This window comes from Dictyobacter kobayashii (assembly GCF_003967555.1).
Lineage (GTDB): Bacteria > Chloroflexota > Ktedonobacteria > Ktedonobacterales > Ktedonobacteraceae > Dictyobacter > Dictyobacter kobayashii.
The window spans coordinates 2652884-2768226 of sequence record NZ_BIFS01000002.1 but is presented as its reverse complement, the minus strand read 5'-3'; the positions used below and the strand labels follow the sequence as shown (position 1 = coordinate 2768226).

Genomic DNA, 115343 nt, shown 5'->3' with positions numbered 1-115343 from the left:
TCCCCGCTGTGTGCATAAGCTCGTCCACACATTCCTGGCACAGAAATTGTGACTCACGACGACCAGCATTTAGCCGTTCGACACGCACACGACTTACGTTCTTTTGACAATGTTCACAGATTGGAGCAGCTTGATGGACTGCATCATTTTTCTTGTCCAAATTTTTTCTTCCAAGAAGCTTCCCTACAAAATAAATACCAGACAGTGCAATCAACGCTCCACTGGACCAGGAAAGAACCTTGTCAGCCAATCTTTTTTTCTTCATGCTTATAACCTTTCTTGACAATCAATTTCTTACCTGACAACAATACGAACAGAACAGCGAAATGATGCAAATTTAAGCATTGCTATTATAGAGTAAGAGTGCTGTTATTGATAACACTTAGCATCGAAGCCATGAAGAAGTAGAGGATTACGTTGCAAGTAAGCGTCCGATCTGGTAAAGTTGGAGGAACAAGGAGAAGAAAAATGTCAGTCGATCCTGATAGGCGTTGGCATACCCTGCCACCTGAAATTCAAGCCTATGCGTTGCAGGTGGTTCAGTCACTTCAGGGCTATCTGCATGAGGATTTAATCGGGGTCTATTTCGTTGGCTCCGCTGCATTGGGTGGCTTTATTCCTGGTAGAAGCGACATCGATATCCAGGGAGTATGCGCCCGCCAGCTTGGCCAGGAAGAGAAAGAACAGATCGTGTCCTTGCTTGCCCATCCGTCCCTACCATGCCCAACGCGCGGATGTGAATTTGTACTCTATTGTCAGGAAAAAGTCGCGCACCCGGCGCCTGATGCTGGCTTTGAATTAAATCTTAACTCAGGACCACACATGCCCTTTCACGTTACCTATGGTCCACAAGCAGAACCAGCTCACTGGTTTATCTTCGATCGCCTGATTGCCCGCGAACACGGGATCAGTATCTTTGGCCCGGCTGCTCACACAGTCTTCGGCGTTATTCCCAGGACATGGGCCCTCAATGCTCTTCTCACTTCATTGCGCTGGCATATCGAACATGATGAGTCTGGCTATTCCAGCGTCCTCAATGCATGCCGTGGATGGCGCTTCGCCGAAGAGCATCAGTTGTCATCCAAAACAGCAGCGGTAGCGTGGGCCAAAGCACATGGCGTCGATAATGATCTTCTTCAGCAGGCCCTCGCTTTACGCGCCGGCACAACCAATAAGCCACTGGATCACAAAAAAGTAAATCAACTACTCAATATGATTGAAGAGAAAGTAGAACAAATACAATAGCACCCGGAAGGAAGAGAAAGCATTATGTCAGAGATTGACTATTCACTTTCCCCGCTTGGCGTTCTTCATTCACCAATCAAGAGTCGTGAAGGTGCTCCCAAACAAGGCTATGAAGGCGCACCTGACGCATGGCTCGAAGTGTATGCCGCCTTTGCAGAGGGCTTAGAGGGGATAGCAGTGGGCCAGGATATTATCCTGATCACATGGCTTCACCAGTCTCATCGCGATGTGCTGAAGGTGCATCCTCGTGGGAACACAAATATACCTTTGAGCGGCGTTTTTGCCACCCGCTCTCCCGATAGGCCAAATCCACTCGGCCTGCACCGGGTAAGAGTGCTGGAAGTAGCCGGGCATCGCTTAAAAGTAGGACCCATAGAGGCGCTCGATGGCACACCGGTCGTGGATATTAAACCCGTGCTCCAAAAATCAGTAGACGCCTGATACAAGAGGCCGCGCATCTCTCTTCAACAGCCCCGATGCGCGGCCTCTTTTCACCTCTGCTATCTGGTTGGTCTCTTAGTTGCCTTATCCCTGTCACATCTGTGATCGTCAGGTTTACAAGGTACTTAATAGAACTTCATAGAACTTAATAGCGGTTTGTCAATTCAACCGCCTGGTGGCTATTAAGTGTGAGTGTAATGCTGTTTCCAGATAATGTATAGGCCGTTCCCGTCAACTCGTCGTGCAGGGTTTGCCCATTACTGAAATTATCTAGATTTGGTATGGTGACGGTACGACTGCCCCAGGAATTATTGATGGCGACCAATACGTCGTTTGAACCTTCTTCACGCTCAAAAGAGTAGAAGGTATCATCAACCCACTTTTCAAGTTGCGTGCCGTTCTGGAGCGCGGGGTTCGAGTTGCGCGCATAGTTGAGTTTTGCAATGTAGTTATATAGCGTGCCCGTCGTACTAAATGAGTTGAACATGTCTTCACGATTGGCTGGATCGGCGCAACCGCTAAAACCCTGTTCCGTGCCGTAGTACATGATCGGGATACCACGGCTGGAGAAAGTGAAGGAGAGCGCCATTTCTAGCTGTGGCCATTTATCCCAGGTGGCGGAGGGGTTGCCGCTGGCATCACACAGGAAGCGGTCGACATCGTGGTTGTCGATAAAGAGACCATTCGTGAGAGGATCTCGATATTGGTAATCTGAACTGTAGCGATTGTGGATGTTCTGCATGGACTGATTCTGCCCAAATACATCATGGATCGTATAATACATTGGATAGTCCAGCACGGCATCCAGATAATGGGTATAGTCACCTACGTAGGCTGGATCTCCATTGAAGACCTCTCCCATGGTAAAGGTGCCAGCACTCTGTGCATATGCTCCCCAGAAATCCTTGGGCACATGTTTGACCGTATCTACGCGCAGCCCATCCACACCAGTCGTGTTTACCAGCCAGTTTATATTGCTGAGTAAGGTTGAGCGTGTATAGGAATTACTCTGATCCAGGTCGTTGAGCCCGGCAACGTCTTCGTTTTCAACATCCCACTGATTATTGTAATCGGTGATATTGCCATTGTGATGGTAGTCAACGTAATCTGGAAAGGTGGGCGTATTGTAATTGTAGTAGCCTGTGTGGTTGGCAACCACGTCCAACATGACCCAGATATTGCGGCTATGGGCCTGCGACACCAGTTGCTGAAGGTCACTCATGGTGCCTAGATGCCCATCAATGGAATAAAAATCATAGCCCCAATAGCCATGATAGGCGTGATCGTCGTGCTGCATGACCACTGGCGTAATCCAGATCGCTGTAAAGCCCATGTTCTTGATATAATCCAGGTGATTGATGATCCCCTGGAAATCGCCGCCATGCCAGGCGGTAGGATCGGATGTGTTGGAGTTGAAACCACCATAATTATCGTTGGAGGTATCACCATCACTGAAGCGATCAGTCATAATAAAGTAAATAGAGCGCGAGGTCCAATCTGTGGCCGTATGTGCCCGCGCAAGCCTGGCCGGAGAAAGCGTCACTAATGCCACTGCTATAATTACGGCGACAAGAAATAAGGAGATGTAGGTATAAAAACGCGACCAGCCCCTACGCTGATCCGGACGGAGAGGAAATCCATTTCCTTGCATGGTATGTGTCCTCCATATATGTATCTCTCTTCATCGATCAATACAACTATCATGAGATATGGAAACAATGACCAACCAACATAGCAGCGGGAAAACTATTTTGCCCCTTGTAACAGCAAAAAATTGTATCCCACGTATTTATATACAATATAATTAGTTTATTTGTCAACTAATGACCAGCCAACTAATGACCAGCCAACTAATGATAGGTCAATTAAAAATATGATCCGCGAAGTTCGGCATGAACTTATTATTCTACGAAAGGTCTCGCTCAGGTTCTTATTTCTACTCAACGGCTTCGGCATCGAATAAAGGGGTAAGATAGGCAAGGATCATGGTTTTAAGAGCGGTGAGGACGGTGACCTGGTCGCTTCCTGGCACGGTTTCGGATAGCTCCAGCAGGGATTGGGTAGTGGTGTAGAGGATGCGCAGGGTAAGGGCCCGCTTGTTGCTGTTAAGTCCAGGAGCGCGAGCGGCTAGCAGCTGATCCAGTCGGGTGAGCAGCTCTTGATGGACCTGTTGGGCTTCAGTTGCAAATTCGCTCGAGTTATTCGCACCGATGAAGAAGGCGCGTACACCACCATGCGTTGCGTGCAACGTGATAAGAGCGCTAAAAAAACGATCAAAAGAGCTTGAGAGCGGCTGAAAAAAGAAATCATCGGTCAGGATGGTCTCGATCAAGTCACGATACTGCTGGTGATAGCGCGCAACTACAGCCTGCAAGATCGCTTTTTTATGCGGGAAAAATTGGTAGAGCGAGCCAATCGATGTGTTAGCACGGATGGCGATAGCATTGGTACTCGTGGCTTGATAACCAATCTCGGCGAAGAGCTGTTCGGCAGCATCTAGAATCGCCGCTACGCGTTGTTGTCCACGTGTTTGCTGAGGCTGGCGGCGTAAAAGCGTTGTGGATGCAACTTTCTCATCCCCTTGTATCTGACCCTGCTCCATTTATTTTCTACTCTCTTCCTAACCTCATACTACAGCAATATTATCATAAATCAAGCCAAGTATAGCATAACTTCCCTGCATCGCAGAGAGATCTCGAACTAATAACACGATGTCCATTCTTTCATGTGTGGAGTGGGCGGTGGGCGGCCTCAACCTCCTCCCTCCTGCAAACAGGGAGATCTCGAGCAAACAACATGATGTCCACTCTACACTCCCAACCCGGCGCCGCAGGCGCCAAAGAGCCATGCTTGCATCGCCCTCTTCATTGTAACCGAACAGCTACGAGAATCGTATAAATAATAAATGTGAGTAATTCGCTCACATTTATTATTTGTCCATTACAGCTAAACAGTCCAAACTGTCAGGAAAGGATGCAGATAGATGAGAATTTCCGTTGACCTTAATCGCTGCCAGGGCTACGCGCAGTGTTGTTTCGCCGATCCAACTGTGTTTAAAATGCATGGAGAAGAAGCCTTAGAATTCGATCCCGCCCCCAGTGACGAGCGTCGCCTGCATGTCATTCGGGCTGCTAAAGCATGTCCAGTCCAGGCTATCTATATTGGTGAGTCCTATGAGGATCAAGAAGAGAGGTCCGCTGCTCATGAATAGTGATCGCGCACAGGGATTGCGAAAAAGACGAGCGGATCGTGATAGTAGGGGCCTCACTGACAGGTCTGCGTGCGGCTGAGGCACTGCGCCGCAACGGTTTTGCGGGTCAGCTGACGATTGTAGGAGATGAGAAATATTTACCCTATGATCGTCCACCGCTCTCCAAACAGGTCCTGGCCGGACGCCTGCCTGTAGAACATACACCGCTCGCTATGCTTGAGGATGTGCACGCACAGTGGATATTAGGAGTGGCGGCGACCGCTTTAGATGTGGAGCGACGCCAGGTCTCCTTGAGTAATGGCGAACAGCTCGCCTTTGATCAGCTATTGATCGCGACCGGCACACGCGCTCGACCCTGGCCCGCAGAATTGGGTGGCAAACTGGATGGGGTCTTTTTGATCCGTGATCGGGATGATGCGCAGCGTTTACATGAGCGCCTGGCGCGTAAGCCCGGACGTGTCTTGATTGCTGGCGGTGGCTTTATTGGCTGCGAGGTTGCCAGTGTATGTCGCGAATTGGATCTGCCGGTAACCCTGGTCGAGCGCGGCCCTTCACCGCTGTATGGAGCGCTTGGCAGCAGCATTGGTGGGATCGTAGCCCGCCTACAGCAGCAACATGGTGTTGACCTGCGTACCAGGATGACTGTGGCTGCCTTTGAAGGTGATGAAGCAGGGCACTTGCGACCGCGCTCGCCTGGCGGATGGAAGTTTGCTGGATGTGGATATCGCAGTTGTGGCTCTAGGAGCGTTGCATAATACAGAATGGTTGCAGGGTTCAGGGCTGGCCGCTGATGAGCGTGGCGTTGTCTGTGATACTTTTTGCCGTGTCCTGGACACCCAGGGCCAGGCCATCGAAGGGATCTTTGTCGCGGGCGATGTGGCGCGCTGGCCACAACATCTGTGCGATGGCGATCTTATCGCCGTTGAACACTGGGGTAACGCCGTTGACCAGGCCAGGAACGCAGCCCATAACATGCTCAGCGCAACAGTAAACTATCAAGAGTATAAACATATACCATCTTTCTGGTCCAGCCAGTTTGGCATCAATATCAAATCGGCCGGACTTCCCAATCTGGGGGATGAGGTTATGGTAACACAGGGCTCGGTCGAGCAGTACCGCTTTGTCGCCGCCTATGGCCGTCAGGGTCGCGTGATCGGGGCCGTCACTTTTGATCAAGGTCGCTGGCTAGAAGCATATAACACGCTCATTGAGACTGGGGCAACTTATCCACCTCAATTCTCAGCGCCCGACCAGCCAGTGGATATGCAGTCGCAAAAAGCTGGTTTTCCAGCCGTGGTCCAGCATGCCTGAGTGCATCATGCGGATAGATGAAAGGATAGATGTTTATGGCACAGCAGTCGAAAATAGATTTTAAACAAATTTTGGATCATTCACATATCGCTAATCCATATCCTCTTTACGAACAATTTCGCGAGACGCCTGTCGCCTTGCAAGAGGATGGCAGTTATGTGGTCAGTACCTATAATGAGGTCGTCGCTCTCTTGCACGATCCCCGCGTGAGCTCAGATATGCGCAAATCCGCTGCCCAGCAGCGCGCTATGCAACAGGCCGAGCAGAAGCGGGCGCAAATGAAAGCACAGGGCCAACCCGTCACTGAGCCAGAAGAGATTGTGCCGCCCTTTATCTTTCAAGATCCGCCCAATCATGATCGCTTGCGCCGCATTGTGATGAGCCAGTTTACTCCTGAGCGTATTGAGAATATGGGAAGCCATATCGATCAGATCGTTAAAGAGCACCTGGACAAACATGCCCAGGGCGGTCAGATCGATATCGTGGATGATCTGGCTTATCCTCTACCGGTTACGGTCATCTGTCAATTATTGGGAGTGCCCCGTGAAGATGAAGTGCGCTTCCATGCCTGGGCCGAACTTCTGGCCACCGTCCTCGATCCGGGACAGGTGCAATCTGAAGAGCAGCAAAAGCAAATTATGGATGCTAGCATGCAGATTCGCGAATATATGGGACAGTTGCTGCAGAAGCTGAAAGAACATCCAGACGATAGTATGCTCTCAGGTATGATGCAGGCTGATGATGTCGATGGCGCCATGTCACCACGTGAGTTGATCAGTACTGCCATCCTGCTCCTGATTGCTGGACACGAGACGACCGTTAATCTGATCACTAATGGTACCCTGGCCATGGTACGTTCGCCAGAACTGTTGGAGCATTTGCGTCAGGATCCTGACTTGATCATTACCTATGTCGAGGAGCTGCTCCGCTACGATCCGCCTGTTCATTTCAGGACCCGTACTGCGCTGGCCGATATTACGATCGCTGGTACCACCATTCCTAAAGGAGCTACTATCATCCTGGTGCTGGCTTCCGGAAGCCATGATGACCAACGCTTCGAACGACCTGAAGAGTTCATTCCTAACCGCCAGGACAATGAGCATCTGGGCTTTGGTAGCGGTATCCATTACTGCGTAGGTGCCCCCCTGGCGCGTATCGAAGCACATATTGCCCTTGGTGAGCTTAGTCGTCGACTCATCGAGCCCACACTGGCCGTTGATCCCCCGCCCTATCGCGATAATGCCGCCTTGCGTGGCCCACGCCACCTCTCTATAAACTTTAAAGGCTTAAAGGCCTGAAAACAGACAGGGCTTTGTAATGTTCGTCCAGCGATCGCAGGGAGATCACGAGCCAGCGATACGATGGACCTTCTTTCCGGTGTGGAGTGCGTGGTGGGCGGCCGCAGCCGCCCACCACGCACTCCACACCGGAAAACAGAGGAGGGTCAGTGACAATACTGACCCTCCTCTGTTTTATCTCTTCACACCCTTCTTTCCCTCTTCGAATACCTGGCTCCACTCTTCGAAATTTTTCGCGATCTGCTCTGCCGCTTTGTCCATTGTCAGCTGCTTCTTTTCGAAAGCGACAACCGCGTCCCAGAAACTTGTGCGACCGACAGCAAAGCCAATGAAACCGGGCACGCTGGCCGCCGTTTGTAGCCAATGCACAACACGATCTCGGCTCGCTCCTCGACCTAGCACAATCAGTCCGACATTATTACGATTATCCCTGCGAGCAACTTCAACCATTTTTTCACAATCGGCCCGGTTGTCCAACCCTTCAATCTTCCATACATCGGGCTCTACACCAGCCTCTTGCAATTCCCGCACAGCCTGCACCATCAGGCGCGGACGCAATTGAGTGTCATAGGCATCTTTATCATGATCAAGCGCCTCAAGTTGTTGGGCCTCCGGGGCACGAGCAGCTCAAACATGAATAGTCGCTGCGATTGCTGTAAGTAGTCGGAGAGGCGCTTGAGCCGTTGGGCCTGGCGCTGATTCATGGCGTGATCCCCTCAGGATTATAGCGTACCAGGACCTTGGCAAAGGTGGGATTAATCGCTTCAATGTGTTGTACGAAATCATCACCATAGGCAAAATCGAATTCATCCTGCCCGCTTTTCTCTACCGAGACAGCTGTGATCGTGCCATGCTGAACGGCATCGCGTAGAATACTAATACCATATTGCTCATCGACAAGGATACCTGCGACATCCTTGGAGACATGCGCCTTTTTGAAGCCTTCATAGATAACCTGTTTGCTTTCCGCCACCACGGCCACCTGCTCGGCATTCAATGGCTCTTTCCAACCAAACAGACCTTTGATATAAGAGGCGCGATGGTCAAATGGTAAGATATAGAGCGGCTTTGTGTATCCCATAACCATATCATTATAATCCTTTCTTGAACTTAATATCACATCATAGGCAGAACGTTTGAAACGCAAAAAAAGTTTCCGCGCTATAACAACCGGCCTTTCAACACGCATAGAAAAAGGCAGGGCTTTTTACTGTTTGTCCAGAGATCACGAACAAGCGAGAAGATATACATTATTTTCAGTGTGGAGCGTGTGGTGGGCGGCCGCAGCTACCTACCACACACTCCACACTCCCAACCCGGCGCCGCAGGCGCCAAAGAGGAAAAGTAAAAAGCCCCCGGCAGAAAGGTTAAATTGCTAGGATTATAACAATGAAACTGTTACAATTATTGGCATAGCTCTGTTTAAATTAAGGAAAAATGATTAGCGGTCCTTTATTGCAGACTATATCTAGAAGGATGGTACTCTTGGCCACAATTTATGATGTTGCACGCCTGGCAAAGGTCTCGAAGACAACGGTTTCAAAGGTATTGTCTAATACGCCATATGTCAGTGAAGAGACCAGGAAACGCGTCCTGGAGGCTATGACCCAGTTACAGTACTCGCCCAACCTTGCGGCGCGTGGACTGAAAAATAATCGCAAATATGTCATTGGTCTGATCGTTCCTCATCATCCTTATCACTTATTCCATGATCCTTTTATTCTGGATATTGTTCTAGGTGTGGAAAGTACCGCCAGCAGCCATGATTATAGTGTGTTGTTGTTTATCCCTAAACCAACAGATAAGCAAGGCGTCTATGATCGTTTTCTGCGCACCGGCTATGTGGATGGGGTGGTAACATTGGAGTCACATCAGGGCGGCATCGACGATCAGGTGCTTGATGAATTGGGCATTCCACGCGTCTCTGCCGGTTACCGTGAGGATCTCAAGCAAATCAATAGCGTCCATTCTAATGATCGTCTAGGAGCCTACCAGGCACTCTCACATCTGCTTACACTGGGTCATCGCACCATTGGAATTATCAGTGGTCCGCAGAATTTTGTTGTTGCTGTTGAGGAACGTATGCGGGGCGCTCGCGATGCTCTGGCCGAGTGGAGCGTCGAGCTCGATCCTCAATTAGTCGCCTTTGGAGACTTTACAGTTGAGAGCGGCTATCAGGCGGCCCAGAAAATACTTGGAGGGGCGCGCCGTCCAACGGCTATTTTTAATATGAATGATCGTATGGCCGCTGGTGTGATGCATTATGCCCGTGATCATGGCTTATCTATACCACGCGATCTCTCACTGATTGGTTTTGATGATATCGCTATCCCTACCATTGTAGAACCACCCCTGACAACCATCCATCAATATCCTGAAATGATCGGGCAGGTAGCAACAGAGCACTTATTTGAGTTGATTAATGGCGAAATAACTATTTTCCCGACCATTGTTCTTCCGGTTGAACTGATCGTTAGAGAAACTACTGCCCCTCCTACAATGATGGATTAACGGCAATTTATTACAATAGAGCATTGACAAGGAAATTTAGACATGGTATATCTACTATAGGGGAACGATCCCCTATCTCAAAACAGGTGCCTATGGCTGCTAACTAATGCACGCACACTCTTTCCCGGCGGTTATCCCCTATCGTCTATCGTAACCACTATTTCAAGGAGGAAATGGACCAGACTTCGTTACACAGGAACACGAACCAACCTGAGCTACCCCTGGTACCCATCTACAGTCACTATGCTATACGGACATATACTTGTACTAATGTGCAAAGGAGAACATGACAGTGCTACGTCATAGCAGAAAACCCGTCCAGATGTGGACCCGCTTAACAGTATTGACCCTCATTATTGTCTCCGGAACATTGTTGTCTGTGAGCAATACACAAAAAGCATATGCCGACTACAGTGTTACCGTAAATCCAGCTCAGCAGTATCAAACCATTCAGGGTTGGGGCAGCAGTATGGCCTGGTGGGCTAACTGGGCCGGCGGCTTAAGTGATAGCCAGCGTATACCACTCGCGGACAAACTTTTTGATCCTAATGCCGGCATTGGACTCAACGTGTTGCGCTATAACTTCGGCGCTGACGGCCCGGGCAATGTTTGCCACAATTCTATTGCCAGTGGTAAGGCCGGTATTTACACCAATCTTCCTACTTATGAACCCACCAATGGCTCCTATGATTGGACGCAAGATGCAAATCAGCGCTGGGTCTTGCAGGCGGCTCAAGCTAGAGGCGCCAATATCTTTGAGGGCTTTGTCAATTCACCTCCTGCGTGGATGACGACCAATAGCTGCACATCAGGCTCCAATGGGAATACCGAAAATTTGAGCAGCAGCCATTACGATGATTATGCCAGCTACCTGGCCACTATTGCCCAGCATTTTCACGATACCTGGGGACTGACTCTCCAGACTGTCGAGCCGTTTAACGAGCCGACCCCTGGTTATTGGAACTATAATGGCGACCAGGAGGGGACCAATGTTTCTACGGGCACGCAGAATACGATTGTGAATAAGTTGGGGGCCAAACTGGACCAGACGGGGGTGTCCGCCTATTCACAGGTCTCTGCCCCTGATGATACGTCGGTTGATCGCTCCAATACCGATTATAATTCCTATGATAGTAACGCGAAGGCATATGTAGTGCAATATAATACGCATACATATGGTGGTAGCAATAGCGACCGCGACTACGCTTATAATACTATCGGGCAGAGCGGCAATAAACGGCTCTGGATGTCTGAATGGGGTACGGGAGCACAGAGCAGTCCGATCGCAGCTGGCATTACCCTGTCCCAAAGTATTCTCAATGATGAGCAACATCTCCATCCAAGCGCCTGGGTCATCTGGCAGGCCGCCGATAATTATTTTTCATCTGGTGGGTCTGGAAATGGTGGTTCAAACAATGATTTATGGGACTGGTCAGCACCGATAGCAATGGCAATCTGGTCTATCCCTCTCGCTATTATGCGATGGGCAACTATAGCAAGTTTGTCCGTCCTGGCTATAAGATGATCGATAACAGCGATGGCAATACCTTCAGTGCCTACGATGCTGGCTCGAATACCCTGGTCCTGGTCACAAACCAATGCTTCATCCAGCAGTACGAACGTGACCTATAACCTCTCGAACTTTAGTGGCGTCGGTAGCACAGCTACTCCTTACCAGACTACAGCTAGCCAGAATCTGGCGCAGATCTCCAACATCGGTATTACAAATAATGCCTTTAGCAGTGCGTTACCAGCACAGTCTATCACGACCTTTGTCATCCACAATGTCACCTATACGGGTCCGGGGGCAGTTACCCAGGTCGATGATTCGACCCAGGGGACTGGACTCAATCAATTTAACTATTCGGCCAACTGGCAACATTGTAGTGGTGGCTGTGGCAACGATCAGTCTGGTTTGTATAATGGCAGTAATAGTTGGAGCGGCACAACCGGGGCCACTGCTAGCGTACAATTTAACGGCTCACGCATTCGACTCTTTGGTGTGAAGGACAACAATGAGGGCATAGCCACTGTCTCCGTTGATGGCGGAACCTCCAGGGAGGTTGATTTTTACGCCGCCCACCGTGCTGGCAATCAGCTGCTCTGGGAGAGTCCACACTTCTCTTCTGGGACACATACGCTCACCATCACGGTCACGGGCCGCAAAAATCCACAGAGTAGCAATGTCTGGCCGGCACTGGATCGCGTGGAGATCGATCCGCCAGCAGCGACAAATCTGCTCTCGAATGCAGGCTTTGAATCAGGTAGTCTGGCGCCATGGAATGGTGAGATCAATCCTTCTCTGGCTGGTATTGAAACCAACTACCCACACAGTGGCACATATGATGCCTACCTGCATCCGACCTCATCAAGTGATGTTGGCCTGGCCCAGACCATCACAGCACCGGCTACCCGCACTTACACCTTAACCGCTTATGCAGCCAATAACATCGGCAATGTGCAGTTTGGAGCCGATGTCAATGGCACACAGGTCAGAAATCTTAATGTCACTGGGAATGTCGGTTACCAGCTATATACCACCACCTTCACTGCTAACGCCGGCCAGAGCATCAAGGTCTGGTATTACGCACACGCCATCAATGGTTGGGCAACCATCGACGACGTCAGCTTAACCTGAATCCCCACAATTCACATCTAATATATTGCCTATAAACGAGCAAACAGGGATAAGCCACTCTTTTCGCGGCTTATCCTTGAACGAGCGTAAAAATAAGGCTAGAGGAGGTCGAGCCTGACCTCCTCTGGCCACTTTTATTGTGGATAGCGCTAACTCAGGTAGGTTGCTTTGACGGAATAGATAGTAGGCAGGTAATCAGCGATCAACTGCCAGTTGTCTCCTCGATCGTTGCTGGCAAACAACTGGCCCGTATTGGTGCCAACATAGACACCACAGGGATCCAGTTCATCAGTACACAAACCATGCCGCAGCACGCCCAGGCGTACATTCGGTCCACTCGGGAGACCATGCGTCAGTGCTTCCCATTCCTCTCCCGCATTCTGCGTACGATAAACCGTAAATTGCTCACCGATATTGTTGCGTGCCTCTCCCTCAACCACTGAGTAGAGCGTTTCGGGATGATGTGGATCGAGACCAATTGGAAAACCGAATTCCGAGGGCAGGTTACTCTGTACATCGATCCAGTCTTCGCCAGCATTCAAGCTTTTGTATAGACCACAGTGATTCTGTTGATAGAGTACATCCGGCTGGGTAGGATGTTGGAGCAGGCGATGGATGCATTGTCCAAACTCTGGATAGGGGTCTGGGAGAAATCCAGCCCGTGTGTTCTTATTGGCGTGTGTCCAGCTCTTCCCTCCATTATCTGTACGCAGGCAACCTACGGCAGAGATACCCACCCACATGCGCTCGGCGTTGGTCGGATCGGCTACGATGGAATGCAGGCAGAGACCCCTGCCCCAGGTTCCAGCGATTACGAGTTGGATGCTCAAGCAGGCCTGTATTTGGCTCCCAGCTCTCACCACTATCGTTGCTTACCCAAAGAGCAGCCGGATCGGTACCCGCATAGATCACGCCTGGCTCGTCGGGACGACCCGGCTCAATATACCAGATATTTTTTAAGCTCAGCCCGCTCTCTGGTGAGAACTGTATGCCCTGGCGTGGTTCCTGCCAGGTCTGCCCAAAATCGTCGCTGTAGCGTAAAAAGGTGCCGAAGAAATCTCCGTTATCGGTTGCGAAGATGCGGTAATCTGCCCGTTGATCGAGCACAGCGTAAAAAACACGGCTGTTGAGCGTTGTATTCTCAACTGCCCAGTGGACCCGATCAGATGAGGTCAACAGGAAGAGTCCACGTTTCGTTCCTACCGTCAGCATAACTGTGCCAGCAGGATAGCGTTTTCGGTTCGTCATTATTTATAAACTCCTTTACGCAATGCGGATGTGCATCAACCGCCAGCGACCGAGGGAAGGACACGGATACGCGCTCCTGCCATGACGGGCGTGTCAAGGCCCTGTAAATAGCGAATGTTGGCCTGTTCGATAAAGATGTTGACATATGGGCGTAGCTCGCCAGTTTCGTAGCAGAGATGAAAGCGGAGACCAGGAAAGCGCTGCTCCAGATTTTCAAGGATCTCGCGCATAGTTGCCCCTTCTATATCCACACGAGCCTGCTGCTCGGTTTTCTCGCGCAACATTGGCGGAAGAATTACTGTAGCGGTTGGCATAAGCCATTAACCTCTTATATATGTGTTGTGCTCGAAAGTCATAAAGAATAAAAAGAAGTCACTGGTCGCATTATAACTGGTGAAAAGCTGAAAAACTTCTTCAATCTTGCTCTTTTGAGCAGAAATGACTCTCGTTGCTTTGCCGCATTTCATCCTTCAAAGCAGAATAAGTTATGGAGGAAGCACTGTGAAAGAAGGAAGGATACTATGCAAATAACAACGCCCGTTCTTAGTGAAGACAGAGACTGTCAGATTGCCCTTAACGATCATAAGCAGGCCATTGAACGCGCTATCCATGTCATGCATACCCATCTAAGCGAACTCCTGACCCTTGAAGATCTGGCCTCGGTTGCCTATCTTAGCCCTACCATTTCAATCGTGTCTTTCGCGGCCTGATTGGCATTCCACCTGGCGAATTCCTTTCTGCATTGCGTTTCCGCATGGCCCGGCGCTTGCTTTTGACGACCCCTCTCAGCGTGACCGATATTTGTTTTGAGGTTGGCTATACCAGCACTGGCTCTTTTACCAGTCGCTTCACCCAGCTTATTGGTTTACCGCCACGCCTCTTGCGTCGCCAGGCCCATGAATTCGAGTTGCCGCGCATAGAGAATACTGAGCAAGACCCCGCGCTACCCGCTCCTGTTCACATGAAGAATGGCTTTCCCGGTTGGATTAGCGCTCCCCCAACCTTTCAGGGCACTATCTATGTCGGACTTTTCAGCAGACCCATTCCTCAGGGGCCACCTGTAAGTTGTACCCAGCTCCACGCGCCAGGTTTTTATCACCTCACCAATATTTCTGATGGCGTCTACTATCTTATGGCAGCGGCCTTCCCTATGGCGACAGATCTCCAATTGTACCTGGAGCCGGGAGAAAATATTTTACTGGCCAAAAGCGCGGGCCCAATTATCATCCACAATGGCTATGTCGCCGGCGATCCTAACCTCGTCCTGCGACCACCACTCCTGACCGATCCTCCACTCGTGATGGCCTTGCCTTTGCGCATCAATAGAAAGACGAAACGCTACTGAAAATATAAAAGAAAGTAACCACGTTCTCTCACATCTCACACCCATCTTATAATCACAATAGCCCTTCCACTTCTCGATATGTAATACATATAAATTAAATTTATCAGGAAGTAACATTATTAATTACCTCCTTTACAGAATAATTAATAATGTTACATACTATGAATTAAACAATACAAGTGATCCAGAAATTCGCAACGTATGTATTAACATGTAGGGCTGGGTGTATTCATTGGCAACCCCTGGTATTGACTATAAGATCAGATACGAGGAGGACATATTCATGTTGAGCCCGGTAGTGGAACCAGGACGTTTTAGCGAGCTAGATCAATTCATTTTTGAGTCCTGGGGATATTTCGTTATTTTAAATGTTCTCTCACCTAAAGAGATCACTGCCTGCCTGGAGGCTTCACAGCGCGTCCACGAGGCAGCGGGAACGCAGGACTTTGGCCAGGTCGGTAGAAGCTATGAACAGGAAGCAGTGTTGGAGGATCTCATGGATCATCCGGCGGTGTTACCTAAAATAAGGGGCATTTTTGGTGATCGTTTTATCGTTCAATCTGGCTGGAACACCAAACAACCAGCGCATGGAAAAATGGGAGGCTGGCATCAAGATGGCTCAAGTGCTTATGACTTCAAGCGCCTGGGTTATCCTATCCCCTGATCCAATTGCGCGCCTCATTTCTCTTAACCGATCAGACATTGCCTGGAACGGGGAATATGGAATTGATTCCTGGTAGCCACCGTAGCTCGATACCCCTACCAGCATCTGTACGTAGGGGAGAAAGCGAACCAGCCATCAGCCACATCATCTGTGCGCCCGCTGGCTCGGTCCTGGTCTTCCACAACGCTGTCTGGCACCGCACTTACGTCCATGATGGTAACTACGATCGCTATACCATGCACTATATCTATAGCCCTCCCTGGATCAAACCGTCAGATCGATTACAGAATAACCAGGACTTCTTGCTGCGTACCACCCCGCTACGGCGTGCCCTGATGGGAGAGTTTGAGCGCCCTGATGCTCCCTATGGCTTCAACTATGACGCTCCTCCCTTTCCCACGGACAATATCTAGCACATAGAACTTCACTGGCCGAACAAAGATCTTATAATGAGCTCATTGTTCGGCCAGTGACCTGAACCATGAGTTAATTATAGGAACGCCAGGGGAAAGCAATCTGATCGTTATGCTACCTGCCCTCCTAATCACGCTACAGGGACACTCCAGATTACCCGTATGGTACCGGATGAGGTGGCTGTGGGAAGATCGATCGATCCTTGCAATTCCTGGGCTTTAAATAGTAATACATCTCGATCCAGGGCACGCGGAAATAAGGTCATGCCATTGCGTAAAACCCCCATCAGTCGTATCTCTACCCGGTCAGGCATACCAAGCAATTCCAATTGCAATGGATCTGCTGGCTGTAAATGGCCTATTAGTAGTTCGAGCATATTTTGCAGATTCTTACGATTCGCATATACAATCAGGACCTCTTTAACAGGGCCCATATTGATGGTTGGCCAATCTGTATGCGTCTCTAGCAGGTATTTTACCAATGCTACAATATCTATCCGTTCGGGCAATTTCCCATCAGGTCCACTGGCTGCACCGTCAGGAGGGTGTCCAGCATCTCAGTTAATCCATCACTTGATTCCTGTACCTGGCGAATCAAGGTCGAGCGTGCATTGGAGTTCATGTGACTCTGAGCTGTCTTGAGGAGTTGGAGGGCCTGTTCCATCTTTGTTACCTCTGGCTGTAGTTCATCAACAGCTCGATGCATAAATGCATCACGCGGCTTATCGAGGTTTTTTAAATATTCGATGGCTTGCTGCAAATCATCTTGCACATGAAATTGCTCGAAGCGTTGTCCACATTGATCAGCGAAGAGCAATAAGATATGGCGTTCGTCCTCGCTAAAGATATGCGGTCCTCCATATGATAAGAGTAACAGGCCTTCGGATGCGCCAGGTCTGAGGGGGAGCCAGGCAAAGGAAGTGTTGATGGTATCCCTTGCTATCAGCGAGGGAAGTGGCGCGCTCTCCTTTTCTTGCAGTTCAAAAAAATATGGCTTCCCATCGTCCTCATGCATTATTGTCATCTTATTTAGCGTCAAGATTTTTGGCGCTGACCCTGCCTCGGCCATTAACAGTAGCTGGGATCCTTCTCTTCGGTATATGGCTGCGTGCCCACTTATCGATCTGGCAATAGAGAGTACATAATTTTGCGCTAACTGGTCAACCGAGCCATCTTTTCCCGACAAAATACTGGCACTACTAAGGTCTGATAGCAGTAGCGAATAGCTATTGGCACGCGCGACCACGCGCGAATGCTCAATGGCTGGTACAAATCGCTCCAATAACATCTGTAGCGCGAAGAAGTCTTCACCAGCATAGGAGAGGCCTTCCTCGCGCTCATCGAGAATCAACAGGCCAATTAAATGCTTTTCAAACAGCATCGGTACTAATAGCAGTTCTTTGTCCTGTTCTTTTTCTGGTTGAACCAGGTAGCGCTGCAAGATACCTGATCCCGTCTCGTTACCCAGTAGCTCATGTAGAAACGCCGGGCGTCTCTGTGTTGCTAACTGGGGCATCCAGGGATGAGAGATGGGAATTTCGCGCGCATTCGCAAATTGATGAAAGTGGTGTTCGATCTTTTGCTGAAAACTATTCTGTTCCGGAGGTTCATCTGAAACAATACGATAGCTGGCCTGCGTTGGATCAAGCACATAACAACGTATCTGTGAGTGTAATATGCTCAGTCGCTGCATACATGCTTGTATCAAATCTTCTACGATATCCTTGGTTTCGCCTGTGGTTGCCTCTGGCTGTCTACCCATGCGATATTTACGCAGATCCTGAAAAAAGAGCACATCTATCAGTGGCCTGGTTCCCCACCAGACAGCCATCGCCCCGCCAAAGCAAAAAATAATGGCAATCAGGGTCTTCTGAGCATGCGTGCCATGGATCACGTTTTCTAATATGAAGCCGAAGTAACAGATAAGTGCGAACCCTAAGATTCTGACCAGGTAAAGGATACTATTGCGAATGTATGAAGTTAAAACAAGTAGTTGATAACGTAAAATAGCAATGGCTAGCGCGAGAGGAAAAAATGCCATCGGCAATGTAGATATCTCACCTGGTAATGAAGGCAAGTTCATACTTTGTGGAACGAGCGTGGTTACTGCCCAGAATATGGTGGCGACGATAAATCCAGAAAATACCCAGGTGATCTTCCTGATCTGCTGGGTCTCTTGTTTCACATGATAATAGCGCCAGACATAACTCAAACGCGCGATAATAAGCAAGATCAATGCGACGAGTAAGACCAAAAAAATTGTGCGGCTTATCAGGTCATTTGTAAATATATATATCCCCTGCGCTAAGATTGCAATACCTGTACTGACCAGAATTGCCGCTGTATATAATAATGATCCGGGCAGTGAAGTGCTGGGGAATGCTCGAAAGAAACAGGCCAGGAAAAATAACGCAACCACGCTACCAAAGGATGCAATCAAGGAAAATCCTTCAATATTTATTGTTGCTGAAGTCTCGGTCGCAAAGACACAGGCCATCGCCCCACAAAAACCAAAGAAGAAAATAGTATTGCTCTGATGGATGGTATAACGCCAGACAATAGCACCAAGAAAATAAAAAAAACTTGCCGTAAAAGCAGATACACCAAATGAGAGAATATCCCACAGGGTTAACTCTTTTGATTGAAAATACAGGATGCTTTTAACAGCTAAGATACCCAGGATCACACAGCCTACCAGGCATAAAAAAAACCACCTCTGATGCTGACTTTTGATACGCACGTAGCGCTTCCTTTCAACCAGCTATCTCAATTTGCTTCATCATTTGATGGTAATGAGAGCCCGAGCATCTTTCGTAGCTCTATAAATTTGACCTGTTGGGATAGTTCGAGATCCTGGAGGAGAGAGGACAAGAGTGCTGATAGGGCGGTATCAATATACAGGAGCCGACTCTGTAAACCTTTTTCCCCCATATCTTCATGGACACTTTTAGAATAGAAGATTGGCAGTGTTTTCTTTTCGCGCCGCACATCTGATTTCTGTGGATTATGCAGGTCACGCATATCATTGCGCAATTGCGCACGCATACCAGAAATGTCCCAAAGAGCATATACCTATGCACAGTTTCTGAGTCAGTGATGCCTGCTGCGATCACTGACATCGCGCACGCCATGGCCATCAGGCTTCCTGATTTATAAGCCATCATGGTCGCGATATGCTTTTGCGTTATCTGCTGCAGTGAAAAATCTTCCCAGGCCAGGTCCAACTCTTGACCTTGCACGGCGGTCAATACTGCTTTGTTCATGGTATCCATCAGCTTGAAGAGGAGTTCACTATCCACGCCAACTTTATGTAAAGAGAGCAGGAGTCCGGGGGTTATCACCATCTGCAGTACAAGTGTAATATTCTGGGCATTGGCCAGCGCCTGGCTCCGATTGGTGGCAATACCTAGTTGCTCAAATAATGGAGAAGTATCATCATCTTGCAGGTCATCAACAATGTCAAGCGCGCAAATTAAACATTCTACGGCCAGGGCTGTTCGACGCACCACCTGTTGCTGTAGCTCTGTTAGCCCATTAGACGCGATTTCAAAAGCCAGGGTCTGACAAAAAACTGCCCACCCTCCATGAGGATCAAAATCTTTTGCTAAAACTTTACCAGGCACACTGAGTGCCTGGTAAAGCTGATTGCGCATAGATTCTGCAGGAATAGTTTCCTGAATATATGCCTGCAATTCTTTTTGTAAAAGATACCTGCTACTCATAACACACTCCAGGCCACGCTATACATTAATATATTTCTATTCAAACTGATGAATTCAACTTAAAATTAAACTAAAACCACCATGAAGGTTCTTTGGTGCCCTTATCAGCGTCCGCTTTTAGTGCCAGTGTTGATGAGCTAATGCTATCTTTAGCAGACTCAGAGGCATCAACAATCTTCAGAAAGGTGGAGATGGCAACGCTGGCTAAATCCCAATTGGTTGGTAGAGTTACATTTGTAGATTGATTTTCCAAGGCGTTCTCCTTTCGAGAAACTACATTAGCACAACATATCCCTTAAACTATACACTATAAACATATTTTCAAGCAAGAGGTCAAACTACTGACTCGGACGTTTTTTATTTATTATACTGAGAAAAGAGGCTTTTATTGGTATAATAAACATAGCATCCTTTATTAATCCAAAATATAAATGAAAAGTTACATACTATATAGCATGCCAAAAATTATTTAACCGATTGATGCTGTTTATCGAGTGTGATGGGTACCTCACTGGAGTGCAGATAAATGATAAAAGGATCGCGTGTTCGGCAAGAGCCACGGTGACTGATGAGGAATGAACTGAATAAAAACTGAAAAAAAATCCACTAAAGATCTCGCTCTTTCTATGCTAGACTGAAAAAACGAGATATCTCATAATTTTTGCCCCTCATAACTACAGAGTTGTATATTTTTTCTCTCCAGGAAGGAGATATGCAATGGCAAGGAAGTTCACAGGTCACTATTCAGCATACTATCGCGTTGGTGGTATCACCTGCAGCGCAATGCTATGCCTGCTGGTCTCGCTTATCGCGGTAGCTTTACCGCAAAGTGGATCTCATTCCGTCACTCATGCGGCTGCGGCTGCCAGTACTACGCAAGTTACGGTCAACGCGGGTCAGTCCCAAGGCAATTTGACTACGTCGAGTGTCGGGGTCAATACCGCCGTCTGGGATGGCAATCTGCTTGATAGCGCCTCTTCTACAGCCCTTAAGAATGCCAATGTTAAGGTCTTGCGCTATCCCGGTGGCTCGACCTCAGATGTCTATCACTGGCAATCAAATAGCAATGTCTCGGGACAGGGCTATGTGAATCCCAGTAATAACTTTGATGCCTTTATGGGGGTTGCTCAGGCAACGGGAGCGCAACCCATGATTACGGTCAACTATGGTTCGGGCACAGCACAAGAGGCGGCTGGATGGGTGCAATATGCCAATAAGGGCGGCTCTGGCTACAATGGTCCGGTGCCAACCTATAGTGGCGCCTCTAGCAGCGGCCATCAGTATGGCATTAAATACTGGGAAATCGGCAATGAGATCTACGGCAACGGTACATATGGCTCGTCATGGGAGTATGATACTCATGCGATGGGTCCCTCAACCTATGCGACCAATGTTGTGGCCTATAGCCAGGCTATGAAGGCCGTCGATCCGAGTATCAAGATAGGCGCGGTACTTACGGCTCCTGGTAACTGGCCCGATGGTCAGACCAGCACTTCATCCCCACAACCGTGGAATGATACTGTCCTGTCAACGGCCTGCTCTTCAATTGATTTTGTAATCGCGCACTGGTATCCACAGGGTCCTGGTACGGAAACTGATGCCAACTTGTTATCCACCCCAGCCAGATCGCGAGCATGACATCAACCCTGCGCTCTAAGATCTCCCAGTATTGTGGTTCACGTGCCAGCCAGATACAGATTATGGTTACGGAAACGAACTCGGTCTCTTATAATACAGGCAAGCAAACTGTGAGTCTGGTCAATGCGTTATTCCTCGCTGACAATTATATGACCTGGCTGGAAAATGGCGTCACCAATGTGGATTGGTGGGATCTGCATAATGGGGCCAGCGGCGGCAACAATAATAGTGCTTCGCTCTATGGCAATGCTCAGTATGGAGACTATGGCCTCTTATCGAACGGAACTTGTACCAATACAACTTCGAATATCTGTGAGCCCGCTGCCAATACCCCGTTTCCTTCATATTATGGCTTACAGATGCTCAGTAATCTGGGTACACCAGGGGATACAATAGTCTCCGCCGCCTCGAATCAGAGTCTGGTGGCTGCCCACGCAGTAAAACAGGCCAATGGCAATCTTGCCGTATTGCTGATCAATAAGGATCCAAGCAATAGCTATACTGTGTCACTGGCACTCAACGGTTATAATGCAGCTTCAAATGCTACCATTTATACATATGGTGAGCAGAGTAACTCTATTACTTCTACATCAGGCTCATCTTCGAGTGTCACGATTGCTCCATATTCGTTAACCACCGTTGTCTTGCAGCCCGGTGGAGTTGGTACTCCCACACCCACACCCACGTCCACGCCAACCGCTACACCAACGTCCACACCAGTTAACACAAGTGCCTGCAAAGTTAGCTATTCCGTAAACCAGTGGCCGGGCGGCTTTACAGGTAATGTGACTGTCACCAATACAGGTAGCAGCACGATCAATGGCTGGACCCTGACCTTTTCTTTCCCTGGAAATCAACAGGTTACACAAAGCTGGAATGGCGTTTATTCTCAGCAAGGGAACGCGGTAAGCATTAAGAATGCCGACTACAATGCTTCAATTGCGGCAGGGACCTCGGTTAATCCCGGCTTCAATGCCTCATGGAGTGGCAGCAATCCAAGCCCAACATCCTTTGCTCTCAATGGGACAACCTGTAGCGCTGGCTAATTGTTGCCAGGGCTGGAAACTTTGAGTCCAGGCGCACGCGCGCCCGAACTTTTTAATATTAATAGCGCAACAGGTGCGAAGTTCGTACCTGTTGCGCTATTAAATGCTTTCTTAACCCTAAGGCTAGTTACTGGCTAACGCTACATCATCCACATAGAAATCGGTCGGATTCTTACTACCATTGGTCGCTACGAAGGCAATCTGTACTTTCTGCCCTTTGTAGGCGCTGATATCATAAGATGAGCTTTGCCAGCTATCAGTAGTGCTGCCATCGCTCAGCTTTTGTAGGGTGCCCAGGACAGTTCCGCTCGTGTTACGCACTTGAATAGAGAGAAAATCATACGAATGTGTGGTCTCAGTTGTGTTTACATACCAGTAGTAGCTCAAAACGTCTGATGTGCTGCTGGCTGGCAAAGTAACTGTCTGATAGATGCTATCCTGACAATTATTGTATCCACATAGATATGCCTCGGAAGAACCAGTGTGGGGATTGGATGAATCGACTATCTCATATCCACCACTGGAGCTCTCAACCCAGGGAGAGCTACCGTTCTCAAAACCACCATTCTGCAATAGATTGCCGCTCGGTGTTGGTGTTGGTGTAATGGTGGGCTGAGGAGTTGGTGTAATGGTGGGCTGAGGAGTTGGTGTAACAGTGGGATGCGGGGTCGGCGTACTGGTTGGTTGCGGCGTTGGTGTGCTTGTTGGAACTTTCGTTGGCGTTGGCGTTGGTACGGGTCCAGAACCACTTGAAGCTAACCATTCCGTTCCATTGGGAAAGAGAATATTATCCTGGGCTGCAGGATCATTCCAGCCGTTGTAACAGGTGTTGCCAGGAGAACAGGTACCGTCATCAATCGCTGAGCTATCGCCCATCGCCAGCACGCGACCGCTTCCATATGCACTGCCAGCAAAAAAGACTCCAGTTGTGCCTGTATTTGAGAAACCGGCACGATAGATAATACCATGGGCAGCAGCATTGTCCGCGGTATTCAAAGTTTCGGTCGTGCCATTGCGAATAATACTGCCCTGCGCGGTCCCAAATGGTCCGTTTAAGAGGGGATCTGGATTGGGCGTATCATTGCTGGGGTTTTCAGAAGCGATGTTCAACACATCAAACTGTATGCCAAAGATGTCATTCTTGATGCCGTTGTTGTTCATCAGGTCATTGAAGATATGGAGTGAGTCGGCGCCATCATTGTTACGATCACTGCCATTATGGTCAGCAATCATAAATAGACCACCACCATTTTTCACAAAGTTGAGGATGGCAGTTTTCTCGCTGCTTGTGAATAAGGTGTTGGGCTCGGGAAGTACGAAAGCATTGAAGTTACTCAGATCTTGAGGGTTGCTGCTATTTCCATAGGTGATTGCGCTGGTGTTTGTCTTGAGCGAATAACGACCAGTCTTCTGCAATGCAACACCCCAGGCACTTATTCCCCCGGTCCAATCTGTTTCTACCTGGGGATTTGCGTTCTGGGCCAGTGGATCTGGCTGGCTGGTACTGATAATCCAGTCAGCGTTGCCCGCTGTTTCAGCATGCGCATTATCAAAAAGTACCTTGTATGTGGCCGCGGCATGAGCGACATGGGGGGACGACGATTTTGGTGCAAATAGAATGGTCCCCAGACTGAAGAGAAAAACAAAGAGGAGAACGAAGAGCATGCGTAGACGTACATGTGGTTGCGACATGGCATCCTTCCTTTTCGCGTCATGTTTGAACCCATGCAATATGAACACATACGTCTGCTTACAACTATGTGTCATATCCCGCAGGGTCACTTTTCTTTTCCGTTCCTGTTGTTGGCAGCAGACAGGAATCACAGTGCGGAGAGTTGTGACGAGCAAGAAAAGTGTATAGTGTGTACTTTAACTTTTCCCCACTAATAGTATAAATGGTATTAGCAGGAAAAATCACGCTTTAAATGGGGCAATTTTTGGCTGAACAACAAATTATAAGCTTTTTTAACAAAACTATCCTGAATGGACATATGCCTTTTAACAGTTTAGCAGTATGTTAACAATCAGTAACAGTAAGCACAGCTTCAAGTTTAGTAATATGCAGATCGTTATACTTATCCAATTAAATACACATCATAAAATAACTGACCCACTTTCACAAATGGGTCAGCCAGCTAAAGACAATCTATTCTTGCTATCCACCAACAACTCTACTCTTGATATCCACTAACAATAATGATGCCCTGTCGAGCGATTTTATTGTCCAGTTTGAATGTGTCGGCTGCGCCAGGAGGCAGGGGCTGAGGATTGAGACCGCCCTGTATCTGCTCTAATTGCTCTTCCGTTAGCTCCTGCTCAGCAAAATCGCTTTTGTTCATGTTCTGCTTGTGCTCTTCGTTTATTTTCTTCATGGATCATACTCCTTTTTTAATGAGTCACTGTATAAAGTAATGCTCACCTACTCATATTATACACAGCTCTTCTGATATGAAGTATGATCTACTTCACTAAAACTTGCTCTAACACCTCACTATATCAGAATATGTCTGATCTTTATGATCACCGCGCTCTTCACGTCTGGGTTTGAGCGCCAAAAGCGCTCAAGAAGTATTTTTAAGTGGTGCAAAAAGTGCGCAAAGCGCACTTTTTGCACCACTTAAAAAAAAACCGGGCGCGCCAGCGCACATCCGTACAGGAGCGGCATACTTCCCATGATGATGAGAGTAAGACACATTCTCAACAAGTTAATCGATGGTTACAAAGGTTGTAAAATCTATGATAAAGTGCATGAAGATAGCATAGCCATGAGTAGCGGTAGTCACTACGATAGTGGTAGCAAAACCCGGGTGGTTAGTAATCGGGAGTACACGACTCAGGGTTGGGCGACATTCGGTGGCACGTTCGGATCTTTGGTACCGAATTGCTGGGCGTACTCTGAATTGAGCCGAGGCCACTCGAACTTCATCGCCTCGCCAGCAACGATGCGGCCGATGGGAGTTCCGCTGAGAAGGTGGTCCAGAACATCGAAACAAATGTGCCATCCGGCAGCACCCATTGAGATGAAGCGGCGATCGATGTTGTGCCACAGCGTCAGGCGCGTGCCGCCACCCAGGGCTTCGAGTTCCCACCTGATATCGTTGCCACCCCAGTTGTACTCAAGCACATTGGGAGGGTCGGCACGCGTCACCCTTGTTTCGGAAACCTGCGGCGTGGGCGCTCCTACCGTGGTGAGCTTCACCGTGCTTCCAACCGTACCCAGGCTCCCATCGGCATCAAAGGGAGCCCACTCGCGCAGATGCGCCGGCTCGGTAAGCGCCTGCCAGACTTTTTCTGGCGCGTGGCGCAGCTCTCTAACGAGAATGAGCGTCCACTCCTCTCCATTCTTTTGTACCTGCGCCCCATAGGCCGGACCCGGTATGTACTGCTCGCGATCTATCACCTTTTTCTCCTTGTCTTTCTTTTTGTTTACGTTGATTGATCCATACGATCGAGGTGGCGTTCGAGAGCATCCACGTGAGCGGACCAGAACTGACGGAATGGAGCCAGCCAGGCATCCACCTCCTGAAGCGGTTCAGGTTTCAACCGATAGAGACGGCGCTGTGCCTCCACCGTGGCTTCCACGAAACCGGCCTCGCGCAGCACGCGCAGGTGCTTTGACACGGTCGGCTGCGACATATGAAGTTGACGCCCGATCTCTCCTACCGACTGTTGTGACGAGGCCAGGAGGCTCAATATCGCGCGGCGGTTCGGCTCCGCAATGATTTCGAACACAGATTCCATTTTCTTAGAATACTCCACAGAGCATATACGTGTCAACGCATATAGCAGCAGATCGTCCACGGCGGCCAGCGAAGCCCGGGAAGGTGGTATACGGTAGCGCTACCGTATACCACCTTCCCGGGCTGCCAACCTGCGGAACAGCCGCCCTTAATAGCGTGCCAGCTGCGTGAGTTGAATGAGGTTGCCGCAGGTGTCGTTCAGCATCGCAATGGTCGAACCAGTCACATCGGTGGGCGGCATCGTGAACTCGGCGCCGCGAGCCTTGATCCGCTCGTAGTCGCCCTTGACGTCGTCGGTGTAGAACATGATCGCGGGCTGGCCTTGTTGAAAGATCGCCTGCTGATAAGCGCTGGCCGCGGGGTTGTTGTTCAACGCCAGTTGCAGCTCAGTGCCGTCCGGCTCCTCGGGCGAAGCCACGGTCAGCCAGCGAAATGGGCCCTGACTGACATCGGCCTTCCTGGCAAAACCTAGTACCTCTGTATAGAAACGCAGGGCCTTGTCCTGGTCGTCCACGTATACGCTAGTCAGTTTGATTTTCATCTTCGTTTCTCCTTTGTCATGTTCGCGGTTCGGGCCGCGTCGTCTTCTCCGTATCTTCCTTGTCCATGTTGACTGATTCCATGCGATTGAGGTGGCGTTCGAGAGCATCCACGTAAGCTAACCAGAACCGGCCTCGCGCAGGTACTTTAACACGATCGGCTCCGCAATGATTTCGAACACAGGTTCCACTCCCTTAGTATACTCTACAGAGTATATACGTGTCAAGGTATATACAGGCAAAAAGCCCCGGCCAAACGATTTCAATCGGCGCGCAGAATGCACCATCCGATGCGTTTTTTTGGCGCTACTCATGTAACCTCTTCACGTACACATTGATAGAGATAAAACACCGCTATATAAACGCATTTCTACTAAAAAACCATCTTTGTTTTTGATCCTTATACACGAGAGGAGACCATAACTGATGTTCAAACGTACTTTATTGGTTTCACTTATGTTTGCGCTGGTCGTGCTACTGGCGGCCTGCGCTAACCCGGCTTCAAGCAGTTCTTATCAAGCTCCAAGCACTGGTAATAGCAATAGTTCACAAACTACCAGTACCCCCACGGCCGCTGCTACCACTGCAGGACTCATTGTCAAGACGGCACAGGCACAGGTCAAAGGCGCATCTCAAACGATCTTAACTGACGCGCAGGGCATGACTCTCTACTACTTCACACCCGATACGTCTACACAGGCTACATGCAACGGCGGCTGTGCCGCTGCCTGGCCTCCTGCGCTGTTCCAGGGCAGTGGTACGATCCCTCATGCGTCGTCGCTTCAGGGAACATTAAGCCTGCTAAAAAATGGGGACAAGTCCCAGATTGTATATAATGGCCATCCACTCTACACATTTTCAGGTGATACCTCAGCAGGTCAGACAAATGGTGAAGGGGTGGGTGGGAAATGGTTTGTTGCTGTACCAGATCTCAAACAGCAGGGGACGCCGACGACAAAAGGATATTAAAGATAGAAATCTCATAAACATCCCTTGACTTCAAGTCTACTTGAACATGTACACTCCAGCTAGACGTTGATCAGTCACTTAGAAACAATACTAGCGATAAGAGATACTCTGTTCGTGTGAGCAGGGTATCTGCCCGCGAAAGGGAAGCGTTTATGAGAATCCTGGCTATCTCTGGCAGCCTGCGCGCCAGTTCCACCAATACACGGCTTGTACATGCTATTATGCGCCTGGCACCTACTGAGATTGAATTTCTTATGTATGAAGGATTGGGGGACCTACCTCACTTTACACCGGATCTCGATGGAGATAATCCACCACCTTCAGTCCTTGCTTTACGCCAGCTACTTCGAACTACTGATGGTGTGCTCATATGCACGCCAGAATACGCTTTTGGCGTGCCAGGCTCCCTCAAAAATGGGCTTGACTGGACCGTGTCGTCAGGTGATTTTTCAGTTAAACCGGTGGCTGCTATCAGTGCTTCTCCTTTATGGGGAGGAGGTGATAAGGCGCACGCATCTTTACTGCTAACATTGACCGCTCTGGGAGCCAATATCCTGGAAGAGGGGAAGATCATTATACCAATGGTGAACAAAAAATTGGATGCCGAGAGCAATTTATTGGACCCTGCCCTGGTAGAAAATTTGCAGGCGGTCTTTAAAGCATTTCAGCAGTCAAACAACCAACAGGCTTAAAAAATTCGCTTGTATCTGAAGTAGAACCTGCTCTAACAGGTTTACTCCAGATACAAGCGACCAACCTGCAACCTTATATCGTTCTACAAGATGGGAAGATCAAAAGTTAAAAGCTTCGTAGAAGTCGCCAAGCTGAGCAAGGCCATCGCGTGGTGGGGCTGGAGGCCCATACGTATTTCCCTGGGCAGCATCGTTATTCTGTCCAGGTGTGTTAACATCAAATTGATGATTAAGACTGGCCAGTGTGGGAAGTCCAAAACGGCGCTCGATAAACTTCAGGATAGAACTATGCTCGTATAATTGTCCGGATACATAACCGCGTCTGGCATAGGGTGAAATAACTAGTGTAGGCACACGGAAACCCAGGCCATAGGCATCTAATTGCGGTGGGGCAACATGATCAAAATAACCGCCGCCTTCATCATAGGTGAAGAAGAGTGCAGAGCTGTTCCAGGCACTTGAATTCATGAGGGCCTGAATAATCTGCTTCATCTTACTCTGTCCCTGCTGAATATCTGCGGGTGGATGCTCGCTGATGAGCGATTCAGTGATGAGGAATGAAACCTGGGGCAGTGTGCCGTTCTTTAAATCGTGATAGTAAGAGCTTTCTGGGAGATAGAGCCTGGGATCATATACCCAGTTTTTAAAGTAGGCTAGCGCGTTGTAGCCCTCGAGTTGGGTTGGTAAACTGCCGGTGCCAAGACCGAGGTTGTAACACTTCCAGCTGATGTTATGCTGATCAAGCACGTCTGCAATCGTTGGCCAGTCGAGTTGCCCACCACTTATATTGTTGGTGGTGTTGCCACCACTGGTGCCACTCCACAGCGCCAGGCGGTTGGGGTCGTTGGGCCAAGCTGGTAACAGAAGTAGTTTCCACATAAGGTAAACTGATCGGCAAGCGAGTAATAGAACGCAAGGTCAGAGCCATCGTAATAACCCATGGCACCAAAACCATCAGTTGTATACACGCCATTCATAGCCCCGTTATTCCACTCGCTATGAATAGATTGCCAGGAATGCGAGACATCATTGCTAATAGGCAACGGGAAATGGTATGGCCGTACGGAGCCACCATTGCCATCTGGTTGTGAATAATTCTGTGGAATCCCAAAGGCTCCTGCATTGGGATAGTGCCCGTAATACTCATCAAAGGTACGATTTTCCTGACAGGCAACCAGCACATGATTAATAGGATTAGACGAAGCGCTGGCATGCGCAGACGTCGACTGGGTCGCAGCGAGGATTCCTTCAAGGGTAAGGCTAGCCCCGGCGACAGCGCCGAACTGCTTTAACACCTTACGACGGGATTGACGTTTGATAATCCATGGCTGTTGGTCCATATATCTCCTTATAAAGGCGGTAAATGTATTTTTCTACGAAGCTGCATCTTGTAATGCCTCTTCGCGCAAAAGCCCCTATAAAGATAATCATATAAGCTATATATTTATTTGTTGTTAAGGATTTTGCAAATAACTGGTTAATAAAACGTTACAGTACTGTAATATGAGCTCGTTACTTTGCTTATTTCGTAACTACTCAGTAGCCCATGCAATGGGGAAAGGAGAACCAGCAAAAACCGCAGCAATGGCAGCAAGCATTGAGCGCCCCTGCTTGCGCATGGTTGAAAGATAGCTGCGAATGATGCAAAAAGCCGTAGCTCCATCGTCACTGCGGAAGGTTCCGGAAATCTTTTGCTGCACTTTCACCATGCGTAAATCTCGTTCGGCGAGATTGTTGGTAAAAGGCACAGACAGGTCCTCCAGAAAACCCAACACTTGATCAGCTCGCTTTAAGAGCGCATCGAGCAGATTCTTGGAGGCTTCCTGTTTTTTGCGTCCTTGTCGTTTGGGCTGCAGACTTCCTGGGGGAGGGGCTTGAGCGGCATGCGTGGCAAAGCCAGCGGCCAGAATGGCAAAATACTGGGCAAGCCACTGCTCCCGTTCGGGGGTGGGGACGGCGCTCGCTCCTTGGAGGCGCCAGCGATCAGCGGCTTGCTTCATCGCCAGCAACAGATCGAACATGGCTTGTCCCCAAGGCTGCTTCTCCTGTTCGGCGACATACAGGCAGTCGCGTAGCAGGTGGGCTCCGCAGAGGCTATGGGTACAGAGGTAGCGATCATAGCTGGACCAGCGATCATGCATGGAGCGGCCCTGATAGTGTGGCCAGATCCCAATCTGCTCCAGAGCCTGATGCCCTCGTTTGCGATGCCAGGAGTACAGGGTGAGCCAGGGAGTCGCATTGAGATGCATCCAATGCAAGATGCCTTTGACACGCATCCCCGTTTCGTCAGCATGTTGCAAGGGGCTGGCCAGCAGTAAGGTTTTGATCCGCTCGATGCTCGACTCAAGGGTCTTGGCTGCCTGAGCAATCCAACGGACCAGCGTGCCTTCGGACAACTGACACCCGCACAGATCAGCAAGAGCTTCACAGGTGCGTTGCAGTGGCACCAGTTGAAAGTGGGAAAGATAGACCGCCAAGGCTTGGACCTGCGGGCCATACTGGACAGCAGCATCGACGCCTGCCGGAAAAGACGCCTGCGTCACATGCTGGCAATAGGGGCAGCAGATTGCTTGTCGGCAATGCTCCTCGACCAGCAAACGCCACGTGGGCAGATCGTGGACTTGACGGCGTTCGTTGGTGATAGCTGCCTCCTGCTCAAGAGGGTACTGACATGCTTCACAGTGCGTTGGACGATGAAGCACGACGCTATCAGGAGTCAATGCTTGCATCAGGGTATGACCGTGGTGACCGGCTTGTCCACCGGAAGTCTTGCCGCTTTTGCGCCGCTGTTTGCCAGGTTTGCGACCCAATCCATCACTGGAAGGAGGTTTACTACTATTATGACTATCTTTTCCCAATCGCCGTTCAAGCTCTTCAATGCGCAACAAGGCACCTATGAGCAATCCTTCGAGCTCTTCGATCCTGCGATCTTTCTGCTCTGCTTGCTCTTTGAATGCCTCTGCTTGCTCTTTGAGCTCTCGGTAGGCTTTCTGAAGATTTCTCACTTCTTCTTCTGTCATGCTCTTAGTTTATCAGCTTTGTCCAGCTTTTCTCAAGGTACTGAGTAGTTACCTTATTTCTATAAAATTTATTTTCTCTTATTTATCTCTTCTCTCTACTGCTGAGTTAATTACATATGGCAATGGCAGTCACTCCACACCCTCCAATTCGGCGCCGCCGGCGCCAAAGAGAAACATTAAATATCCTGCGGCAACAGCAGTATATATGATTTTTTATGGATATTATGTTATGATAATCGTTGGAGGCACAGTATGCTGCTGGTTGCTCCTTACCTTCCATGAGCAGCCGGCATACATTTATCGCGCTTATACCTCTTGCATACACGCTCTTCAAAACTGCATTAAAAGTATGCATATACAAAACCTACGAAAGAATAGGATGGACCTGTTTATGTCAACAATAGTCCTTTTTCAACAGCGCTATGGTCAATGGGCTTTAGTCACGGGGGCCGCTTCCGGATTAGGAAAAGAATTTACCAATCAGCTCGCCGCACGGCAACTTAATATTGTCGCCGTTGATATACAGCCAGATAAACTCCAGCAACAGGTTTCGTTCTTGCAACAGCAATATGGGGTACAGGTTAAACCATTGCTAGTTGACCTGTCTGATCCGGCATTCCTTGCGCCAGTACAACGCGAAACGGCTGAATTGGAGATAGGCCTGGTCGCTAATGTCGCGGGACTCTCTTCCGTTGGACCACTTCTGGATATACCTCTGGAGACGTTACAACGGCAGATTGCGATTAATTGTTATGCACCATTGACGCTATCACATCACTTTGGGCGCTTGATGCGCGAGCGTGGACGGGGAGGTATTATCTTCTTTTCATCCGCATCAGCCTTGCAGGGTACCGCGCTCGTAACAAATTATGCGGCTACCAAGGCCTACAATTTGATCCTGGCCGAGGGCTTATGGGATGAGTTGCGTAGTTCGGGCGTTGACGTGTTAGGCTTTGCGCCAGGAGCTACCAATACGCCTGGCTTCCACCATGCCAAACCACGCTATACGGCCATTCCAATGCCTTATATGGAGGCTGCGCCAACCGTTGCTGAAGCTATCGCCGCCCTTGGACATACCCCAGCAGAATCGCCGGACGCGGTAATAGAGCCGCGGCCTTTTTGAGCACACGCATCCTCCCACGCAAGCAGGCCGTCAAAATGTTTGGTGACAATATGAGAAAACTCTATCCGCATCATACCCAACCCGCGCGCAGTGAGAACGCTACCCCCGGGGAACTTGAAAGCAAACATTAGTAACTTGCTCGTTCACATATCCCATTCAGGTTGTGCAATAGAGAAGCAGTCCCTTCTCCATCGCACAACCTGAACACTTTTAGCGAGTACCGTAGGTGCGAAGTTTCATATCAAAATTGTATATGACCTGGCTAAGACTTCTAATTACCATGCAACTTGATCTGGAAGTAGATCTCTTTGGTAAAGTTGCCATAAACGCCATCAATAGTATCACTTAAGGCATTTCCACTTCTGGGTACGGTAAAGGTTGGTGAGTGACAGAAGTCATCATCCGAACAACCAGGTAGTTTAGAGATATCAAGCTTTACTACCGGGGCCAGATCAGTACCGTCGGTATCATTATTGGTACCGGGATAGACGTTGAGGGTTTGGCCATCTTTACTCATACTGATCAGGTAAAAATGACCTTTGCTATCCTGGGTAATGCGCATCTTTTGGCCGTAATCAATATTTTGCTTCACATCCTTCACAATCTTACCATCAGCGATAATGACATGATGCGGCCCATCATATAAATTATTGTAGAGGATGTGTATCCGGCCATAGCTATCAATATAGCTATCCGTCAGATATGTCACATCATAGTCACTATTGTTCTTTGGCTGTACCTCGACTACTGGGAGCTGCTGGAGGACTGGATTCGTTACGTCCTTGATGTAAAAATACTTAATGGCGTTAAAAATATAATTGAAACCTGTAGACGCGGGCAAGCCAAGTTCTGGCCGTTCGACATCGCGCATAGCCGTGATCGTCAGGTCGCCATTATTGCCGGGGAAGAAAAAGGCATAGGTATAGCGATAGTCAAAGGTGTTGGTATGAAAGGTCCACTTCTGCGTGGTCGAGGAATAATAGGACCAGAGAAAACTACCTGGCTTATCAGCGGCCGTCTGGAAAATAACCATATCACCTTTGGCATTAATACCGCTACCACTATAGCCTTGATCTTGAATCCATGCTCCAGCTATCTCTTCACTCTGAAAGGTCTTGCCCAGATCCTTGGAATAGAGATGGACTAATTTTCCCTGTGTGCCCGGCCAGGTGAACAGATGGATCTCATCATTAGGTCCAACAAGAATATTGATTGGCTCGCTCCCTGCATTGCCACTCTTTAATTCTTCCCAGTTTCCACTCAAGTTCCGGTGCATCAAATGCCAGTTGCGGTTTTGTAGATCCTGGCCCGCATCGATATAGACGGTGAAAATATCTCCTGTGGAAGTGCGTACCAGGCGGTTTTTTTGTACGCCCCAACTATTAGGAACATACACATTATCCTGTCCAAAAGCACCACCAGTGACCTGTTCCAACCTGGCCAAAGCAGGACTACCAGATACAGGCACCGGTACTACTGTTGGGGTTGGTGTCGGCGTATCTGTTGATGTTGGCGTATCCGTTGGTGTCGGCGTGTCTGTAGATGTCGGCGTATCCGTCGGCGTTGGTGTGTCTGTAGATGTCGGCGTATCCGTCGGCGTCGGCGTCTTAGTAGCCCCTGGAATAGGAGTGGGATTCTGGACTCGCGTCGAGGTTGGTTTAGTAATAGGAGGTGCTACAGGCACAGAGTTTGTCGTGGGCGAAGGATATACCTGCGATATAGGTGGATATGAAGGTTGGGTTGGGATAGGAGTTGTTGTATCTGAGGGGGGATAGCCAGTTGAGGTGGGATCGCTATTGGATGGGGTTGATGTGTTCGCTTCGGTTGGATACGTAGGAGGGTCGGTCGGCGATGAGGTGGGTCCACCTATATTTGTCTGCGTCGATGTAACACCCGGTAAGGTCGCGGATGGGCTGCCGATCGAGCGGATTACACTGGCCTGCAGATGTCGCAGCAGCGGCTCACTGGCGCGGGCCGGCAATAATTCACTAGAAGCAGCTACAAGCGAAATCAAAAAAATAAGCAAGACTAACACGCATGCGACTAAGAGCTCACGTTTTTTCCATAATAATGGAAACGCGAGTGGTGTATTTTTGTTGCTAGATAGTGGTCTTCTACGTCTAAAAATATTTTTGGGAGCATTTAAGCACTGTATTAACACTCTACGAATAGCCAGTAAAAATATACTCAATGTCCAATGTCCCTTCCATGGATAACGTGCTTGCTAACTTCATTAAATCTATTGCGACTCTGTTTTACCTGATGCATTCACTTTATTTTTATCGTTGGCATGAAGTAAAAGAGTTTTTTCTTTGTTATTGTATATATTAATTAGATTATATGCTCTTCAAAGAATTCTTTCAACCTTTATACCTTCTTGTTTTATTTATTCCATCATTGCATATGAGCTCGATTGTGCTATCTATTCTTATTAAGTTCCATAATTGTGTATATTTCTGTATTTTTCTATCTGTGAGGGCCTGATTCCCATCGCCCTATCAATCATCTCTCGACCTTGCGTACGTGCGCTACGCGCCCGAGCTGTTTTTTGGGAGGAGCAAAGAGGTGCGCGGCGCGCACCTCTTTGCTCCTCCCAAGGCTCCCCATCATACGCGTTTGCTCCATGTGAGCTCTAACTCATAACGGCCTTTTTTTTAGAAGGGCCAATGACAGCGCCGTACACCTCTTTGCTCCTCCCAAAGCTCCTATCATACGCGTTTGCTCCATGTGAGCTAAAGCTCATTATAGTCTTCTTTTTAGAAGGGTCACTGACAGCGCCGCGCACCTATTTGCTCTTCCCAAGGCTCCCATCATACGCGTTTGCTCCATTTGAGCTCTAACTCATAACGGCCTTTTTTTTAGAAGGGCCAATGAGTGCGCGCTGCCCATGATTCTACCCAAGAAATTTTATGACCCACAGCGCTAAAGCTCATCATAATCTTCTTTTTAGAAGGGCCAATGACAGCGCCGCGCACCTATTTGCTCTTCCCAAGGCTCCCATCATACGCGTTTGCTCCATGTGAGCTCTAACTCATAACGGCCTTTTTTAGAAGGGCCAATGAGGGCGCGCTGCCCATGATTCTACCCAAGAAATTTTATGACCCCACAGCGCTAAAGCTCATCATAATCTTCTTTTTAGAAGGGCCAATGAGGGCGCCGCGGCGCCCTCATTGGCCCTTCTAAAAAAAACTATTCGGGCGCGTAGCGCACGCACGCAAGACAACAACAGTGCTCCCATAACCATGGGAGCACTCTACACACCCTTTAGTAGCGAAACACTGCAGCGGCCAGCTGGTTATCAATGACATCGGTTTGATCGAGGACATAGACGGCTCCGCCGTGCAGGATCGTCTGGGTAGCGGCTCGCTCCAGTAGATCATCATCACCGGGCATGGCGCTTTCATGAACCTCGAGGGCTTCGGTTAAAGGATCAAAACGTCCCCATTGTTCCCGGTCACGCGCAATAAACAGGGTGGCAATACGTCCCTCATGGGCAGCTAGAACGATCAAACTGATATTGTTAGAAGCCTGCTCCGTACCAGCATACTCCTGGTACTGCGCCAGCGCTTCGTGTTGGGCTTGCGAGAGTGATGGTTCAACCAGAGGCCACGCTTTCTGGTGTAGCACTTGAATCGACAAGTCATCTGGATTGCCCGTCAGGGTGCTCTCAAGCAGATGAGGATAGGTGTTCACCTCGCGGTACATGGCGGTGAGATATTCTACGCCTGCCAGCATTAATGGGACAGTTTCGTCATGTAAGAGCTCACGTAAGCCATGGTTGATCTTCTGGAAGTAACGGGTCAGATGTTCTTTGGCCTCATCATTCTCACCTTTGCCGTGAAAAACAAGAGCGTGCCGTCCGCCTTTTTCTACCAGTGCACCTGAACCTGTGCTGTGGTATTGCAGTTCTTTCTCGGACTGCGCATATTGCAAAGTGGCAGCGAGCCTCTCAGGCACCTTCTCCGGTAAGAGCACCTCCTGCATCGTATAACGTGTCCCCTCTAGCAGTCTGATCTCTTTTTGAGAAAGGGCCAACAGATAAAAACGTCCATCATTGGCCAGCAAAGAAAGTAAGGGCTTGAGATAAAAATGGGAGCTGATCACCAGCTGTTCTTTGACGCGCTCAGGTAGATGATAGCAGTGAAACTGCTCCAAATTCCGAAAGATGGCCAGGCCCTGGCATTTCTCCTGCCAGAGACTCTCGTCATCGGGCAGATTCAGGAGTGGTTGCAGGAGTTCATCTTTCTTGGTGGCGAAACCCGCGTTCTGCTTTAATTGCCTCTCAATCTCGCGCAGTTGATTGCGTAAACGGATTGGATTCTGTTGCGCCTCCGGACCAACCTGCTCGATGGGTAGAAACAACGAGATGCATGGATCGTAGTGCTCTTCCATCAGTGTCTTCATTTCAAATCTTGATGGTATCTGCATAGGACTGTTCTCCTCATCTGCTCATTAGTATACTAACTTCCTTGCGGCCCGTTCCGACTATAGGCAATGATAACTTTAGCGCTAAAAGCTACAAAAGAGGAAACATATACCCTTGTTTCTTCAATAGGAGGAACTATTCATTTCATCCACGAATTAGACTACCTTGATGTGACACGATGGCTCAACTCTCCCTACCCACACTGGTCATCAGTTGGTTTTCATTTTTCTGTACAAAATGAAAAGAGCTATGTTGAATTGGTTCCAACATAGCTCTTAATATTACTGGATCGGTTAGCGGGCACGCCGCTCAAGCGCGATGACGGGAATTTCGCGCGGCGCTTTCTTTTGATACTCTGCGTATGGAGGGAATACCTCGGCTGCGCGGGCGAACGCCTTCTCGCGCTCAGCTCCGGTAAGTACCCTGGCGACGGCATCGTACTTCTCATTACCAACTTCAACCGTGACTTCGGGATGCGCGAGTATGTTTAAATACCACTCAGGATGCTTGACGCTACCTCCCTTGGAGGCGATGGCTAATACGCGATCTCCGTCTGACACATGCATTAGTGGAATAATGCGAGGTTGGCCACTTTTGGCACCTGTGGTGGTCATAAGGATCAACGGCGCCCAGCCTTCTACCTTGCCTCCATTAGCGCGAAACTGCTTAATAACCTCATCGTTTCTTTTTTGCCATTCATTCATAGTCTAGGACTCCTTTTCAATAAAACCGTGATTTTACCTGCTTTCATCTTAACATATTCGCCTGAATATCCTCAAAAATCTGCATGCTTACCAGGGCTTTTTCATGTCCTCTTTGGCGCCTGCGGCGCCGGGGTGGGAGAGTGGAGTGTGCATGGTGGGCGGCTACGGCCACCCACCATGCACACTCTACACCTGAAAGGATGTCCATCTTCTCACTTGTTCGTGATCTCCCTGTGCTCTCTGGACGAACATGAAAAAGCCCTGCATGCTTATTTGCTGGATAGCGCTCTCACTCAATCCAGCTTTAGCCAGCGACCGCGCCAACAACGATAGTATATGGATACGAGGCAAGCTGAAACTGCTGCTCACGCAGACCATCAATCACAACCTGGACGGGTGAGACGATTGCTGGCACTGTTTCCGTGGGCAGCCAGGGGCGACCAGCCTTAACGACGACGAATTGTCCGGAGATGTCACCCAGATAGGCAAAAGCGTCAGAAATCTGGCTTTCTGCAGGATACGACACAATCCCTTGCTGTTCTTCTAATTGCGCAGCCCTGGCCAGTACATCCTCTACCGGCAGACCAATCTCACTTACACGTAATACATCCTCTGGTCCAAAATCGCCTGCCGCTTCGTAATCCAGACTATTATGCACCATGTATTCTAGAATGTTATTGTCCGCATCCCCAAAGTAGAATGAGCGGGCATTGAGGCCGGAGAAAAAGATTTCGTCATCACCCGCTTTGGTAGGCAGGAGCGTTATTCGTTGGGCAATCCAGCGTTTGGCCTGCTCAAACTTATTGCGTGGAATCGTAAAGGCGATATGATAAAGTACCTCCTGCTGGGTTTCCTGGAAAGTTAAACGTGTTGTGCCTGCCTGAATGGTAAAAGCAGTAGCAGTCTCGTTAAACAATGGCAAACCCAGGATGGCAGTGTAAAACTCTTTCTGCTCAGCCAGTTGCCTGGTTTGTAGGATTAATGCTCGAATATGCATAGCTGTTTCATCCCTTTATCTATTCTTCATAGCTACTGATCTGTCCACCCCATCCCTTCTTACATCACGAATGATAGTATCTACTTATATGACTCCTACGTAACCGTGCAAAAGGCGAGTTTCACCCTGTCCAAAAGGGCAAGCCATCAACTCTATGCCGGAAAGTAACCCTGCTTGCACGCTTTGCCCGCAGCATTACTAATTTTTATCTTCAATTAAAAACTTGCTTGAAGAATAGCTGTCAATTAAAAACCTGCTTGAAGAATAGCTGTCAATCCAGAATACCATCGTTTAATAAAATGCTTATCTACTTCATTTATGGATCTTTGGTATAATTCATCACAAAGCGAAACCATATTTTAATTACAATATAGATAAATATTAACATAAATACTTGACAAATTGGCCGCTGATATTTACACTTAATGGGAGGTGGATGTTTTAAATAATCTCTACCGTAAAATACTCTCCATTCCAAACAAAATAACCAGATACAGTTGAATTTCGCGTAAGGAAATTCAGCGCTACATCGCTGTAAATGACACAAGTTACAATAGCCTATGTGCGTTAGTGCGCACTGGAGGACAGTATGAAAGCAGTGGTATATAACGGACCTCGTGACGTCACAGTGAAGAACGTGCCGGATGCCAAAATAGAACGGCCAACCGATGTTCTGGTGAAAATTACGTCCACCAATATCTGTGGGTCAGACCTCCATATGTACGAAGGCCGCACTGATTTTGAAAAAGGGAGAGTTTTCGGCCATGAAAACCTGGGTGAGGTTATTGAGGTTGGCAATGCCGTCGATCGAATAAAAGTTGGCGATATGGTCTGCCTGCCTTTCAATATTGGCTGTGGATTCTGTAGAAATTGCGAAGCTGGATTGACCGCATTTTGTCTTACAACCAACCCCGATCCTAAAATGGCTGGGGCAGCTTATGGCTTTGCCGATATGGGTCCCTATAATGGCGGTCAGGCTGAGTACCTGCGTGTCCCTTATGGTGATTTCAATTGCCTGAAGTTACCTGACGATGCACGCGAGAAAGAGACCGACTATGTGATGGTCGCTGATATCTTTCCTACTGGCTGGCATTCCACTGAACTGGCGGGAGTCAAGCCCGGCGATACGGTTGTCGTCTATGGCTCCGGACCGGTCGGCCTGATGGCTGCCTATTCCGCAACCCTTAAAGATGCCAGCATGGTAATGGTTGTCGACCGCCATCCTGATCGCTTGCGGCTGGCGGAGAAAATTGGTGCCATCCCTATTGATGATTCAAAGGTCGACCCTGTTCAGCAGGTCATGGATCTAACCCAGGGTCGCGGCGCGGATAAAGGCTGCGAGTGTGTAGGCTATCAGGCACATGATCCACAGGGACACGAACATCCGAACATGACGATGAACAACCTTGTGAAATCGGTGAAGTTCACTGGCGGTATAGGTGTAGTTGGAGTCTTCATCCCGCAAGATCCTGGCAGTCCGGATAAATTATATAAAGAGGGTGAGATCACCTTCGATTGGGGCCTCTGCTGGTTTAAAGGCCAGTCTATAAAAACAGGCCAGGCAAATGTCAAAGCCTACAATCGACATTTGCGCGACCTGATCCATGTCGGAAAAGCGAATCCCTCATTCATTGTCTCTCACAAACTCTCATTAGATGATGCACCGAACGCTTATCAGAACTTCGATGCACGCAATGATGGCTGGACCAAAGTGGTTTTGAGACCGGGCCAATAATACAAGGACATCTATCTTGCTGCTGAGATAGGCTTTACCATCAAACGCCATCAGGGGCGGACACGAGTAATTAGTTACCTGTGTCCGCCCTGATGGCATTATAAGCAGTTAATTTACGGCTTCACAAACATATTCTTGCGGCCAACTTTTTGGGCCTTCTGGTGCTCATGGCAAGGAGGGAGTTTCCCCTGACAATGTAGCCATAAAGCTGGCGTTTCCTCTGACACATCCAACAGATAAATGTCTGTCTCACAACTATCAATGATCATACGCGCCATCTTTTGTAGAAAATGGGGCGCCTTCTCATTCAGATGTCTGATCAGTTCATCGGCCTTCCATCCCTTTGGGTCAATCTCTGGGACAACCATGATTTCCAAATTGATATCAATTACATGATCAGGATATCTGCTATTCAACCCCTGTAAACATACGCTAAGAATATCCTCTAAATACATCTGTGGGCCTCCTGTGAATGATCCTGACGACCATCATCTCACAATATTGATGGTCCATAAACAACACACGCTCCACGACCATCAACAGGGGACAAGATGTGGGTAATTCTTCGCGTCTTCAATCACTATCAACAATTGTAGCAATTACCTGCTGCTTCTCAGGGGTTATTTACCAGCGTGCATCAGCTTGCGCCTGTGGAGAGGTGCTGATAATCTGCATAAGTTCAATGGCATTGCCATCTGGATCGTTAAGCCAATATTGTAAATTGGTATCCATCCCCGGATAGGCTCTCCAACAATCTCTACACCTCGCCCTTTGAGTTCTTGCAAGGTAGCGTTTATATCATCCACCAGCAGGCAGACATGGTTGTAGCCAACATTCTGGCCACGGGGACGGTTTTCGCCCGCTCCACCAGGGAACAACTCAATAAAATTTCCTGGCGCTACCTGGATATAAACAATCCAGGGCGATGGGGTACCTTCTCGATCCAACCTGAATGCTTCGCGAAAACCTAATTTCTGGCAATAAAAATCAAGCGATTTTTCCAGGTTAGAAATGTAAAACGCTACATGCCCAATACCAGTAATCATCAGAATAGCCCTTTCTAATTACAAAAATAATACTCTTTCTCTATGAGTTGAACACTTTTTTCATATTCTTGTCAAGCAACTAACCTTTTTATTTATATGTATCATTTAAATCCCAACAAAGCAATATCCATCATCAGGGCTTTTTCACATTCCTCTTGGGCGCCTGCGGTGCCGGGTTGGGAGTGTGTTTGGTGGGCGGCCGCGGCCGCCCACCAAACACACTCCACACAGGAAAGAATATCCATCGTATCGCTTGCCTGTGATCTCTAGACGAACATGGAAAAGCCCTGTATCCATCAAATTAATAGCTTGACAGCAACGCTAAAGTCAAATATTCTAATAAAAGATGAGCAAAAATACCATTATACCCATCATTTTTTGCTAAGAAAAAGGTTTTACATCTACTATGGATGGTATCGTTAGAAAATTTATGCGCAAGCGTGGTTTCCATACCCGCAGCACTGGGCATTGCACTCCTCGCCATCGTCGTCCAGGGCCGGAGTATGCCTTTTTTTAGCAGCAATTTCACAAAAAACCTGGCCGTGGGCACTCTACTAGCTTCGCCCACGGCCTTTGTGCTTCTTTATTAAATCCACCATATTGACTGTGAGGCGAGCTTGCCAGGCCCGTCTATGGTCATGTCTTCCTGACTTTCCTCTTAATTCGGCTGGTGAGCTCGTGCTCCTCAGGAGGAAAAACATGTCAACCTATGCTAAACGCACGGCAGAAGAAAAGCTGGACGCAATTGCTATGCATTTTGCGCTCGGACCTATCATAGCCTTTGAACGCACCAAAGGGACAAACGACAACTACCTGGTTAGTACGCCAGATGGTGACTATCTTTTCAAAATCATAGTGAACACAACCCTACAAGAGGTATTAGATGGCCTACCATTTTTGCAGTGCCTGCAGGAAAATCACTTTGCCGCCAGCGCCTATTACTTGCCAGCACCCGATGGCACGGTGTTTTATCATAGTCCCGATTGCGATGCGGTCGTACTAACCAGACTACCGGGTTCGATGCCTCAACCTTCACAGGTAGTCAGTCGGACAATCGGCGTGCATCTAGCCCGGCTCCATCTCGTTCCCTGCCATAACTTACCCGCAAAGTTGCATTGGCTGGATGCTGACTATCTGTCACGATCTTTGCGGGGTGCTATTCAGCTTTATGGGACGGATCGTTTGCGGCAGACATTGGATATCGTTCATTCTCTGAAGGATTTTCGGCCTGCAACCTTTCCACAAAGTATCATTCATGGCGATCTGGATACTACTAACTGTTTGTTCGATGGTGGCCAACTGGTTGCTTTTGTAGATTGGCAAGAAATTGGTGTGGGCGCGGCTATATTGGATTTTGCGATGACGGTGCTCGGTTTTTGCTTTGTGGATGCCCTGAGGGCTCTGAGTACTGGGCCTGCTTCGATCCAGACTTGTTTCGTGCGCTGTTCACTGGTTATCAGGGCGTCCGTCCTTTCTCGGACTACGAATTAGCACATTTAGATGCTGCTTTTGCCCATGCGGGTCTGACGCAACCGGTCTGGACGATGCTCAATTGGGCACAATATCATCCAGACACAGAGATGATTGAAACTAATCTGCTGTATTGGAAATATGGCCTGCCCGACATACGCTTATCCTCGTTGATCTAGCCTACTTTACAACCCACATTCCGCAGGGTAATTGACAGAAAAAGAGAAATTGGATAAGGTATTCTCAGCACGAAAAGGAGCAGAAAAACAGCATGCAACGAGCTGAAGAGTACCAGAACGAACGGTTGGATCATTTGGGCATTGTCGCAGGAGTCTGTCAAGAAATAGGGCTGGCAGCGTGGTTGGACGCATTGGAGCCCAACCAACAACGCGTGGTCAGTTACGGAACGGCGACCGTCGCCATGATTCTCAACGGATTGGGTTTTGCCAATCGCCAGCTCTATCTGGTGCCACAATTCTTCGAGAACAAACCGGTCGCTCACCTCCTGGGAGCAGGTATCAGCGCAGACATGCTCAACGACGATTGCCTGGGACGCACCCTGGATTGGCTTTACGAGCAAGATGTGACCACCGTGTTCGCGGGCATTGCCCATCAGGCCCGTCAATGCTTTGGGGTGAAAGCACGGCATCTGCATGTGGATACCACCTCCTTTTCGGTCAATGGAGCCTACGAAACCGAGCAAGAAAACGAGCACGTGATCGCCATTACCCATGGCTACTCACGCGATCATCGCGAAGATCTCAAACAGTGGATGTTGGCACTGGCGACTACGCATCAGGGAGATATTCCCCTCTTTTTGCAGCCTCTTTCGGGCAATAGCAGCGATAAAGAGAGCCTGGTCAAGGTCATTGCAGAGTTGCATGCCCAATTGCGGCAGAAAGAGCCCGAAGAAAAGCCCATCTACGTCGCCGATAGTGGCCTCTACAGTACAGCGAATGTGCTCCAGCTCAATCAAGCTGGGGTGGGGTGGGTCAGTCGTGTTCCTGAAACCAGCAAAGAAGCCAAAGCCGCCGTGATCCAAGCCGAGGATGCGTGGCAGCTCAGCGCTGATGGGACACGCAGCATGGTCGTACAGCAGATGGACCTGTCGCAGGGGCCTGAGCGTTGGATCGTGGTTCGAAGTGCTGATGGGGTCAAGCGCGCGTTGCAGACGGCTCGTAAGCAAGCCGACAAGCAGGTGGACGTGTGGACAAAGAAGCTGTGGCATGTGAGCACCAAGTCGTTTGCCTGTCGAGAGGATGCGCAACAGGCCTGGGAGCAGAGCCTGAAAGGCCTGCCTGAGTGGCTGGAAGCCTCGGTGGAACTCAAGAGCCAGGCGGTCTTTGAAGGACGAGGCCGTCCCGCTCGGGATGCTGAGCCAAGCGGGCTGCGCTGGAGCGTCACGTCGCAGGTCATCCTCAACGAAGCAAAGCTGCTGGCCTACGCCCAGCGCAAAGCCTGTTTTATCATCGCAACCAATATCGTGGATGAAGCGGATCTCTCCAATGAGGAGGTGATCAGCCTGTATCTGGAGCAAGGCAGTGTGGAACGGGGCTTCCGTTTCTTGAAAGATCCCTTGTTCCTGGCCTCCTCGGTCTTTGTGAAAAAACCAGAGCGCATTGTGGCCCTAAGCTTGATTATGGTGCTCGCATTGTTGGTCTACCGTCTGGCAGAACATCGCTTGCGTGAGCAATTGCAGGCAAGCGGGCAAACAATCCCCAATCAAGTCAACAAGCCCACCGCTCGACCAACAATGCGCTGGGTGTTCCAATGCTTTGAAGGCATTGAATTGTTGCAGATCCGCACTGGAACCAGAACAGAGTCGGTGGTCCTCCGCTTGCAGCCACTGCATCACAAGATCCTTTCTTTACTGGGGCCAGCCTATCAACAATTCTATTTTTTTTCAGATTGAAACTGCGGAATGTGGGTTACAAAGCAAACAGATCTCCTACGTCAATTTGAGATAGGAGATCTGTCATTTTAGCTCAATCTACCTGATAAAGGCTGCTTGCATATGTTGGATCTATCAAAGGTGCAACCTTTCATTTATAGCTATTATTTTATCCCAGATCATTAAATTAATCATATTCATTTCTTATACAGGGAATATATATGAAACGAAAAACGTTTGTATAAACGTAAAACAAATGGGGATTTATAAAATGGACAAAGTCGGAGTATTTTTGTGCTCTTCAACAGGCTTGTCTCTCCCTTAAAAAAACAGGAGGACCAGACTTTTGACCAATATTCAACATATCACTGATACCACAAAACTCAACAATGGAATTCAGATGCCATGGCTTGGCTTTGGTGTTTTTCAGACTAAAGAAGGCAATGAAGTGATCCAGGCGGTCAGCGATGCTCTGGAAACCGGCTATCGCTCGATTGATACAGCGGCCGCTTATGGCAATGAGACTGGCGTTGGGACGGCCATCAAACAAAGTGGTGTGTCACGCAGTGAGCTTTTTGTTACCACCAAGCTGTGGAACGCTGATCAGGGCTATGATTCGGCGTTGCGCGCTTTTGACGAGAGCCGCAAAAAGTTAGGTCTTGATGTTATCGATCTGTACTTGATCCACTGGCCAGTTAAGGGCAAATATAAAGATAGCTGGAAGGCCATGGAAAAATTGTATCGCGATGGCAGCGTACGTGCTATCGGCGTGAGTAACTTCCAGATCCACCATCTCAATGACCTGCTGCAGAACAGCGAAGTAGTGCCAGCTGTCAACCAGATCGAGCTCCATCCATTGCTCAGTCAGACCGAGCTACGCAGATTCTGCCAGGAAAAAGGTATTCAGGTAGAAGCTTGGAGCCCGCTGATCCAGGGTAAACATAATCTCCCACTGTTGAAAGAGCTCGCTGATAAGTATCACAAATCGGCAGCACAGATCATCCTGCGCTGGGATCTGCAAAGTGGCATAGTAACAATTCCAAAATCTATCCATACCGAGCGCATCCGTGAAAACGCTAACGTTTTTGACTTTACGCTTTCCGATGAAGATATTCAGCGCCTTGATGGCTTGAATCGCAACGAGCGCACTGGTGCTGATCCCGATAACTTCAATTTCTAACCTTTGTGGGCGTGCGCTAACGCGCCCGAACTCTTCTTTTTGAGGAGTGTCGAACCGGGCTGAGCCCGGTTCGACACTCCTCAAACATTATTGGTGTGATCCACCGACACTCCTCAAACATTATTGGTATAGGGGAATGAGAATGGCAACACCGTGTGGAGGCAACTGCATTTCCTGTTCATACACTTGCTGCGTGAGCACGTCGCGCATGGGCCGTGGTAGGGAGACGTATTGCTCCTGTGGCAGATGATTAAGTAAAAAGTAAGCGGTAATTTTCCCTTCGCGGCGCGTAACCTCAACGCCTCTTGGTACTAATAGTGGGGCGGTGAGTCCAAGACGACTTTGTAACATGTTTATCAGGGCATCTATCCCGGCTGCCTCTGGTCGCGTTGCAACGTAAAATGCCTGACCCAGACCATAATGGTTCTCGGTAATTGCTGGTCGGCCAGCGTAAAAATCTTGCCCGAAGACGGCCAGGGTCTGGGCTCCCTCCAGATGCACAATGTCACACCAGCGTTCACAGCTATAGCTCCCACTCCAATCATCCGCCTCTTGCAGGCAGAACAGGGTATTCGTTTTTCCTTCAGGCAATGGATCAAATTCTTCGACCCAGATACCCAGTGTGCGCCGCAGTGGCCCGGGAAAACCACCCAGCCAGGCCCGGTGACTCTCATCGATCATGCCACTGAAATAGGTTGTCAGGAAAGTCCCCCCCTCTTTGACATATTGTTCGATGGCTGCGCCCTGCTCCTCGCTTACCATGGTAAAAAGTGGGGCGATCACCAGTTGATAGTTATCCAGTGCTTGATCGGGAGAGATGATATCTACGGCAATATTCCGTTGCCATAATGCTCGATAGTAGTGCTGTAGCTCAGCAATATAGTTGAAGTGGCGGCTCGGTGTATGGCGATTTTCTACCGCCCACCAGTTTGGCCAACTCATCAATAACGCGACCCGGGCTTGCATCTGTGTCTCCAGTAATGCTGGCTCCAGCAATTTAAGTTCAGCTCCCAGGGCGGCAACTTCCTGGAAGATGCGTGTCTGCTCGTGACCTGCATGGCTGACCATAGCACCATGATACATTTCCCTACCGCCACGTGCCTGGCGCCATTGGAAAAACATGATCGCGTTCGAGCCATGTGCCAGCGCCTGGTAGCTCTGCAAACGCATTACCCCCGGACGCTTAAGCGGATTCTCCTGATGCCATTGCACCTGGCTGGGCGTCTGCTCCAGCAGTAACCACGGCTGATTGTGCTTCAGACAACGCATCATATCATAAAAGAAGGCGACCATATCGGGCGTGGAATTGTGGCGCGGATAGGAATCCCAGCTGATGATATCCTGGTGCGGTGCCCAGGAAAAGTAGTCCATATGGCGAGTCAGGCCATGAAAATTGGTCATCACCGGTATATGCGGCGTGACCTCGCGCAATATAGCGGCTTCTCCCAGGTATCCTTCCAGATTCATGTCTGACAGGAAGCGTTGGTAATCAAGCTGCAGGGCCTGCAGGCTGTGTTCGCCAATGCTGCTGGGAGGCTGTACCTGCTCCCAGGAGGTATAGGTACGGCTCCAGATGGTGGTGATCCAGCGGCGATTGAGCTCTTCCAGGCTGCCATAGCGCTGCTGTAACCAGCCACGGAAGCGCATGGCACAATACTCACAATAGCAGGCTGGACCGTATTCGTTGCTGACGTGCCAGAGGAGCAAGGCGCTGTGCTCGCGATAGCGTTCGGCCAGTTTACGTACTAAATTTTGTGAGAGCCGCCGAAATTGTTCATTGGTGGGACAATAATTGAGTCGTACCCCAGGCTTATGACGAACCCCGGCCTCGTCCACAGGCAGCACATCTGGATATGCTGCTGATAACCAGGCTGGCTGTGCCGCCGTTGCGGTCCCCAGGCAGACAAAAATCTGCTGCGCAGCCAGTAGCTCCAGTATTTGATCTAACCACTCAAAGACGAATCTATCTTCCGCTGGCTGCAGGGCTGCCCAGCTAAAGACGCCCAGCGAGACCAGGTTTACCCCGGCCTTACGCATCAAGCGCAGATCCTCTAACCAGACCTGGCGTCCATTCTCCTCCGCCATCCATTGTTCTGGATTATAATCTCCACCATAAAAAGCCACTGGAAACCTGAGCTTTCCCAACTGCTGCATATATTTCCACCCTCCAACATGTCCACTGACTGATCCGTGTCACCCACGCATCCATCCCATTCTATGTATGAACATTGAGCCACATACGGTATTTTTTTTAGTATAAGCGGTAAGAACAAACCTCAAACGGGTACAAGCGTGCACCTGAATACTTGTCTATATTCACAAGCAAAGGATAAAATAGCCTTATGCTTGAGAATTTCTTGTTTGTAGACAGCCTCAATGAATGGGTCCATCCAGACTAGCCGAGGCGTTGCGAACATAGCAATACACAATAAAGGATATGATGGACAAAGTATTCTGGCGCACGATTGCGCTCAATCATTTTCAGGTTCCGGCCGGCTATAGCGTTGAACAGTTAACGCCGGACTTATTAAGCCAGCTGGGCGATCCCGATCCCGAGCTGCGCGATTATTATATCTATTCAACGCTCGAAAATTGGATTCAAGAGGGCTACTATACTCCCGCCATGCTGCGCCCTATGGTTATGCAGCTCGCTGAGAATATGCGGCACAAGTTGGGGACGCAGGGAGACGATACGGTACTGCTGCGCTCATTTTCTGCTCTGACCCTCTCCGACATCCTCAAATATGATAATAAGCATCCTTTTCTGGACCGCAGTGAGGTCCATGGCATTATGGAGCAGAGCATAAATTATCTGATGAGTGAGCAGGATCTGCGCGGCTATGTTACAGGCAAAGGCTGGTTGCACGCGCTGGCCCATGCAGGAGATCTCCTGGGTGTGCTGGCCCGCAATCGCCATATCGGTGATGCCGAACTGAAGCGTATTTTGACCGCTGTCGCCGAGCGCGTGATGTTGCCCACCAGCTATGGCTATATGACTTTAGAGGATGAGCGTCTGGCCCTGGTTGTAATTGCGGCCCTGACGCGCAATCTACTCGCGCCAACCTTCTGGCCCTGGTGGGGTAGACAGCTAGCTCAGGTTGAAGAGCATATGAAGTGGGAAGATACGTTGCGCTTTACGCAGCCACCAGATATCTATGCCTATCACAATACAAGGTCGTTCCTGCACAGCCTCTATTTCCAGCTCACCATCGCTGGCTACAAATTGCAGGGTGCAGCAGAATTGGTCGAAACGATCCGCCAAACCCTCAATCGCCTCGATCCTGGTTTCCTTTCTGTAGAGGTCATCAAAATCATTGATCCCGATCTCAATAGCGATGATTTAAGATAATTCCGATAAAAAACAATCAACAGCATACAACCCAAATACCCCGGTCGAAAGACACGGGGTATTTAACTCTTTACAACTTCGGCGATAAGCGTTACTATAGGGGTAACAGTCTATGTTGACTAAATATATCAACTTTGTCGACATAAGAGAAAATGCAGCGACATCGGCAGTTGTTTTCAGTTTAATTTTTATGTCTGGACAACAAGACGAGCAGAAAACGTTTCATTATCCTGGTGGTGTCTAAAATGGCAATAGGTTACAATGGGAGTGAACACGTTGAAGTGAAAGGACTCGAGCAATGACGACAACTGATGCCTCTAACCGTCAGTTAACTGGTGGGTCGAAGTATACAGGTCCAATTATCGATACCGATATACATGAGACGTTTACCAAATGGACTGACCTGGTACCTTATTTGAAGGAGCCATGGCGTGGTTTGATTACCAATGGTGCCTGGCAGGGCACGGGTAATCCACATGTACATTGGGCCAGCCATGGCGTGAACCGTGGCGATTCTCAGCCGGCGGATGGCGCGCCGGCTGGTTCAGACTATGAGTTGCTGCGTAAGCAGGTGCTGGATCTGTATCCAATCAAGCATGCAATACTTACCGGGCAATTCATGCCGGCGGTAATGCCGATGCAGTTTGAGTTCGCGACCGCGCTGGCCAATGCCTACAATAATTTTGTGATCGATCATTGGTTGGCCGTGGACCCTCGCCTGGCTGCCAGTATCCAGCTGGCCCCTCAAGATCCCCAGGCGGCGGCTCGTGAGATTGATCGTCTGGGCCCCGATCCGCGCTTTGTACAGATCTTACTTCCCATTGGACAGTGGTCTTATGGCGATCCTTTCTACCATCCAATCTTTGAAGCTGCTGCCCGCCATAATCTGGTTGTGGCCTTCCACCACACCGGCGCTGTAGAGAGCGCGCTGGGTAAGGGCCGCTATTATATCGAGTGGCACATCAATGTGCCGCAAGGTGCGATGGCAACCCTGACCAGCCTGGTCGTCAATGGCGTCTTTGATAAATTCCCTACGCTGCGCTTTTGTGTGCTGGAGAGTGGCTATAGCTGGCTACCTCATCTGCTCTGGCGCATGGACCAGAACTATCGCTCACTCCATCTGGAGATTCCCTGGGTCAAACAACTCCCCTCTAAATATATTCGCGAGCGCGTGAAATTCTCGACGCAGCCTACCGAGGATACCAGTGTGGAAAACTGGCTGCGTTTGCATGAGATGCTGGAAACCGATAAGCTGCTGGTCTTCGCCACTGACTATCCTCACTGGGACTTTGATTCGCCCGAGGAATCGGTACCTCGTGGCCTCCCTGCTGATTTGCGGCAGAAGATTTTCTACGACAATGCACGCGAGCTCTTTGGCTTTGAGGATTAGAAGGGAAGTTCAGAGAAGATGCAGTACCATGTTTGCCACGAAACAGACGTTCCGCGTGGCGAGAAACGTAGCTATACCGTCAAGAATATCCCCGTGGTGGTGGTCCATAGTGAGCAGGGTGAATTTTATGCGATCTATGGTATCTGTCCTCACCAGCGTAGCCCCCTTGGAGAGGGGACGCTGGTGGGCTTAACTGAAGCAACACAGCCCGGTGAAGAATTCGGTTATACACGCGCTGGCGAGATTATTCGTTGCCCCTGGCATGGCTTTGGCTTTGATGTCAAAACAGGAACCTGCCTGACCGAGCCTGATAAGTTCCGTGTGCGCACTTATCCCATTCAGGTCGATAACCACGAAATCTATCTGGAGATTTAATTCTCTTTCTTTTATTGATTATTTCTCTCGGCAACCAGGAAGATCTCTCGTAGCATTATGAGCGCAGCGCTATCGCTGTACTCACACACCCACATTCTTTTTTCCTGGCACAAGGAAAGGCGGCTATTTTTTATGGGCATTATCCCTGAGCAGCATCCATCTTCTAATCTGGATGCATCTATCTCAACGTCAAAATTGACACGTCGTACATTGCTCGGTAATGGCGTCAAGGCCGGCGTCGGTGCGTCCCTGCTTGGTCCATTGCTGGCGGCTTGTGGTAACGATAGCTCTTCTTCATCGTCTACCTCTAACGGCCCGGTGACGATCCAATATGCAGCCCTGAGTGACCAGACCGGAGAGCAAGCGGCTGAGATCGCGCGCTTCAACGATCTGCATAAGGGTAAAATCAAGGTGACATATCAGCAGTTACCACCTGTGGCAACCGATCAATATAGCAAGTTCGTCAATGCTTTCCGCGCCCAGTCGGAGGTGCCGGATGTGGTGCATATCGATGTGACCTGGCCAGCGCAGTTTGCCAGTTCCGGCTGGTTGGAGCCGCTCGATCGCTATGCCTCCGCCGATTATTTGAAACAGTTCTATCCCAGCGCGGGCAATGTGGGTAAGATCAATGGGCAGCTATATGGCATCCAGCGCTACCTGGATATCGGACTGCTCTACTATCGCACTGACCTGGTGCAGAAGTATGGTGGTCAGGTGCCGCAGACACGCGCTGATATGGAAGCATTGGCGACAAAAATTCTGGCTGGTGAGAAGTCAAATGGTATTCAGTATGGCTACCTGCTGCCAGGTAAGAAGATTGAAGCTATCGTTGATGAGTGGCTGGAGTTCCTCTGGGGCGCCGGTGGCAATATTGGCAATCCAGGTAGCTTAAAAGTTGATGATGCCACCAGTATCGACGCGCTGCAATATATGCATGACCTGATCTATAGCAAAAAGCTCTCGCCTAACGGGACCAATACCTACGCGCCTAACGATATCCTCAATCTCTTCAACAACGGGCAGGCGCCTTTTATGCGCAACTGGACCTTTGCTTATGCGATTGCCAATAATCCAAAGAGTTCGAAGGTGGCCGGTAAAGTTGGCATCGCGCCGACGCTGGCGCTCAATGGCAATAAAGGACAGGGCTGCACAGGTGGCTGGGTGCTGGGCATCAACGCTAATTCCAAGCATAAGGATGAGGCCTGGGCCTTTATCGATTTCTTACTCAGTAAAGAGACACAGACCTCGCTGGCTCAGAATGCGGGCCTGGTCTCGACGCGTCCGGACGTGCTCAGCGATCCTACGCTGCAAACCAAGCATCCGCAATTCAAGGACCTGGCAACCATCCTGAACAGTGGTCATAATCGCCCTCAGTTAAAAACCTATAACCAGTTTACGACCCCGCTTCAGGCCGCCATCAACGGTGTGCTGAGTAATCAGCAGTCGCCTGCTGATGCGCTGCATGGGGTACAGTCTCAGATTGCTTCTCTGGCTTAACCCCGGACTTCGCTGCGGTATCTTCCATGCTGAAAGATGCCGCACCGTTCCATTTAATTGCACGTGTCTGTTCGTACAAATAAAAAGGATAGCAACGCATATGGCGGTAGTTCGTTCACGCACAAAGAGAAGTATCCTGGAACGCCGAGAGGAGCGTCTGGCCTGGGCTATGCTGGCCCCAGTCCTGATCGCGCTGCTGGCTCTGGGTGTCTATCCGGCGTTCAGTACCATCTGGTATTCGTTCCACAAAGGCGGCTCATTCGGCATGGGTATGTCATTGACCGGATTGGAGGGCTATGTACGCCTGGTCCATGATATTCAGTTCTGGAATGCCTTGAAGTTCTCTCTGCTTTTTAGCCTGGTTACGGTAGCGGGGCAAATGATTTTTGGTACTGCGCTAGCGCTATTTGCTAATATGAAATTTCGTGGTCGCTGGCTGGTGCGCACGGCAATCCTGCTGCCGTGGGCTATTCCAACTGCCACAAACTCGGTCATCTGGGCCTATATCTTCAATGATCAGTATGGTCTGATTAATAGTCTCTTGCTACGGCTCCATATCATTGATCATGCCCATTTAATCAACTGGCTGGGCTCGGCACCGCTGGCGGTAACCTTAATTTATGTGCTGGCGATCTGGAAGGCCAATTCCCTGGTTGCGCTGCTGGTCCTGGCTGGCCTTCAGGCTATCCCTGAGGAGGTAACGGAGGCTGCGCGGGTGGATGGCGCGTCTTCCTGGCAGGCACTCTGGCGCATAACGCTACCCTTGGTGCGCCCGACGCTGGCGGTGACGCTGGTGCTGCGCACGATTGAATCGCTGCAGGCCTTTGATCTGATTAGCGCCTTTACCAATGGCGCCCCGGGCAATGCAACCCAGAACCTGGGACTCTATATAAATCTGCAAATTCAGCAGTACGGCGATTTTCCCTATGGCTCGAATATTGCTATCGTACTGATGCTGATCACTTTTGCCTTTATCATTATCTACCTGCGTACCCTTTATCGCCCCGGTGTAAGCTAGAAACTGAGAGGAACATATACATATGGCACAAACACTGCAAGCAGAGCACCAGCATCAGGCGCAATCCAGATCGGTGGGGACAAAGCGGCCGCGCAGACCATTTTTCTGGCTGTCGAGTACGGTCATTTATGGGATTTCGGCCATCATTCTCTTGATCCAATTCTTCCCTCTGCTCTGGGCCCTGGTAACCTCGTTGATGACGGCACAGGAGACGACTTCGGTTCCGGCTACGCTGCTACCAGGACATCCCACCGTAGCCAGTTATGTGGAGGCTTTACAGGGCGATATCGGTCACTACTATATAAATAGTGTGATCACGGCCAGCGTTTCGACGGTGATTACGATGATTCTGGCGACGCTGGCGGCTTATGCCTTTGCGCGACTACGCTTTCGCTGGAAAAATGTGATCCTGCTACTGGTCCTTTTCTTCTCGCTCTTCCCACCACTGGTTCAGGTCATTCCAATCTACCAGATCCTGCAGGGCCTGCATCTTTTGAATACGCTGCAAGGCTTGATCTTGCCCTATTCGGTCTTTGGCTTGCCGCTGGCAGTGCTGGTGTTGATGGCTTTCTTCCAGGATGTGCCGGTAGAACTGGAGGAGGCGGCTATCGTGGATGGCCTATCGCGCTTTCGAGCCTTCCTACAAATTATCTTGCCTGTAACAGTGCCCGGCCTGTTTGCGACCGCGATTATTGTTTTTGTCGGCAACTGGAATGAATATCTTTTTGCTTTGAACTATACCAGCACCAGTACCTATACATTACCAGTCGGCATCGTGACCATCAGCCAGACCGAGTTTACAACCAATTTCTCGGTCCTCTCGGCGGCCACAATCCTGTCAGTGGTACCACTGGTGGTCTTGATCATGCTGCTAGAACGCCGTGTTGTCTCCGGCCTGACAGCCGGTGCGCTCAAAGGCTAACCCATAGTGTATCCTGAAAGCAGAGTGTAAAGCGCGAGCCGACTATAGCGGTCCTGCGACTTTACAATCTCTGTACTCTAGTAACCATTTTTATAATTTTTACCTGGGAGAGAACCATGCAGATTCCTGCTCAGTTGATACAACGTCTATTGCAGACCGAAGGTAAGTTTGCCCGCCAACTCGGTACGGTAAGGGCTATCCAGGGCGGCTTCCAGGCTACCCTGGGCACGATTCCATTTCGCAATATCGGCGATGAGTCGCGCCCAATCATTCTGAGCAACGAGTCGCTAACCGATCAGATGACGTTTACCAATGTGCCGAATCGGCCTCCGGACGTATTGCCATTCGAAAAACACATTGAGGAAGATCTGGCTTTGCGCGTGGAGATCATTTCGCCATCCTGTGTGCGCCTGCGACTCGGGCCGCCAGCTCGCTTAGAGGAGCCACGCGACTTTGGGATATTGCTGCCAGATCGCGCTGCGGCCGAGCCACTCGCGTTTACGCCACACATAGAAGAGCAGGCTAGAGCGGTCATAGTCTCACATGGGGGCTTGCAATTCAGCCTGCAGCGCGATCCCTTTGCGTTCTCGCTTACGCAGCAAGCAAACCACTATAGCTGGTCCACGGCTACCGATGATAGGGATGTGCATGGCTTACTCTGTACCCCCCCTCCAGGCATTGCAACTACCAGCGCGGAGAGGCAGGAGGCCTATTGGACCTGGAGCCTGGCTCCGGATGAGCATCTCTATGGTCTGGGTGAGCGCTTCAATGGCTTCGACCAGCGGGGGCGCAACCTGACGCTCTGGACGCAGGATGCCTGGGGAACGACCACCGATGCGGCCTATAAAAATATCCCTTTCTTGCTCTCCTCTGAACACTATGGGCTCTTCTTCCATACCCCGAACGAGGTCCAGGTGCGCCTGGGTACCACCTCAGGTCGGGCCGCCCGCGTCCAGGTGAGCGAGGAATTGCTGGATCTCTATCTGATCTTTGGCGAGACGCCAAAATCTATTCTCTCCGAGTATACACAGCTAACCGGGCGAGCAACCATGATTCCCCGCTGGGCCTTTGGTGTCTGGCTCTCGCGTTGCCGCTATCAGACCCGGGACGAAGTCGAAGCAGTCGCGCAACGTATCCGTGAAGAGGAGGTCCCCTGTGATGTCCTCCACCTTGATCCCGCCTGGCTTGAACGCCCTAATCTATCCTGTGACTTTGTTTCCAGCGATACAAATTTCCCGGCTCTACCTGAGATGATTCAACAATTGGATCGGCAGGGCTTCAAAATCTCGCTCTGGGAGTTGCCCTATATCTCCTCGCATGCGCGCCGTTTCCAGGAAGCGGCCGAGGCAGGCTATTTCCTCAAAAACGCCGCTGGTGAACCGATCAGTGGTGATTTTGGCTCTCCACCTGCCGAGGTAATATTCGCGCCATCCTTGATTTTACCAATCCCGCCGCGCGCCGCTGGTGGCAGGATCTACACCGACCATGGCTACAGGCTGGCGTTGCCTGCTTTAAAACCGACTTTGGCGAGGCCGTGCCACGCGAGGCCCAGGCATACAATGGCATGGATGGTGAAACGCTACATAACCTCTATCCTTTACTTTACAACCAGGCGGTGCATGAGGTTATTCTTGAAGAGACCGGCAAACCCGGTATGATCTGGGGACGCTCAGGATGGGCTGGCATTCAGCGCCATCCTGCCCAGTGGGGTGGTGATCCTAAAACTGATGTCTGGTCGATGCGCTCTTCCTTGCGTGGAGGACTGAGCTACGCCCTCAGCGCACCCGGCATCTGGTCCCACGACATTGGTGGTTTTTATGGGCCGCCTCCATCGCCCGAACTCTATATCCGCTGGACGCAATTCGGCATGCTGTCTCCGCTCACACGTGCCCACGGCACCACACCACGCGAACCCTGGGAATTCAGGGTCGAGGCACTGGAAAACTTTAAACGCTACGCACGTATACGTATACGTCTCAATCCTTATCTCTATAGCCTGGCCTGGCAAACACACGAGCAGGGACTACCGATGCTGCGTCCCCTGTTGTTAGAATTCCCTGCCGATCCCGCTACGGCCTTGATCGACGATAGCTACATGCTTGGCGATAGCCTGCTGGTAGCCCCGATCTTCAGCGAAGACAGGCAACCCGTGACGCGCAACCTCTATCTTCCCCAGGGCGAATGGATCGATTTCTGGACCGACCAGCGCCTCATTGGCGGACGCTATATTACGCGCCAGGCACCCCTCGATACTATTCCACTCTATGTCAAAGCTGGCAGCATCCTCCCACTGGGACCCGACCGCCAGTTCATCGGCGATACCCTCCCCGACGAGATCACCCTCGAAGTGTATCCCGGTGCCGAGCATACAACCTCTATCATCTGGGATGAGCACGGCACAGCCACCCAACTAACATTAAATCTGCTAGACAATCAACAATGGCAACTAACCATCGACGGCGAGCGCCCCTGCAACTGGACAATCCGCTGGCACATACACGGAACAATCAGCGAAGCCAGGCCAGGACGCAACGCCCGTACCATTTCATTATGTGATGTAAAAAGCTCGTAGTAAGCATTTATCGCATCACATAATAATTGCTTTATAATCGACTCAATTCAAAAATACTGTCTTAATTTTATATTGTAGTGCTAAAACTATAGCATTAGCACTACAATAACATGCCATTGCAGTGCTAATGGCGCAGCTTCATCATCAAAAAAATATCCATTTTATATTGTTGTGCTAATGGCGCAGTTTCATCATCAAAAAATATCCATTTTATATTGTTGTGCTAATGGCGCTCGGCGCCATTAGCACAACAATATAAAATTTTTCGGGCGCGTCAGCGCACGCACGCACGCACGCGAAACCATCCCCAACTCCAAAGGAATGAAGGAAACTAATACAGTGTTCTCAATAGTATTAATAAAGAGACACCCATGAGGATTTACCTCAGCTAAATCCTCATCAAAAATAATTAGCGCCAGCTGGCTTAGTAGCCAGGTATAACCAGGAGTAATGATACCGTGAGTAATCCAGAAGTTATCAACAATACCGCAGAAAAACGCTATGAGATTCACGTTGACGATCAAGTCGCCATACTTACATATGCACGCCAGGACAGCGCATCGTCTACCTGCACACAGAAGTTCCCCCGGAGCTTGAACACCATGGATTGGGTAGTAAATTAGCCCAGGCCGCCCTTGAGGAGGCGCGCACCTCCCACCTATCCATCGTTCCCGAATGCCCATTTGTAGCCGAATACATCCAACATCATCCCGAATACCAATCCCTGGTCGCTCACACCGATTAAAGAAAGAGCGCTTCCCTTGTACCTCTTTTATTCCCAACATAGCATGAGGACAGAGAGTGTGACAGACCCTCTCTGTCCCTTTTCTTCTAGTGGGCTGCTTTCCCATAGAGATGCCCGCCCTGAAAATCCAATCCTACATAGGGCTCATCACCAACTACCCAGGCATCATGCCCGGAGGTAAGAGTTGCGCATCACCCGCTCCAATCTCGCTTTCGGTCCCATCATCCATTTTTACATGCAGGCGACCGGATAGGCCATAGTTGAAATGCGGCACTTCACAACTATCTGTTCCAACGGTAGGTTTGACGTGCTCTGACCAGCGCCATCCAGGCTCAAATGTCAGTTTCATAAGCGTGAGTTCACCTAAATTAATGACTTCTACTTTGGTCTTCGGCAACGATCTGACTTCATCCGGTGTGTTAAGGCTCTTCGTTTGCATCTTAGCCATAATTTTGCTCTTTTCTGAAGTAAGCTTTTGCCGCTCTTCAACCGCTTATTTGAAGCGGCTGGCTCGTTGGTAGTAAGCTGTGCCTCTAATCATGTCCCCGCTTATGTAGCTTACCATGCCAGGCAAATTCAGCGTCTCTGATCAGGCAGAGCACCCTGAATAACAAGAAAAGCGACGTGCCCGGGCACGTCGCTTTTCTTGTTATTCAGGTTTATTCACAAGCAGCATAGGCCGCTTGTAATTTGTCGATCAGGCGCTCTTTGGTTTCTGCTGGCAGGAACGAGGCCTGCACTGCGCGAAGATTGCAGCGCAAGAAATCTTCTTTCCCCCACTGAAAATATTGGTGCAGATGCTCGTATTCCTGTTTGAGCGTCACAGGAGTGATCATGCGGTTGTCTGTGTTGACGCTGAGCGGCACCCCTTGCTGGTAAAGCTGGTTTATGGGATGGTCAATATAGGTATCGTACATGTTGGTCTGGAGGTTTGAGGCTGGACAAATCTCCAGGTGGATCTGCTCTGTGCGCAATTTTTCAATCAGGGCTGGATCTTCAATACTCCTGGCACCATGGCCGATGCGCGTTGGCTGGAGGTGCTGCAGGGTTTCCCAGACGCTGTCGGCTCCCCTGGCTTCGCCGGCGTGCGCGGTCCGATATAGTCCTTGCTGGACTGCATATTCAAATGCACTGATATGAGCATCCAATGGATAACCCGCTTCGTCGCCTGCCAGGTCCAATGCCACGACATTGGTACCTCTAAACTGCTCAACCAGGCGCACGGTCAGCATGCTCTCCTCCGCGCTATAGTGGCGTAGGGTGCACAAAATAAGCCGCGCCTCTACCCAGTGGCAGCGCTGGTTTCGGTCAATGCTGCGTTGGCGATCTCGACAACCTCTTCAGGGGTCATTCCCTGTTGGGTGTGCAGCAGTGGGGCAAAACGCAGTTCTGCATAGAGGACATTATCACGCTTTAACTGGTCCATCACATCCGCTACCACCATACGCAAATGCTCAGGGGTCTGCATGAGCGCAATCCCTCTGACTGTCCTGTTTAGAAAATCGACCAGATTTGTGCATTTGACCGGTGCCACAAATTCATGGCGATAGATCTCCTCCGTTACCGAAGGATCGATGGCGTGCACAACCTGGTAGCTCAAGGAGCAGTCCAGATGGTGATGTAGTTCAATTTTTGGATATGCTTGTATATTCATGCTGACCCTCTCCTTGCCAGGGATGTCACATATCCCGGCAAGAATAAATATTAGTGTTTTTTATTAGTTCATTCTTTAATAGCCGTTGTTGATCCTCGCACCATCAGTGATAATGGAGCGCATCGAAATGGAGAGCCTGCTTGTTTTCCAGCACACTGAGCAGCAGGGCTATCGTCTGCTCTCCCAGGGTGTCGGTGGGAATAGCTACCGTTGTCAGTTCTGGCACCAGGATGCGGCTGACCAGGCTATCATCAAAGCCAGCTACGGAGAGATCGTTTGGAATGCTGAGGTGCAATGCATAGGCCGCTTTATAGACTCCTGCCGCCAGCATGTCACTATCACAAACGATGGCTGAAGGCGCATCCGGCAGCGTGAGCAACTGGTAGGCGGCCTGATAGGATGCTTCCAATGTAAACTCTGACCTGACATGGTAATCATCCCGATATGGAATATGGTGCTGTAGTAGCATCTCTCGATAGACCTGGTGGCGGAGCCGAAACGTTTCGTCGTTGGGGCCGCTGCAAGATGGGCGATGCGTGTATGGCCCAGTTGGATGAGATGCTGCATCATATCAGCCATACCTTGCTGGATGTCGAGCAGCAGCGAGGGCATCTCAGCACTAAAGCCGTCAACCATAATGGCTTTATCACGTAAAAGCTCTTGCAGCGGCGCGGTAGGTACGCGGAGCGTATATAGTACCCAGCCCTCTACCGCGTACGTAGTAAAGGCATCATTGATGATCTGCTGCCAGTCCTGAATATCCTTGAGCGTAATCAAGATCACCGAGTAGCCTTCTTTTCTAGCCGCTCGCTCCGCCCCTTCGAAGACAGCCGCGAAAAAAGGATTGTTGACATCCGGCACCACCAGGGCAATCACATGTGAACGTCCAGAGCGTAGCGTGCGCGCCGCGCTATTGGGCGCATACCCTAGCTCTCTGGCCGCCCGTAAAATCGCTTCCTGATTCTTCTTGCCCACACGTCCAGCCGCTTTTCCGCCCATCACCAGCGAGACGGCGGCCTGCGATACGCCCGCCCGTCGCGCCACATCGACACTGGTCGGCACACTACGCAATCCTGTATCAGTTGATTCTTCGCCCATTAAATTCCCTTCAAATCCACCAGGTTATACGTATAACCACAGCCCCAGTATAATTGAAACACTCACTACTGTCAAGAATTTTTTTCGGCCATACATATTCGCAATAGTAATTTCTCAATTACGCCTGGTCGGGGATCAGGCGTACCGCTTCGCCGAATGGCACTCTATTTACATCTATGCCACCCGCAGAAAGGACCCACAATACGGGTAGGGCGGGACTCTCACTGGGAAAGGTACCATAGCCGTCTGTGAAATAGACGGCGACGCCTCCATGGGGGGTCAGTCCTTCGGCGTCAATGATGGTAAAGAACGGTCGAAAATCGGTGCCCCCCCCACCCTTTGGAGCTGGGATTTCTGCATCTGGTGCCAGTGGATATGGTCCGTAACAGGCTGCATCGGCATAATATAAAACGGCCTCTAGATGCGGATAGGCGCCCAGGATGCCTTGTATCTCGCTCAGAAACTGGCCGATCTCAGTCCTGCCAATAGAGCCGCTCGTATCCACCGCGATATAGACCTTGACGGACTCACCCGCCAGGGCATCCAGGTAGAGTCCCTGGCCAATAAAGCGCCGATCATAGCTTTGGAAATCGACCGGGGTTTGTACCAGAAAGCGCCATAAATAGGCGCGCCAATCCAGTTGGGCAGGGTGCAGGTGTCCCAGCTCGCGTTGCAATCCTGCCGGTAATGTGCCGTGGCCTGTTATGTCCATGATCGCCTGGGCCTGCTGCAAAGCCTGGCGCCAATGTTGCTCAAGCTCAGCATATTCAGCGGTCGAGAGCGAACCATCCTCAGGTTCCACCAGGTCCAGATATTTTAGCTGCAACTTCGAATACACTTTGATGAGATGGTAGACCTCCTCGACGCTCAAGTGCTCTAGCTTCTTCATCCTGATGGCACCTTCTGGTAAGGCGAAACCTTCCTGAGCCATGATGATGCCATTAACCACGATATCCGCCGCGATATTCCATCGCAACGGTTCACGCGTCCCACGCCTTGCTACATGAAGCAGGGCCGCGTGCAGGACTTCATGGGCCATTACGCCCAGCTGCTCATCCGCTGTCAGGTGCTGCCAGAAATGCTTATTGATAAAGATGTCGCGTCCATTGGTCGCGGCCGTAGCAAAAATTTCGGAAGGCTTGATGGAGGCAAAGAGGGCCAGGGTAGCAAAAAATGGTGAGCGCAGGCGCAGTTGGATAATGGCTCTGGAGACCTGGCGCTCAAATTCATCTCGCGTGTTCATTAAGGGGTCCCCATCATCTCCATGTATTCTGCAAACATCTGTTGTAGCCGCTGGTCGCGCTGGACCAGGGCAGCCAGCTTGCCCAGCTCATTACGCGCCTGGGAGCGACGAAAGAGGTCGGTGGCAAACAATTGTATCCATTCATGGCCAGCGCGGGCAGCCATCCATTGAAAGGCCAGATAGCTCTCCTGCAGCGTCTTTGCCCGCATAGTCAAGGCGACACAAATGGCATAGCGTAGCGAAGGTTCTTTGGGGAATTCAATCTTATTGCCATTACCCTGTAAAATCTCTTCAACATCAGGCAATTGATTGTACAGCTTGATGAAAGCTGCTAACTCGGAAGCCACGCCCTCACCGACAACATGGGAAATATCCATATTATGTGTGTAGAGTCTGTTAGCCATCATCCAGGAGCGTGGCGAGGGCCAGGCAGGCTGTTGTGGATCTAATTTGTGCAGCAAGGCCGGTCGAAAAGATAAGAAGGCCAGAATATGCTCGTGGATATCATGTCCTAATGCATAGCTTTTAAAGCTCTCGAAATTTGGCTCAACATGCAGGTGAATAAAACGATTGGCCAGGGGCGCTGGCATATCAAAGACGGAGGCCCGGTCTTCTTTGCGGTTTCCCGCCGCCCAGACAAACCAGCGATCCGGAACTACATAAGAGCCCACCCGGCGATCGAGTACCAATTGTTGAGCCATCCCCTGCATCGCCGGCGGAGCCAGGTTTAGCTCGTCTAAGAAAAGGATACCTTTGCCTTCTCTGGGTAAGAATTCGGGTGGATACCAGCGGGAGATACCATTGTCTGCTACCGGTAGACCACGCAGGTCGGTCGGAGCCAGCTGAGAGAGGCGCAGGTCGATCATTTCCATCCCATGCTCTTGCGCTACCTGGGCCACCACGCTTGATTTACCGATCCCGGGCGGTCCCCAGATCATGGTGCTATACATCAGACGATGCCGTACCAGTTTGTTCAGGAATTGTTCCAGCGCCTCGGGTGTCATATACCTTTTTCTCGTTTCTGTCGATTTTTCTATCTATCTGGCGTTTCGTAGGGCCACCCGCGCGGCGGCACGCACATAGCGGTTACCGTCGTGGGCCAGGGTCTCTAGAACGGCTGCGGTGGCATAGGGATAACGAGCGACCAGATAGCGCTCTTCCCAGGATGGTGATTCAGCAAATATTTCCACAATCGCTACAGGCAATGAGGTGTAATACTGTAGCACAGCTTTACGAAACCAGGCAGGAAGAGTATTCTCTATCAGCAATGGCCTGAGCTTTTTCTGGAGCAGCTCCACAAATGGTTGTCCCCGACTCTGCATCATTGCTGGATGATTCATCACGCTGAACCAGATTTTGTAATCTTCGGTTTCAATGGCGCGCTTCAGAATTGGCAGTGGCGTATGTGGATTGGTGACCAGACCCTGCCAGAGCTCTCTCCTGTTTTCCCGTGCAAGCCTTTCCAGCACTTCAAGCGGAGTTCGTTTATGGGCCGCCACCGCACTGCGTACCGCTATATCTCCATGCTCGGCCAGGTAGATCAATTGCGCAGGCTCCAAACGAGGATGGCGCACCAATCCCTGCCAGATCGTCATCTCCTCTGTGTGTAACAACGCGTCTAATAGCGCAATAGGTGTACGTGGATTGGCGGCCAGGGCTTTGCGCACCATAAGCGATTGGTCATGGAGGAACTGTTCAGCGCTATCACTGGAGAGCCTGGCATTACTCCCCAGGCCTGCCCGCACAATCTCTGCATCATCGCGCGACAGCCCTGCCAGCAAATCAAGTGGCAGCCGGGGATTACTGGCTGCGGCAGCCCTGACTTCAGGCTCACCATCGTGGGCCAATAAGCGCAATATCTCTTGTGATACCTGCACGTTGCGGGCCAGCGCTCTCCTGACCTGATAGGCTGCATCACAACTCAGCCGGGTATAGATAGAAGCATCGAGTCCATGGCGACCCGCGATAGCTGCGCGCACCGTCGCATCCTCATCATATTGCAGATACCCAAAATCTTGCCGGCCGACAGCAGGGTGAGTAACAGCACGTCGGCGCACCATAGCGTGGGCGTCTGTCAACAACCTCGCAATATTTTGCCCCGGCGTCTGCGGATTTCCAGCCACAGCTCCTCGCACAGCTGGACTCCCATACTTGCTCAGGTGGGCAAGTATCCTGGTAGGAGTCATAGCGTGCCGTGCGACTGCTACCTGCAAGCTCACATCTGGTTTGCGCGCCAACACCTTCAGGCCACCTCTGTCAATTGGAACGCCAGCGGCTAAAGCAAGTTGTATATTATCTCTAATGTTCGCGGACGCCCGAGTATTCCAATCCCAGCGCGCTTTCACCATGGGAGTTGCGAGAGGAAACAGTAAAACAAACAGTATGAACAGCGCAAACTCTTCATTATGGGATAATGGCGAGGCCTTTGGCATATTCTTCTGATATTTTTTCAAGGCCATACCCGCAACCTCGCGCCATCCATCCGGCGCCTCACCCGCCATGGCAACATGCATCTGCATGATTTCCCAGGTCTTTGCATTAAAGCGCTGAAAATAATTGTCCGCTTTAATTACTTTAAACCAGAATGACGGGATCTCTTCACAGCGCAATATACCAATCCAGGCATGGGCGGGAATGCTTTTAGCGAAATTCGGCTGCGTGAGATTGAGCATTGGTAGCAAAGGGTTTTGTAGAAAATCGGCAGGATACTCGCGGGCCAGCTTAAATAAAAGATCCATTGGCGCGCCTGGATTGCGAGCAATCCCTCTTCTAACATTAGGTATATCTAGTGCATAGAGATTCATCAACGTTTCAGTGCGCGTAGAGGGATTTTCAGCTACCAGAGGAGCAAGCATTGGATAGCGCGCTAAATCGGCCAGGCGCGCCGGATCGGTCTCCATATCGGCGGCTTCAGCAGCAAAAGATGACGGCGGCTCTTCATTGATCATACTCGATCTATCTCTCTACTGCTGTACATTGCAGAGTATCAACGAGAACAGAAACAACCTATCAAGCAACCCAAAAAAAACGAGAGGTGACCAGGAGTCAAACCTGGTGTCTTATACGTGATCCGTACCATGCTTACGCTGCACCACACCCCTCTTCACGATCTAGATGGCAGGAGTTGAACCTACAATCTCTTACTTGAGAGGTAAATATGTTAACCGTTTACACCACATCTATATCGATCGGTTTAACCGATGGCTTACTATAATAGAGCGAGGAATTTCTGTCAACATAGTAGCAGAAGCGCATTAAACTATATACATATAATATAGAGAGGTGACCAGGAGTTAAACTGATGTCTTATACGTGATCCGTACTATGCTTACGCTGCACCACACCCCTCTTCACGATATGAACGTCAGGATTCGAACCTGCATCTCTTACCTGCAGAGTAAGTGCTCTATCTATTAAGCGATATCCACATCGATCGGGAAAACCGATGGGCTTACTATATTATAGCAAAGAATTCCTGTCAATACATAAGAAAAAGATTATTTGGTGAGAGGCAATCGGGAGTTGAACCGATGTCTATACTTTGCACAGTATCATGCTCACGCTGCACCACACCCCTCTTCACGATCTAGATGGTGGGAATCGAACGCACATCCAACCGGCTTATGAGTCCGGTGCTCTACCACTAAGCTACATCTACATCGATCGGCTCAGCCGATGCATTTTACTATAGTAGAAATCGCACATCTCGTCAATTTAGAGAAAATCAACCACTATTTTTGTGGTACAAAATCGACATCTCATCATTTTAGAGATATCCACATCATCAACCGATGGCTTACTATATTATTGTGAGTAGCAAAAATCCTGTCAATACATAAGAAAAAGATTATTTGGTGAGAGGCAATCGGGAGTTGAACCCGATGTCTATACTTTGCACAGTATCATGCTCACGCTGCACCACACCCCTCTTCACGATCTAGATGGTGGAATCGAACGCACATCCAACCGGCTTATGAGTCGGTGCTCTACCACTAAGCTACATCTACATCGATCGGCTCAGCCGATGCATTTTACTATAGTAGAAATCGCACATCTCGTCAATTTAGAGAAAATCAACCACTATTTTTGTGTACAAAATCCACATCTCATCAATTTAGAGAAAATCAACCACTATTTTTTGTGTGCAAAATCACACCCGAACTAATTTTATGGTGCAAAAGTGCGCAATGCGCACTTTTGCACCATAAAAATTAGTTCGGGTGCGCAGCACACGCATACAAACAAATACCCAACTCCCTATTGGCAATAGAAATCTCCACCAGCACACATCGAAGCGAACTCAACATTTAATCCGTACTACAGATAGATTAAAATACACCCATTACCCAACGCAAATACTTCTTTCAAACTGCCAAAAATCTGAAACCTGAATTCTAACACCTAAAGGAGCTCGGTTGTCTATGGCTCAGCAATCACCATCTCCTACTGCTTCAAGCGAACAGAAAGAAAAGAAGGGACAACTGGGACCCTGGCTCTGCTGGGCCGTTGTGTTCGCTGATATTGGTACCTCCATTTATTATGTTCCCGGTATCCTATATAAGACAGTCAATGCCCTATCTGGCTTCTTTGTTTTTTTGACCATGGTGGTCTTTATTTTGCTTACCTTTAAGTATGTTGAAGTAACCTACCGCTTTCCGCAAGGTGGTGGCGTGGTGACGGTGGCGGCCCGTGCGCTCAACCGCTGGTTTGGTGCCCTGGGAGGCATGTTTATCCTGGTGGATTATTTCCTGACGGCCGCGATCAGTTGCCTGTCGGGCATACTCTATCTGAGCGTGGTAATACCCGCGCTCGGACCCCAGCATGTAGCTATTGGTTTTCCAATTACTGTCTGGATCACCCTGTTGCTCCTACTCTTATTAGGCGTATTGAACTGGATCGGCGTCAGTGAGAGCGCCAAAGTCAGTATGGTTGCGGCCATCATCGCCTTTGTCAGTGACCTGGCGATCCTGTTTACGGTCTTCACCCATCTCACCTTTATGCAGTTCCTGGCTCTCTTCCCGCAAATGTTCTCAACCCACAATATGAGTCCGGTGACGATCCTGGTTGGTTTCGCCGGCTCCTTCCTGGCCTTCTCGGGTCTGGAGAGTATTTCTCAGCTATCGCCGGTCATGAAGCTCCCGCGCAGCAAGGTCGGACGTAGCGCCCTGTTCCTGGTCGTCTTAACGATCGGGCTTACCAGCCCATTGCTGACTATGCTATCGACCCTCCTGCTGCCTCATGCGGCGTCTAATGATGTGCTTTCCAGTCAGATCATATCTTTGCTGGCCGGCAAATGGGGGGGTCCATTCCTGCAGACTGAAGTAGCCATCAGTGCCAGCGCGCTACTGGTCTTTGCCAGCAATACAGCCATTATCGGCTCCTACCATGTGTTTATGGCTCTTTCAAATATGGAGTTCTTCCCGCAATGGCTGCTGAAGCGCAATACGCTGAGGGGTACACCCCATTTTTCGATCGCCATGGCCACCCTGGTGCCGATCGCGGTTTTGCTGGTTGTGCATGGCAATATCAATGTGCTGGGCGATATGTACGCCTTTGGTTTGTTAGGCGCCTTCTCATTAACCTGCATCAGTATGGACATTGTCCGGTTGCGCGCCCGCAAGATTCGGGCCAGGCTGAGTAAAAAGATTGATGATCCGCAAAAGCTTGAGCATGCGGTGGCGCTGGAAGAGAATGCGCAAGAGAACGAACAACAATTGAGCAATCCCATCGAGAGCCTCAAAGATATCCAGCCCGAGGATAATCCAGAGCAAAAGCGACAGCCGGTACCATCACAGCAACCAGAGATTGAAGGGCCCTGGACGCGCTCAACCCCCAATTTCGTGCTGGGCATCCTGACAACCCTTCTTGTCCTGCTGGCCTGGGGCACAAATCTGGTGGCCAAGCCGCTGGCTACCGCCTTTGGTGGCTCTGTAGCGGTACTCGGCATGATAATCGCGTATGTCAATTATAAACGTGCCAGGAAAAAGGGTCGCGTCGCTGTATTGACCACGGGCGTCGAAAGTGATTTCCCGGCCCAGGTACTGGCCGTACTGGCCACTGATGATCCCACGAATGAAGAGATTATCGATACTGCCCTGGCACCAGATGCGCCAAATCCAGTTGTCTTTCTCTATCTTGGCAACCAGAAGGAAGAAGAGCAGATAGAGGCATTCAGACTGATGGAGGCCCATATCGATGATATACAGGCCAAAGAGATCCTGGGGCGCGTGAACGCCCGGGCGGTCGAGCGCGACATTGACTGCCGCTTTGTCTACCGTGAGCAGAATGCACAGGCGATTGAGGAAGTCTGGCAGTCCACCCATCCAAAGGATACTATTCTTTCTCACAAACAGGCTGCACTACTCGACGGTCATCAGACATCGCTGGTACCGGCTGGCTCAATCGCTAACGATGAACAAGTAGTGCATCTGCAATCAATAAAAAATTAAAAGCCCTTGCCTGGAAATCCGCGACGGGGTACTATTGAGGCGTATAGTTCATAAAAAGGAGCCTCATTTCGATGTCAGTATCCCGTTCGCTCGGTATTACTCTCTTCCGTCCAACCAGCCAATCTCTGCTTCAAGCTGTCCAGCAGGCAGAGGCCGCAGGTGTGCCAATGGCCTGGGTTCCCAGTGAGCCGGTGGGTCCGGATGCATTGACCACGCTGGCGGTGGCAGCCGCAAACACACAGCAGATAAACCTGGGGACAGGTATTACGGTCACATATACACGCCATCCACTTACGCTTGCTAACCAGGTACTAACAGTGGCGGAACTGGCCCCACAACGTTTTCGCCTGGGCATTGGCGTTAGCCATCCGTTTGTGGTTGAGTCTATGTATGGGGTCCCATTCCAGAAACCGATCAATTACCTGCGCGAATATGTCAATATTCTACGCAACCTGCTCTGGACCGGTGAGGTACATCACCATGGGGACAATTTCAATGTCGAGGCACAGCTCCCCCTTATATTGCGGCCCCCAAAACACCAATCGTGCTGGCAGCTGTACAGAAAAACATGTTTAAACTGGCTGGCGAGATTTCAGATGGCGCGATGGTCTCCTGGGGATTGCTGTCCTATATGAAGTCGGTGGCGTTACCGGCATTGCAGGAAGGCGCGGCACTGGCTGGCCGCCCGACACCAGCGTTGATTGCCAGCGCACCGGTTATCTTTAGCCGCGACTTCGCTCAGGTACGCCAGGCAGCCTACCAGGCGCTTGGACGCTATCTCGGGATGCCTGTGTATCAAAAATTATTTGCCGATGCGGGCTTCCCATTGCAAACCGATGGACTGCCCTCCGACGAACTGATCAAAGAGATGTTTATTTATGGTACTGAAGAAACCATCATAGATAGGCTTGCCTCTATGTACGAGGCAGGTATTAACGAATTACAGATCGCCGTTTATCCAGCTCAGGACCCTGCCTATGAAGAAGGCGCGGTCATGGAGCTGCTTGGTCGCTTCGCGCGCCAGGCATAGATATTATAATTAGAACAATGTACGATACCGTTCGTGGAGTAGTTGTTCAGCGCCGTCACCTAATTGTTGAATTACGGTGGCGGCCGCTTGCTGTTGCCTTACCAGCCCGACTCCTTCCCCTGCGTAGATATGGGCTTGCTCATAATCTTTCTCTTTAATAGCCTCCGCCAGCTGCTGCCGGGCCTGTACATCAGTAGCCAGCGCCTCTACATTAGCATGCCACTGATCGGTGTAATGATTGCGCAAGGCTCGCCCTGCATATTGCGGCGGCCAGCTCAGTCCCTGGGCCACGTCAAAGACGCGTGTCAGTATGGTATCGGTTTCCTGGGACTGAATTATACGCGCGCGGGCCTGTTCTGTGTTTTCGCATTCAGGAGAGGCCAGTAGACAGGTACCTACCCAAACTCCTGTAGCGCCAGCAGCCAGCGCGGCGGCCACTCCGCGCGCCGTAGCAATACCTCCTGCAGCCACGACCGGTACTTGAACGGCATCCAATACCGCTTGTAAGAGGGGCAGCGTTCCCACATCGCCAGTGTGTCCGCCCGCCTCGGTTCCCTGCGCAACAATCAGATCAACACCCATCTGGGCCGCCTGGACAGCCTCAGCTCGCGAGTGTACCTGGGTCGCCAGATAGATGCCATGCTGGTGTACAAGCTCAATATAAGGCTCGAGAGAGCCAAAGGAGATCGAGATTAAAAATGGCCGGCTCTGGATCGCGGCCTGCAGCATTTCTGGCCGCTTTTCAATGGCCCAGGCCATCAATCCAAAGCCAAAACGCAGCTGCTCAGCTCCACGAGCAATAGCAGCTTCACGCTCAAAGAATTCTACTGGCTCGTTGCTTCCAATACCAATCATTCCCAGTCCTCCAGCACGCGAGACCGCTTGCGCCAGGCGGCCTCGTCCAACATAAGCCATCGGGGCTCCAATAATGGGATAGCGCAAGTTCCAGGTGGTGGTAAGATGAGTACGCAACATATGTCGCTCCTTCATTATACATAATTTATATTTATCTAGACCTTATTCGGTCTCACCGGACAAGCGTTGCCATGATCACACTATACCTTAAATTTAGCATTGTAGCCGGTAGATTCTTGCGCTGTTTGAGCAGATTCTTGCGCTTTTAACGATATTGTTTATAGCTATTATAATAGCGGTGGGCCTTCTCCTTTGTAGAGAAGGCCCACCGCTATTCCAGTTTTCAGCCATCACATAAAATCAATCATACGCGGCTTTATGTCTATAGGATGTTCCACGAATACGCAGTGCTCGCTATACGGCGGCGAAATCTTCGGTTAGCCAGACGCGGCTGTGCTGTGTATCAACCAGGACATCGACACCTACCATGGTGCAACTGGTCGAGAGGATGTTACGGCGATGCCCATCATCAGGTGGCTGCTCACCAAACATAGCCTGGTTTAAGCCAACAGCCGCAGTGGTGGGATCACCATAGCCGACACCGATGTTCTCGGCGGCCGCGACCCAGTTCACGCCCGCCTGCTTCTCACGGTCCGCAAAATATGCTTCTCCCGGTAGTTGGTGGGACAGCTGATTGGCGGCAGCCATGTTCATATTATGCTGATGGGCGCTCTGCACCAGCTGGCTACTCCATTGCAGTGGGCCCAGGCCAGCGCCAGCACGCTCCTGATTGATCAGGTTAAATACTGCCTGCGCGGCGGCCGGTATAGTACTGCCACCGCCGCCGCCTGACTGGACAGGTGCCTGAGTCGGCTGGGGCGCCAGGGTTGTAGGTACAACAGGTGGTTGCGTCGACTGGGGCTCGGCCTTTCTGGCTGCCGGCAATGTTCCAGCCGTTGGATGTGGTGTTGGCTTTGGCGCTAAAGCCACATCTATCGGCGTAGCTGTGGCCCCACGCCTGCTAGATACGGTATTGGCTGTATTCTTGGAATGTGAAGTGGAGCTAGCATTTCCTGCACTCTGCGAAGTGCTAGACGTTGCAGCGTTTCCACAAGCTGTCAGCAGAACCAGAAAAAGCGCTGCACTAATAATCCATTTCAAACTTTGTGCTTTTTTTATCACGCAATACAATCCTTCCAAAGATGACAACCCGCCACAAATGACGCAGTTCTACTATTAACCATAGTTTAACTATAGTTCTTTTAATGTAAGGATACAGTAATAGGCGCCTATGTGTACAATACTTCACATAAATTGGTACTTTCCTATTATAAAATCAGCTAAATTTGTTGAAACTTAACCACGTTTACTCAACAATACATCTATAGCTTTCTTCAATTACTCAGGGTTTTTACTTTTTGCGCCCTTCGTGAGCGGTATATACCAGAAGAGACAGTATCTCAAATGTGAGATACTGTCTCTTCCTGTACTCTGGCCGAGAAAATTTCCTGCGCTGTTGACTTCTCAAGAAACGAGGGACTTCACGTCCGCAGGTTAGAACGAGGCCAGGTGATCTTTAAAACCCTGACCAAATTGAGTTGGGGTCCCATCATAATTGGAAATTAAAGACGGGAATGAGCCGCAATCATAGGTATCCCAGGCCCAGCCCAGATAACCAACGCCATTCTGGTCCGCCCAATTCATGACTGAGTCAATAAAACCATGCTGGCAGTCCGATTCTCCGATTTCACCGAAGACGACTGGAACTTGTTGGGCTACAGGCGCATACTGCTGCGTGAAACAGTCGGTTGTGTTACAACCAGAGTTATCGTAGACGTGCGCTGAAATCATCAGGTTATTCTGTGGATCACTGGGCAGGTTGCTCAGTACACCACCAATGTAGTTGGCGTAACCCCAACCGTCAAGCATGATTACGTTGTTGGCACCGGCTCCGCGTACTTTGCCTACCAGGGTCTGCATGCCTGCCACGGCAAAACCTACCGAAGAACAAGGAGCGGTATAGGCCGCCGAGCTACCATTCTCCCAACAATCACCACCATCACTATCGGCATGTGGCTCGTTATAGAGGTTGAAGATCACAGAAGAATTGTCTTTGAAAGTACTGGCAACCGACCACCAGAAATCAGATGCATGATCAGCATCTGGCATTGGCTGTTGACCGGTTGACGAGTCAGTACCAGGTGCACTCCAATGCAGATCCAGGATAGCGATCAGGCCTTTGGAGTTCAGTAGATTCACATAATCTTTAATGGACTGTACATAGGCATCGCCACCATAGGCGTTTTGACCTCCATTGATCCACAGCCAGCAATCCTCATTCAATGGCACGCGCACAGCATTGATATGCCAGCTCGCCATTGCATCGACTGAAGCCTCATCATTAGGACCATCAAAGATCCCTGCGTTATTGATACATTTGTATTCGGTTCCGGAACGGTTAACGCCCAGCAACCGTACGTTTTCACCATTGCCATTGAGCAACTGGTTGCCAGATACGTGTAGACCGGTGATCGTTGACAGGGCAGGGGCAGCATGTACGCTCTGGGAAGTGAGGCCGATCGAGAAAACGCCCACGACAAGGGCTAAGGCAAAGATAAATCGTGAAATGGGCCAACGTTTCATGCGAACACTCCTTGTTCTGCTAAGTATCATCAATGAAAGTTCGTTTCCCTACGAAGGTTTAAGCAGGATGGGTTCAGAGTAACGGCCATTGTCACATAGATATTTATTTCTGAAATTAACCGGTTTTTAATGACTACAATGCCAATAATTATCCGGAATTTCTATCTCTTTCTAAGAATAAGAACAATTGTGTCATTTGTCAAGCCTTGTCAGCCTGATTATCACAGAATGCAGCTTTTACCATTATGAAAAATAACCGGTTATACTCTATCAATATCTGCCAATAAAACCGAATTATTCCGCTTTTTCAATAGATCGCAGGGAGATCACCAGCCAGCGATACAATGAACCTTCTTTCAGGTGTAGAGTGTGTGATGGGCGGCCGCGGCCACCCACTACACACACTCTACACTCCCAACCCGGCGCCGCAGGTGCCACAGAAGAACATGAAAAAGCCCTGCCGCTGACGCCCCCGGGCTGGCCAAAAACCCTGATTATTGGTACTATTTTTACAGGCAAAGTTATTGGTTTTTGGATATACTATCAGCATGAGCTATCAAATTTTACTTTACTACAAATATATCGAGGTTCCTGATCCCCAGGCGGTGAAACTGTGGCAGAAAACCCTGTGCCAGCTTCTCGGACTGAAGGGGCGCATTATCGTTGCCCATGAGGGCATTAACGGAACCGTTGAGGGAACCGTCGCCGCAACCCGCCAATATATGCGGGCAATGAAAGAATATCCAGCCTTCAAGGAAATTACCTATAAAATCAGCGAGGGTACGGGCAATGCCTTGCCAATCTTATCGGTCAAGGTGCGCAATGATATTATCAGTGATAGTGTGGCTGATTGGGATGTAAATCCGACGCAACAGACTGGAAAATATCTGACGGCCGACGAGTTACATGCATGGTATGAAAGTGGCAAGAAATTCTACCTGGTGGATATGCGCAATGACTATGAACATAAAAGTGGCCATTTTGAAAATGCGATCCTGCCCGCCATGGAGAACTTTCGCGATCTTCCCAAGGTGTTACCAGAACTGCAGAAGCTAACCGATGCTCCAATGGTCACTGTCTGCACCGGAGGAGTGCGCTGTGAGAAGGCAACCGGCTTTTTATTGAAAAATGGCATGCAGGATGTCTATCAGCTCCAGGATGGTATTGTTACCTATATGGAGAAATATCCCAACCAGCATTTCAAGGGAAAATTGTATGTCTTTGACAATCGTATCCTGATGGGATTTCATACGGACCAGCCTGAACATGAAGTAATCGGTCACTGTGTCGTATGCCAGCAGCCGTCAGAACATTATGTCAACTGCACCAATGATGATTGCCATCGCCACCTGATTTGCTGTGAAGATTGTCTGGCTAACTATACAACGTTCACCTGCCCCCAGGGCTGCCGCGCGTAGCAGATAAGTTACTGTATATTCCATCTATCTATCTCCCCTTTGATTTCCAGGTTGCATATACGTCTCAGGAATAATGGATGAGCTCATTATTCCTGAGAAAGCAACAGAGCTGCGTGTAGGTCTCCGTTATTAGTTGAAAGTGAGATATATCAGCATGAGTCAGCATCGAACACCAACATCAACCAGGGGTCATCGCTTCTTTGCTAGCTTCTACGAGCGCATATCACAGGGAAAAGCAGAGAAGCAATATATGGAACCAATACGTAAAGAACTTGTTGGACAGGCTAAAGGACTGGTGCTCGAAGTGGGCGCCGGTAATGGTCTGAACTTTGCTTATTATAATCCGGCACTAGTCGAGCGTGTGGAAGCGACCGAACCAGATAGCGCGATGTTGAGATATGCCCGTACACGGGCCACAGCCGCGCCTGTACCTATCAAGCTGACCCAGACGCCCGTCGAACAATTGCCCTTTGCTGACGAGTACTTTGACAGCGTTGTTTGCACGCTCGTTTTCTGCTCGGTCAACGATCCCTTAAAAGGTCTGCAAGAGATTCGACGCGTCCTCAAACCCGGGGGCCAGCTCCTGTTAGTAGAACATGTGCGGGCCAGGGTGCCTTTCAACGCGTTTATACAGGATCTTATCACGCCCCTTACGAGGCTCTTTTTAGGTAATTGCCATTGGAACCGCAATACAGAACAGACCGTTCAAGCGGCTGGCTTCCAGGAGATTACAAGAGAACGGAGCATGCCGGTGGGCGAATTAATGCCCCTGGTGACGATACAGGCAAGTCGCTAAGAGATCAAGTTCTCATCAGTGGCTGCTAACACTGCTAGAAAGACGTTTAGGATTGTATATATACACTATTTAAACCACAAGAACACCCATCATCAGGTCGATATTACATAGTAACTGTTCGGAAATACCATAAAGGAGAGCTAAGCTGATGCGTGTTGTTGTGGATTTAAATCGCTGTCAGGGATATGCCCAGTGCTGTTTTTTGGCACCTGAGTCTTTTAAACTGGTAGGTGAAGAGGCCTTAATGTATGATCCTGGTCCAGATGATGACCAGGTGGAGAAGATATTGCGGGCCGCCGCCTCCTGTCCCGTGCAGGCGATATCCTTTGAGCGGCCTTCCTCGCGTTCCTCTAAGCCAGGAAAAAAGAACGAGGAGGCCTACTATGGTCACTAGGAAGGAACTCAAAGAGAGCTTTAAAAAGAGTGGAAACATCGTGATTGTAGGTGCCTCGCTGGCTGGTCTGCGAGCAGCCGAGGTCCTGCGTAAAGAAGAGTTTAAGGGCCAGATCACCGTGATCGGGGATGAACCCTACGAGCCGTATGATCGTCCCCGCTCTCTAAACAGGTGCTGAAAGGGTGGGTTACGGCGGATCACACAACACTACCTCGCCTGTACAATGTGGATGATGTAGAGTGGAAATTGGGGGTGGCTGCGACTGGCCTGGATCTGCGCAAGAGGCAGGTGCAGCTGGCCGATGGGCAGCAGATTGACTACCATCGTTTACTGATTGCCACTGGCGTTCGTGCCCGCCGGTGGCCAAATAAAGCGGAGGCGGATCTGGATGGGGTCTTTGTGGTGCGCACACGTGATGATGCACAGCAGCTGCAAAAACGCCTGGATAGTAAACCGCGCCATGTGCTGATCATCGGTGCCGGCTTCACTGGATCAGAGATAGCCTCGGTCTGTCGCGATCGCGGCTTACCTGTCACGGTCACTGAGCGTAGTGCATCGCCTTTAATTGGTGCGCTTGGAGGTACCATCGGGGCTATCGCAGCCGAGGTGCAGCGTCAGAATGGCGTTGATCTGCGCTGCAATACCACCGTCACCTCCCTGGAAGGAGACGCCAATAAGCGTTTGCGCCGTGCCCATTTGTCCGATGGGAGCACCCTGGATGTAGATATCGCGGTTGTGGCCCTGGGCTCGATTCGCAATACCGAATGGCTCCGTGGCTCAGGCTTAGCGGCCGGGCAACTGGGGGTCTCGTGTGACGCAGGCTGTCGTGCCTTTGATCTCAATGGCATTGTGACGGATGATATCTTTGTGGCCGGCGATGTGGCACGCTTCCCGCACCCTCTGTATGAATATCAACTGATCGCGCTTGAGCACTGGGGTAATGCCCTCAGCCAGGCCGAGGTTGCCGCCCATAATATGGTCAACAATGAGGCTGATCGCCGCCCCCACATTTCTGTGCCTGCCTTCTGGTCCATGCAGTTTGGCCTCAACATTAAGTCCGTTGGCCTGCCTCCTTTTGCTACCGAGGTGGTCGTGATGCAAGGATCGGTTGAGCAGCGCCGCTTTGTGGCTGCCTATGGGCACAAAGGACGTACTGTCGCGGCCGTAAGCTTTGATCAGGGGCGCTGGCTCCCATATTATGAGAAACAGATCGCGGCTGCCGCTCCCTTTCCACCTGCTCCACCTGCATATGACAGCCCGGGTCACTACAACCTGTCCCGGCAAAGTTCCCAAAGACCAATGTGCCAACGACAACACCAACCATTATCCTGACTGGACATGTGCCCGGCGAGCTACGGGCAACGCATCTGGAACCTTCACCGATGGCTTCAGAAAAATCTGTAATAGATAGTCAGCCAGAACACAAAGCATGAAAAGGAGCCATTATGGCAGAGCAGAGTTTATTTCAACAGATTAATGACTATAAGAATAGAGCCAATCCTTACCCGCTCTATGCGGAGATGCTCAAGACGCCAGTTATCCGTGAATCGGATGGTAACTATGCCGTTAGCAGCTATCGCCTGGTTACCTCATTGCTGCACGACCCGCGTCTGAGTTCGGATGCGCGCAATCTACCGTCATCCAGCGCCAAAGCGCAAGCGGTCGCCAGTAGTAAGTTCCCGATTCCGTTTATCCGCCTTGATCCACCCGATCATGATCGGCTACGTCGTATGGTGACCCGGCAGTTCGGTCCTCCCCACACCACTGGCTTAATCGCTGGCATGCATCAAGAGCTGGAAAATATCGTCAATGAATTACTGGACCACGTTCAAGGTCGCAAACAGATCGACATTGTGGATGACTTCTCTTATCCATTCCCTGTCACTGTCATTTGTCGCTTGCTGGGAGTGCCACACGAAGATGAGCAGCTCTTCCATGCCTGGGCGGATGCGCTGGTGGAGTCCCTTGATCCAGAAATGGGGAATGGTGAAGATCTCCAGATGCGGCAAAAGGCGTTGACCGCGCGGAATGAGTTGAGCCAATATATGAGCAAGTTGATCGCGGCCCGGCAGAAACAGCCAGGGAACGATATGCTCTCTAAATTGGCCAATGATAATGGTCCTGATGGACGGCTGACAACTGAGGATCTTGTAAGTACGTCCGGCCTGTTGTTGATTGCTGGACATGAGACGACGGTCAATCTGATTACCAACGGTATGTTGACACTGTTACGCCATCCAGAGGTGCTAGAACGCTTACGCAAGGACCCGGAGCTTGCCATTCCGCTGGTAGAGGAGCTTTTGCGCTTTGAGCCGCCTGTGCAATTCAGTTCACAACGCGTGGCGATTGCGGATATCCAGATTGATGGCCAGACCATCCCCAAAGGCTCACAGGTCTATCTCATGCTGGCGGCCGCCAATCGCGATCCCGAGCGTTTCCCTGATCCTGAGCGTTTTATTCCTGATCGGCAAGATAATGAGCATCTGGGCTTTGGCAGTGGTATCCACTATTGCTTCGGGGCTCCTCTGGCCCGTCTGGAGGTCCAGATAGCTCTGAACGCGCTGGCCCAACGCCTGATCAACCCTCGCCTGGCCGTAGATCCCCCGCCCTACCGGCCCGGCGCCGTCCTACGTGGCCCCGCCACCTCCTTGTCAACATCGACGGCATCAAACCCCACAAACTGTAACAGAGTGTCAGACACACTTTTTCCTGGGGCGCTTACGCGCCCCTGTTTTATTTATTGGTGCATAGGGTGCGATTGACGCACCCTATGCACCAATAGGTGGAAGCCATTGTGAGCGCTCAAGCGCGGAGAACCCATGCGGGAAGAAGCCATCTATGCCGCAACCCTGACACTCTGTAAAACACAGCCTGACATACAAGAAACCTGTTTAATACAGTGTCGCTGCAAATATATAAAACACATTTGCAGCGACACTGTAGAAGTGTTAGCGCACGCGCGCAAATTACTTTGTAGTAGGACTGGCGGACAACACCAAAGGCTTACGCGGAGCCTGACTAAAATCAAAATCATTCACAAGATTGCCTAGAATGGCCGCATTCTCTCGCACATCGGGCCGTGGATCAGGTCGCCCATCCGTCTTTGGATCGATGCGCGATCCGTTCAAGAAATCGTCTTCAATAAATTTCAGGTATGCATCGAAGCTCAAAGTCTGATGATCGATATATCCCTGGCGCGCATAGGCACTGATCACCAGGCCAGGGACACGGAGCCCATAACCATTTTGATCGACCGTTGGCGGTGTAACATGATCGTAGAAGCCACCCCAGTCGTCCCAGGCCAGAAAGATAGCGGTGCTATCCCAATCGGGACCATTCATGACGGCGTTGACCAGTTGTGTGACGTATGACTGGCCTGTGCTGACCAGTGCCGGTGGATGTTCACTATTTTTGCCGTTTGGCGTAATCCACGAGACGGCTGGTAAAGTGCCTTTTTGGGCCGCGCTATCGAAATTGTTGAGCGATTGCACGTTCTGCAGTTGACCATCCTGCTTGACTGTGTCAAAGTCTGGCAATGGATTCCAGATACCAGGCGTCTTTGCCTGCTGCTTGACATTTTGACAGGAGGCCGCGTTATCTTCACAATCTGGCTCGGTCCCTGGCGCGACATAGTAAGCCCAACCAATATTGGCTTTATGCAGGAGGTACGTCAGATCGGTCCAGGCATAGTCCGCCGTATATTGGTTCGCCTTTTTCAGGGTCACAGGCCCTTTGATGTTATTCACACAACTGGCTGCGTTACCCGGCTGGCTACAATTAGCAGACCAGCCTGAAACCATAAATAGGTGCGCCGGTAGGCTCCAGGAGGAATCTGGCTCAAACATATGATCCTGCAACACAAAGTTCTTTGCATAGGACCAGTAGTTGGGAATATCACTGCCGTCGTGATAACCCATCACATCTGTTTGCCCCCGGCGCTACAGGCTGGATCATTAGGGGTGGTACAGCTACCTTTGCCCTTTTCTGCCTGGGCAATAAAACCATTCATCTTTCCCTGGTTGATATCAGCGGCGGCATTAACCGCGCCATGCGGGCCGCCGTGATTGAGATCCTGGGTATCATGATATGGCTTGATGCATTGATTCGTCTTTGGATCGTTGACACACACACTGGGGACACCGTTCTTCATTGGAATACCGTCCGCCCCTGGATAGGTGCCAAAGTAGGAATCAAACGAGCGATTCTCTTGCATTATAACGATAACATGCTTGATTTTATGAATATCATTATTAGCTGTACTGGCTGGCGTGCTGGTAGCAGATGGCGTCGTTGTCTGACTGCTGCATGCCATCAAACCTGTGGCCATAATGAGACAGATCAGTCCCATATGCCAGGCACGCCCTGAAAATCTATATACGTGCTGCATAAGCAAGTACCTTTCTCTAAACATTAATGTGGCTCGGCATCTCCCCGAGACACTATTTCTGGCGCTAACTCGGTCGTGCTTGCCTGGGACTGCGTCAAGCGTTCGGCACGCAGTAGTGCTCGAATAAATGGTCCTCCACCATGGCGCTTGATCCATTCCTTCAAGGGGGATCAATACGTAGCTCATAGCGCTCGGTGAGATCTGGCTCGTCATCTTCATCTTCCGCTACAGGCATGGGATGACCTGAACGTTCCTGCAGATAACCGAGCGCAAATGCTCCCTGCTCACGGCGATTTAAGGGGCTGTTAAAAGCATCCATGGGAAGCAGTTGTGTTAACGGATATAGTTCCACTTCTCTCCCCTGCTGGATAGCAAATGCCAGCGCTGCAGGCAAAACCTGGGGTGGTGTAGTCGATGCTACCTGATAGACATGTTCAGGGTCCCCTTGCAACATCCCTTGCCGCGCAAGCAGTGCAAAGAGCCTTCCCAAAAGATATCCACGATTGTAAGGCATCTTGTCCCTTCTTCCTGGAAACTCTAAATCACATTGTACGTACGCCTCTGTACGTAACTATACCCGTACAGTCTCAAGAAAGCTTAAAGATTTACTCAAAATACCGTTTATCTTTTCTGGAATCAGGGCTTTTTTATGTTCCTCTTTGGCACCTGCGGCGCCGGGTTGGGAGTGTGGTTTGGTGAGCGGCCGCGGCCGCTCACCAAACCACACCTGAAAGATGGGACATCGTATCGCTGGCTGGTGATCTCTATGTTTGCAGGAGGGAGGAGGCTGCGGCTGCCCGCCACACACTCCACACTTGAAAGATGGTCCATCTGATCGCTGGCTCGTGATCTCCATTCTTGCAGGATGGAGGCGGCTGCAGCCGCCCGCCACACGCTCTACACCTGAAAGAATTGACATCGTATCGCTTGCTCATGATCTTCCTGCGATCTCTGGACGAACATTACAAAGCCCTGTGCTGGAATAAGCACGCTTGTAAAGCTTTATGGATATTTCGTATAATTGCCAGATTGGATATGGAAATTATTTCTACGCAATTACGCAATAAGGAAAAAGAAATATGCAAGATGATATGCTCTCTACTAATAGCCGGGAACTACAACAGTCTGAATATGATGAGCAGTTGTTACAACGCCAAAAGCGGCTGCAAACAGAAGCACAGCAGATATTAGAGGAGCTAAAAGTCGTAGAAAAACTCTCACAGGTGGGACAGGTCCGACAAACGGGCAGTACGACCCTGGGATTGATGGTCTGGCGCGATATCGACCTGCAGGTTTCCAGTCCCGGACTAAGTGCCGAGCGTGCCTTTACTATTATGCAGCCACTCCTATCCCATCCTTATATCAAACAGGTACGCTACCTTCATCAAAGCGAGCATTTTAAAGTTGAAGGCCTGGATGAACGTCATTTTTTTATGCTTTTCTATCAATTCCACGAACCCGTCGAATGGAAACTGGATATCTCGTTCTGGCTTGGTGAGGGTATCCATCCTGAACCCCTTCACGAGGCGATTGAACAACAGTTGACGCATGAAACACGCCTGCTCATCTTGCGCATTAAAGATGTCTGGTATCAACTCCCCGCCTATCGCAACACCGTAGCGAGCACCGACATTTATGACGCCGTCTTACAACACGGGGTGCGCACGCTGGACGATTTCGATCAATACCTCTCCCAACGCGGGAAGCCCACACGTCACCACAGCTAGAGTTGTATAGGAGCCTTTTTATGTCATTTAGCGGTTCGTTGGATGATAAGCCATCACCCTTCCTTACTATAAATGAGGCCTGGAAGGTGTTGTACGATTATTTTCTTGGCTCTGCTGGATTGTTAAGCCATTTTGAAGCGAGCCAAACACCCAATCAGGCATTGATAGGGGAGGTTGAGAATGCACTTGCCATTATAAAAGATGATTGGATGTGTCGAAGCGCCTTTCCTCGTGAGCAAGTACAGATCCTTTGGAGAATTGTATCTCAGCTGGATGAGGCGTTGGAACATGAGCGAACCCATGAACCTGAGTTGCGTTTCTGGCATACGCTGGTGAGGTCCTGGATAGACGAAGTCTTTGGGTCTTCAAGAAGCTTTCTACGCGAAGCTGAGGCGATGGGCCTTCTGCTTCAGCATCTATTGGGTGGCGTTTCGTTTGGAGAGAGTTTGCAAAAGGGAAGTATTGAGACACGATTTTTTCATGATCTTTTGATGCGTATGAAAAATTTGGAAAAGGTGTGGGACAGCAAGCAAGAGATTTCTGTATTGGCTTGTCGTGCACTATTTGCGAGTGTGTACTTGCCGTGGTCATCTGAGCGATTTTCAAAAATACAGCGCCAGGAGTTGGCTGTCATAAAACACATGGTGTATCAACAGACTCAAGAAAGTTTGCAAGAAGCAACCTGTGAGCATGAACATGAAAAGCAGGAAGTTCTCCAAGAACAAAGAGGGCTTGAGTTGAAGGATGTATCTGCTCTCTACGCAGAAGAGGAGGCCTGGAGGGTTCTTCGACAACATTTTATTGAACCCGGAGGTTTACTTGACCAGATAGATCACGGCAAACCTATACAGGTTCATCCAGGAAATAAGCCGCAAACGTGCCAGGAACTGCAAGCGATCCAAAAAGCATTGGCGGAGGTGCAAAGCTCCTGGGAAGGAAGACATGAACTTCCCAAATGGCAAATCGATCTCATGTGGAGGATCGCACCTCGCCTTGAGGAATTGTTGCAACATCCACCAGTGCCACCACTAACATTGCATCTATTACACGCTAATCTATTTGTATGGTTTAGCAATGCACTCAATGAATTAAATTCATTCTATTATCCTGAGGACCTGATTATCCATGATATAGCAATGCATACGATGGGATTACGAAGCTTTACGCTTGAACTACGTTTTGGGACCATCGATGTGGAGGCATTTGAAGAGCTTATACACGCTCTCAAAGAGCTAAATGAGTGCTGGAAAGGAAAATCTGTTATTCCTAGAATGGCGGCATGGCTCTTGATCTTAGTGCCCATAGGTAATTGGGATGCGACCGTGTATACACATGAGCAGAAAACACAACTCGCTAAGATGAAACGTGGTCTTTATACGCTCATCCAGAATTGTTTCTCTGAATAATGAGGGAGAATAGGCAAGCATGAAAGGATAAAATTTGTATTTATAAGAAACGTTTGAGAAGCGGTAAATAATATATAATTCTTGCAGGTCATGCGCGATAGCATAAGCTATTATTCTGACAAAGATTTTATTATAATAATTGAGAGGAAAATCGTATGTCTGCAGTATCTAGCACATTCCGCACCCCAAAGGCCGCTTTATTTGCTTATATAGCAGCTATTCTTTTTGCTATCCACCTCTTCACCTATTTTGTTCCTGTCTTGCGCGATGCCACCGGCCTTACATTCCCGATCGTCGCTGAACTGATGGCTCTGCTGGCGGTTGCCGAACATCTCTGCCTCTTTCCTGTCCTTGAAGCCCTTCCAGCGCCACGCTGGGCACGCTACGCAGGCTATGGCTGGCTGGTAATCGATATTGCCACCAATATTATGCAGCTCAATGGCACTCCGCAGAGCAGCTATCTACCGCTACGCTATGGTGGTCATATTTCGGCGGCCCTCTGGATCATCGCAGCCTCCTGGCAGATGCAGGGCGCGATCCGTGTTATCGGCATCATACTCGCAGTTGACCTGGTCTTCTATTCATTTATTGCTTTTGTGCCACTGGCATTTCTCATCCTGTTACCTTCACTCGTCCTGTTACCTCTCTGGCTGGCCCTGGTAGGACGTGTGCTGGCAACCAATGCCACAGATCAATTAGAGGACACGAAGACACAAGAGAGCTCAATCAGTACACCTGTTTAATCGGCTGAAAATAAACCTGCCAGGATAGGAGGAGCCAATAAAAGCTCCTCCTATCCTGACACTTTGTTCAGGAACTCACAACGGGCACATCGACTACGCAGGCCTGGAGAAAGGTAGCGGTGCTGGCGATTGAGGCCCGTGCTTCAGGCATAAATGGAGTAAAGAGTTGCCAGACATGTGGCAGTTTGCTCCAGAGCTGGCTCTCAACGGTGACTCCTTGCTGGCGTGCACGTTCAACCAGCCGCACGGCATCGTCCCGCAGCAGTTCGCTATCACTGGCATGCACCAGGAGCGGCGGCAAACCGCTCAGGTCGGCATATAATGGAGAAGCCAGAGGATTGGTCACATCAGAAGAGTTGTCCCCTAGATAGAAACGTGCGCCATCAGGGATCATGCGGGCAAAAAAGAAGGCGTCGCTTTTTTCATTCTCTTGCAGGGAGGCGCCGGTAGCTGCCAGGTCGGTCAGGGGCGAGAAGAGGGCCGCCCCCGCTGGCAGCGGCAGCGCCAGTTCGCGCAACTTCAACAGTGTCGCCAGGGCCAATCCCCCACCAGCCGAGTCGCCTGCCAGCACGATACGTTCAGGTACTTCTCCGCCAGCGAGCAGCTGTTGATACACGGCAATAGTAGCCTCCAGGGCCGCTGGAAAAGGATGCTCTGGTGCCAGGGGATAGTCCAGACTTAGACAACGCATGCGACTTTGTACAGCCAGGGCAACGGTGAGGGAGCGATGGGTGCGCGGCGAACAGGCGATATAGCCGCCACCATGGAGATAGAGAAGAAGTGGATCAGGTTGGGATGTTTGAGCCGATGCAAGTGGTTCAATCCACTCATCATGAAAACCGGCGCGCTCGACGATCTTTAGCTGCCAGCCCGCAGGGACAGCTACGCGTTGCTGCGCATTCAAGCGGCGGCGAAATTGCGCCACCTCTACCGGCCTCCGAAAGTGTCGCTTGACATTTTGCTTCAACAGCAGCGTGATCAGCTGTGCCTGCCAGCTCGACATAAAGCAGCCTCCTTGCATACGATGTTTACATTTATTTCATTTACGCGAATAGTTCTTTTAAGGCATCAGACTAAGTATTAAGGCATCAGGCGACTAAATAGCTTGATTACCGATGGATAATTTCTGGGTGAGAGGCGCTGGGCAAAATCCATAATATAGGCTTCTCGCCCGATAAGGATACGCGGCGCATTGCGCTCGATACCCCGCACAATAATGTCGGCGGCCCGCTCCGGCGGCATGGTCAAGACACGTTCAAAATAAGCGCGTCCTCGTTGTTGCTCTTTCTCGGTCATCGCATCAAAGCGAGCATTGCGCGCAATATTGGTCTTGATGCCTCCAGGATGGACACAGCTGACTTTGATCGCGGTACGTGCTAATTCCTGGCGCAGTGTCTCGGTAAAACCACGGACGGCAAATTTACTGGCGCAATACGCGGCCTGACCTGGCACAGCAAAAAGTCCGAAGACACTGGATAGATTAACAATATGCGCCTCAGGCTGCTGCTTCAGCACAGGCAGGAATGCCTTGACCCCATGAACCACACCCCAGAAATTAATATCGAAGAGCCAGGCAATCTGATCAATCGAGACCTGTTCTACGGTCCCGCCCAATGCCACTCCAGCATTATTGATTAAAATATCGACCTTCCCATGCTGCTCAATCACGGCGGTGGCGAAGTCCTGCACAGCATCTTTATCGGCCACATCCAGTACATGCGTGGAGCACGTGGTAGAGATCATGCCAGCAGTTTCTTCCAGGCCCCTGGAATTTTTGTCGGCCAGGGCCAAAATACATCCTTTAGAAGCTAGATTAAGGGCCAAAGCTCGTCCAATGCCGCTACCCGCGCCGGTGATCACGGCAACATTTCCAGGCTGAATTTTCATCTTTACACACTCCTGAGCATCATTGCTGTAAAAACCTGTCTGCGCCATTTAACTCATATGCCAAACAGCGGCCAGACATGTAAGTGTAGAATATATCAATCACACCACTTCTGACCCCTTCTACTTTGTATAGACTGCCCACCATTAGCGGATAAGCAGCCTATACAGGTCAGTCGGGATCTGGTCAGCCAACAGGTTGGGTATCGGTTCGGGGCTGCGCGACACTATTGCGCGCCACATGCGAATAGTGCTGCCAATCAAAGCGCCGTGTTCGATAGCGGAATTCAAAAGTAAAGCCGGGCCAGATCGTGGTGTTGCGACCGGTAGAATTCAGGTACCAGCTATCACAACCAGAGGTCCAGGCGGTTCCCTGCATGCGCCGCTGCATCTCGTCATCAAAGGCGGCCTGCGCCTCCGATTGAACCTCCACAGCCTGGACCTTGCGCCGCTCCATTTTGCGCAGGCAATCCAATATATAGTTAATTTGCGATTCGATCATGTAGATCATCGAGTTATGGCCCAGGCCGGTATAAGGGCCGATCAGCAAGAAGAGGTTGGGGAAGTCCACGATGGTAGTGCCTAGATACGCCGTCGGATTGGGTTTCCACTTCTCGGCCAATGTCTGGTTGTGGCGTCCGCGCACATGCTGTGGAAAAGGAGCATCGGTGACATGGAAACCGGTCCCGCAAATGATTGTATCGACCTCATGCTCCTGGCCATCTTCGGTAACCACACTATGTGCCCTGATTTCGCGAATACGCTCGGTAATCAACTCTACATTAGGTTGGCTTACCGCCGGATAAAAGTCATCTGAAACCAGGATACGCTTGCACCCATCGCATAATGAGGGGTCAACTTCTCTCGCAACACGGGATCAGGTACCTGGCGTGCCAGGTGCTCTTGCGCAAAACCGATACCCGTCTTCATCATTTCTGGACGATAGACCAGTCCAAGCGCGGTCAATTCATTGCGCAGGTAGATCCTGGTGCGGGCCAGTTGCTGCGCGGGAGGAAAGAGACGATAGAGCCGTTGTCTCTGTTCGGGGATAGGATGATCCAGGCGCGGCACAATCCAGGGCGGTGTGCGTTGGAAGATCGTCAGGTGCTCAACCTTCGGCTGGATCTGTGGCACAAATTGGATCGCCGAGGCCCCGGTTCCAATTACGGCAACACGCTTCCCTGTCAGATCGTAGTCATGCCGCCATTGCGCGGAATGAAAAATTGTACCTTCGAATTGCTCAATACCAGGAATAATCGGCAGCGACGGTTCATTCAGTGGTCCATTGCCACAAATAAAGACATCGGCGGTAAAATGCTCCTGGCTGGTAGTGATATGCCAGCGCTGCTCAACTTCACTCCACGCCGCCTCCACCAGTTCGCTTTTCCAGCGAATATGCGGCAGAATCCCAAAACGCCTCGCACAGCGGCGCAGATAATTCTGAATCTCTTTCTGCTGGGGATACATACGGCTCCAATTGGGATTGGGAGCAAACGAAAAGGAGTAGAGCAAGGATGGAATATCGCAAGCGCAACCGGGATAAGTATTGTCGCGCCATGTCCCTCCAATATCCTCGGCTCGCTCAAAAATTACAAAATCGTTGTAACCGCGTTTCTTCAACTGGATGGCAATTCCCAGACCGGAAAAGCCGGTACCTAAAATCGCGATATGGGTATGCGGAACCAGGTTGTCACCCTCGGATCGTTCAACAAAACCGATGTTAGGATAACTATCACCAGCCAGTGACTTGCGAGCTCCTCTGCTCGCTCGAACGTGAAACATCGTAGTACCCTCCAATATTCTGAATCGCATCCTTGTGGAGGAGACAATCAATCAAACATTATTATGAAAAGATAATTAGCTCTGATCATGCGGGACAACAAGGGTAAAAGCAGTCATTGCCAGGTCACACAGGGCTTGCCGACTAATACTGCGCTGCTCAAGCCAGGCGATACTCGTTGCTTCCACAAAGCCAACCCAGCCCCTGACAGCGATAGCGGATAGAGCGGAAGCTTGCGTTTCCTGTGCAAAGCTCTGTAGGATGCCCTGTATATAGGTCTGGCGAACCATATCAATGATGGCCGCGACCTGCTCATCCACACCAACCCCGCCTCGCAACAGAGAAACATAGGCTTTGGCATGGCGCTCAACATAGGCATAATATGCCTCCAAACTTGTACGCAGGCGTTCCATCGGTTCCAGGGTCGCATCCGCTTCTGTTGCGGCCAGCAGTTGCGCTGCGGCATACTCTACAATGGCAATATAAAAATCATGCTTGGTTGGAAAATAGTAATACAGGAGGCCTTTGGAGATACCGGCAGAGCTAGCGATATCATCAATCGCCACCTCTTCATATGATTGATCGCAAAACAGATCTGCCCCAACCTCGATCAGTCGTTGGCGCCGTGAAATACGCTCTCGCACCATATCAGCTCCCATGTATTTCAATCTGCCCACACACCTGTGATCAATCACATCATCTACATTTGAATATAAGTCAAATTTGAACATAAGTCAAGTTTTTCTCCACTCCCTGCAGGTTTTTTCATGCTCCTCTTTGGCGCCTGCGGCGCCGGGTTGGGAGTGAGGAGAGTGTGGTGGGCGGTCGCGGCCGCCCACCACACTCTCCTCACCTGGAATACGATCATTTTTATTATATATTGCAGCACCTGCGCATTTGCGCAGGTGCTGCAATATATAATAAAAATGATCGGGCGCGAATGCGCACGTACACAAAGAAACAAACAAAAACACAAATTTTTGTGACACACTCGCAACAAATTTCGTTATTATAGGTGAAGCATCCAGTATAATATAAATACAATTATTAATTTTTTGAACGCAAAATAAAACCATGCAGCTTTACCAGCGAAAAACAGGTCTTTAAATTGCCAGACCGCTCTGAGAGCGTGTAGATAGGAGAGAAGCTCATGCCACAGGCAACCCGACGCAGTCTCTTGAAACAAATATCGCTACTCAGTCTCAGTTTCCCGCTACTACCCCGCTTCTTCTTAGCCAAACAATTAGTACGTGATGGTGGAGCATCGCAGGCTCAGCTTAATCGACCCATTTATCCCCGGACAGCTCCCCTTGAGACAGCCACCTTTATTGATCCAACGGCGCTCCTCCTGGGAGAGAAAAATATCAAGCTTGGAGCACAGATCTACGTTGCCCCCTTCGCACAACTCCAGGCGGACGAGGCACCTATTCAGATTGGATCAGCCTCAAATATTCAGGATAATGTGGTGATCATCGCCTGTCAGGAGCGCGCTGCGGCAGCAGAGCAAGCTATGAAAAGCCTTGGACTGCATGCAGCGGCGGGAGTCCAAATCGCGACACGCTGTATTCTGGCTCATGGGGTAACAATCAAAGGGCCAGCACATATAGGTGAAGGCAGTGGAAATCAGGCCACCTTCTTGAGCTTTGGTGCTGAAGTAGATGGTGCCATCCTGGAACGAAACACAGTTGTCTCTCAATTGGCTCGCGTGGGCCCTGGCGTAAGACTACGCAGTGGCTATGTCGTCCTGGCTGGTAAGAACGTGACCAGCCAGCAAGAAGCTGACAATGTCGCCCTGGGTAAGGTGCGCATGATTACAGAGGCGGATATCGCCTTTAATGAAGCCGTTCTAGAGGTGAATACCAGCTTCGCCCATACTTATACTAAACTCTTCCGCGAAAAAGCGTCCAACATCGAGGGCATCAACTATAATCCAGGCTTTAGCCATTTCAATCCGACTCGTCATCTGCCAACATTCGATAAGATCGCGACCAGCCTGCCCGCTTTTCGAAATCGCATCATTGGTGCCGTCAACCTGGCCGATACCCTGCACGCTGCCGATGCTGCGATGCTGGATGGTATTTCGCTACGCGCAGACGAAGGGGAGCCTTTCAATATAGGCCACATACACTATATGGGCGATAATGTCATTTTCCATGCGCTTGAACATACAGACTTACAGGTCGGCAACAATATCAGTTATGGCAATCATGCCATAGTCCACGGAGGGGTGCGGCAGCCCGGCAATAAGCCGACGGTGATTGAAGATGATGTGATATTGCATGAGCAGGCGCTTGTCTTCGGTTCGCTGATCGGGCAAGGATCCATTATTGGCGTGAAAAGCGCTGTCATTAACTCTGAGCTGGCCCCTGGTACGGTTATTTCTGATCACGTGGTCTACCTCAACAATCAACAATTTGGAGCGGTAGAATGGTAACATCATCTCATAATGAGCCGGGCGCAGGTCACAACGCTACCCTCGCCGGACTGCGAGCAAAGATCTATACCACGCCAACGGTACATCATAATGGGGTAGAGGGGTGGACCACCTACTGGCAGCTAAGCTGGGAACCTATACCCGCCGCTAGCCGTTACCTGGTGTACTACGCAACCGCAGAAGGGGTCAGTGCTACACCTCACCCAACCAGCGAGCCTCAATGGCGACTTTCGATCGCCACCGGTATTGGAAGCTGTGAGACAGACCGCATAGAGCAAGAAGATTACTTGCTGGCAGCACAGCTGCAGGTTATTATAGCGGCCCAATTCGCGGATGGCTCACTGGGAACGCCATCGGCCCCCATCGCGGTAGGTATGATTTTAACATAATACCCACGCTGTTCCTTGCAGGCTCCATGAATGTGGGGCCTGCAGTTCTTTTATGTATGCTTTTTACTGTTCGAACCAGGACATTGGTAAAAAGAAGCGATTCATTTTGATCTGCATCGAAGGTGCAATCGAGCGGGCCCGTTTCTTGGCCTCTTCAGCTTTTGGACCCTGAAATTGGCGATCGACTTCGCTCTCAAACAGTGTCAGCCAGCGCTCAAAGTGTGCCGGACTCAACTTCTTCTTCTGATCCAGAGCCAGGTGCTTCTGCATCATCCCCCCATGATATGCACCAGTCTGAAACAACATATTTTCCCAGAAATCATACATGACTGGTAGATGCTCTTCGAGATTGATCGCGGCAACCTCCGTAAAGAAAGTACCAATCAATTCGTCTTGCATGGCATGTGTATAAAAAGCACGAATCAGCCGGGCAATATCCGCGCGATCCTGGATATCACTTTTTTCTTCTAACATCAGCCCAAAACCCTTTATATCTTCAATTACTTAATTTATCAATAATAGCCACAGGCTAGCCGGGTAGCATAGCTCAGGGATATAAAAGATTATGGATGATCTATCAATGAAAGTAAATAGCCAACGCTGAGAACAACATACACTCCACACCCGGCGCCGCAGGCGCCAAAGAGAAACATGAGAAAGCCCTGGACTACCAATAAATCCTGTAGACAGCTAAATACGCCAATGTTATAATAATCTCCGCAAGACTAGCATTTCAATCAAAAATAGGAGGTGCGATATGAAAAATACCAATCAGCAGCAGAGAGGCTCCTTTTGCTTTTGAGCCGATGAGTAAACGCAGGAAAGGTTATCCATCGGAACAGGCCGTCAAACGTGGTGTACGCATCATTCATGGTGACAAAGAACTGCACGAGAAGCTGGGCAAAGAAGACCTTTGCCCCTGTGGCTCAGGATACCGCTTTCAAGCGATGCTGTCGTCAAAGTGGACGCTATGATGGCAGCCTGCGCGACCACTACTTTTAGAACCTGAGAGATTGGCAAGCCCCAAAAAAACGAAACGTTCCTGCGGGGCTTGCTCCCCCCTTTTACCCTCCCCACACGAACCTATGCGCATCGTTGTTATTGTTGCTTTATGATCATATCCATGAATAAGAGGCATCTAGCCGGGCGTGAAAAATGTGCCAACCGCCAGGATCAGGTAAAACGCACAGAGCAGGAGTCCTTCCAGCCATGTGGATAAGCCGTCCAGGCTGATGACGGTATACAAACCGGCAACCAGGGCAAACATGGCAACCTCCAATAGGGAAAAATTGAGGTCCAGGGGTACCCCTACAATTGGTCCGGCCAATACCAGCAGGGGCGCAACCAATAAGGCGATCTGGATCGATGAGCCTGCCGTGATGGCCATCGAGACCTCCATATGATTCTGGGTGGCCGAGGAAACGGCAGAAAAATGCTCGGCCGCATTACCGACCAGCGGCAAAATGATCAAGCCGACAAAAAATGCATTGAGTCCAACCTGGTGCGTTAATGGGTCAATAGCGCCGACCAGGATCTCGCTCAAGACAGCGGTAATCGCTGTCGCCAGCGCTAAGGCGGCGATGGGAAACCATATGGTAGTTTTCCATTTTATGCCTAAAAGGGTCCACAGACTTGCTTTGTGCGCGGCTGCTGCCGTCCCTTGGCTAGATATTGTAGCTTCAATATCTTGTAGTTGCCGCATCTCTTCTTCCTCGCGCAACTCATCGGTAGGATTTATCAACAGGTCATCCTGGGCCGCATGTAATCCAAAAATTGAATATGCGATGTAGGCGACATAGCAAATCAGCAATATAATAGCAATACCAATACTGGCCTGGTGTAAATGATTGCCACTCACGACCTGATCGCCAGGGCGTGTGCTCTCACCCACGGTTGCCAGTAATGAAGGGATTGCCATACCAATGACGGCCAATACCAGCATAGCTGCATATTGACCAGTCGCGCGTGAACTAAATTGTTGCTCCCGATATTTCCAGCCACCAAAAAACATTGACATCCCTAGCACCAGTAAGGTATTGCCAATGATTGACCCAGCCAGCGATGCCCGCACGATCTGAGGTAAACCCGCCGATAAAGCCACCAGGCCAATAATGATTTCGGCGGCATTGCCAAAAGTGGCATTGAGCAGGCCGCCAATGCGATGCCCCATGCGCTCGGCCAGCGCTTCAGTTGAGATACCAATTAAGCCTGCCAGCGGTATCAATCCCAGAGAGGCCAATACAAAAACGGTCAGGGCAGAGGCATGCAAATTCTCAGCCACAATTGCCATGGGAACCGCCAGTAATAATATATAGAGCCAGCGTGTCATTTATTTTTAGCCTCCTCGCGCCAAAACATCCTCGTTCCACATTCAGATTCATGAGCTTGATCAGCTATTTTATCCGATTATAAATTAATAAAATACAAAGACTAGCTTATATTTCTTGTCAATTGCTCTATCCATACACGAGCTATGCAGGCACTAACGTTACAGATCTACTGCTATTTTTGAGCTATTTAACAATTCCATATGTAAATTTTCTATAGCATTTTCCGTATGAAGTGAGTAGTGAAGAGGCTTCCACTACTCTATACACTTTATATATTTCAAGCAAGCAAGATGAATACGAGATTACAGATCAAGAATATACAACACAGGGCATTCATCAGAAGTAAGTAATCAATATATATTGTATATGCTATTGACTGCCGGTACGTATTACAATTGAAATATTTTCATTCGAGCAGTTAAATAAAATTTGGAGTAGTAAATTGAAGTACATTTTTAGATGGTGCCATTATTGCGGCAACAGGCATAATCTCAATAAAACGCCTATTCATGTATTGGAGGGATTTCATACTTATCGAAAAATAGTTGACGTCTGCGAAGACTGTCAATCTATTAGCCGCCATTGCCACTATTGCACGTTGACACATACTCCAGGAAATTGTTTGGACCAGGATCAGACAAGCATAAAAACCTTAAAGAAGCAGCTCTCTAATCATCTACTCACGATTTAAGTGGAAGAGCAAAGCGGCATAATCCACAGCATTCATAGCGTTTCTAGCTGCTCTCAAAAGCGTGAAGTTCATTCACCCTTAAGAGGATTGTAGCTGTGTGGTCAGAATATGTTTTTGAACTTTGCCCAGCGCGTTACGCGGCAATGAAGCAGCAACGACTATCTGGCGTGGCTTTTTATAGCTGGCCAGTTGCTCGCGACAAAAAGCGATAATTTCTGCAGTTTGCGGCTCACGGCCAGCCGTGGGTACAATGACGGCCACCACCTTTTCACCCATATCAGCATCTGGTAATCCTACTACTGCCGCTTCGGCTACATCTGGATGTGCTTCGAGGACATCCTCGATTTCACGTGGATAGATATTATAGCCGCCACTGATAATCAACTCTCTGGCACGACCCGTAATCGTATAATAGCCGTCCTGGCTATACCAACCTAGATCGCCAGTTTTAAACCAGCCAGCAGCATCAAAAGCCTCCGAGGTTGCGTCCGGCCTCTGCCAGTATCCCGTAAACACATGCGGACCGCGTACCTCGATCTCGCCAATCTCTTCAGCGGCTAGCGGTCGACGCGTCTGTACATCCACAATACGTGCTTCCTGACCAGGGAAGGGGGCCCCCACGGTACCTGCACGCCGCTCGCCTTCATAAGGATTCGTTAGATTCATGATTGTCTCTGTCATGCCGTAGCGCTCAAGAATGCGTTGCCCAAATACACGCTCGAATTCATTAAATACCTGCGGACTTAAGGGAGCCGAGCCAGAGACGAAGAGCCGTAGCTGCCGGGGCTTAATCCCCTGGAGCTCAATTTCGGCCAGTAAACGGCTGTACATGGTCGGAACGCCAAAGAACAGCGTAATATCCTCATTGCTTTGTAAAGAAGCCAGGACCTCGGCGGCTTCAAATTTCTGCCGCAAAATGACGCTGGCACCTGTCAGCAACGTTCCATGGATACCAACCATCAGGCCATGCGTATGAAAGAGGGGCAAGGTCAGCAGGAGGCGATCACGCTCAGTCCAGTGCCATGCGCTGGTAACGGCGACGCTGTTAGCGAGCAGGTTGCGATGCAGCAATAAAGCCCCTTTTGAGCGTCCTGTGGTGCCGGAGGTATAGCCGATAACAGCGGGATCATCGGCCTGGGGCAACGTTATTGAATGCTGCCTATGTTCATTGTCTGCGCTGCGTAGAAAGTCAGAGAGAGAAAGCTGTTCGATCGCGCCAGCTGTGGTTGGTTCATCGATGAGCACCAGGGTATGCAGGGACGTGATCGTCAGTGGCAATATCTCAGCTGCCCCGGCGGCACTGGTGACACACAAGCGCACGCCTGCATCCTGGAGAATATGGCTCAGTTCAACCTTGCGATACTGATTGTTTACCAGCACCACAATACCATGAGCAAGCTGGATACCCAGATAGGCCGTAATAAAGGCGGGTGAATTATTGAGAAATAAGGCTACGCGATCGCCCGCTTGTATTCCTCGGGCCTGCAATGCCTGTGCGAAACGCTCGACCCGGACCGCCAACTGCCCATAACTGATAACCTGCTGCTCAAAAAAGATGGCCGGACGCTCTGGCTGTTTCTGCGCATGCTGAAATATAGCTTCAACGATCGAATTCATGGTGCAGACCCCTCTCTATCTATCTGTCCTTGTATCATACCACAGCTTTATTTCCTATTCCCATACTCAAACGTACTTGCTTTATAAATGCGGCCAACATAGAGGTACTTGACGCATTTAAACATTAGTTTGTATAATAGATATAATACAATATTTAGTGCCATATCTATCTCATTCAACCCATCCCAGAAAATCCCATCAGCCATTTCATCAAGGTACTCAGAGTTACAATCCTGCTATCAATGCCATGCTGGCTTTGATATAGAAACACCACGATATACTGTTGTGTTCAGCTACTCATCCACTAATGGGTAGAGTCAGGAGGTCTCAATGGCGGCGATCTCAACGTCAGAGAACGTCACAATACGCAAGATGCTTCCTATCTTGAGTGCCAGTACCATTGGCACAGCCATCGAATGGTACGATTTCTTCTTGTATGGTTTTTTCTCGGCGACTATCTTCAACAAGCTTTTCTTTCCCCTCCTTGATCCTGTCACAGGCATTCTGGCATCTTTTACTACTTATTACATCGGATTTATCGCACGGCCCATTGGAGGCGCTTTCTTTGGCTGGTTTGGTGACCGCATCGGACGCAAATCAGTGCTGGTGACTACGCTACTTTTAATGGGTATCTCAACCTGTTTGATGGGCCTGGTACCAACCTATGGTCAGGTTGGCATCCTTGCACCAGTGCTGATTACCCTCCTACGTTTTCTACAGGGCGCTGGCGTCGGTGGCGAATGGGGCGGCTCAGTCCTGCTCTCGCTCGAATATGGCGATAACCGTCGCCGTGGATTCTGGACCAGTTGGCCGCAGACTGGCGTACCGCTGGGCCTGGCTCTGGCCGCGATTGTAGTCATTATCACACGTGCCCTGTTTGTAGGGGATGCCTTCACGGGTCTTGGCTGGCGCATTCCTTTTTTCCTGAGCGTAGTACTAATTCTGGTTGGACTCATTATTCGGTTGCGCATCCTGGATACCCCTGCCTTTACTAAATTGAAGGAGGAAAATAGGATCGCCCGGTCTCCTTTCACTGAAGCGTTTCGACATCATTGGAAGGATATTATTCTGACGGCCCTGCTGCGTTCAGGTGAGCAGGCTCCCTTCTATCTGTTCACCACCTTCATTCTTGGCTATGGTGTGACTGCGCTGAAAATTCCACTCAACCTCCTATATGTTGGAATCATCCTTGCGGCCGTTATCTCTTTCGTTTTTATGCCAACGGCCAGCTATGTCTCGGATATCATCGGGCGTAAACGCTGGTTTATGTTCGGAACGGTGCTGATGGCAGTCTTTGCCTTCCCGTTTTTCTTGCTCTTACAAACACGAAATCCGGTAGCAGTTGTCTTTGCGCTGGCCTTTGCAATCGGCATCTGCCATGCCTCGGTCTATGGTCCACAGGCGGCTTTCATTACTGAGCACTTTGGTACAAAATTGCGCTATAGTGGGGCCTCACTAGGGTATCAGCTGGCATCGTTGACGGCGGGTGGTCCGGCACCGATCATTGCTACGCTACTGGTTGCCTACTACCACTCGTATGTCCCCCTGGCTTTATACATTATCCTTATGGCTGCCATTTCCTTTTTTGCGGCCCTGGCACTCAAAGAGTACGCCAATAAAGACGCGCAGGTAGACCATGACGAAATACGTCCATCGCTAGATGCTACAGCATCAGAGGCCTGACCATTTAATTCAGTTGACCTGAATAAAGAGGTAGATCCAATCGCAGACATAGTGCCTGCGATTGGATCTACCTCTTTATTTAATGCTAAAATGAAGGCAAATCGTATTTCATGTATTTGGATGATATTTAATAGTAAGGGATTATACTATGTTGACACAGCCGGTGCGTGAGGAGCAGATCGCCCTCGATGATGTGGCGCTCCACTATGTGCAGTGGGGGCAGCAAGGCACACCTATCATCTGTATCCATGGTTTAACGGCCAATGCTTTCTGTTTCCAGGCCTTTGCCGATTACCTGGCACCATCCCACCGCGTCTTTGCCTACGATCTACGTGGACGCGGCGATAGCGCTAAGCCGGCCCAGGGATACAGTGTGCCCATTCATGCTGCGGACCTGGCACATCTGATTGATGCCTGGAATTAGAGAGACCTGTCATTATAGGTCATTCTCTGGGCGCTATGATTGCCTTATATTTTGCCGCCCACTATCCTGAGAAATTGAGCAAACTCGTTTTGATTGATGCGGGCGCTCCCTATGGCTGGAAGACTGTTGAGGATCAGCCTGTCTGGTTGAAGAATTCAGTCAGCCGCCTGGGTGCCACAACGCCTTCTTATGCAGAATATATTGCTTATCTGCAAGCTGCTCCATATCTCGGCCCCTATTGGAACGCATATCTGGATCTCTATTTTACCCACGATGTTGCTCAGCAGGAGGATGGATCGGTGGTCTCTAAAGTTTCGTTGCCTGGCATCATTGAAGAGGCGATGAATGCCCAACAGGCCAGGCCCGATGAGCAGTGGGCCCATGTACAGGCGCCGACATTACTCTTGCGCGCCGGTCAGAAGCTGCTATATGAACATGATCAACTCTTATCTGATGAGGCGGTACAAAACATTCGTCAGGGCATCTCAGCCTGCCAGTTTCAAGATTTTCCATCACTCAATCACTATACAATCGTCTTTGGCGTCGAACCGGGGCCGGCCGAGGCTATACGGTCGTTCATAGAGAGTTAATGCTCGGTAGCCGCGCAGCTATTCTTCCACCCCCTCAATCTTCGCTTCGGGTGGATTGAGGGGGTGGATTTTTTCTGGCTCACCTGTTCCAGATGGTAGGGGAGTGAAAGGCTGCTCATTAAGCTTTGTGGGGACATCTTCAGCGACATTATAGTCCCAGAAAAGTGCCTGGCTTCTCGCCAGGCTACCACTACGCTGTCCCGACACGACCAGCGGGATCTGTACACCCGGCTGGGATGCGGGCAGGTCATCACCAAATACACCAAGGCGCGCGTTTACTTTGCGCACAGCCTGCCAGAAGGCTTGCAACTGTTTCCAGATCGGTGGGATATCGGGAACCAGCACGCTTGCTAAGAGGAGAAAGAGCGGCAGGAGCTTGCTGGCAACCATCCATTCCCAGGCGGTGCCGCCCGGAATCATACCTAGATTCCCCATATTTTGTACATCGATATGCAGCCAGTTGAGTACGATAAAACAACTGGGCAGGCAGGTGAGCAGGATACAGGTCATGCTGCGCCGCGTCTGGAACTCGGGACAGGTTACTACGCAGATAGCGAGAATATAAGCGAGCGTGCTCCATTGATATTCGAAGACCTGTTCATAAAAACAGAGGAAATATGCCATATACAAGAATACGGCCTTGGGGAGGGCGATTCTTTTGAGCGTCCCCAGAAAGACAACCAGCAGCAGCGCGCAATCTTGTATGCCCTGATAGACAAAATCAGGCCAGTGGGTCATGTAATGGAGTAAAGCCGATAAAGTAATAATTTGATTTGGTCCCAGGGTACCGGATAAGCTGAGATTATTGATTAAGTTATCTATATAATATTTGCCAATCCCCTGATAGAGAAAAATGATGCTGAAGAGTACAAAACAGCCTACACCCACGGCTGCAAGTTTCCAGCGCCCTTTAAAGATCAGCATGGGGACCAATAAAATCCCGATTGGCTTGACCAGCATCCCTAACCAGTAGGTAACACCAATCCAGATGCCCGAGCCTCTTTTTACCAGTAAAATCATAAATAGAAGTAGAAAAAAGTTAAGCACAAAGTGAAATTGCCATGCAGCCAGTTCTAGATAGCTACTGAAGTTCACCAGTATGATAAATGCCGCAAACCCGACGTGCTTGTGTTGGCGAAAGCTCCAGACAAAATAGGCGACCAGCAGTAGCGAAAGGATGGCTTTGCAGAATAACCAGATATAGGGCGATTGGGCCGGATCAAATAGTGCCAGCACAGAACCCAGGGTCAGTGTGAAGATAACATGATAGACATTATCATTGGCATAATTAGGTTGCGCATACTGCGAGCCATCGGATAGCGCCGCCCCGGTCAGGCTCCCCCCATGCCAGAAGGCCCAGGCGCCATCAGGCAGTTGATAAAAATCAATCCCTTTCGCGCCTTCATGCAAGGCCGCCCCACTGAAAAAGATATTAAACCATCCAGTCCACGCGACGGAGATAAGAAAGAGCAGATAGATCAATACACCCAGATAGATCAAACCGTACGTTTTAAGCTGGCGCTGCATCTCTTCCATTCGCATTTCCTTTTTGGCAAACTATCAATACATCCACATCCTATCCACTAATATCGGCTATAAGAGATATTGAAGACAAATGAAATACTCTATTGTTCAGCTATATTAGCAGAAGGAACTACAAATGTACAGATATGAATCAAGACCCACTTCAATCCTGATTCATACCTGTATTACTCTTTTTATATCTTATACTGAAGAGGCGCACCGCTCCCGGGCTGCGCCAGATATGTATCATGCGCAAACGCTAGTGTCCCACGCACAAATACCTGTCGCAGCTTTCCTCTGACTCTGGTGCCAGCAAATGGCGTCCAGCCACACTTTGAGAGTATCTGCTCGTTAGTAATTTCGTATTCCTGCCTGGGATCAATCAATACAATATCAGCATCCTTGCCCACTTCTAGCGCGCCCTTGTTCTTCAGGCCAAAGATGCGAGCAGGATTGACGACACAACGCTTGATGATTTCGCTTAGCTCAACTCTCCCTTCCTGCGCGGCATTGAATAACAAAGGGAGCATGGTCTGTACGCCGGTCATGCCCGATGGCGCCTTCTCGTAGGGTTGATTCTTTTCTTCTTTGGTATGCGGCGCATGATCTGTACCGATGGTGTCGATAACGTCAAAATAGCGCCACAATGCTGCCTGGTCACTCTTGCTACGCAGAGGCGGATTAACCTTGCCAAAGTTGCCCAGCCGCCGCTGGTCCTCTTCGTTCAAGAAAAGATGCAGGGGCGTTACTTCGCAGGTGACGCGTACACCCTTGTGTTTGGCTTCCTGAATAAGCTCCAATTCTCGCTGCGTCGTGGTATGGGCAATATGCAGGACCCGACCAGTCTTTTCGGCAATAGCCAGGGCTCGGCTCAACGCGATCTGGGCACTCAAAGGAGGCCGCGTCCGGTTGTGTTCAGTACTCCCCTGCGAACCAAAATACTTCAACGATTGCTCGTCCTCGGCATGGACAGCGATTGGCTTATCCAGTGGAAAGGTCGAGAAGTGCCGGTAGATCGGCGAGAACTCAGTGACCAGCAAGGAGCCGGTCGAGGAGCCCATGTAGAGCTTCATGGCGGCCACTTGATCGGCCAGGGCGGCCGCTTCCTCGATATTGGTGTCGGTCGCCCCGAAATAAAAACCATAATCGACGACTGCCTTGGCCGCCGCGATGGCCATCTTCTCTTGCAGGTGCGCCCGACTATCGGTCGGCGGCTGGGTATTTGGCATATCCAGGATGGTTGTAACTCCACCCGCCAATGCAGCCTGCGTACCGCTAAGGAAATCCTCTTTGTAGGTACTGCCGGGATCGCGGAAGTGAACATGTGAATCAATAAAACCGGGCAGTACCATAAGCCCATTGGCCTCAATGATCTGCTCGCCCGGTTCAGGGGTGAGCTGTTCAGCCAGCTCGCTTATCTTCTCATCACATGTGCGCACATCCAGGCGCACCGGACCACTTGCCAGTACCACGATACCATTCCGAATCAACATGCCTGCTCTTTCTCCTTACCAATATATCGCTTTTCTGCATGCATACGAACACCAGGAACCCATAGGTACCAGAGTTGATGGGTGCCAACTCTATCTCCTTTTACCTGTACCATATAACATGGCCCCTGGCTGCTAGCATGAGCAAATCAAGTCTATTCCCAAATTCTCGAATTACTATTATACTGGAAACGTTAATTTACTGCGTACTCAGGTTGAAAGATAGGGAGTCAATGCTATTTAAAGCCCTCATTCGTCCGGCCATGTTTCGTACCTCTGCCAACGATCCCGAAATCGCCCATCACTGGTTGATGAATAGAATGGCCACGCTTTCTCACAGTCAAACGGCCCTCAAAATTATTGAGGCCGCCAATGCCTATAAATCACCGGCGCTGGAGCGGGATATTTTCGGCGTGCATTTTCCTAATCCAGTCGGGCTGGCTGGCGGCTTTGATAAAAATGGCATCGCGCTCCCGGCCCTGGCGGCGCTCGGCTTTGGCTTTATTGAAGCCGGTACCGTAACCCGCTATGCGCAACCAGGCAATGCTCGCCCACGTATTTTTCGGCTCTCAGTGGATAATGCTTTGATCAATCGCATGGGCTTCCCCAACGATGGCGCGGATGCTATTCACGAGCGCTTAGCCAGGCTGAAAAAACCTGCCATACCGATTGGCTGGAGCATCGGCAAATCCAAGGTTACGCCTCAAGAAGAGGCGATTGAGGATTACCTCTATTCGTTGCGCAAACTCTATGATTTCTCCGATTTCTTCACCGTCAATGTCAGCTCTCCCAATACGCCCGGCTTGCGCAAATTACAGGATAAAGAGCCGCTGGATCAGCTATTGCAGGCTATCGTGCAGGAGTCGGAAGCGCTTGCCCAAAGGACAGATAGTCCGACAGCCAAAGCGGTACTGGTCAAAATCGCTCCCGACCTGACGGAAGATCAATTAGATGATGTGATTGAGGTCTGCCTGCAGCGCAACATACGTGGCATTATCGCGACTAATACCACCCTTGCGCGCACGGGCTTGCGGCAGACATCGTCCGAAAGTGGTGGACTCAGCGGTCGCCCACTGCACACACGCTCATTAGAGGTGATCCGCTATCTCAGCCAGCACCTGGATAACAAAATACCGATCATAGGGGTTGGGGTATCTTCGGGCCCGATGACGCCAGGAGAACCTTAGATGCCGGTGCCAGCCTGATCCAAATCTATACCAGCTTTATCTATGAAGGTCCGGGCATCATCAAGCAGATTAATCGCCAGCTGGCGCACCCCCATAACTAGCAGCCATAACCACTTCCTTCTGCTTCAGCAATCCTGGTGAACTATTACAATATGAAAGCGAGCAATTCGCCGTTGAATTGCTCGCTTTCGCATGCTCTATCTCTATTATGATGTATATTATTCACGTTGTTCCACAATACACTTTAATTACACTTTACTTCTGAAGGATCTGTGAGAGGGCTGTTTTAACCAGGCTGGATGGGATGGCAAAGCCAACACCATTGGCAGGCGTATTTGACTCTGTATTGATCGCGGCCAATGTTGGAATACCGACCAGCTCACCCTGTTCATTGATCAGGGCACCACCACTATTGCCAGGGTTAATTGCCGCGTCCGTCTGGATAGCATTGTTGATAGTTACATTGTTTGACTCGGTAACACTGCGATTGAGGGCGCTGATAATACCGCTGGTGACGGTTTCTGTAATACCCAATGGATTGCCAACGGCCAGTACATTCTCTCCTACGGTCAATTGACCCGAGTCACCAATCGTGGCGACCTCCATCTTGGCAAAGGGCTGTATACGCACCACTGCCAGATCATCTGCCGCTGCCGTACCTACCAATTGAGCGGTCAGCGTTCGACCATCATCCAGCACAGCTTTGATCGTCTGCGCACCATCTACCACATGGTTATTAGTGATGATATCTCCATTTTTATCGATGATCACACCCGAGCCAAGCTGCTCTCCTTGCGCAGTGGTGATATCCAATTCAACTACCGAAGGCTTGATCTTCTCAATCGCTACTTCCTGCTGCGTCTGCGCCAATGTCGAATTGACGGTTGAGCTCGATGTGCTTGAGGTCGTTGTAGTATGAGTGGTATTCGCTGTGGTAGACGCGCTCCCACTGGCAAATTGCCAACCAGCAAACAGGCCAAACCCAAAGATGATCAACAGGGCAACAGCCATAAAGAAAATGGCTCCTGTGCGCATGCCAGAAGACTTTTTAAGTGGCTGCGGTTCAAGCATCTGAGGTGCTCCTCCTCCCTGTCCATAAGGTGGTACAGGAGTCGTATGCTCTAATACAGCGTTTGCTGTTGGATACTCTGGACGAGCCACATATGGTGTATAAGTTGGAATATATTCATTTTCATCCCTAAACATAATCCTTACCTTCTGCTTTATTATCTAGCACGATTTATCATCATTTTTAGGTGCACATTCTTGTTTGTTTCTCTATTTCTAAGATAGTCTAGAATGATCAAATAAATTCTAGACAAATGTAAAATGAGTGTAAGGAACCATTGCTCCAATTTTGGAGCTTATCTATGTGTACAAACACATTCTCTGTGCGGACGTGCGCTGGCGCGCCCGAGCTGTTTTTATCGTGTGGTGTAGAAAATGCGCTGCAGCGCATTTTCTACACCACACGATAAAAATAATGTTGAGCACCGCAGGTGCGAAATCGCACCGTCAGAGCGTGCGAAGGACGTGGGAATCAATCACGCTTAGATTATGAACCAGCTTTTTTCTGGCGCTCCATTTCACGTAAGGCGATGCGGCGAATCTTGCCTGAAATGGTTTTGGGTAATGTATCTACAAATTCGATTTCGCGTGGATATTTATAGGGGGCGGTCACACGCTTGACATGCTCCTGTAATTCACTGGCCAGTTGAGGGGTTGGCTGATAGCCAGGAGCCAGAATCACATAAGCTTTGACGATCTCACCACGCATGGCATCCGGGCTGGCAATGACAGCCGATTCAGCGATCGCTGGATGCTCCTTGAGGGCACTCTCAACCTCAAAGGGTCCGATGCGGTAGCCAGCTGAGATGATTACATCGTCGGCCCTGCCAACAAACCAGAGGTAACCATCCTCATCTTTATAAGCACGATCGCCCGTGATGTACCAATCCCCACGGATACTGGCTGCAGTGGCCTCGGGATTGTGCCAGTACTCCTGAAACATCCATTTGGGGCGCTCCGGCTTGATGCGGACCGCGATATCGCCTTCTTTGTGTGGTGGCAGTTCCTGCCCATTGTGATCGATCACGCTGACATCAAAGCCTGGTGATGGTTTGCCCATTGAGCCGGGCTTGACTTCAAGCGAGGGAAAGTTGGCGCACAGCAGCACCGTCTCGGTCTGCCCATAGCCATCACGAATGGTCAGCCCTGTATGCTGTTCCCACATGCGTATAACTTCGGGATTTAGTGGCTCGCCAGCGCCCACACAATGGCGCAAGGCTTTGGGTGGATGTGTCTTGAGATGGGCGATCGGCTCATCCAGTACCAGCATACGATAGACGGTTGGAGGGGCACAGAGGGTGGTAATAGGATACGTGTGCAGCATATCCAATGTTTCATTGGCATTAAATTTTCCCCGCGCATCCTGGATAAACATGGCCGCGCCCATCACCCAGGGTCCAAAAAGATTGCTCCAGGCTGCTTTTGCCTATCCAAGCTCGCTGACGTTCCAATGCAGATCGTCTTCGTGCAGGTCCAGCCAGTATTTGCCGGTGATGATATGACCGAGCGGATAGCTGGTATGGGTGTGCAGGACCATCTTGGGATAGCCAACGGTACCGGAGGTAAAATAGATCAAGCAGGGATCATCACTGCTAATCTCTGTCGCAGGATAGTCGGTCGTAGCACTTGCAAGCGCCGTTCGGTAATCGATCCACTCAGAATTTTGTACTGCTTTGTTTTGATCGTTGACCAGGATCAGCTGCTTGAGTGTGGGACAGGCTGCGTGTACCTGGTCAACTTTGGCCATGCCTTCACTATCGGTAATTATACCCTGGACTTCGGCAATGCCGGCCCGATATTGGATATCACTGGCGGTCAGCAGTGTTGTGCAGGGGATGGCGATCGCGCCAATTTTCATCAGGCCCAGAATGCATTCCCACCACTCTGGTAGTCGCGGCAACATGACAAGTATGCGGTCTCCCTTGTGGATACCCTGACGGGAAAACAGCTGTGCCGCCTGACTGGAACGTTCAGCAAAATACTGGAAAGTAAGTCGTTTCTCTTCACCCTGCGGTCCAATCCATAGCATTGCCAGCTTGTCGGGATCATGGGCCCATTTCCCGATTACATCGACGGCAAAATTAAAATGCTCTGGAACGTCCAGTTGAAAACGGCTCCTCTCAACTTCATAGTCAAGCATATGTGGAGTTTTAGGTTCAGATGTGGCCATGTTTCTACAGCCTCCTCAGGCTACAATAAACGAACGACACAAACAACGGCGTTTGGAGTACCACATCCATATAATACCATTTAAAAGCATACCATGAAGAAATGCTTGACTTGCATTCATTCTGTGCTATATGAGGGCCAATCTGCATACATCTGAAATCTCCATCTTTTGGATGAAGACAAGCATTGTAACTTACTTTATACTCACGATACAAACCGCACATAGATACAAGGAGGCTCTACCATGATTAATGCATTCCATATCGTTCAACGCCGGCAAGCCTGGTGGATTGTACTACTTGAAGGAATCGCAGCATTTATACTCGGTTTGTATCTCATCATTTCGCCGTTTAAGGCTGTCGCCTTGATTGCCACAGCGATTGGTTTCTACCTGCTAGTGATGGGTGTCCTGGCACTGGTAGATGCCTTTTCCCATGATAGCGCATCTAAAGGATGGAAGGCGATCTCAGGGCTCGCGGGTATCGTTGGTGGCATTCTAGTAGTTTTGAACCCTCTCTTTGGGGCTGCACTTATTCCTTCTGTCCTGATTCTCTATCTGGCCATTCTCTGCCTGGTTCATGGCTTAACGCAGTTCATCGGCGCGGCACGAGGAGCCGGTCCAGAAGCTTTCAGTGTTGGAGTACTCAGTATACTTCTTAGTGCTATTCTCTTTATCGTGTATCCGCTTTTGCTGGCTGCCCTGCCTTTTGTGCTGGGAATCTGTGGCATCATCGGTGGAATTTTGCTGATGGTGATGGCATTTAGTATGCGGCCACAACAACAGTTACAGTCACAGCCACAAGTTCAAGTCCCCCCAACCTGGACATAAACGGGCTGTCTGCAGAATGTAGCAACAGTCATTGAGATTGCGCCAGTTTAGCACTGTGAGTGTGCTAAACTGGCGCTTCTATCTATTTCTGGCAATATATACTTGCTCATTAAATTATGTATATTTTTTATAGTATCCGTGCTAATCTTGCTAAAAGCAGCACCATTTATAATTGTGCGGCGTTTTCAGCGGTGTGCCAGAGCCAGCGCGAACGGGCGCGCGCCAGCACAAGATCACCACGCATCACCTGTTGATAACGCGTAAAAGTGTGTCCAGCTGCAGGGAATTCATCAAACCAGGTCTTGATTTCCAGGGTCTCACCCAGGCGGGCGCTCTCTAAATACTCAATATCATATTGCTGGGCCGTCAAAATAGCTGTCTCGGGTGTGATACCAGCCCTGATATAAATCTCCCAGGCCGCATTATCCAATACCTCGACATAGGCCGCATTATTCATATGTTGCATGAGGTCCGTATCTGAAAAACGTACACTATAGGTAGTAGTCTCAGGCGTGTCCTGGGGGGCAGGCGGAAAAGGAGCCTCAGGACTGGGAGCCACCGGCCCTTCCGGTAACCAGATCGCAGCGGTGCCTTCAGGCATCCGTGCTGGCCTACCACGCTTATCGACATAGACCCAGAGCGAGCGGGCAGCAATCACAGGTTGATCATGGCTTGCAGTGGAGATGCGTGCCTCATAGCCACGCTGCGCGGTAATACGCGTAAAACCCATGCCATAAGTCTGCATTTCTAAGCGGGTATGCATCTGTACCGGGGCCGCGAAGTCAATCACAGTTCGCTTAATGATCCAGTAGCCATCTCCCGGCAACTGAATATCTTCGGCATCCAGGGCAGCTATATCCTGCATGTAGCGTAAAAAAGCACTGGGGGTAAGATGACCATAGCAATCACCTTCATCATAGCGGGCCGTATATGTATGACAAAATTGTCGTCTCATTATCACTCCTTCATTAGCTTTCTTTGATTATAAGCTACAAACTCTGGCTTCCGCTACGCTCAGATAAAAAGGCAAAGACTCTCCGTCCTTCCGGGGGAAGGACGGAGAGCCAGGGCAAACACTATCCTTCTCTGGGCCGGCCGTTCGATAGCCCACTACTTTTTGTCAAACCATTTCCACCCTTTGGATGATCCATTGGAGATAAAATATATCTATACTACTGATAAACTTGAATAGCTAACGACATTTTAAAAGCAATCGTAAACGCCGCCTGGATGTGGCTAACTCCGCTGCCACGAGCTCAACTCGCCGAAGTGATCAGTTGTGAGGAAACGGATGCGCCTGTCAGGCAGCTGCGCTCATACGATTGAATAGCATGGCATGTAAATAAAGGAGAACACGGTGAGTAGAAGAAAACGACCTGCACCGCCAACCTATATGCAACCAACATATCCACCAAAGTTTCCGTCTGCTTCATCGCCTGGCCGCAAACAACCGCTGCCATCGGCCCGCCCAAAATCGCCGGCAGATGAACGCATATCGCAATTAAAAGCTCTGGGTGAACTACATGCCTCAGGCGTGCTCAATGACCAGGAGTTTGAGCGCGAAAAACAGCGCATCCTGGCACAACCGTAACATATTTTCATTGCAGACAATAAAAACCATCAATGCGGCGGCCATCAATGGCCGCTTCCTCTCCTCGCCAGGCGGCGCGTCCCCTGTGTGTCCCTCCATCATAGCGTCATTTGATGCAGAAAGATATTTTTGAGCACCAGGCCCCACCCTATCTTTCGCGCCAGGGCTTTTTCATGTTCGTCCAGAGTTCACGAGCCAGCGATACGATGGACCTGCTTTCAGGTGTGGAGTGTGCGTAGTGGGCGCCTGCAGCCTCCTCCCTCCTGCAAACATGGAGATCACAAGCCAGCGATACGAGGCCCATTCTTTCAGGTGTGGAGTGTGCGTAGTGGGCGCCTGCAGCCTCCTCCCTCCTGCAAACATGGAGATCACAAGCCAGCGATACGAGGCCCATTCTTTCAGGTGTGGAGTGTGCGTGGTGGGCGCCTGCAACCTCCTCCCTCCTGCAAACATGGAGATCACAAGCCAGCGATACGAGGCCCATTCTTTCAGGTGTGGAGTGTGCGTGGTGGGCGGCCGCGGCCGCCCACCACGCACACTCCACACTCCCAACCCGGCGCCGCAGGCGCCAAAGAAGAAAAGTAAAAGCCCTTCTTTTGCGCGGCGGCCTGTATCAGTAAGGGCTATACTTCTGATAAAATAAAGGAGCAGAGTTTGCTGGAAGCAAAAAAGGGCTAAGAGCGCCTGCCTCTTATTTATAGATTTATTCTATTTACAAATCTATAGAAAAATCCAGGCTATGATCATCTTGCTCATCTGCATCTATAGTGATAATGTAGTCACAGGTTCCAGAAAGGACTGGTAGATACGATGGCTTCCCTTGAAAAAAAAGGTTCAACAGAGACAATGCCGGAAAATCCAGACAAAAACATTTATAAGGCACCAGTTACTATCGCTGATATCTGGCAGGCCCAGCAATATTTAAAACCATTCATTGAACATACACCACTTGTACGCTCACGTCCATTGAGCGAGGCGACCCAGGCCAATATTTATCTTAAGTTTGAACAGATGCAGCGCGGTGGCTCCTTTAAAGTACGTGGCGCTACCTATAAGCTCTCGCGCCTGACAGATGAGCAGCGCCAGGCTGGAGTGATTACCGCTTCCGCCGGCAACCATGCTCAGGGCGTTGCCATTGCGGCCGCGCAATTGCATACCCCCTGTACTATTGTGGTCCCGGAGAATGCACCGCTAACCAAGGTCACCGCTACCCAGAGCCTCGGTGCACATGTTATTTTATCTGGCGCCACCTATGATGATGCTGTGCAACATGCCTTAAAAATACAGCAGGAAACGGGCGCCACCTATATTCCCGCGTTCGATGACATCGATATTGTCACCGGCCAGGGAACGCTCGGTCTTGAGATGCTGGCCGAAGTGCCCGAGGCCGATATGATTGTGGTTCCCATCGGGGGTGGCGGCCTTATTTCTGGCATCGCGCTGGCCGCGCGTGCTTTAAAACCATCAATCACCATTATCGGAGTTGAAGCGGCGGGGGCGGCCAGTATGCGTGCCTCTTTGAATGCAGGAACCTTACAAACGCTGCCCGCCATTGCCACCATCGCTGATGGCATTGCCATCAAACAGCCAGGCAAGATTACTTTTCCGATCATTCAGCAATTAGTGGATGATGTGGTGCTGGTCGACGATGAGCAGATCATCAATGCGGCCCTGCTTTTAATGGAGCGCCATAAGATACTGGTTGAGGGCGCGGGTGCGACCGGGGTGGCAGCCATCTTGAGTGGCAGCATACAGCTTAAAGACAAGCATGTGCTGGTCCCCCTGACCGGTGGGAACCTGGATATTAATCTACTAGGTCGTTTTACCGAACACGGCCTGGTAAACGCCAGCCGTTACCTGGCACTCCATGTCAGCCTGGCCGATCGTCCTGGCGAGCTCGCCAATATGCTGAACATTGTAGCGGGTATGCGCGTCAATATTATCGACGTGCATTACCAGCGCGTTTCCAGCCAGATGCCCTTTATGAAACATGAAGCCATGGTCACGGTTGAGACGCGCAACCGGGCCCAGTGTGAAGAACTACTCCACAGCCTGCGCGCTGCCGGCTACGTCGTTGAAGAGGCCCAGGCACTCCATTAATTTGCCCTGGCCACTCTTCTTCATACAATCTAGCACATAGCAAGTGTCCCTCAGGAGACACTTGCTATGTGCTAGATGCCCAATGTACTTCATAGATAGATGATTTGGCTGTCAGGACACACCTGGCTTCTATAATTAACAATACAAAAGCGCTTATAAAGTCAATCTGGAGTGATCTGGTCAGTTAGTTTTAGTGTCCCAGAGACACTTGCACTCTTTCCATATTTAAATTCGTTTATCTTATAAGGAGGTAAGAAACGTTTTGTCTGCGCCAACAAATCCCGATTTCGAACAATATCGGCAACGCCTGCTACTCCGCCGCCGCTATTATCCCATTTATGGGCTTTTACTGGTGATAACGGGTGGACTGGGTGTACTTGGGCTTGCCTCGCTCTATCTGGACAATCCGCTGTCGCTGCTGGCCTATGATCAACCTGGAGGGCTCTTGCATGTCTTCCTGTTGCTGGCCTTCCTGGCCTTCATTATTGGGGGCATTCTCTGTATCATCTATGCGTTCAGAGCGCCCAGGCTGGCCGAAATCCAACGCTATCGCCAGTCGGAACGGCATCGTCTCTTTCTCCAGGCCAGCGGCAGTTCCGCGCCCTGGTGGAGTCGGTTGATCATTCGGATCTTGCTTTCACTGCTTGCGCTGCTCTTTTGTGCCGGAGGTATGCTCGTAATAGCTCAATTTGGACCCGGCGCCCTCGATGGCTGGACCTATCTGCTGATCAGTATCTTTTTGATCAGCCTGGTCGGCTACTTTATTCCTAGAGAACTGCGTAAATTGCCCGCTCTCAGTGCCGAGCAATTAGCCCAGAGCTGGATCGCTGGAGAAGCCACCACCGGCGATGAAGCCCGGGTGGAAAATACGGCATTACCAAAAGAAGAAGAGTGATTCACGTGCAACAGGTTACATTTAAGAAGTGTGGACCAGGCTTATGAGCCAGGCACGTAGGTTGTACACAGCAAAATTTAATGAGCTTAAACTCTTGATAACACCAGCTTAACTCAAATAGTGTAGTGTAAAGCCACACGCCAGAATAAACAGTATTGATACACATCAACTTTATGCTGGCCAGGGTGTATTCTATTCCGGAAAGGCTTATCAAACACATGCACTTTGTTGAACCATTTAGTACGGCCGATCAGGCCTGGCAGGCACTTGTAGAACAACAGGGAATGAGCGATGGCGAGGTAATCGATCTCTGGCAACATCAGCTTCAGACGGCTGAAGAATTGCGTTTGCGCGGTGCGGATGAAGAATTAATTATCGCTGGCTTGCTACACGATCTGGGTGATGGTCGTGTTCAGGAATGCGACCATGCAACCTGGGCTGCCCATAGTGTACGACCGCTCTTAGGTGAGCGTATCGCCTGGGTGATTGGTGCCCATGCCGAGGCCAAGCGCTATATGTGTACCGTCGATACTGATTACTGGGGCACGCTTTCAGCCGTTTCACAGAAGACACTGCTACGCCAGGGTGGTTTGATGGCCCCTGAAGAAGTTGCGGAATTCCAACAAAGTCCATGGTTTTCAGATGCACTCTTCTTACGCCAATGTGATGATGCAGGCAAAAAAGCAGATCATCGCGTGGCTGATCCACAACTCTACCACGATATGCTGGACCGCGTGGTGCAGCAAAGGCGAAACAATTCCGCTGCGACGGCGTAGCGGAATTTGAGGATAATAGATAAAAAGCCAGGGAATACCGCATTCCCTGGCTTTTTATCTATTATCCTTATATATTATGATAGCCTATAAGATCATTGTGTTTTTAAATGGTTACGCACAGGTATAGTGTAAGAACTGAGACCCAGGGTACTCTCACGTACGATTAATTGGCAGGGCACTTCTACGCGCTCAGGTGGTCCTGTACGTGTACCATCAATACGCCCCAATAGGAAGGCCATCGCAAGATGACCGATTTTCTCTTTGTCGGGGGAAATAGTAGTAAGTGATGGTATGGCATAACGACTATCTTCAATGTCATCAAAACCGACCACAGCAATATCTTCAGGTATGCGATATCCCGCTTCATGTATGGCTCCTGGCAAATTGGCCGCTTGAGCGCTGAGGATTATGTGAAAAAGGCCCGCGAGTTCGCCAAAGTGATGAAGTGGACCGATCCCAGCATTCAACTGGTTGGCTGTGGTGAAACAGGTTGGACGGAATGGGATCAGACGGTGATCGCTGGTTTAGCACCTTTGATTGATTATTATAGTCTCCATCTCTATACCGGTAGCGATGATTACTATAGCAATGTGTTGGCCCCGGCACTGGTTGATTTTGCCCTGGAGAGCTGTCGGGCCACTATCGATCGCGTACGTTTCAGCCAGCAGATCAGCCATCCTATCCATATTGCGTTCGACGAGTGGAACGTCTGGTATCGTCAACGTAGCGCCGAAAGTGCCCTGGAAGAGCGCTATAACCTGGCCGATGCCCTGGCGGTCTCCTCTTACCTCAATAGCTTTGTCCGCCATAGCGATATCGTGAAAATGGCCAACCTGGCCCAACTGGTCAATGTGATTGCCCCTATCTTTACCAGCAAAGAAGGCTTATTCTTGCAGACCATCTATCATCCACTCCGACTCTATGCGGAACAACTGCAAGAGGTGACGCTGGATGCCTATGTTGATTGCAAGCAATTGACCTTAACCGCGGACCAGGAGAAATCACGCTGGTCACCCTCAATTGCTGCTCTGGGACCCTTTAACGCCCTGGACGTGACGGTCACCAGGGATTCAACTGGACATGAGTTTGCGCTCGCAGTGGTAAACCGCGATCTGGAGCAAAACCATACTACCACCATCCAGTTTGCCGATCCTACGATTATCACCAGGGGCCTGGTCTACGAGGTTAATGCTCCAGATCCAGCGAGTGCGAATTCTTTTGAGCAACCTGACGCTGTTATTGTACAGGAGCACCAGTTGGAACTCGAGGATGGGAACATCACTTATACATTTCCAGCCCACTCGCTCACCATTTTACGTTTACATATAGAATAATTCATTCTTTACAATGTGGAAGAGGCATCAAGGATGCATAAAGCTTCCAGCTTATGCCTCTTCCTCTCTATTTGAGAGAGCGACCAGCATCCAAACAGGCATCTTTTCTTTTACGGTCCTTCTGGGCTTCGTGCTACCATTTTTGCTAGTCTACGCGATCTTCGTCATCTGGCCAATTATTTTTGGCTTTCGCATGAGCTTTTTTAACTGGACGATTGGTAAAGGTGGCACGCAATTTCTGTGTATAGCGAACTATCAAGAATTATTTGGGGATGCAGCAGTGTGGAGTTCGCTCTGGAATACAATTCTCTTTACTATTATCAGTACACCGATCCTGGTTGTTATTGCGCTTATCCTGGCTCTGTTGGTCAATCGAGCGATTCCGGCTCAGGGACTTTTCCGCACAATTTTCTTTGCTCCTTTTGTGTTGCCGGTTTCAGTGGTTACCATTATCTGGGGCTGGCTCTATCAGCCTGGCTTTGGCTTGATCAATGGTGCCCTGACATCCATTGGGTTACAAGAGGTTCCCTGGCTGAGCGATACACATATCGCGATGCTATCCATCGTCCTTTTGACGGTCTGGTGGACTGTGGGCTTTAACTTCGTGCCCTATCTTGCTGGCATGCAACAAATCTCACGCGAACTCTATGAGGCGGCCAATATCGATGGAGCCGGTGGCTGGGCCCGCATTCGCTGGATTACCATCCCCTTGCTCAATCGTTTCACGGCTCTCATCGTGATCCTGCAGGTCATCGCTTCGCTACAACTGTTTACTCAGACTTACTTGCTAACTGCTGGTGGCCCCAACTATTCTACACGTTCCATCATTCAGTATATCTATGAATCTGGTTTTACCTCGTTTCGCATGGGCTATGCCTCGGCCATATCCTATGTCTTCTTTGTGATCATTTTGCTGGTCTCAGTGATTCAGTTTGTTTTGTATAACCGTGAGCGAAAGGAGCAGTAAGATGGCTGCACAACAGATACAGGTTGAAGCTCCTGAAAAAGTGGAAAATAGACCTGGCAATCGTAGGGGAAAAGTGGCTTACTGGGCGGCCTTTGCTTTACTGGTCCTGCTCGCACTGATCTGGTTGATTCCGTTGGCCTGGGCGATTGATACCGCGCTTAAACCTGAGAGTGAAACTACGGCGGTCCCCATATCCTGGTTCGCCTCTCATTTTACACTGGATGCGTTTATCACGACGCTAGCAACCAGCAATTTGCCCCGTTGGACATTTAATAGTGCCCTGACCTCTATCGCGATCAGCTTGCTGACTGTCGTGCTGGCCAGCCTGGCGGCGTTCGGCATCTCACGGGTGCGCTTCCAGGGCCGTAACCTGGTCTTCTGGATTATCCTGGCTGGCATTATGGTCCCCGGTCAGATCTTGATTGTACCATTGTTTACCCAGATGCAGGTGTTCAACATGGTGGATACCTATTGGGGCATCATTTTGCCTCAGGTTGCCTCACCGGTTGCCGTCTTCATCTTTAAGCAATACTTTGATGGTATTGGGCTGGCCACAGTTCAAACTTCATTCGGCATTCGCTATGCTCAGATCATGGCAACCGCCGTTATTGGCAGCATCCCGGTGTTGATCGTCTTCCTGTTTTTCCAGAAGCAAATTGTAGAAGGTATAGCAGGCACGGGTTTAAAGGGCTAAGGTAGTGTTTGCTTCCCATAGGTATGGGAAGCAAACAAATCGTTCCTGTGCGGACGTGCGCTGGCGCGCCCGCGCTTTTTTTGTAGTGTAGAAAATGCGCTGTGCGCATTTTCTACACTACAAAAATATTGAGCACCACAGATGTGAAGGCACATGGACAGAGCGTGCAAAGGACCTGGGAATCAAACACTAGCTAAGTGCTTCTCTTATATTATTCAGCCGCTGCTGAGGATAGTTGGGTCTGTCCAACTTTCTCGATGGCTGTGGCGGTCTCGACATCATTTTTCAGCCAGCGGGCACCTACGATGCCAACTATACCAGCAATAACCAGGGCAGGTGTGCAGGTGATCAAGATGGCATGGCCCAGTTCATTGCCAGCCATGTTGTGCAGGAAGTGCTGTCCATGGGTAGGATCAAAGTTGGTGGCGATAACGCCGATAATGGCGGGCGCAAAGGCATCTCCGAACAGGTGAGCGATCAGCACGGTGACGGCGATGGCCGAGGAGCGCAGCCAGGAAGGTACTACATCCTGGGTGGCGGCGGTGCCAGGTCCACCATAGATAGAAAATAGGATCACAGTAATAAAGAGGAAGATGGTGAAGACGGTAAAATCACGGGCCAGTACCGCGACAACAAAGATTGGCGCGCTGATCAGGAAGCTGAGCCCACAAATCAAGACACGCGCGCCTGAGAAACGGCGACCCAGGCGATCAGAAAGAAAACCTCCCGATAGATTGCCGATAATGCCTGCAATGACAATCACACCACCAGAATATATACCCGTTACCTGCTGACTCAGATGAAAGGTATCTACCTGCTGTAGATACAATGGGAGGTAGGTGACATTGACGCTGAGCACAAAGAAGGCGAAGATCTGAACCACGGTCAGGACCAGCAGGGTCTTGATATGTAGGAGTTGCCAG

General features: G+C 50.0%; 105 protein-coding genes, 3 tRNA genes and 8 pseudogenes (2 of these 116 running past the window's edge). 58 read left to right on the top strand and 58 right to left on the bottom strand.

The window, feature by feature from the left end:
- Nucleotides 1-265 carry the 5' portion of a hypothetical protein gene (locus EL645_RS38650; protein ID WP_126557667.1) on the bottom strand. The gene continues 11 nt to the left of window position 1, outside the view, so only the first 265 of its 276 coding nucleotides appear in the window; the start codon lies at nucleotides 263-265; its stop codon lies beyond the left edge, outside the window.
- A gap of 203 nt (nucleotides 266-468) precedes the next feature.
- Here EL645_RS38650 and EL645_RS38645 point away from each other — a divergent pair, with 203 nt between their 5' ends.
- Together EL645_RS38645 and tsaA are read left to right on the top strand one after the other, a co-directional pair.
- On the top strand, nucleotides 469-1245 hold the full coding sequence (locus EL645_RS38645; RefSeq protein ID WP_126557666.1) for an aminoglycoside adenylyltransferase domain-containing protein: 777 nt from the start codon (nucleotides 469-471) through the stop codon (nucleotides 1243-1245).
- Nucleotides 1246-1269: 24 nt separating this feature from the next.
- The gene (gene tsaA / locus EL645_RS38640) at nucleotides 1270-1686 is read left to right on the top strand and encodes a tRNA (N6-threonylcarbamoyladenosine(37)-N6)-methyltransferase TrmO (protein WP_126557665.1); all 417 of its coding nucleotides are present in this window, start codon (nucleotides 1270-1272) and stop codon (nucleotides 1684-1686) included.
- A 145-nt stretch (nucleotides 1687-1831) separates the two neighbouring features.
- Here the strand turns inward: tsaA and EL645_RS38635 are convergent, their stop codons facing one another.
- On the bottom strand, nucleotides 1832-3337 hold the full coding sequence (locus tag EL645_RS38635; protein ID WP_126557664.1) for an alpha-amylase family glycosyl hydrolase: 1506 nt from the start codon (nucleotides 3335-3337) through the stop codon (nucleotides 1832-1834).
- Between the two features lie 285 nt (nucleotides 3338-3622).
- Nucleotides 3623-4288, bottom strand: a complete 666-nt coding sequence (locus EL645_RS38630; protein WP_126557663.1) for a TetR/AcrR family transcriptional regulator — start codon at nucleotides 4286-4288, stop codon at nucleotides 3623-3625.
- Between the two features lie 381 nt (nucleotides 4289-4669).
- Between EL645_RS38630 and EL645_RS38625 the strand changes: the two genes are divergently transcribed.
- From EL645_RS38625 to EL645_RS38610, 4 genes are read left to right on the top strand one after another with little or no spacing between them, the layout of a single operon-like run.
- Nucleotides 4670-4897, top strand: a complete 228-nt coding sequence (locus EL645_RS38625) for a ferredoxin (RefSeq protein ID WP_126557662.1) — start codon at nucleotides 4670-4672, stop codon at nucleotides 4895-4897.
- Nucleotides 4898-4935: 38 nt separating this feature from the next.
- Entirely contained in the window at nucleotides 4936-5652 is a 717-nt protein-coding gene (locus tag EL645_RS38620; RefSeq protein WP_161978048.1) for an NAD(P)/FAD-dependent oxidoreductase, read from the top strand.
- Nucleotides 5615-6208 carry an oxidoreductase C-terminal domain-containing protein gene (locus EL645_RS45030; protein ID WP_161978047.1) on the top strand — a complete coding sequence of 198 codons (594 nt, stop codon included), beginning with the start codon at nucleotides 5615-5617 and terminating at the stop codon, nucleotides 6206-6208. Before EL645_RS38620 ends, EL645_RS45030 begins: the two co-directional genes overlap by 38 nt.
- A gap of 35 nt (nucleotides 6209-6243) precedes the next feature.
- The gene (locus tag EL645_RS38610; protein ID WP_126557659.1) at nucleotides 6244-7506 is read left to right on the top strand and encodes a cytochrome P450; all 1263 of its coding nucleotides are present in this window, start codon (nucleotides 6244-6246) and stop codon (nucleotides 7504-7506) included.
- 174 nt (nucleotides 7507-7680) lie between these two features.
- Here EL645_RS38610 and EL645_RS42135 read toward each other — a convergent pair whose 3' ends face one another.
- The 3 genes from EL645_RS42135 to EL645_RS42125 are packed head-to-tail and all read right to left on the bottom strand — an operon-like array spanning nucleotide 7681 to nucleotide 8593.
- Nucleotides 7681-8037, bottom strand: a complete 357-nt coding sequence (locus EL645_RS42135; protein ID WP_218032293.1) for a 2-deoxy-5-keto-D-gluconate 6-phosphate aldolase domain-containing protein — start codon at nucleotides 8035-8037, stop codon at nucleotides 7681-7683.
- Nucleotides 8038-8048: 11 nt separating this feature from the next.
- Nucleotides 8049-8210 (bottom strand): hypothetical protein, encoded by a 162-nt coding sequence (locus tag EL645_RS42130; protein WP_218032292.1) that lies wholly within the window; start codon nucleotides 8208-8210, stop codon nucleotides 8049-8051.
- Nucleotides 8207-8593, bottom strand: a complete 387-nt coding sequence (locus EL645_RS42125) for a DUF2090 domain-containing protein (RefSeq protein ID WP_218032291.1) — start codon at nucleotides 8591-8593, stop codon at nucleotides 8207-8209. Before EL645_RS42125 ends, EL645_RS42130 begins: the two co-directional genes overlap by 4 nt.
- Nucleotides 8594-8991: 398 nt before the next feature.
- Here EL645_RS42125 and EL645_RS38600 point away from each other — a divergent pair, with 398 nt between their 5' ends.
- From EL645_RS38600 to EL645_RS38590, 3 genes are all read left to right on the top strand, one after another.
- Complete coding sequence (locus EL645_RS38600; protein WP_161978046.1) at nucleotides 8992-10017, top strand: LacI family DNA-binding transcriptional regulator; 1026 nt, start codon at nucleotides 8992-8994, stop codon at nucleotides 10015-10017.
- 286 nt (nucleotides 10018-10303) lie between these two features.
- Nucleotides 10304-11542: a glycoside hydrolase gene (locus EL645_RS38595; RefSeq protein ID WP_126557657.1), complete on the top strand. Its 1239-nt coding sequence runs from the start codon at nucleotides 10304-10306 to the stop codon at nucleotides 11540-11542.
- A gap of 12 nt (nucleotides 11543-11554) precedes the next feature.
- Nucleotides 11555-12655 (top strand): hypothetical protein, encoded by a 1101-nt coding sequence (locus tag EL645_RS38590; protein ID WP_126557656.1) that lies wholly within the window; start codon nucleotides 11555-11557, stop codon nucleotides 12653-12655.
- A 149-nt stretch (nucleotides 12656-12804) separates the two neighbouring features.
- Here EL645_RS38590 and EL645_RS38585 read toward each other — a convergent pair whose 3' ends face one another.
- Nucleotides 12805-13485 (bottom strand): WD40/YVTN/BNR-like repeat-containing protein, encoded by a 681-nt coding sequence (locus tag EL645_RS38585; protein WP_136625368.1) that lies wholly within the window; start codon nucleotides 13483-13485, stop codon nucleotides 12805-12807.
- A 453-nt stretch (nucleotides 13486-13938) separates the two neighbouring features.
- The gene (locus EL645_RS38575; protein WP_126557653.1) at nucleotides 13939-14217 is read right to left on the bottom strand and encodes a MoaD/ThiS family protein; all 279 of its coding nucleotides are present in this window, start codon (nucleotides 14215-14217) and stop codon (nucleotides 13939-13941) included.
- A 207-nt stretch (nucleotides 14218-14424) separates the two neighbouring features.
- On the opposite strand from EL645_RS38575, the gene EL645_RS38570 reads away from it, so the two are divergent.
- The 4 genes from EL645_RS38570 to EL645_RS42115 all read left to right on the top strand — a co-directional run bounded on the left by EL645_RS38570 (nucleotide 14425) and on the right by EL645_RS42115 (nucleotide 16325).
- Nucleotides 14425-14613, top strand: coding sequence for a hypothetical protein (locus tag EL645_RS38570; RefSeq protein WP_126557652.1), 189 nt, complete (start codon nucleotides 14425-14427; stop codon nucleotides 14611-14613).
- On the top strand, nucleotides 14610-15248 hold the full coding sequence (locus EL645_RS38565; RefSeq protein WP_126557651.1) for a helix-turn-helix transcriptional regulator: 639 nt from the start codon (nucleotides 14610-14612) through the stop codon (nucleotides 15246-15248). Before EL645_RS38570 ends, EL645_RS38565 begins: the two co-directional genes overlap by 4 nt.
- A gap of 283 nt (nucleotides 15249-15531) precedes the next feature.
- Nucleotides 15532-15912, top strand: a complete 381-nt coding sequence (locus EL645_RS42120; RefSeq protein WP_218032290.1) for a phytanoyl-CoA dioxygenase family protein — start codon at nucleotides 15532-15534, stop codon at nucleotides 15910-15912.
- Between the two features lie 56 nt (nucleotides 15913-15968).
- Nucleotides 15969-16325: a phytanoyl-CoA dioxygenase family protein gene (locus EL645_RS42115; RefSeq protein WP_218032289.1), complete on the top strand. Its 357-nt coding sequence runs from the start codon at nucleotides 15969-15971 to the stop codon at nucleotides 16323-16325.
- A gap of 131 nt (nucleotides 16326-16456) precedes the next feature.
- On the opposite strand, the gene EL645_RS38555 is transcribed toward EL645_RS42115, so the two are convergent.
- The 4 genes from EL645_RS38555 to EL645_RS38540 all read right to left on the bottom strand — a co-directional run bounded on the left by EL645_RS38555 (nucleotide 16457) and on the right by EL645_RS38540 (nucleotide 20300).
- The gene (locus EL645_RS38555) at nucleotides 16457-16834 is read right to left on the bottom strand and encodes a hypothetical protein (protein ID WP_126557650.1); all 378 of its coding nucleotides are present in this window, start codon (nucleotides 16832-16834) and stop codon (nucleotides 16457-16459) included.
- Nucleotides 16819-19065 carry a hypothetical protein gene (locus EL645_RS38550; protein ID WP_126557649.1) on the bottom strand — a complete coding sequence of 749 codons (2247 nt, stop codon included), beginning with the start codon at nucleotides 19063-19065 and terminating at the stop codon, nucleotides 16819-16821. Before EL645_RS38550 ends, EL645_RS38555 begins: the two co-directional genes overlap by 16 nt.
- A 79-nt stretch (nucleotides 19066-19144) precedes the next feature.
- Nucleotides 19145-20047 carry a polyprenyl synthetase family protein gene (locus EL645_RS38545; protein WP_126557648.1) on the bottom strand — a complete coding sequence of 301 codons (903 nt, stop codon included), beginning with the start codon at nucleotides 20045-20047 and terminating at the stop codon, nucleotides 19145-19147.
- Nucleotides 20048-20117: 70 nt separating this feature from the next.
- Complete coding sequence (locus tag EL645_RS38540) at nucleotides 20118-20300, bottom strand: hypothetical protein (RefSeq protein WP_126557647.1); 183 nt, start codon at nucleotides 20298-20300, stop codon at nucleotides 20118-20120.
- Between the two features lie 464 nt (nucleotides 20301-20764).
- Here EL645_RS38540 and EL645_RS42110 point away from each other — a divergent pair, with 464 nt between their 5' ends.
- The gene (locus EL645_RS42110) at nucleotides 20765-21685 is read left to right on the top strand and encodes a hypothetical protein (protein ID WP_218032288.1); all 921 of its coding nucleotides are present in this window, start codon (nucleotides 20765-20767) and stop codon (nucleotides 21683-21685) included.
- The gene (locus tag EL645_RS42105; RefSeq protein WP_218032287.1) at nucleotides 21682-22731 is read left to right on the top strand and encodes a cellulose-binding domain-containing protein; all 1050 of its coding nucleotides are present in this window, start codon (nucleotides 21682-21684) and stop codon (nucleotides 22729-22731) included. The genes EL645_RS42110 and EL645_RS42105 overlap by 4 nt, the downstream gene beginning before the upstream one ends.
- Nucleotides 22732-22854: 123 nt before the next feature.
- Here EL645_RS42105 and EL645_RS39900 read toward each other — a convergent pair whose 3' ends face one another.
- The 5 genes from EL645_RS39900 to EL645_RS38510 all read right to left on the bottom strand — a co-directional run bounded on the left by EL645_RS39900 (nucleotide 22855) and on the right by EL645_RS38510 (nucleotide 27012).
- Nucleotides 22855-24423, bottom strand: a complete 1569-nt coding sequence (locus EL645_RS39900; protein WP_126557646.1) for a M6 family metallopeptidase — start codon at nucleotides 24421-24423, stop codon at nucleotides 22855-22857.
- Nucleotides 24424-24902: 479 nt separating this feature from the next.
- On the bottom strand, nucleotides 24903-25103 hold the full coding sequence (locus tag EL645_RS38525) for a hypothetical protein (protein ID WP_126557645.1): 201 nt from the start codon (nucleotides 25101-25103) through the stop codon (nucleotides 24903-24905).
- Between the two features lie 461 nt (nucleotides 25104-25564).
- Nucleotides 25565-26131, bottom strand: a complete 567-nt coding sequence (locus EL645_RS38520; protein ID WP_126557644.1) for an SRPBCC family protein — start codon at nucleotides 26129-26131, stop codon at nucleotides 25565-25567.
- Between the two features lie 26 nt (nucleotides 26132-26157).
- The gene (locus tag EL645_RS38515; RefSeq protein WP_126557643.1) at nucleotides 26158-26472 is read right to left on the bottom strand and encodes an ArsR/SmtB family transcription factor; all 315 of its coding nucleotides are present in this window, start codon (nucleotides 26470-26472) and stop codon (nucleotides 26158-26160) included.
- Nucleotides 26473-26619: 147 nt separating this feature from the next.
- The gene (locus EL645_RS38510) at nucleotides 26620-27012 is read right to left on the bottom strand and encodes a VOC family protein (protein WP_126557642.1); all 393 of its coding nucleotides are present in this window, start codon (nucleotides 27010-27012) and stop codon (nucleotides 26620-26622) included.
- A gap of 424 nt (nucleotides 27013-27436) precedes the next feature.
- Between EL645_RS38510 and EL645_RS38505 the strand changes: the two genes are divergently transcribed.
- Both EL645_RS38505 and EL645_RS38500 read left to right on the top strand, forming a co-directional pair.
- On the top strand, nucleotides 27437-27979 hold the full coding sequence (locus tag EL645_RS38505; protein ID WP_126557641.1) for a COG4315 family predicted lipoprotein: 543 nt from the start codon (nucleotides 27437-27439) through the stop codon (nucleotides 27977-27979).
- A 152-nt stretch (nucleotides 27980-28131) separates the two neighbouring features.
- Nucleotides 28132-28671, top strand: coding sequence for an NADPH-dependent FMN reductase (locus EL645_RS38500; protein ID WP_126557640.1), 540 nt, complete (start codon nucleotides 28132-28134; stop codon nucleotides 28669-28671).
- Between the two features lie 99 nt (nucleotides 28672-28770).
- Here EL645_RS38500 and EL645_RS46175 read toward each other — a convergent pair.
- Both EL645_RS46175 and tnpC read right to left on the bottom strand, forming a co-directional pair.
- A pseudogene (locus EL645_RS46175) lies at nucleotides 28771-30011 on the bottom strand (phospholipase C).
- A 192-nt stretch (nucleotides 30012-30203) separates the two neighbouring features.
- A complete protein-coding gene (gene tnpC / locus EL645_RS38485; protein WP_126548577.1) occupies nucleotides 30204-31691 on the bottom strand; it encodes an IS66 family transposase in 1488 nt (495 codons plus the stop codon).
- A gap of 391 nt (nucleotides 31692-32082) precedes the next feature.
- Here tnpC and EL645_RS38480 point away from each other — a divergent pair, with 391 nt between their 5' ends.
- Entirely contained in the window at nucleotides 32083-32814 is a 732-nt protein-coding gene (locus tag EL645_RS38480; protein ID WP_161978045.1) for an SDR family NAD(P)-dependent oxidoreductase, read from the top strand.
- Between the two features lie 271 nt (nucleotides 32815-33085).
- Here EL645_RS38480 and EL645_RS40320 read toward each other — a convergent pair whose 3' ends face one another.
- The 4 genes from EL645_RS40320 to EL645_RS38450 form a co-directional block, all read right to left on the bottom strand.
- Nucleotides 33086-34840: a hypothetical protein gene (locus tag EL645_RS40320; RefSeq protein WP_161978044.1), complete on the bottom strand. Its 1755-nt coding sequence runs from the start codon at nucleotides 34838-34840 to the stop codon at nucleotides 33086-33088.
- Nucleotides 34841-36078: 1238 nt separating this feature from the next.
- Nucleotides 36079-37242: a baeRF7 domain-containing protein gene (locus EL645_RS38460; RefSeq protein WP_126557634.1), complete on the bottom strand. Its 1164-nt coding sequence runs from the start codon at nucleotides 37240-37242 to the stop codon at nucleotides 36079-36081.
- A gap of 291 nt (nucleotides 37243-37533) precedes the next feature.
- The gene (locus EL645_RS38455; RefSeq protein ID WP_126557633.1) at nucleotides 37534-37944 is read right to left on the bottom strand and encodes a nitroreductase family deazaflavin-dependent oxidoreductase; all 411 of its coding nucleotides are present in this window, start codon (nucleotides 37942-37944) and stop codon (nucleotides 37534-37536) included.
- A 304-nt stretch (nucleotides 37945-38248) separates the two neighbouring features.
- On the bottom strand, nucleotides 38249-38941 hold the full coding sequence (locus tag EL645_RS38450) for a VOC family protein (protein ID WP_126557632.1): 693 nt from the start codon (nucleotides 38939-38941) through the stop codon (nucleotides 38249-38251).
- 589 nt (nucleotides 38942-39530) lie between these two features.
- On the opposite strand from EL645_RS38450, the gene EL645_RS38445 reads away from it, so the two are divergent.
- Nucleotides 39531-40676 carry a glutathione-independent formaldehyde dehydrogenase gene (locus tag EL645_RS38445; protein ID WP_126557631.1) on the top strand — a complete coding sequence of 382 codons (1146 nt, stop codon included), beginning with the start codon at nucleotides 39531-39533 and terminating at the stop codon, nucleotides 40674-40676.
- A gap of 113 nt (nucleotides 40677-40789) precedes the next feature.
- On the opposite strand, the gene EL645_RS38440 is transcribed toward EL645_RS38445, so the two are convergent.
- Nucleotides 40790-41131: a hypothetical protein gene (locus EL645_RS38440; RefSeq protein WP_126557630.1), complete on the bottom strand. Its 342-nt coding sequence runs from the start codon at nucleotides 41129-41131 to the stop codon at nucleotides 40790-40792.
- A gap of 165 nt (nucleotides 41132-41296) precedes the next feature.
- Entirely contained in the window at nucleotides 41297-41722 is a 426-nt protein-coding gene (locus tag EL645_RS38435) for a VOC family protein (protein WP_218032286.1), read from the bottom strand.
- Nucleotides 41723-42421: 699 nt separating this feature from the next.
- On the opposite strand from EL645_RS38435, the gene EL645_RS38430 reads away from it, so the two are divergent.
- The 3 genes from EL645_RS38430 (at nucleotide 42422) to EL645_RS38415 (ending at nucleotide 46263) form a co-directional block, all read left to right on the top strand.
- Nucleotides 42422-43213, top strand: a complete 792-nt coding sequence (locus EL645_RS38430; protein WP_126557629.1) for a phosphotransferase enzyme family protein — start codon at nucleotides 42422-42424, stop codon at nucleotides 43211-43213.
- A 250-nt stretch (nucleotides 43214-43463) separates the two neighbouring features.
- Nucleotides 43464-45104 carry an IS1634 family transposase gene (locus EL645_RS38420; protein ID WP_126549832.1) on the top strand — a complete coding sequence of 547 codons (1641 nt, stop codon included), beginning with the start codon at nucleotides 43464-43466 and terminating at the stop codon, nucleotides 45102-45104.
- 379 nt (nucleotides 45105-45483) lie between these two features.
- Nucleotides 45484-46263: an aldo/keto reductase gene (locus EL645_RS38415; RefSeq protein ID WP_126557808.1), complete on the top strand. Its 780-nt coding sequence runs from the start codon at nucleotides 45484-45486 to the stop codon at nucleotides 46261-46263.
- A 120-nt stretch (nucleotides 46264-46383) separates the two neighbouring features.
- On the opposite strand, the gene EL645_RS38410 is transcribed toward EL645_RS38415, so the two are convergent.
- Nucleotides 46384-48417: a beta-galactosidase gene (locus EL645_RS38410; protein ID WP_126557627.1), complete on the bottom strand. Its 2034-nt coding sequence runs from the start codon at nucleotides 48415-48417 to the stop codon at nucleotides 46384-46386.
- Nucleotides 48418-48700: 283 nt separating this feature from the next.
- On the opposite strand from EL645_RS38410, the gene EL645_RS38405 reads away from it, so the two are divergent.
- From EL645_RS38405 to EL645_RS46170, 10 genes and pseudogenes are all read left to right on the top strand, one after another.
- Nucleotides 48701-49612 carry a DUF2785 domain-containing protein gene (locus EL645_RS38405; RefSeq protein ID WP_126557626.1) on the top strand — a complete coding sequence of 304 codons (912 nt, stop codon included), beginning with the start codon at nucleotides 48701-48703 and terminating at the stop codon, nucleotides 49610-49612.
- A 298-nt stretch (nucleotides 49613-49910) separates the two neighbouring features.
- Nucleotides 49911-51002: an amidohydrolase family protein gene (locus tag EL645_RS38400; RefSeq protein ID WP_126557625.1), complete on the top strand. Its 1092-nt coding sequence runs from the start codon at nucleotides 49911-49913 to the stop codon at nucleotides 51000-51002.
- 18 nt (nucleotides 51003-51020) lie between these two features.
- The gene (locus tag EL645_RS38395) at nucleotides 51021-51377 is read left to right on the top strand and encodes a Rieske (2Fe-2S) protein (protein WP_126557624.1); all 357 of its coding nucleotides are present in this window, start codon (nucleotides 51021-51023) and stop codon (nucleotides 51375-51377) included.
- A 132-nt stretch (nucleotides 51378-51509) separates the two neighbouring features.
- Entirely contained in the window at nucleotides 51510-52874 is a 1365-nt protein-coding gene (locus EL645_RS38390; RefSeq protein WP_161978043.1) for an ABC transporter substrate-binding protein, read from the top strand.
- Between the two features lie 100 nt (nucleotides 52875-52974).
- Nucleotides 52975-53892, top strand: a complete 918-nt coding sequence (locus EL645_RS38385) for a carbohydrate ABC transporter permease (protein ID WP_161978042.1) — start codon at nucleotides 52975-52977, stop codon at nucleotides 53890-53892.
- Between the two features lie 22 nt (nucleotides 53893-53914).
- A complete protein-coding gene (locus EL645_RS38380; protein ID WP_126557621.1) occupies nucleotides 53915-54814 on the top strand; it encodes a carbohydrate ABC transporter permease in 900 nt (299 codons plus the stop codon).
- A 116-nt stretch (nucleotides 54815-54930) separates the two neighbouring features.
- Nucleotides 54931-56196, top strand: a pseudogene (locus EL645_RS45025) (TIM-barrel domain-containing protein); the annotation flags it as partial.
- Between the two features lie 38 nt (nucleotides 56197-56234).
- A complete protein-coding gene (locus EL645_RS45020; protein ID WP_126557619.1) occupies nucleotides 56235-57386 on the top strand; it encodes a glycoside hydrolase family 31 protein in 1152 nt (383 codons plus the stop codon).
- Between the two features lie 458 nt (nucleotides 57387-57844).
- Nucleotides 57845-58009, top strand: coding sequence for a hypothetical protein (locus EL645_RS43690; protein ID WP_246035725.1), 165 nt, complete (start codon nucleotides 57845-57847; stop codon nucleotides 58007-58009).
- Nucleotides 57946-58131, top strand: a complete 186-nt coding sequence (locus tag EL645_RS46170) for a GNAT family N-acetyltransferase (protein ID WP_371865854.1) — start codon at nucleotides 57946-57948, stop codon at nucleotides 58129-58131. Before EL645_RS43690 ends, EL645_RS46170 begins: the two co-directional genes overlap by 64 nt.
- A gap of 154 nt (nucleotides 58132-58285) precedes the next feature.
- Here EL645_RS46170 and EL645_RS38360 read toward each other — a convergent pair whose 3' ends face one another.
- From EL645_RS38360 to EL645_RS39890, 10 genes and pseudogenes are all read right to left on the bottom strand, one after another.
- Nucleotides 58286-58579: a cupin domain-containing protein gene (locus EL645_RS38360; protein ID WP_218032285.1), complete on the bottom strand. Its 294-nt coding sequence runs from the start codon at nucleotides 58577-58579 to the stop codon at nucleotides 58286-58288.
- 211 nt (nucleotides 58580-58790) lie between these two features.
- A pseudogene (add, locus tag EL645_RS43685) lies at nucleotides 58791-59785 on the bottom strand (adenosine deaminase).
- 103 nt (nucleotides 59786-59888) lie between these two features.
- Complete coding sequence (locus tag EL645_RS45015) at nucleotides 59889-60254, bottom strand: substrate-binding domain-containing protein (RefSeq protein ID WP_126557618.1); 366 nt, start codon at nucleotides 60252-60254, stop codon at nucleotides 59889-59891.
- A gap of 59 nt (nucleotides 60255-60313) precedes the next feature.
- Nucleotides 60314-60883, bottom strand: a pseudogene (locus EL645_RS45010) (LacI family DNA-binding transcriptional regulator); the annotation flags it as partial.
- A 118-nt stretch (nucleotides 60884-61001) separates the two neighbouring features.
- Nucleotides 61002-62126, bottom strand: coding sequence for a vWA domain-containing protein (locus tag EL645_RS38340; RefSeq protein ID WP_126557616.1), 1125 nt, complete (start codon nucleotides 62124-62126; stop codon nucleotides 61002-61004).
- Nucleotides 62126-63130: an ATP-binding protein gene (locus tag EL645_RS38335; protein WP_126557615.1), complete on the bottom strand. Its 1005-nt coding sequence runs from the start codon at nucleotides 63128-63130 to the stop codon at nucleotides 62126-62128. Before EL645_RS38335 ends, EL645_RS38340 begins: the two co-directional genes overlap by 1 nt.
- Nucleotides 63131-63163: 33 nt before the next feature.
- A complete protein-coding gene (locus tag EL645_RS38330) occupies nucleotides 63164-65074 on the bottom strand; it encodes a hypothetical protein (RefSeq protein ID WP_126557614.1) in 1911 nt (636 codons plus the stop codon).
- Nucleotides 65075-65238: 164 nt separating this feature from the next.
- Nucleotides 65239-65309, bottom strand: a tRNA-Glu gene (locus EL645_RS38325).
- A gap of 173 nt (nucleotides 65310-65482) precedes the next feature.
- A tRNA-Ala gene (locus EL645_RS39895) sits at nucleotides 65483-65554 on the bottom strand.
- A gap of 78 nt (nucleotides 65555-65632) precedes the next feature.
- Nucleotides 65633-65703, bottom strand: a tRNA-OTHER gene (locus EL645_RS39890).
- Nucleotides 65704-66547: 844 nt separating this feature from the next.
- Here EL645_RS39890 and EL645_RS38310 point away from each other — a divergent pair.
- From EL645_RS38310 to EL645_RS43675, 3 genes are all read left to right on the top strand, one after another.
- The gene (locus tag EL645_RS38310) at nucleotides 66548-68575 is read left to right on the top strand and encodes an APC family permease (protein ID WP_126557613.1); all 2028 of its coding nucleotides are present in this window, start codon (nucleotides 66548-66550) and stop codon (nucleotides 68573-68575) included.
- Nucleotides 68576-68646: 71 nt separating this feature from the next.
- On the top strand, nucleotides 68647-69210 hold the full coding sequence (locus EL645_RS43680; protein ID WP_246035724.1) for an LLM class flavin-dependent oxidoreductase: 564 nt from the start codon (nucleotides 68647-68649) through the stop codon (nucleotides 69208-69210).
- Complete coding sequence (locus EL645_RS43675; RefSeq protein ID WP_246035723.1) at nucleotides 69144-69605, top strand: LLM class flavin-dependent oxidoreductase; 462 nt, start codon at nucleotides 69144-69146, stop codon at nucleotides 69603-69605. Before EL645_RS43680 ends, EL645_RS43675 begins: the two co-directional genes overlap by 67 nt.
- A 9-nt stretch (nucleotides 69606-69614) precedes the next feature.
- On the opposite strand, the gene EL645_RS38300 is transcribed toward EL645_RS43675, so the two are convergent.
- The 3 genes from EL645_RS38300 to EL645_RS38290 form a co-directional block, all read right to left on the bottom strand.
- A complete protein-coding gene (locus EL645_RS38300) occupies nucleotides 69615-70580 on the bottom strand; it encodes an NAD(P)H-dependent flavin oxidoreductase (protein ID WP_126557612.1) in 966 nt (321 codons plus the stop codon).
- A 294-nt stretch (nucleotides 70581-70874) separates the two neighbouring features.
- Nucleotides 70875-71642, bottom strand: coding sequence for a CAP domain-containing protein (locus EL645_RS38295; protein WP_161978041.1), 768 nt, complete (start codon nucleotides 71640-71642; stop codon nucleotides 70875-70877).
- A 372-nt stretch (nucleotides 71643-72014) separates the two neighbouring features.
- Nucleotides 72015-73103, bottom strand: coding sequence for a cellulase family glycosylhydrolase (locus EL645_RS38290; RefSeq protein WP_126557610.1), 1089 nt, complete (start codon nucleotides 73101-73103; stop codon nucleotides 72015-72017).
- Nucleotides 73104-73651: 548 nt separating this feature from the next.
- Between EL645_RS38290 and trhO the strand changes: the two genes are divergently transcribed.
- The 5 genes and pseudogenes from trhO to EL645_RS38265 all read left to right on the top strand — a co-directional run bounded on the left by trhO (nucleotide 73652) and on the right by EL645_RS38265 (nucleotide 78397).
- Complete coding sequence (gene trhO, locus EL645_RS38285) at nucleotides 73652-74521, top strand: oxygen-dependent tRNA uridine(34) hydroxylase TrhO (protein ID WP_126557609.1); 870 nt, start codon at nucleotides 73652-73654, stop codon at nucleotides 74519-74521.
- A gap of 154 nt (nucleotides 74522-74675) precedes the next feature.
- On the top strand, nucleotides 74676-75317 hold the full coding sequence (locus EL645_RS38280) for a class I SAM-dependent methyltransferase (RefSeq protein WP_126557608.1): 642 nt from the start codon (nucleotides 74676-74678) through the stop codon (nucleotides 75315-75317).
- A 148-nt stretch (nucleotides 75318-75465) separates the two neighbouring features.
- Complete coding sequence (locus tag EL645_RS38275) at nucleotides 75466-75711, top strand: ferredoxin (protein WP_126557607.1); 246 nt, start codon at nucleotides 75466-75468, stop codon at nucleotides 75709-75711.
- Nucleotides 75701-77144, top strand: a pseudogene (locus tag EL645_RS38270) (NAD(P)/FAD-dependent oxidoreductase). Before EL645_RS38275 ends, EL645_RS38270 begins: the two are co-directional and overlap by 11 nt.
- A 12-nt stretch (nucleotides 77145-77156) precedes the next feature.
- Nucleotides 77157-78397 (top strand): annotated as a pseudogene (locus EL645_RS38265) (cytochrome P450).
- A gap of 280 nt (nucleotides 78398-78677) precedes the next feature.
- Here the strand turns inward: EL645_RS38265 and EL645_RS38260 are convergent.
- Genes EL645_RS38260 through EL645_RS38250 form a run of 4 tightly spaced genes read right to left on the bottom strand, consistent with a single transcriptional unit; the run spans nucleotide 78678 to nucleotide 80612 of the window.
- Nucleotides 78678-79628 (bottom strand): alkaline phosphatase family protein, encoded by a 951-nt coding sequence (locus EL645_RS38260; RefSeq protein ID WP_126557606.1) that lies wholly within the window; start codon nucleotides 79626-79628, stop codon nucleotides 78678-78680.
- Nucleotides 79628-80098, bottom strand: a complete 471-nt coding sequence (locus EL645_RS45005) for an alkaline phosphatase family protein (protein WP_218032281.1) — start codon at nucleotides 80096-80098, stop codon at nucleotides 79628-79630. The genes EL645_RS38260 and EL645_RS45005 overlap by 1 nt, the downstream gene beginning before the upstream one ends.
- 23 nt (nucleotides 80099-80121) lie before the next feature.
- Nucleotides 80122-80262: a hypothetical protein gene (locus EL645_RS39885; RefSeq protein WP_161978040.1), complete on the bottom strand. Its 141-nt coding sequence runs from the start codon at nucleotides 80260-80262 to the stop codon at nucleotides 80122-80124.
- Nucleotides 80259-80612, bottom strand: coding sequence for a type I-C CRISPR-associated protein Cas8c/Csd1 (locus EL645_RS38250; protein ID WP_126557605.1), 354 nt, complete (start codon nucleotides 80610-80612; stop codon nucleotides 80259-80261). Before EL645_RS38250 ends, EL645_RS39885 begins: the two co-directional genes overlap by 4 nt.
- Nucleotides 80613-81177: 565 nt before the next feature.
- On the opposite strand from EL645_RS38250, the gene EL645_RS38245 reads away from it, so the two are divergent.
- From EL645_RS38245 to EL645_RS38235, 3 genes are all read left to right on the top strand, one after another.
- Nucleotides 81178-81825, top strand: coding sequence for a hypothetical protein (locus tag EL645_RS38245; protein WP_126557604.1), 648 nt, complete (start codon nucleotides 81178-81180; stop codon nucleotides 81823-81825).
- A 20-nt stretch (nucleotides 81826-81845) separates the two neighbouring features.
- A complete protein-coding gene (locus tag EL645_RS38240) occupies nucleotides 81846-83231 on the top strand; it encodes a hypothetical protein (protein ID WP_126557603.1) in 1386 nt (461 codons plus the stop codon).
- A 155-nt stretch (nucleotides 83232-83386) separates the two neighbouring features.
- Nucleotides 83387-83974, top strand: a complete 588-nt coding sequence (locus EL645_RS38235; protein WP_126557602.1) for a hypothetical protein — start codon at nucleotides 83387-83389, stop codon at nucleotides 83972-83974.
- Between the two features lie 67 nt (nucleotides 83975-84041).
- Here EL645_RS38235 and EL645_RS38230 read toward each other — a convergent pair whose 3' ends face one another.
- The 5 genes from EL645_RS38230 to EL645_RS38215 form a co-directional block, all read right to left on the bottom strand.
- Nucleotides 84042-84977: an alpha/beta hydrolase gene (locus tag EL645_RS38230; protein ID WP_126557601.1), complete on the bottom strand. Its 936-nt coding sequence runs from the start codon at nucleotides 84975-84977 to the stop codon at nucleotides 84042-84044.
- A gap of 77 nt (nucleotides 84978-85054) precedes the next feature.
- The gene (locus EL645_RS38225) at nucleotides 85055-85861 is read right to left on the bottom strand and encodes an SDR family NAD(P)-dependent oxidoreductase (protein WP_126557600.1); all 807 of its coding nucleotides are present in this window, start codon (nucleotides 85859-85861) and stop codon (nucleotides 85055-85057) included.
- Between the two features lie 184 nt (nucleotides 85862-86045).
- The gene (locus EL645_RS42085; RefSeq protein ID WP_218032280.1) at nucleotides 86046-86594 is read right to left on the bottom strand and encodes an NAD(P)/FAD-dependent oxidoreductase; all 549 of its coding nucleotides are present in this window, start codon (nucleotides 86592-86594) and stop codon (nucleotides 86046-86048) included.
- A gap of 56 nt (nucleotides 86595-86650) precedes the next feature.
- Entirely contained in the window at nucleotides 86651-87640 is a 990-nt protein-coding gene (locus tag EL645_RS42080) for a flavin-containing monooxygenase (RefSeq protein ID WP_218032279.1), read from the bottom strand.
- A 75-nt stretch (nucleotides 87641-87715) separates the two neighbouring features.
- Complete coding sequence (locus EL645_RS38215; protein WP_161978039.1) at nucleotides 87716-88285, bottom strand: TetR/AcrR family transcriptional regulator; 570 nt, start codon at nucleotides 88283-88285, stop codon at nucleotides 87716-87718.
- A gap of 503 nt (nucleotides 88286-88788) precedes the next feature.
- Between EL645_RS38215 and EL645_RS38210 the strand changes: the two genes are divergently transcribed.
- Together EL645_RS38210 and EL645_RS38205 are read left to right on the top strand one after the other, a co-directional pair.
- Nucleotides 88789-90072, top strand: coding sequence for an LbetaH domain-containing protein (locus EL645_RS38210; protein WP_126557598.1), 1284 nt, complete (start codon nucleotides 88789-88791; stop codon nucleotides 90070-90072).
- Nucleotides 90066-90461, top strand: a complete 396-nt coding sequence (locus EL645_RS38205; RefSeq protein ID WP_126557597.1) for a hypothetical protein — start codon at nucleotides 90066-90068, stop codon at nucleotides 90459-90461. The genes EL645_RS38210 and EL645_RS38205 overlap by 7 nt, the downstream gene beginning before the upstream one ends.
- A 63-nt stretch (nucleotides 90462-90524) precedes the next feature.
- Here the strand turns inward: EL645_RS38205 and EL645_RS38200 are convergent, their stop codons facing one another.
- The 3 genes from EL645_RS38200 to EL645_RS38185 form a co-directional block, all read right to left on the bottom strand.
- Nucleotides 90525-90935 carry a group III truncated hemoglobin gene (locus EL645_RS38200; RefSeq protein ID WP_126557596.1) on the bottom strand — a complete coding sequence of 137 codons (411 nt, stop codon included), beginning with the start codon at nucleotides 90933-90935 and terminating at the stop codon, nucleotides 90525-90527.
- A 664-nt stretch (nucleotides 90936-91599) separates the two neighbouring features.
- Nucleotides 91600-92790, bottom strand: coding sequence for a calcium/proton exchanger (gene cax, locus EL645_RS38190; RefSeq protein ID WP_126557594.1), 1191 nt, complete (start codon nucleotides 92788-92790; stop codon nucleotides 91600-91602).
- 770 nt (nucleotides 92791-93560) lie between these two features.
- Nucleotides 93561-95099: an acyl-CoA synthetase gene (locus tag EL645_RS38185; protein ID WP_126557593.1), complete on the bottom strand. Its 1539-nt coding sequence runs from the start codon at nucleotides 95097-95099 to the stop codon at nucleotides 93561-93563.
- Nucleotides 95100-95429: 330 nt separating this feature from the next.
- On the opposite strand from EL645_RS38185, the gene EL645_RS38180 reads away from it, so the two are divergent.
- The 3 genes from EL645_RS38180 (at nucleotide 95430) to EL645_RS43665 (ending at nucleotide 97796) form a co-directional block, all read left to right on the top strand.
- Entirely contained in the window at nucleotides 95430-96782 is a 1353-nt protein-coding gene (locus EL645_RS38180) for an MFS transporter (RefSeq protein ID WP_126557592.1), read from the top strand.
- A gap of 148 nt (nucleotides 96783-96930) precedes the next feature.
- Nucleotides 96931-97206 (top strand): alpha/beta fold hydrolase, encoded by a 276-nt coding sequence (locus tag EL645_RS45000; RefSeq protein ID WP_126557591.1) that lies wholly within the window; start codon nucleotides 96931-96933, stop codon nucleotides 97204-97206.
- Nucleotides 97197-97796 carry an alpha/beta fold hydrolase gene (locus EL645_RS43665; RefSeq protein WP_307720611.1) on the top strand — a complete coding sequence of 200 codons (600 nt, stop codon included), beginning with the start codon at nucleotides 97197-97199 and terminating at the stop codon, nucleotides 97794-97796. Before EL645_RS45000 ends, EL645_RS43665 begins: the two co-directional genes overlap by 10 nt.
- Before the next feature lie 18 nt (nucleotides 97797-97814).
- Here EL645_RS43665 and EL645_RS38165 read toward each other — a convergent pair whose 3' ends face one another.
- Nucleotides 97815-99332: a glycosyltransferase 87 family protein gene (locus EL645_RS38165; protein WP_161978038.1), complete on the bottom strand. Its 1518-nt coding sequence runs from the start codon at nucleotides 99330-99332 to the stop codon at nucleotides 97815-97817.
- Between the two features lie 182 nt (nucleotides 99333-99514).
- Nucleotides 99515-100813 (bottom strand): dihydroorotase, encoded by a 1299-nt coding sequence (locus EL645_RS38160; protein ID WP_126557588.1) that lies wholly within the window; start codon nucleotides 100811-100813, stop codon nucleotides 99515-99517.
- 230 nt (nucleotides 100814-101043) lie between these two features.
- Between EL645_RS38160 and EL645_RS38155 the strand changes: the two are divergent.
- A pseudogene (locus EL645_RS38155) lies at nucleotides 101044-102098 on the top strand (quinone-dependent dihydroorotate dehydrogenase).
- 154 nt (nucleotides 102099-102252) lie between these two features.
- Here the strand turns inward: EL645_RS38155 and EL645_RS38150 are convergent.
- Together EL645_RS38150 and EL645_RS43655 are read right to left on the bottom strand one after the other, a co-directional pair.
- Entirely contained in the window at nucleotides 102253-103203 is a 951-nt protein-coding gene (locus EL645_RS38150) for a S1C family serine protease (RefSeq protein ID WP_126557587.1), read from the bottom strand.
- A 349-nt stretch (nucleotides 103204-103552) separates the two neighbouring features.
- Nucleotides 103553-105235: pseudogene (locus EL645_RS43655) on the bottom strand (acetate--CoA ligase).
- Between the two features lie 243 nt (nucleotides 105236-105478).
- Here EL645_RS43655 and EL645_RS38140 point away from each other — a divergent pair.
- Nucleotides 105479-106063 (top strand): HdeD family acid-resistance protein, encoded by a 585-nt coding sequence (locus tag EL645_RS38140; protein ID WP_126557586.1) that lies wholly within the window; start codon nucleotides 105479-105481, stop codon nucleotides 106061-106063.
- Nucleotides 106064-106229: 166 nt separating this feature from the next.
- Here the strand turns inward: EL645_RS38140 and EL645_RS38135 are convergent, their stop codons facing one another.
- Nucleotides 106230-107018, bottom strand: a complete 789-nt coding sequence (locus EL645_RS38135) for an acyl-[acyl-carrier-protein] thioesterase (RefSeq protein ID WP_126557585.1) — start codon at nucleotides 107016-107018, stop codon at nucleotides 106230-106232.
- 402 nt (nucleotides 107019-107420) lie between these two features.
- Between EL645_RS38135 and EL645_RS38130 the strand changes: the two genes are divergently transcribed.
- The 5 genes from EL645_RS38130 (at nucleotide 107421) to EL645_RS38115 (ending at nucleotide 111425) form a co-directional block, all read left to right on the top strand.
- Nucleotides 107421-107654, top strand: a complete 234-nt coding sequence (locus EL645_RS38130) for an SHOCT domain-containing protein (RefSeq protein WP_218032275.1) — start codon at nucleotides 107421-107423, stop codon at nucleotides 107652-107654.
- A gap of 113 nt (nucleotides 107655-107767) precedes the next feature.
- Nucleotides 107768-107893, top strand: coding sequence for a hypothetical protein (locus tag EL645_RS44995; protein WP_281276474.1), 126 nt, complete (start codon nucleotides 107768-107770; stop codon nucleotides 107891-107893).
- Nucleotides 107894-108464: 571 nt separating this feature from the next.
- Nucleotides 108465-109754, top strand: a complete 1290-nt coding sequence (ilvA, locus tag EL645_RS38125) for a threonine ammonia-lyase (protein ID WP_126557584.1) — start codon at nucleotides 108465-108467, stop codon at nucleotides 109752-109754.
- A 262-nt stretch (nucleotides 109755-110016) separates the two neighbouring features.
- Nucleotides 110017-110649 carry a hypothetical protein gene (locus EL645_RS38120; protein WP_126557583.1) on the top strand — a complete coding sequence of 211 codons (633 nt, stop codon included), beginning with the start codon at nucleotides 110017-110019 and terminating at the stop codon, nucleotides 110647-110649.
- Nucleotides 110650-110867: 218 nt separating this feature from the next.
- A complete protein-coding gene (locus EL645_RS38115) occupies nucleotides 110868-111425 on the top strand; it encodes an HD domain-containing protein (RefSeq protein ID WP_161978037.1) in 558 nt (185 codons plus the stop codon).
- Between the two features lie 92 nt (nucleotides 111426-111517).
- Here EL645_RS38115 and EL645_RS38110 read toward each other — a convergent pair whose 3' ends face one another.
- Nucleotides 111518-111808, bottom strand: coding sequence for a substrate-binding domain-containing protein (locus EL645_RS38110; protein WP_246035720.1), 291 nt, complete (start codon nucleotides 111806-111808; stop codon nucleotides 111518-111520).
- Between the two features lie 27 nt (nucleotides 111809-111835).
- Here EL645_RS38110 and EL645_RS38105 point away from each other — a divergent pair, with 27 nt between their 5' ends.
- The 3 genes from EL645_RS38105 to EL645_RS38095 are packed head-to-tail and all read left to right on the top strand — an operon-like array spanning nucleotide 111836 to nucleotide 114420.
- Entirely contained in the window at nucleotides 111836-112759 is a 924-nt protein-coding gene (locus EL645_RS38105) for an alpha-L-arabinofuranosidase C-terminal domain-containing protein (protein WP_161978036.1), read from the top strand.
- Nucleotides 112760-112772: 13 nt separating this feature from the next.
- The gene (locus tag EL645_RS38100; protein ID WP_126557579.1) at nucleotides 112773-113726 is read left to right on the top strand and encodes a carbohydrate ABC transporter permease; all 954 of its coding nucleotides are present in this window, start codon (nucleotides 112773-112775) and stop codon (nucleotides 113724-113726) included.
- 1 nt (nucleotide 113727) lies between these two features.
- Nucleotides 113728-114420, top strand: coding sequence for a carbohydrate ABC transporter permease (locus tag EL645_RS38095; protein WP_246035719.1), 693 nt, complete (start codon nucleotides 113728-113730; stop codon nucleotides 114418-114420).
- A 211-nt stretch (nucleotides 114421-114631) separates the two neighbouring features.
- Here EL645_RS38095 and EL645_RS38090 read toward each other — a convergent pair whose 3' ends face one another.
- Nucleotides 114632-115343, bottom strand: the 3' portion of a protein-coding gene (locus EL645_RS38090) for a spinster family MFS transporter (protein ID WP_161978035.1). The gene runs 728 nt beyond the window's last position; the window shows 712 of its 1440 coding nt (coding positions 729-1440); its start codon lies off the right edge, out of view — the gene reads right to left on this strand; its stop codon occupies nucleotides 114632-114634.

Bases quoted from the DNA above. Each gene is read 5' to 3' on its own strand.
- EL645_RS38645 (WP_126557666.1), top strand. From the start codon at position 469: ATGTCAGTCGATCCTGATAGGCGTTGGCATACCCTGCCACCTGAAATT.
- tsaA (WP_126557665.1), top strand. From the start codon at position 1,270: ATGTCAGAGATTGACTATTCACTTTCCCCGCTTGGCGTTCTTCATTCA.
- EL645_RS38635 (WP_126557664.1), bottom strand. From the start codon at position 3,337: ATGCAAGGAAATGGATTTCCTCTCCGTCCGGATCAGCGTAGGGGCTGG.
- EL645_RS38630 (WP_126557663.1), bottom strand. From the start codon at position 4,288: ATGGAGCAGGGTCAGATACAAGGGGATGAGAAAGTTGCATCCACAACG.
- EL645_RS38625 (WP_126557662.1), top strand. From the start codon at position 4,670: ATGAGAATTTCCGTTGACCTTAATCGCTGCCAGGGCTACGCGCAGTGT.
- EL645_RS38610 (WP_126557659.1), top strand. From the start codon at position 6,244: ATGGCACAGCAGTCGAAAATAGATTTTAAACAAATTTTGGATCATTCA.
- EL645_RS42130 (WP_218032292.1), bottom strand. From the start codon at position 8,210: ATGAATCAGCGCCAGGCCCAACGGCTCAAGCGCCTCTCCGACTACTTA.
- EL645_RS42125 (WP_218032291.1), bottom strand. From the start codon at position 8,593: ATGGTTATGGGATACACAAAGCCGCTCTATATCTTACCATTTGACCAT.
- EL645_RS38595 (WP_126557657.1), top strand. From the start codon at position 10,304: ATGACAGTGCTACGTCATAGCAGAAAACCCGTCCAGATGTGGACCCGC.
- EL645_RS38590 (WP_126557656.1), top strand. From the start codon at position 11,555: ATGGCAATACCTTCAGTGCCTACGATGCTGGCTCGAATACCCTGGTCC.
- EL645_RS38575 (WP_126557653.1), bottom strand. From the start codon at position 14,217: ATGCCAACCGCTACAGTAATTCTTCCGCCAATGTTGCGCGAGAAAACC.
- EL645_RS38570 (WP_126557652.1), top strand. From the start codon at position 14,425: ATGCAAATAACAACGCCCGTTCTTAGTGAAGACAGAGACTGTCAGATT.
- EL645_RS42120 (WP_218032290.1), top strand. From the start codon at position 15,532: ATGTTGAGCCCGGTAGTGGAACCAGGACGTTTTAGCGAGCTAGATCAA.
- EL645_RS42115 (WP_218032289.1), top strand. From the start codon at position 15,969: ATGGAATTGATTCCTGGTAGCCACCGTAGCTCGATACCCCTACCAGCA.
- EL645_RS38545 (WP_126557648.1), bottom strand. From the start codon at position 20,047: ATGAGTAGCAGGTATCTTTTACAAAAAGAATTGCAGGCATATATTCAG.
- EL645_RS42110 (WP_218032288.1), top strand. From the start codon at position 20,765: ATGGCAAGGAAGTTCACAGGTCACTATTCAGCATACTATCGCGTTGGT.
- EL645_RS42105 (WP_218032287.1), top strand. From the start codon at position 21,682: ATGACATCAACCCTGCGCTCTAAGATCTCCCAGTATTGTGGTTCACGT.
- EL645_RS39900 (WP_126557646.1), bottom strand. From the start codon at position 24,423: ATGTCGCAACCACATGTACGTCTACGCATGCTCTTCGTTCTCCTCTTT.
- EL645_RS38525 (WP_126557645.1), bottom strand. From the start codon at position 25,103: ATGAAGAAAATAAACGAAGAGCACAAGCAGAACATGAACAAAAGCGAT.
- EL645_RS38515 (WP_126557643.1), bottom strand. From the start codon at position 26,472: ATGGAATCTGTGTTCGAAATCATTGCGGAGCCGAACCGCCGCGCGATA.
- EL645_RS38510 (WP_126557642.1), bottom strand. From the start codon at position 27,012: ATGAAAATCAAACTGACTAGCGTATACGTGGACGACCAGGACAAGGCC.
- EL645_RS38505 (WP_126557641.1), top strand. From the start codon at position 27,437: ATGTTCAAACGTACTTTATTGGTTTCACTTATGTTTGCGCTGGTCGTG.
- EL645_RS38500 (WP_126557640.1), top strand. From the start codon at position 28,132: ATGAGAATCCTGGCTATCTCTGGCAGCCTGCGCGCCAGTTCCACCAAT.
- tnpC (WP_126548577.1), bottom strand. From the start codon at position 31,691: ATGACAGAAGAAGAAGTGAGAAATCTTCAGAAAGCCTACCGAGAGCTC.
- EL645_RS38480 (WP_161978045.1), top strand. From the start codon at position 32,083: ATGTCAACAATAGTCCTTTTTCAACAGCGCTATGGTCAATGGGCTTTA.
- EL645_RS38460 (WP_126557634.1), bottom strand. From the start codon at position 37,242: ATGCAGATACCATCAAGATTTGAAATGAAGACACTGATGGAAGAGCAC.
- EL645_RS38455 (WP_126557633.1), bottom strand. From the start codon at position 37,944: ATGAATGAATGGCAAAAAAGAAACGATGAGGTTATTAAGCAGTTTCGC.
- EL645_RS38450 (WP_126557632.1), bottom strand. From the start codon at position 38,941: ATGCATATTCGAGCATTAATCCTACAAACCAGGCAACTGGCTGAGCAG.
- EL645_RS38445 (WP_126557631.1), top strand. From the start codon at position 39,531: ATGAAAGCAGTGGTATATAACGGACCTCGTGACGTCACAGTGAAGAAC.
- EL645_RS38440 (WP_126557630.1), bottom strand. From the start codon at position 41,131: ATGTATTTAGAGGATATTCTTAGCGTATGTTTACAGGGGTTGAATAGC.
- EL645_RS38435 (WP_218032286.1), bottom strand. From the start codon at position 41,722: ATGATTACTGGTATTGGGCATGTAGCGTTTTACATTTCTAACCTGGAA.
- EL645_RS38430 (WP_126557629.1), top strand. From the start codon at position 42,422: ATGTCAACCTATGCTAAACGCACGGCAGAAGAAAAGCTGGACGCAATT.
- EL645_RS38420 (WP_126549832.1), top strand. From the start codon at position 43,464: ATGCAACGAGCTGAAGAGTACCAGAACGAACGGTTGGATCATTTGGGC.
- EL645_RS38415 (WP_126557808.1), top strand. From the start codon at position 45,484: ATGCCATGGCTTGGCTTTGGTGTTTTTCAGACTAAAGAAGGCAATGAA.
- EL645_RS38410 (WP_126557627.1), bottom strand. From the start codon at position 48,417: ATGCAGCAGTTGGGAAAGCTCAGGTTTCCAGTGGCTTTTTATGGTGGA.
- EL645_RS38405 (WP_126557626.1), top strand. From the start codon at position 48,701: ATGATGGACAAAGTATTCTGGCGCACGATTGCGCTCAATCATTTTCAG.
- EL645_RS38400 (WP_126557625.1), top strand. From the start codon at position 49,911: ATGACGACAACTGATGCCTCTAACCGTCAGTTAACTGGTGGGTCGAAG.
- EL645_RS38395 (WP_126557624.1), top strand. From the start codon at position 51,021: ATGCAGTACCATGTTTGCCACGAAACAGACGTTCCGCGTGGCGAGAAA.
- EL645_RS38390 (WP_161978043.1), top strand. From the start codon at position 51,510: ATGGGCATTATCCCTGAGCAGCATCCATCTTCTAATCTGGATGCATCT.
- EL645_RS38385 (WP_161978042.1), top strand. From the start codon at position 52,975: ATGGCGGTAGTTCGTTCACGCACAAAGAGAAGTATCCTGGAACGCCGA.
- EL645_RS38380 (WP_126557621.1), top strand. From the start codon at position 53,915: ATGGCACAAACACTGCAAGCAGAGCACCAGCATCAGGCGCAATCCAGA.
- EL645_RS38360 (WP_218032285.1), bottom strand. From the start codon at position 58,579: ATGGCTAAGATGCAAACGAAGAGCCTTAACACACCGGATGAAGTCAGA.
- EL645_RS45015 (WP_126557618.1), bottom strand. From the start codon at position 60,254: ATGCTACTACAGCACCATATTCCATATCGGGATGATTACCATGTCAGG.
- EL645_RS38340 (WP_126557616.1), bottom strand. From the start codon at position 62,126: ATGAACACGCGAGATGAATTTGAGCGCCAGGTCTCCAGAGCCATTATC.
- EL645_RS38335 (WP_126557615.1), bottom strand. From the start codon at position 63,130: ATGACACCCGAGGCGCTGGAACAATTCCTGAACAAACTGGTACGGCAT.
- EL645_RS38330 (WP_126557614.1), bottom strand. From the start codon at position 65,074: ATGATCAATGAAGAGCCGCCGTCATCTTTTGCTGCTGAAGCCGCCGAT.
- EL645_RS38310 (WP_126557613.1), top strand. From the start codon at position 66,548: ATGGCTCAGCAATCACCATCTCCTACTGCTTCAAGCGAACAGAAAGAA.
- EL645_RS43680 (WP_246035724.1), top strand. From the start codon at position 68,647: ATGTCAGTATCCCGTTCGCTCGGTATTACTCTCTTCCGTCCAACCAGC.
- EL645_RS43675 (WP_246035723.1), top strand. From the start codon at position 69,144: ATGTTTAAACTGGCTGGCGAGATTTCAGATGGCGCGATGGTCTCCTGG.
- EL645_RS38300 (WP_126557612.1), bottom strand. From the start codon at position 70,580: ATGTTGCGTACTCATCTTACCACCACCTGGAACTTGCGCTATCCCATT.
- EL645_RS38290 (WP_126557610.1), bottom strand. From the start codon at position 73,103: ATGAAACGTTGGCCCATTTCACGATTTATCTTTGCCTTAGCCCTTGTC.
- trhO (WP_126557609.1), top strand. From the start codon at position 73,652: ATGAGCTATCAAATTTTACTTTACTACAAATATATCGAGGTTCCTGAT.
- EL645_RS38280 (WP_126557608.1), top strand. From the start codon at position 74,676: ATGAGTCAGCATCGAACACCAACATCAACCAGGGGTCATCGCTTCTTT.
- EL645_RS38275 (WP_126557607.1), top strand. From the start codon at position 75,466: ATGCGTGTTGTTGTGGATTTAAATCGCTGTCAGGGATATGCCCAGTGC.
- EL645_RS38260 (WP_126557606.1), bottom strand. From the start codon at position 79,628: ATGGGTTATCACGACGGCAGTGATATTCCCAACTACTGGTCCTATGCA.
- EL645_RS45005 (WP_218032281.1), bottom strand. From the start codon at position 80,098: ATGCAGCACGTATATAGATTTTCAGGGCGTGCCTGGCATATGGGACTG.
- EL645_RS38250 (WP_126557605.1), bottom strand. From the start codon at position 80,612: ATGCCTTACAATCGTGGATATCTTTTGGGAAGGCTCTTTGCACTGCTT.
- EL645_RS38245 (WP_126557604.1), top strand. From the start codon at position 81,178: ATGCAAGATGATATGCTCTCTACTAATAGCCGGGAACTACAACAGTCT.
- EL645_RS38240 (WP_126557603.1), top strand. From the start codon at position 81,846: ATGTCATTTAGCGGTTCGTTGGATGATAAGCCATCACCCTTCCTTACT.
- EL645_RS38235 (WP_126557602.1), top strand. From the start codon at position 83,387: ATGTCTGCAGTATCTAGCACATTCCGCACCCCAAAGGCCGCTTTATTT.
- EL645_RS38230 (WP_126557601.1), bottom strand. From the start codon at position 84,977: ATGTCGAGCTGGCAGGCACAGCTGATCACGCTGCTGTTGAAGCAAAAT.
- EL645_RS38225 (WP_126557600.1), bottom strand. From the start codon at position 85,861: ATGAAAATTCAGCCTGGAAATGTTGCCGTGATCACCGGCGCGGGTAGC.
- EL645_RS42080 (WP_218032279.1), bottom strand. From the start codon at position 87,640: ATGTTTCACGTTCGAGCGAGCAGAGGAGCTCGCAAGTCACTGGCTGGT.
- EL645_RS38215 (WP_161978039.1), bottom strand. From the start codon at position 88,285: ATGGTGCGAGAGCGTATTTCACGGCGCCAACGACTGATCGAGGTTGGG.
- EL645_RS38210 (WP_126557598.1), top strand. From the start codon at position 88,789: ATGCCACAGGCAACCCGACGCAGTCTCTTGAAACAAATATCGCTACTC.
- EL645_RS38205 (WP_126557597.1), top strand. From the start codon at position 90,066: ATGGTAACATCATCTCATAATGAGCCGGGCGCAGGTCACAACGCTACC.
- EL645_RS38200 (WP_126557596.1), bottom strand. From the start codon at position 90,935: ATGTTAGAAGAAAAAAGTGATATCCAGGATCGCGCGGATATTGCCCGG.
- cax (WP_126557594.1), bottom strand. From the start codon at position 92,790: ATGACACGCTGGCTCTATATATTATTACTGGCGGTTCCCATGGCAATT.
- EL645_RS38185 (WP_126557593.1), bottom strand. From the start codon at position 95,099: ATGAATTCGATCGTTGAAGCTATATTTCAGCATGCGCAGAAACAGCCA.
- EL645_RS38180 (WP_126557592.1), top strand. From the start codon at position 95,430: ATGGCGGCGATCTCAACGTCAGAGAACGTCACAATACGCAAGATGCTT.
- EL645_RS45000 (WP_126557591.1), top strand. From the start codon at position 96,931: ATGTTGACACAGCCGGTGCGTGAGGAGCAGATCGCCCTCGATGATGTG.
- EL645_RS38165 (WP_161978038.1), bottom strand. From the start codon at position 99,332: ATGGAAGAGATGCAGCGCCAGCTTAAAACGTACGGTTTGATCTATCTG.
- EL645_RS38160 (WP_126557588.1), bottom strand. From the start codon at position 100,813: ATGTTGATTCGGAATGGTATCGTGGTACTGGCAAGTGGTCCGGTGCGC.
- EL645_RS38150 (WP_126557587.1), bottom strand. From the start codon at position 103,203: ATGTTTAGGGATGAAAATGAATATATTCCAACTTATACACCATATGTG.
- EL645_RS38140 (WP_126557586.1), top strand. From the start codon at position 105,479: ATGATTAATGCATTCCATATCGTTCAACGCCGGCAAGCCTGGTGGATT.
- EL645_RS38135 (WP_126557585.1), bottom strand. From the start codon at position 107,018: ATGAGACGACAATTTTGTCATACATATACGGCCCGCTATGATGAAGGT.
- EL645_RS44995 (WP_281276474.1), top strand. From the start codon at position 107,768: ATGCAGAAAGATATTTTTGAGCACCAGGCCCCACCCTATCTTTCGCGC.
- ilvA (WP_126557584.1), top strand. From the start codon at position 108,465: ATGGCTTCCCTTGAAAAAAAAGGTTCAACAGAGACAATGCCGGAAAAT.
- EL645_RS38115 (WP_161978037.1), top strand. From the start codon at position 110,868: ATGCACTTTGTTGAACCATTTAGTACGGCCGATCAGGCCTGGCAGGCA.
- EL645_RS38100 (WP_126557579.1), top strand. From the start codon at position 112,773: ATGTGGAAGAGGCATCAAGGATGCATAAAGCTTCCAGCTTATGCCTCT.
- EL645_RS38095 (WP_246035719.1), top strand. From the start codon at position 113,728: ATGGCTGCACAACAGATACAGGTTGAAGCTCCTGAAAAAGTGGAAAAT.